The organism is Chryseobacterium gambrini (assembly GCF_900156825.1).
Lineage (GTDB): Bacteria > Bacteroidota > Bacteroidia > Flavobacteriales > Weeksellaceae > Chryseobacterium > Chryseobacterium gambrini.
In genome coordinates, this window is sequence record NZ_FTOV01000005.1 from 1 (window position 1) to 115,343 (window position 115,343).

At 36.2% G+C, this 115,343-nt stretch carries 102 protein-coding genes and 5 tRNA genes (1 of these 107 running past the window's edge); 38 read left to right on the top strand and 69 right to left on the bottom strand.

Annotation, left to right across the window (positions count from 1 at the left end):
- Nucleotides 1-185 precede the first annotated feature (185 nt).
- Together BW951_RS10655 and BW951_RS10660 are read left to right on the top strand one after the other, a co-directional pair.
- Entirely contained in the window at nucleotides 186-1,037 is an 852-nt protein-coding gene (locus BW951_RS10655; RefSeq protein ID WP_076392612.1) for a transketolase, read from the top strand.
- Between the two features lie 54 nt (nucleotides 1,038-1,091).
- Nucleotides 1,092-2,039, top strand: a complete 948-nt coding sequence (locus tag BW951_RS10660; RefSeq protein ID WP_076392614.1) for a transketolase family protein — start codon at nucleotides 1,092-1,094, stop codon at nucleotides 2,037-2,039.
- 213 nt (nucleotides 2,040-2,252) lie between these two features.
- Here BW951_RS10660 and BW951_RS10665 read toward each other — a convergent pair whose 3' ends face one another.
- From BW951_RS10665 to BW951_RS10685, 5 genes are all read right to left on the bottom strand, one after another.
- The gene (locus BW951_RS10665) at nucleotides 2,253-2,666 is read right to left on the bottom strand and encodes a nuclear transport factor 2 family protein (RefSeq protein WP_076392616.1); all 414 of its coding nucleotides are present in this window, start codon (nucleotides 2,664-2,666) and stop codon (nucleotides 2,253-2,255) included.
- A 2-nt stretch (nucleotides 2,667-2,668) separates the two neighbouring features.
- Nucleotides 2,669-3,196: a TetR/AcrR family transcriptional regulator gene (locus tag BW951_RS10670; protein ID WP_076392618.1), complete on the bottom strand. Its 528-nt coding sequence runs from the start codon at nucleotides 3,194-3,196 to the stop codon at nucleotides 2,669-2,671.
- 160 nt (nucleotides 3,197-3,356) lie between these two features.
- Nucleotides 3,357-3,734: a hypothetical protein gene (locus BW951_RS10675; protein ID WP_076392620.1), complete on the bottom strand. Its 378-nt coding sequence runs from the start codon at nucleotides 3,732-3,734 to the stop codon at nucleotides 3,357-3,359.
- A gap of 67 nt (nucleotides 3,735-3,801) precedes the next feature.
- Entirely contained in the window at nucleotides 3,802-4,272 is a 471-nt protein-coding gene (locus tag BW951_RS10680) for an Lrp/AsnC family transcriptional regulator (protein ID WP_029298841.1), read from the bottom strand.
- 134 nt (nucleotides 4,273-4,406) lie between these two features.
- Nucleotides 4,407-9,203 (bottom strand): translocation/assembly module TamB domain-containing protein, encoded by a 4,797-nt coding sequence (locus BW951_RS10685; protein ID WP_076392622.1) that lies wholly within the window; start codon nucleotides 9,201-9,203, stop codon nucleotides 4,407-4,409.
- A gap of 4 nt (nucleotides 9,204-9,207) precedes the next feature.
- On the opposite strand from BW951_RS10685, the gene tsaD reads away from it, so the two are divergent.
- The 5 genes from tsaD to BW951_RS10710 all read left to right on the top strand — a co-directional run bounded on the left by tsaD (nucleotide 9,208) and on the right by BW951_RS10710 (nucleotide 13,979).
- Nucleotides 9,208-10,224, top strand: a complete 1,017-nt coding sequence (gene tsaD, locus BW951_RS10690) for a tRNA (adenosine(37)-N6)-threonylcarbamoyltransferase complex transferase subunit TsaD (protein ID WP_076392624.1) — start codon at nucleotides 9,208-9,210, stop codon at nucleotides 10,222-10,224.
- Complete coding sequence (locus BW951_RS10695; RefSeq protein ID WP_076392626.1) at nucleotides 10,221-10,625, top strand: hypothetical protein; 405 nt, start codon at nucleotides 10,221-10,223, stop codon at nucleotides 10,623-10,625. Before tsaD ends, BW951_RS10695 begins: the two co-directional genes overlap by 4 nt.
- A 42-nt stretch (nucleotides 10,626-10,667) precedes the next feature.
- Entirely contained in the window at nucleotides 10,668-11,363 is a 696-nt protein-coding gene (locus tag BW951_RS10700) for an RsmE family RNA methyltransferase (RefSeq protein WP_076392628.1), read from the top strand.
- Nucleotides 11,364-11,424: 61 nt separating this feature from the next.
- Nucleotides 11,425-13,458, top strand: coding sequence for an IgGFc-binding protein (locus BW951_RS10705; RefSeq protein WP_076392630.1), 2,034 nt, complete (start codon nucleotides 11,425-11,427; stop codon nucleotides 13,456-13,458).
- 2 nt (nucleotides 13,459-13,460) lie between these two features.
- Nucleotides 13,461-13,979, top strand: coding sequence for a hypothetical protein (locus BW951_RS10710; RefSeq protein WP_076392632.1), 519 nt, complete (start codon nucleotides 13,461-13,463; stop codon nucleotides 13,977-13,979).
- A gap of 56 nt (nucleotides 13,980-14,035) precedes the next feature.
- On the opposite strand, the gene BW951_RS10715 is transcribed toward BW951_RS10710, so the two are convergent.
- The gene (locus BW951_RS10715) at nucleotides 14,036-14,698 is read right to left on the bottom strand and encodes an XAC2610-related protein (RefSeq protein WP_076392634.1); all 663 of its coding nucleotides are present in this window, start codon (nucleotides 14,696-14,698) and stop codon (nucleotides 14,036-14,038) included.
- 3 nt (nucleotides 14,699-14,701) lie between these two features.
- The gene (locus BW951_RS10720) at nucleotides 14,702-15,373 is read right to left on the bottom strand and encodes a TrmH family RNA methyltransferase (RefSeq protein ID WP_076392636.1); all 672 of its coding nucleotides are present in this window, start codon (nucleotides 15,371-15,373) and stop codon (nucleotides 14,702-14,704) included.
- Nucleotides 15,374-15,452: 79 nt separating this feature from the next.
- Between BW951_RS10720 and BW951_RS10725 the strand changes: the two genes are divergently transcribed.
- The gene (locus BW951_RS10725) at nucleotides 15,453-16,466 is read left to right on the top strand and encodes an asparaginase (protein WP_076392638.1); all 1,014 of its coding nucleotides are present in this window, start codon (nucleotides 15,453-15,455) and stop codon (nucleotides 16,464-16,466) included.
- 63 nt (nucleotides 16,467-16,529) lie between these two features.
- A tRNA-Ser gene (locus tag BW951_RS10730) sits at nucleotides 16,530-16,616 on the top strand.
- Nucleotides 16,617-16,813: 197 nt separating this feature from the next.
- Here BW951_RS10730 and BW951_RS10735 read toward each other — a convergent pair.
- From BW951_RS10735 to BW951_RS10775, 9 genes are all read right to left on the bottom strand, one after another.
- Nucleotides 16,814-17,206 carry a hypothetical protein gene (locus BW951_RS10735; RefSeq protein ID WP_076392640.1) on the bottom strand — a complete coding sequence of 131 codons (393 nt, stop codon included), beginning with the start codon at nucleotides 17,204-17,206 and terminating at the stop codon, nucleotides 16,814-16,816.
- Nucleotides 17,207-17,358: 152 nt separating this feature from the next.
- A complete protein-coding gene (locus BW951_RS10740; RefSeq protein ID WP_076392642.1) occupies nucleotides 17,359-18,054 on the bottom strand; it encodes a hypothetical protein in 696 nt (231 codons plus the stop codon).
- A 229-nt stretch (nucleotides 18,055-18,283) separates the two neighbouring features.
- The gene (locus BW951_RS10745) at nucleotides 18,284-19,816 is read right to left on the bottom strand and encodes a M20/M25/M40 family metallo-hydrolase (RefSeq protein ID WP_076392644.1); all 1,533 of its coding nucleotides are present in this window, start codon (nucleotides 19,814-19,816) and stop codon (nucleotides 18,284-18,286) included.
- Nucleotides 19,817-19,868: 52 nt separating this feature from the next.
- Nucleotides 19,869-20,225 (bottom strand): hypothetical protein, encoded by a 357-nt coding sequence (locus tag BW951_RS10750; RefSeq protein WP_076392646.1) that lies wholly within the window; start codon nucleotides 20,223-20,225, stop codon nucleotides 19,869-19,871.
- Nucleotides 20,226-20,237: 12 nt separating this feature from the next.
- Nucleotides 20,238-21,962, bottom strand: coding sequence for a helix-turn-helix domain-containing protein (locus BW951_RS10755; RefSeq protein WP_076392648.1), 1,725 nt, complete (start codon nucleotides 21,960-21,962; stop codon nucleotides 20,238-20,240).
- Nucleotides 21,963-22,580: 618 nt separating this feature from the next.
- The gene (locus BW951_RS10760) at nucleotides 22,581-24,026 is read right to left on the bottom strand and encodes a TolC family protein (protein ID WP_076392650.1); all 1,446 of its coding nucleotides are present in this window, start codon (nucleotides 24,024-24,026) and stop codon (nucleotides 22,581-22,583) included.
- The gene (locus BW951_RS10765) at nucleotides 24,013-27,207 is read right to left on the bottom strand and encodes an efflux RND transporter permease subunit (protein ID WP_076392652.1); all 3,195 of its coding nucleotides are present in this window, start codon (nucleotides 27,205-27,207) and stop codon (nucleotides 24,013-24,015) included. The genes BW951_RS10760 and BW951_RS10765 overlap by 14 nt, the downstream gene beginning before the upstream one ends.
- An 87-nt stretch (nucleotides 27,208-27,294) precedes the next feature.
- The gene (locus tag BW951_RS10770) at nucleotides 27,295-28,380 is read right to left on the bottom strand and encodes an efflux RND transporter periplasmic adaptor subunit (RefSeq protein ID WP_175608810.1); all 1,086 of its coding nucleotides are present in this window, start codon (nucleotides 28,378-28,380) and stop codon (nucleotides 27,295-27,297) included.
- A gap of 148 nt (nucleotides 28,381-28,528) precedes the next feature.
- Nucleotides 28,529-28,918: a hypothetical protein gene (locus BW951_RS10775; RefSeq protein ID WP_076392654.1), complete on the bottom strand. Its 390-nt coding sequence runs from the start codon at nucleotides 28,916-28,918 to the stop codon at nucleotides 28,529-28,531.
- 416 nt (nucleotides 28,919-29,334) lie between these two features.
- Between BW951_RS10775 and BW951_RS10780 the strand changes: the two genes are divergently transcribed.
- From BW951_RS10780 to BW951_RS10790, 3 genes are all read left to right on the top strand, one after another.
- Nucleotides 29,335-30,207: a hypothetical protein gene (locus BW951_RS10780; protein ID WP_076392656.1), complete on the top strand. Its 873-nt coding sequence runs from the start codon at nucleotides 29,335-29,337 to the stop codon at nucleotides 30,205-30,207.
- Between the two features lie 254 nt (nucleotides 30,208-30,461).
- Complete coding sequence (locus tag BW951_RS10785) at nucleotides 30,462-30,866, top strand: hypothetical protein (RefSeq protein ID WP_076392658.1); 405 nt, start codon at nucleotides 30,462-30,464, stop codon at nucleotides 30,864-30,866.
- 18 nt (nucleotides 30,867-30,884) lie between these two features.
- Nucleotides 30,885-31,328, top strand: a complete 444-nt coding sequence (locus BW951_RS10790) for an META domain-containing protein (protein WP_076392660.1) — start codon at nucleotides 30,885-30,887, stop codon at nucleotides 31,326-31,328.
- A 59-nt stretch (nucleotides 31,329-31,387) separates the two neighbouring features.
- Here the strand turns inward: BW951_RS10790 and BW951_RS10795 are convergent, their stop codons facing one another.
- The gene (locus BW951_RS10795) at nucleotides 31,388-31,645 is read right to left on the bottom strand and encodes a SemiSWEET transporter (protein ID WP_076392662.1); all 258 of its coding nucleotides are present in this window, start codon (nucleotides 31,643-31,645) and stop codon (nucleotides 31,388-31,390) included.
- A gap of 180 nt (nucleotides 31,646-31,825) precedes the next feature.
- On the opposite strand from BW951_RS10795, the gene BW951_RS10800 reads away from it, so the two are divergent.
- Entirely contained in the window at nucleotides 31,826-33,244 is a 1,419-nt protein-coding gene (locus tag BW951_RS10800; protein WP_076392664.1) for a LuxR C-terminal-related transcriptional regulator, read from the top strand.
- Between the two features lie 418 nt (nucleotides 33,245-33,662).
- Nucleotides 33,663-34,937: a hypothetical protein gene (locus BW951_RS10805; RefSeq protein ID WP_076392666.1), complete on the top strand. Its 1,275-nt coding sequence runs from the start codon at nucleotides 33,663-33,665 to the stop codon at nucleotides 34,935-34,937.
- Nucleotides 34,938-34,987: 50 nt separating this feature from the next.
- On the opposite strand, the gene BW951_RS10810 is transcribed toward BW951_RS10805, so the two are convergent.
- The 8 genes from BW951_RS10810 to BW951_RS10845 form a co-directional block, all read right to left on the bottom strand.
- A complete protein-coding gene (locus BW951_RS10810) occupies nucleotides 34,988-36,031 on the bottom strand; it encodes an NAD(P)/FAD-dependent oxidoreductase (RefSeq protein WP_076392668.1) in 1,044 nt (347 codons plus the stop codon).
- A 55-nt stretch (nucleotides 36,032-36,086) separates the two neighbouring features.
- Entirely contained in the window at nucleotides 36,087-37,025 is a 939-nt protein-coding gene (gene porN, locus BW951_RS10815) for a type IX secretion system ring subunit PorN/GldN (protein WP_076392670.1), read from the bottom strand.
- 23 nt (nucleotides 37,026-37,048) lie between these two features.
- Nucleotides 37,049-38,638 carry a type IX secretion system motor protein PorM/GldM gene (gene porM, locus BW951_RS10820; RefSeq protein WP_076392672.1) on the bottom strand — a complete coding sequence of 530 codons (1,590 nt, stop codon included), beginning with the start codon at nucleotides 38,636-38,638 and terminating at the stop codon, nucleotides 37,049-37,051.
- Nucleotides 38,639-38,691: 53 nt separating this feature from the next.
- Nucleotides 38,692-39,381 (bottom strand): type IX secretion system motor protein PorL/GldL, encoded by a 690-nt coding sequence (porL, locus tag BW951_RS10825; RefSeq protein WP_076392674.1) that lies wholly within the window; start codon nucleotides 39,379-39,381, stop codon nucleotides 38,692-38,694.
- Nucleotides 39,382-39,438: 57 nt separating this feature from the next.
- Nucleotides 39,439-40,857 (bottom strand): T9SS ring complex lipoprotein PorK/GldK, encoded by a 1,419-nt coding sequence (porK, locus tag BW951_RS10830; RefSeq protein ID WP_076392676.1) that lies wholly within the window; start codon nucleotides 40,855-40,857, stop codon nucleotides 39,439-39,441.
- Nucleotides 40,858-40,965: 108 nt separating this feature from the next.
- Nucleotides 40,966-42,819, bottom strand: coding sequence for a glutamine--fructose-6-phosphate transaminase (isomerizing) (gene glmS / locus BW951_RS10835; RefSeq protein WP_076392679.1), 1,854 nt, complete (start codon nucleotides 42,817-42,819; stop codon nucleotides 40,966-40,968).
- Nucleotides 42,820-42,842: 23 nt separating this feature from the next.
- The gene (locus BW951_RS10840; RefSeq protein ID WP_076392681.1) at nucleotides 42,843-44,411 is read right to left on the bottom strand and encodes a DUF4270 domain-containing protein; all 1,569 of its coding nucleotides are present in this window, start codon (nucleotides 44,409-44,411) and stop codon (nucleotides 42,843-42,845) included.
- Between the two features lie 14 nt (nucleotides 44,412-44,425).
- Nucleotides 44,426-45,196, bottom strand: coding sequence for a glycogen/starch synthase (locus BW951_RS10845; RefSeq protein ID WP_076392683.1), 771 nt, complete (start codon nucleotides 45,194-45,196; stop codon nucleotides 44,426-44,428).
- A gap of 181 nt (nucleotides 45,197-45,377) precedes the next feature.
- Between BW951_RS10845 and panC the strand changes: the two genes are divergently transcribed.
- Nucleotides 45,378-46,226, top strand: a complete 849-nt coding sequence (panC, locus tag BW951_RS10850) for a pantoate--beta-alanine ligase (RefSeq protein ID WP_076392685.1) — start codon at nucleotides 45,378-45,380, stop codon at nucleotides 46,224-46,226.
- Between the two features lie 185 nt (nucleotides 46,227-46,411).
- Here the strand turns inward: panC and BW951_RS10855 are convergent.
- The 4 genes from BW951_RS10855 to BW951_RS10870 form a co-directional block, all read right to left on the bottom strand.
- A tRNA-Lys gene (locus BW951_RS10855) sits at nucleotides 46,412-46,484 on the bottom strand.
- Between the two features lie 181 nt (nucleotides 46,485-46,665).
- Nucleotides 46,666-46,738: transfer RNA gene (locus tag BW951_RS10860), tRNA-Lys, on the bottom strand.
- Between the two features lie 74 nt (nucleotides 46,739-46,812).
- Nucleotides 46,813-46,895: transfer RNA gene (locus BW951_RS10865), tRNA-Leu, on the bottom strand.
- A 38-nt stretch (nucleotides 46,896-46,933) separates the two neighbouring features.
- Nucleotides 46,934-47,006 (bottom strand) — tRNA-Lys (locus BW951_RS10870).
- Between the two features lie 114 nt (nucleotides 47,007-47,120).
- Between BW951_RS10870 and BW951_RS10875 the strand changes: the two genes are divergently transcribed.
- Complete coding sequence (locus tag BW951_RS10875; RefSeq protein WP_076392687.1) at nucleotides 47,121-47,636, top strand: shikimate kinase; 516 nt, start codon at nucleotides 47,121-47,123, stop codon at nucleotides 47,634-47,636.
- A 9-nt stretch (nucleotides 47,637-47,645) separates the two neighbouring features.
- Here BW951_RS10875 and BW951_RS10880 read toward each other — a convergent pair whose 3' ends face one another.
- The gene (locus BW951_RS10880; protein ID WP_076392689.1) at nucleotides 47,646-48,083 is read right to left on the bottom strand and encodes an RNA-binding S4 domain-containing protein; all 438 of its coding nucleotides are present in this window, start codon (nucleotides 48,081-48,083) and stop codon (nucleotides 47,646-47,648) included.
- 57 nt (nucleotides 48,084-48,140) lie between these two features.
- On the opposite strand from BW951_RS10880, the gene BW951_RS10885 reads away from it, so the two are divergent.
- A complete protein-coding gene (locus BW951_RS10885; RefSeq protein ID WP_076392691.1) occupies nucleotides 48,141-48,881 on the top strand; it encodes a hypothetical protein in 741 nt (246 codons plus the stop codon).
- A 51-nt stretch (nucleotides 48,882-48,932) separates the two neighbouring features.
- Here BW951_RS10885 and BW951_RS10890 read toward each other — a convergent pair whose 3' ends face one another.
- The 6 genes from BW951_RS10890 to BW951_RS10915 all read right to left on the bottom strand — a co-directional run bounded on the left by BW951_RS10890 (nucleotide 48,933) and on the right by BW951_RS10915 (nucleotide 56,329).
- A complete protein-coding gene (locus BW951_RS10890) occupies nucleotides 48,933-50,450 on the bottom strand; it encodes an FMN-binding glutamate synthase family protein (RefSeq protein ID WP_076392693.1) in 1,518 nt (505 codons plus the stop codon).
- A 194-nt stretch (nucleotides 50,451-50,644) separates the two neighbouring features.
- Nucleotides 50,645-51,991, bottom strand: coding sequence for a tRNA (N(6)-L-threonylcarbamoyladenosine(37)-C(2))-methylthiotransferase MtaB (mtaB, locus tag BW951_RS10895; protein WP_076392695.1), 1,347 nt, complete (start codon nucleotides 51,989-51,991; stop codon nucleotides 50,645-50,647).
- 66 nt (nucleotides 51,992-52,057) lie between these two features.
- Nucleotides 52,058-52,696: a hypothetical protein gene (locus BW951_RS10900; RefSeq protein ID WP_076392697.1), complete on the bottom strand. Its 639-nt coding sequence runs from the start codon at nucleotides 52,694-52,696 to the stop codon at nucleotides 52,058-52,060.
- A complete protein-coding gene (locus BW951_RS10905; RefSeq protein WP_076392698.1) occupies nucleotides 52,696-53,217 on the bottom strand; it encodes a DUF1572 family protein in 522 nt (173 codons plus the stop codon). Before BW951_RS10905 ends, BW951_RS10900 begins: the two co-directional genes overlap by 1 nt.
- 84 nt (nucleotides 53,218-53,301) lie before the next feature.
- A complete protein-coding gene (locus tag BW951_RS10910) occupies nucleotides 53,302-55,398 on the bottom strand; it encodes a T9SS type B sorting domain-containing protein (protein ID WP_076392700.1) in 2,097 nt (698 codons plus the stop codon).
- Nucleotides 55,399-55,531: 133 nt separating this feature from the next.
- Nucleotides 55,532-56,329: a hypothetical protein gene (locus BW951_RS10915; RefSeq protein ID WP_076392702.1), complete on the bottom strand. Its 798-nt coding sequence runs from the start codon at nucleotides 56,327-56,329 to the stop codon at nucleotides 55,532-55,534.
- Between the two features lie 201 nt (nucleotides 56,330-56,530).
- Here BW951_RS10915 and glgP point away from each other — a divergent pair, with 201 nt between their 5' ends.
- Complete coding sequence (glgP, locus tag BW951_RS10920; protein ID WP_076392704.1) at nucleotides 56,531-58,189, top strand: alpha-glucan family phosphorylase; 1,659 nt, start codon at nucleotides 56,531-56,533, stop codon at nucleotides 58,187-58,189.
- Nucleotides 58,190-58,371: 182 nt separating this feature from the next.
- Here the strand turns inward: glgP and BW951_RS10925 are convergent, their stop codons facing one another.
- Together BW951_RS10925 and BW951_RS10930 are read right to left on the bottom strand one after the other, a co-directional pair.
- Nucleotides 58,372-58,557: a DUF6496 domain-containing protein gene (locus BW951_RS10925; RefSeq protein ID WP_076392706.1), complete on the bottom strand. Its 186-nt coding sequence runs from the start codon at nucleotides 58,555-58,557 to the stop codon at nucleotides 58,372-58,374.
- Between the two features lie 12 nt (nucleotides 58,558-58,569).
- Nucleotides 58,570-59,043 (bottom strand): hypothetical protein, encoded by a 474-nt coding sequence (locus tag BW951_RS10930; RefSeq protein WP_076392708.1) that lies wholly within the window; start codon nucleotides 59,041-59,043, stop codon nucleotides 58,570-58,572.
- Nucleotides 59,044-59,163: 120 nt separating this feature from the next.
- On the opposite strand from BW951_RS10930, the gene BW951_RS10935 reads away from it, so the two are divergent.
- Entirely contained in the window at nucleotides 59,164-61,293 is a 2,130-nt protein-coding gene (locus tag BW951_RS10935) for a S9 family peptidase (RefSeq protein WP_076392710.1), read from the top strand.
- Between the two features lie 51 nt (nucleotides 61,294-61,344).
- Here the strand turns inward: BW951_RS10935 and BW951_RS10940 are convergent, their stop codons facing one another.
- A complete protein-coding gene (locus BW951_RS10940) occupies nucleotides 61,345-61,647 on the bottom strand; it encodes a type II toxin-antitoxin system RelE/ParE family toxin (protein ID WP_076392712.1) in 303 nt (100 codons plus the stop codon).
- Nucleotides 61,637-61,882 (bottom strand): DUF2281 domain-containing protein, encoded by a 246-nt coding sequence (locus tag BW951_RS10945; protein WP_228427538.1) that lies wholly within the window; start codon nucleotides 61,880-61,882, stop codon nucleotides 61,637-61,639. Before BW951_RS10945 ends, BW951_RS10940 begins: the two co-directional genes overlap by 11 nt.
- A gap of 88 nt (nucleotides 61,883-61,970) precedes the next feature.
- Between BW951_RS10945 and BW951_RS10950 the strand changes: the two genes are divergently transcribed.
- The 9 genes from BW951_RS10950 (at nucleotide 61,971) to recG (ending at nucleotide 72,551) form a co-directional block, all read left to right on the top strand.
- Entirely contained in the window at nucleotides 61,971-63,626 is a 1,656-nt protein-coding gene (locus BW951_RS10950; protein WP_076392716.1) for a peptide MFS transporter, read from the top strand.
- 133 nt (nucleotides 63,627-63,759) lie between these two features.
- Nucleotides 63,760-65,514 carry a peptide MFS transporter gene (locus BW951_RS10955; protein ID WP_076392718.1) on the top strand — a complete coding sequence of 585 codons (1,755 nt, stop codon included), beginning with the start codon at nucleotides 63,760-63,762 and terminating at the stop codon, nucleotides 65,512-65,514.
- 166 nt (nucleotides 65,515-65,680) lie between these two features.
- A complete protein-coding gene (locus BW951_RS10960) occupies nucleotides 65,681-66,262 on the top strand; it encodes a Crp/Fnr family transcriptional regulator (RefSeq protein WP_076392728.1) in 582 nt (193 codons plus the stop codon).
- 173 nt (nucleotides 66,263-66,435) lie between these two features.
- Nucleotides 66,436-67,275: an MBL fold metallo-hydrolase gene (locus BW951_RS10965; RefSeq protein WP_076392730.1), complete on the top strand. Its 840-nt coding sequence runs from the start codon at nucleotides 66,436-66,438 to the stop codon at nucleotides 67,273-67,275.
- Between the two features lie 59 nt (nucleotides 67,276-67,334).
- Complete coding sequence (locus BW951_RS10970; RefSeq protein ID WP_076392732.1) at nucleotides 67,335-67,724, top strand: nuclear transport factor 2 family protein; 390 nt, start codon at nucleotides 67,335-67,337, stop codon at nucleotides 67,722-67,724.
- A gap of 9 nt (nucleotides 67,725-67,733) precedes the next feature.
- Entirely contained in the window at nucleotides 67,734-68,153 is a 420-nt protein-coding gene (locus tag BW951_RS10975; RefSeq protein WP_228427539.1) for a MoaF-related domain-containing protein, read from the top strand.
- A 156-nt stretch (nucleotides 68,154-68,309) separates the two neighbouring features.
- The gene (locus tag BW951_RS10980) at nucleotides 68,310-69,821 is read left to right on the top strand and encodes a peptide MFS transporter (protein WP_076392734.1); all 1,512 of its coding nucleotides are present in this window, start codon (nucleotides 68,310-68,312) and stop codon (nucleotides 69,819-69,821) included.
- Nucleotides 69,822-69,862: 41 nt separating this feature from the next.
- On the top strand, nucleotides 69,863-70,396 hold the full coding sequence (locus tag BW951_RS10985) for a thioredoxin family protein (RefSeq protein ID WP_076392736.1): 534 nt from the start codon (nucleotides 69,863-69,865) through the stop codon (nucleotides 70,394-70,396).
- Between the two features lie 70 nt (nucleotides 70,397-70,466).
- Entirely contained in the window at nucleotides 70,467-72,551 is a 2,085-nt protein-coding gene (recG, locus tag BW951_RS10990; RefSeq protein WP_076392738.1) for an ATP-dependent DNA helicase RecG, read from the top strand.
- A 575-nt stretch (nucleotides 72,552-73,126) separates the two neighbouring features.
- Here the strand turns inward: recG and BW951_RS10995 are convergent.
- The 4 genes from BW951_RS10995 to dapA all read right to left on the bottom strand — a co-directional run bounded on the left by BW951_RS10995 (nucleotide 73,127) and on the right by dapA (nucleotide 75,936).
- Nucleotides 73,127-73,573 (bottom strand): response regulator, encoded by a 447-nt coding sequence (locus tag BW951_RS10995; RefSeq protein ID WP_076392740.1) that lies wholly within the window; start codon nucleotides 73,571-73,573, stop codon nucleotides 73,127-73,129.
- Nucleotides 73,570-74,148, bottom strand: coding sequence for a helix-turn-helix domain-containing protein (locus BW951_RS11000; protein WP_076392742.1), 579 nt, complete (start codon nucleotides 74,146-74,148; stop codon nucleotides 73,570-73,572). The genes BW951_RS10995 and BW951_RS11000 overlap by 4 nt, the downstream gene beginning before the upstream one ends.
- 295 nt (nucleotides 74,149-74,443) lie before the next feature.
- Nucleotides 74,444-74,941: a GNAT family N-acetyltransferase gene (locus BW951_RS11005; RefSeq protein ID WP_076392744.1), complete on the bottom strand. Its 498-nt coding sequence runs from the start codon at nucleotides 74,939-74,941 to the stop codon at nucleotides 74,444-74,446.
- Nucleotides 74,942-75,063: 122 nt separating this feature from the next.
- Entirely contained in the window at nucleotides 75,064-75,936 is an 873-nt protein-coding gene (gene dapA / locus BW951_RS11010) for a 4-hydroxy-tetrahydrodipicolinate synthase (RefSeq protein ID WP_076392746.1), read from the bottom strand.
- Nucleotides 75,937-76,123: 187 nt separating this feature from the next.
- Here dapA and BW951_RS11015 point away from each other — a divergent pair, with 187 nt between their 5' ends.
- Genes BW951_RS11015 through recO form a run of 4 tightly spaced genes read left to right on the top strand, consistent with a single transcriptional unit; the run spans nucleotide 76,124 to nucleotide 80,815 of the window.
- Nucleotides 76,124-76,891 carry a 5'-nucleotidase C-terminal domain-containing protein gene (locus tag BW951_RS11015; protein WP_076392748.1) on the top strand — a complete coding sequence of 256 codons (768 nt, stop codon included), beginning with the start codon at nucleotides 76,124-76,126 and terminating at the stop codon, nucleotides 76,889-76,891.
- Nucleotides 76,891-77,841, top strand: coding sequence for a bifunctional metallophosphatase/5'-nucleotidase (locus tag BW951_RS11020; RefSeq protein WP_076392750.1), 951 nt, complete (start codon nucleotides 76,891-76,893; stop codon nucleotides 77,839-77,841). Before BW951_RS11015 ends, BW951_RS11020 begins: the two co-directional genes overlap by 1 nt.
- 2 nt (nucleotides 77,842-77,843) lie before the next feature.
- Nucleotides 77,844-80,129, top strand: a complete 2,286-nt coding sequence (porZ, locus tag BW951_RS11025; RefSeq protein WP_076392752.1) for a type IX secretion system anionic LPS delivery protein PorZ — start codon at nucleotides 77,844-77,846, stop codon at nucleotides 80,127-80,129.
- Nucleotides 80,129-80,815 carry a DNA repair protein RecO gene (gene recO, locus BW951_RS11030; protein ID WP_076392754.1) on the top strand — a complete coding sequence of 229 codons (687 nt, stop codon included), beginning with the start codon at nucleotides 80,129-80,131 and terminating at the stop codon, nucleotides 80,813-80,815. Before porZ ends, recO begins: the two co-directional genes overlap by 1 nt.
- Before the next feature lie 40 nt (nucleotides 80,816-80,855).
- On the opposite strand, the gene BW951_RS11035 is transcribed toward recO, so the two are convergent.
- From BW951_RS11035 to BW951_RS11065, 7 genes are all read right to left on the bottom strand, one after another.
- Nucleotides 80,856-83,513: an MGH1-like glycoside hydrolase domain-containing protein gene (locus BW951_RS11035; RefSeq protein WP_076392756.1), complete on the bottom strand. Its 2,658-nt coding sequence runs from the start codon at nucleotides 83,511-83,513 to the stop codon at nucleotides 80,856-80,858.
- Nucleotides 83,514-83,849: 336 nt separating this feature from the next.
- Nucleotides 83,850-84,659: a glucose 1-dehydrogenase gene (locus BW951_RS11040; RefSeq protein ID WP_076392758.1), complete on the bottom strand. Its 810-nt coding sequence runs from the start codon at nucleotides 84,657-84,659 to the stop codon at nucleotides 83,850-83,852.
- A gap of 148 nt (nucleotides 84,660-84,807) precedes the next feature.
- Complete coding sequence (locus BW951_RS11045) at nucleotides 84,808-85,281, bottom strand: GNAT family N-acetyltransferase (RefSeq protein ID WP_076392760.1); 474 nt, start codon at nucleotides 85,279-85,281, stop codon at nucleotides 84,808-84,810.
- 3 nt (nucleotides 85,282-85,284) lie between these two features.
- Complete coding sequence (locus BW951_RS11050; RefSeq protein ID WP_076392762.1) at nucleotides 85,285-85,899, bottom strand: DUF1684 domain-containing protein; 615 nt, start codon at nucleotides 85,897-85,899, stop codon at nucleotides 85,285-85,287.
- Nucleotides 85,900-85,967: 68 nt separating this feature from the next.
- Nucleotides 85,968-86,366, bottom strand: a complete 399-nt coding sequence (locus BW951_RS11055; protein WP_076392764.1) for a hypothetical protein — start codon at nucleotides 86,364-86,366, stop codon at nucleotides 85,968-85,970.
- Nucleotides 86,367-86,450: 84 nt separating this feature from the next.
- Nucleotides 86,451-87,956, bottom strand: a complete 1,506-nt coding sequence (mqo, locus tag BW951_RS11060) for a malate dehydrogenase (quinone) (protein ID WP_076392770.1) — start codon at nucleotides 87,954-87,956, stop codon at nucleotides 86,451-86,453.
- Nucleotides 87,957-88,325: 369 nt separating this feature from the next.
- Entirely contained in the window at nucleotides 88,326-89,363 is a 1,038-nt protein-coding gene (locus BW951_RS11065; protein WP_076392772.1) for an NAD(P)H-dependent glycerol-3-phosphate dehydrogenase, read from the bottom strand.
- 228 nt (nucleotides 89,364-89,591) lie between these two features.
- On the opposite strand from BW951_RS11065, the gene BW951_RS11070 reads away from it, so the two are divergent.
- A complete protein-coding gene (locus BW951_RS11070; protein WP_084196416.1) occupies nucleotides 89,592-90,599 on the top strand; it encodes a M23 family metallopeptidase in 1,008 nt (335 codons plus the stop codon).
- A 74-nt stretch (nucleotides 90,600-90,673) separates the two neighbouring features.
- On the opposite strand, the gene BW951_RS11075 is transcribed toward BW951_RS11070, so the two are convergent.
- The 4 genes from BW951_RS11075 to BW951_RS11090 all read right to left on the bottom strand — a co-directional run bounded on the left by BW951_RS11075 (nucleotide 90,674) and on the right by BW951_RS11090 (nucleotide 93,436).
- Entirely contained in the window at nucleotides 90,674-91,324 is a 651-nt protein-coding gene (locus BW951_RS11075; RefSeq protein ID WP_076392774.1) for an NAD(P)-dependent oxidoreductase, read from the bottom strand.
- Nucleotides 91,325-91,383: 59 nt separating this feature from the next.
- Nucleotides 91,384-91,794 carry an Rrf2 family transcriptional regulator gene (locus BW951_RS11080; protein ID WP_076392776.1) on the bottom strand — a complete coding sequence of 137 codons (411 nt, stop codon included), beginning with the start codon at nucleotides 91,792-91,794 and terminating at the stop codon, nucleotides 91,384-91,386.
- Nucleotides 91,795-91,858: 64 nt separating this feature from the next.
- The gene (locus BW951_RS11085) at nucleotides 91,859-92,809 is read right to left on the bottom strand and encodes a hypothetical protein (protein WP_076392778.1); all 951 of its coding nucleotides are present in this window, start codon (nucleotides 92,807-92,809) and stop codon (nucleotides 91,859-91,861) included.
- A gap of 189 nt (nucleotides 92,810-92,998) precedes the next feature.
- Nucleotides 92,999-93,436 carry a BamJ family beta-barrel-assembly machinery protein gene (locus tag BW951_RS11090; RefSeq protein ID WP_076392781.1) on the bottom strand — a complete coding sequence of 146 codons (438 nt, stop codon included), beginning with the start codon at nucleotides 93,434-93,436 and terminating at the stop codon, nucleotides 92,999-93,001.
- A gap of 226 nt (nucleotides 93,437-93,662) precedes the next feature.
- On the opposite strand from BW951_RS11090, the gene BW951_RS11095 reads away from it, so the two are divergent.
- The gene (locus tag BW951_RS11095; protein WP_076392783.1) at nucleotides 93,663-94,664 is read left to right on the top strand and encodes a catalase family protein; all 1,002 of its coding nucleotides are present in this window, start codon (nucleotides 93,663-93,665) and stop codon (nucleotides 94,662-94,664) included.
- Between the two features lie 883 nt (nucleotides 94,665-95,547).
- On the opposite strand, the gene BW951_RS11100 is transcribed toward BW951_RS11095, so the two are convergent.
- From BW951_RS11100 to BW951_RS11130, 7 genes are all read right to left on the bottom strand, one after another.
- Nucleotides 95,548-96,594, bottom strand: a complete 1,047-nt coding sequence (locus tag BW951_RS11100; protein ID WP_076392785.1) for a TerC/Alx family metal homeostasis membrane protein — start codon at nucleotides 96,592-96,594, stop codon at nucleotides 95,548-95,550.
- Nucleotides 96,595-96,770: 176 nt separating this feature from the next.
- Nucleotides 96,771-97,382 (bottom strand): TerD family protein, encoded by a 612-nt coding sequence (locus BW951_RS11105; RefSeq protein ID WP_076392787.1) that lies wholly within the window; start codon nucleotides 97,380-97,382, stop codon nucleotides 96,771-96,773.
- 190 nt (nucleotides 97,383-97,572) lie between these two features.
- Complete coding sequence (locus BW951_RS11110) at nucleotides 97,573-98,520, bottom strand: hypothetical protein (RefSeq protein WP_084196417.1); 948 nt, start codon at nucleotides 98,518-98,520, stop codon at nucleotides 97,573-97,575.
- Nucleotides 98,521-98,536: 16 nt separating this feature from the next.
- A complete protein-coding gene (locus BW951_RS11115) occupies nucleotides 98,537-99,709 on the bottom strand; it encodes a toxic anion resistance protein (RefSeq protein ID WP_175608811.1) in 1,173 nt (390 codons plus the stop codon).
- Between the two features lie 6 nt (nucleotides 99,710-99,715).
- Nucleotides 99,716-100,270: a TerD family protein gene (locus BW951_RS11120; RefSeq protein WP_076392789.1), complete on the bottom strand. Its 555-nt coding sequence runs from the start codon at nucleotides 100,268-100,270 to the stop codon at nucleotides 99,716-99,718.
- Nucleotides 100,260-101,084, bottom strand: coding sequence for a phosphoribosyltransferase family protein (locus BW951_RS11125; RefSeq protein ID WP_076392791.1), 825 nt, complete (start codon nucleotides 101,082-101,084; stop codon nucleotides 100,260-100,262). Before BW951_RS11125 ends, BW951_RS11120 begins: the two co-directional genes overlap by 11 nt.
- Nucleotides 101,085-101,086: 2 nt before the next feature.
- Nucleotides 101,087-101,761, bottom strand: a complete 675-nt coding sequence (locus tag BW951_RS11130; protein ID WP_076392793.1) for an HAD family hydrolase — start codon at nucleotides 101,759-101,761, stop codon at nucleotides 101,087-101,089.
- An 876-nt stretch (nucleotides 101,762-102,637) separates the two neighbouring features.
- Between BW951_RS11130 and fusA the strand changes: the two genes are divergently transcribed.
- Complete coding sequence (fusA, locus tag BW951_RS11135; protein ID WP_076392795.1) at nucleotides 102,638-104,704, top strand: elongation factor G; 2,067 nt, start codon at nucleotides 102,638-102,640, stop codon at nucleotides 104,702-104,704.
- 342 nt (nucleotides 104,705-105,046) lie between these two features.
- On the opposite strand, the gene BW951_RS11140 is transcribed toward fusA, so the two are convergent.
- Nucleotides 105,047-106,585: a SulP family inorganic anion transporter gene (locus BW951_RS11140; RefSeq protein WP_076392798.1), complete on the bottom strand. Its 1,539-nt coding sequence runs from the start codon at nucleotides 106,583-106,585 to the stop codon at nucleotides 105,047-105,049.
- Nucleotides 106,586-107,362: 777 nt separating this feature from the next.
- Between BW951_RS11140 and BW951_RS11145 the strand changes: the two genes are divergently transcribed.
- Both BW951_RS11145 and BW951_RS11150 read left to right on the top strand, forming a co-directional pair.
- On the top strand, nucleotides 107,363-107,779 hold the full coding sequence (locus BW951_RS11145; RefSeq protein WP_076392800.1) for a transposase: 417 nt from the start codon (nucleotides 107,363-107,365) through the stop codon (nucleotides 107,777-107,779).
- Between the two features lie 11 nt (nucleotides 107,780-107,790).
- The gene (locus BW951_RS11150) at nucleotides 107,791-108,135 is read left to right on the top strand and encodes a hypothetical protein (RefSeq protein WP_076393123.1); all 345 of its coding nucleotides are present in this window, start codon (nucleotides 107,791-107,793) and stop codon (nucleotides 108,133-108,135) included.
- Between the two features lie 1,789 nt (nucleotides 108,136-109,924).
- Here BW951_RS11150 and BW951_RS11160 read toward each other — a convergent pair.
- From BW951_RS11160 to BW951_RS11170, 3 genes are all read right to left on the bottom strand, one after another.
- On the bottom strand, nucleotides 109,925-110,152 hold the full coding sequence (locus BW951_RS11160; RefSeq protein ID WP_076392804.1) for a phosphate ABC transporter substrate-binding protein: 228 nt from the start codon (nucleotides 110,150-110,152) through the stop codon (nucleotides 109,925-109,927).
- Between the two features lie 126 nt (nucleotides 110,153-110,278).
- Nucleotides 110,279-110,806 (bottom strand): DUF6584 family protein, encoded by a 528-nt coding sequence (locus BW951_RS11165; RefSeq protein ID WP_076392806.1) that lies wholly within the window; start codon nucleotides 110,804-110,806, stop codon nucleotides 110,279-110,281.
- Between the two features lie 491 nt (nucleotides 110,807-111,297).
- Nucleotides 111,298-112,815 carry a TROVE domain-containing protein gene (locus tag BW951_RS11170; protein ID WP_076393125.1) on the bottom strand — a complete coding sequence of 506 codons (1,518 nt, stop codon included), beginning with the start codon at nucleotides 112,813-112,815 and terminating at the stop codon, nucleotides 111,298-111,300.
- Nucleotides 112,816-113,209: 394 nt separating this feature from the next.
- Here BW951_RS11170 and BW951_RS11175 point away from each other — a divergent pair, with 394 nt between their 5' ends.
- Entirely contained in the window at nucleotides 113,210-113,656 is a 447-nt protein-coding gene (locus BW951_RS11175; protein ID WP_076392808.1) for a VOC family protein, read from the top strand.
- A gap of 59 nt (nucleotides 113,657-113,715) precedes the next feature.
- Here the strand turns inward: BW951_RS11175 and BW951_RS11180 are convergent, their stop codons facing one another.
- The 3 genes from BW951_RS11180 to BW951_RS11190 form a co-directional block, all read right to left on the bottom strand.
- Nucleotides 113,716-114,267, bottom strand: a complete 552-nt coding sequence (locus BW951_RS11180) for a 3'-5' exonuclease (protein ID WP_076392810.1) — start codon at nucleotides 114,265-114,267, stop codon at nucleotides 113,716-113,718.
- 108 nt (nucleotides 114,268-114,375) lie between these two features.
- Nucleotides 114,376-114,921: a 3'-5' exonuclease gene (locus BW951_RS11185; protein ID WP_076392812.1), complete on the bottom strand. Its 546-nt coding sequence runs from the start codon at nucleotides 114,919-114,921 to the stop codon at nucleotides 114,376-114,378.
- Nucleotides 114,922-115,169: 248 nt separating this feature from the next.
- Nucleotides 115,170-115,343: the 3' end of a T9SS type A sorting domain-containing protein gene (locus BW951_RS11190; RefSeq protein WP_076392814.1), read on the bottom strand. Its footprint extends 1,233 nt past the window's final position; 174 of the gene's 1,407 nt are visible here — the last part of the coding sequence; its start codon lies off the right edge, out of view; it ends in the stop codon at nucleotides 115,170-115,172.

The window sequence follows — 115,343 nt, forward strand, 5'->3', positions numbered from 1 at the left end:
CACAGGCTAAAAGTATGAGAAGAAAGGTAAGGTGTGATCCGTATGAACTTTTTCAAAAATTGATCACTTGACGAAATATATTGAGTTAGCTATAACAAACAAAATCCGGGTAAAATATCTGGATTTTCCACATTTCCGTAAGCCATTAAAAAATTGTAAATTCGCATACAAATAAATCTTATATAATGAGTAAAAGTATTGAAGAGTTAAAATCTCTTACTACACAAATCAGAAGAGACATTTTAAGAATGGTTCATGCTGTAAATTCCGGTCACCCGGGAGGAAGTTTAGGTTGTACTGAATATTTCACAGCCCTTTACGGAAAGGTAATGAACTATCATCTTCCTTTCACCATGGAAGGTAAAAATGAAGATCATTTCTATCTTTCTAACGGACATATTTCTCCGGTATTCTATTCTACTTTGGCAAGATTCGGATTTTTTCCGGTTCAGGAACTTAGTACTTTCAGAAAATTAGATTCAAGATTACAGGGACACCCGACGACTCACGAAGGTCTTCCGGGCGTAAGAGTGGCTTCAGGTTCTTTAGGACAGGGGCTTTCTGTAGCTTTGGGTGTTGCTCAGGGTAAAAAACTGGACGGAGACAGCTCTTTGGTTTACTCTCTTCATGGCGATGGCGAATTGCAGGAAGGTCAGGTTTGGGAAGCATTTATGTACGCAGCAGCCAAAAAAGTAGACAACATTATTTCTACCATCGATTATAACGGACAACAGATCGACGGAAGTACAGATAACGTACTTTCTTTAGGAAACCTTCATGCAAAACTGGAAGCCTTCGGATGGACAGTTCTGGAAGAGAAAAACGGTAACGACCTTGAGGCGGTAATTGCTATTCTTGAAAAAGCAAAAACAGAAACCGGAAAAGAAAAACCGGTAGCCATTATTCTTCATACAGAGATGGGTTATGGTGTAGATTATATGATGGGAACTCACGCTTGGCACGGAAAAGCTCCGAATGATGAGCAACTGGAAACAGCATTCAAACAGTTATACTTAGAGGCTCCGGCTGATTATTAATTATTAGTAATGAGTAATTGGTAATAAGTAATCTTAATTAATAATTAGAAAAAAATGAAATTTACATATACAGAAAAAAAAGATACACGTTCAGGATTCGGAGCCGGATTGGCTGAACTTGCAGATAAAAATCCTAATGTTGTGGCGCTTTGTGCAGACCTTATCGGTTCTTTGAAGATGGAAAAATTCATTGAAAAGGCTCCTGAAAGATTTTTTCAGGTAGGTATTGCGGAAGCGAATATGATGGGTATTGCAGCCGGTCTAAGCATTACAGGAAAAATTCCTTTTACGGGAACTTTCGCTAACTTTTCTACTTCAAGAGTTTACGATCAGATTCGTCAGTCGATTGCGTACTCCAATAAAAATGTAAAAATCTGTGCTTCTCACGCAGGTCTTACTTTGGGTGAAGACGGTGCAACACACCAGGTTCTGGAAGACATCGGAATGATGAAAATGCTTCCGGGAATGACGGTGATTAATCCTTGTGATTACAACCAGACAAAAGCAGCTACTTTAGCGATTGCTGATTTTGAAGGTCCGGTTTATTTAAGATTCGGAAGACCTGTAGTTCCTGTTTTCATTCCGGAAGATATGCCTTTCGAGATCGGAAAAGGAATTATGCTTCAGGAAGGAACGGATGTAACAATTGTTGCAACGGGACATTTGGTTTGGGAATCTTTACTTGCTGCAGATGAGCTTGAAAAAGAAGGTATTTCCTGTGAAGTGATCAATATCCACACGATTAAACCTTTGGACGAAGAAATCATCTTAAAATCTGTTGAAAAGACAGGAAAAATCGTAACGGCTGAAGAACACAACTACATCGGTGGTCTGGGAGAATCTGTTGCGGGAATGTTAGCAAGAAAAAGACCGACAAGACAGGAATTTGTAGCAGTAAACGATACTTTCGGAGAATCTGCAACGCCTGCTGAACTGATGAAGAAATATAAAATTGATTCTACTGCCGTGAAAGAAGCTGTGAAGAGAATTTTAGATAAATAATTCTTTTAAAAATAAATAAAAAAGCATCCTTTTTGGATGCTTTTTCGTTTGTTAACATCTTCGCAAGGGAGCGAAGCCTTATCGTAATCCATACATTTTAAGGCACAAGGATTTTCATCTTCGATAAAACTGATTGAGTAAAATCTTATTTTCTTACCTTAAAAGCAGAGTCAAAATTTAAAGAACTTTACTTCTTGCAAAATTCCAAGAAAATTATTTTAGCTTTCTGTCTTCTTCTTTTATCGCTAAATCATTAATGCTTGCAAATCTTTTTCTCATCAAACCATTTTCGTCAAATTCCCAGTTTTCGTTTCCGTAAGCCCGGAACCAGTTTCCTTCTTTATTCTGATATTCATACTCGAAACGTACAGCAATACGGTTATCTGCATGCGCCCAATATTCTTTTTTCAGTTTATAATTAAATTCTTTCTGCCATTTGCTGCTGAGGAATTTTACAATTTCTTCTCTGCCATTTACAAATTGATCTCTGTTTCTCCATTCACTGTCTAAAGTGTAGGCTTTGGAAACTCTTTCAGGATCCTGACTGCTCCATGCATCTTCTGCAAGCTGAATTTTTTCAAGGGCTGTCTCTAAAGTGAACGGTGGAAGTGGGTGTTTCTGTTCCATTTTTAATGTATTAGATTGTTAACTATTTTTTTTGATTTTTCTATTAATTCATTTGATCTGAAAACCTGACTTTCGACAATTGAGCTTTCAAAAAGCAAATAGACATGATCAGAAAGATCTGCATCTTCCAGTAATGATGAAAAATGATCTCTCAAATCCTGTTTATGACTTTGTATAACAGACAGTATTTTTAGGTTATCCGTCGGTATCTCAGATAAAATATTAAGAAAACTGCATCCTCTGAAATTTTCTTTCCGATTCATTTCTACTAAAAAGTCAAAAGAAGCGATCAGTTTTGATTTTACATCTTTTTCCCCCGATACAAATTTGTTGAGTTCACCAAACCAATAATCATGTCTTACGTTCAGAAATTCTACACACAAATCTTCTTTCGATTTAAAATACTGATAAAAACTTGCCTTTGCCACTTTTGCTTCGGCAATGATCTGATTTATTCCCGTGGAATTATATCCCTGTTTAGCAAACAGTTCAAACGTGGTTTGTATGATTCTTTCTTTAGGTGATACCATTCTTTTGTTTTTGATAAGTCAAAAGTAATACAAAATTTTAAAAACAGACAGACCATTCTGTCTATATCGATAATAAAGATTTATCTATCACAAAAAAGAAGTCTTTTACATCCATAAAAAAAGCGGACAAAGCCCGCTCTCAATTTATTATATTGTTAAATTATCTAAAAAACTTCCATTTCGGAATAATCGCCAACATTCCGAAACCTGTAAAAAGGAAAAGATTTGTAACGTCGGTGTAAAGGAAAGTAGACAAGTAATAGTTGTGCATAAAGAAATGCAGAACCAGTAAGGCAGGAAAGGCAAAGATGCCTATTTTTCTGTAAAAAAACATCAGCACAAGACTTACCACCATTAAAGCATCAATCGCGAAAACAGTGTAAGCATACCAAGCCGGAATATTCAGGGTTTCGTGCTGCAAATATTCATCAAGATCGATCCCGAATCCCATAATCGTAAACAAGAGCAATGCTGCAAAAGCAAGGATGAAACCCCACCCTTTCTTCGGATCTTCATCAAAATAGCTGTATTCTTCCATAACTACAAAAATAAAGAACTTATGAGAGATTTCATAAGTTCTTTTATATAATTCGTTTAAAATTTGATTATACAGAGATCGCGTTAATCAGTCTGTTTTTATCACTTAAGTATTCTTCCATAGAAATCATACTTTCTGTTCTCATTACATCCTGAATATCATCGATTTGGTAGATGATTCTCTTTGCATCGTCTGTATTCTTAGCTCTTACTTTGCAGAAAATATTATATTTTCCGGAAATTACGCTAGCTTCAATTACGTTTGGAATAGTAGATAATTCTTTCAGAACTTCCTGAGTTCTGTTAGATTTGGTTAATAAGATTCCGATAAAAGCGGTGAAGTGATAGTCTAACTTTCCGTAATCTATATTAAGAGATGATCCCAAAATAATACCTGCATCCTCCATCTTTTTCACTCTTACGTGAATTGTACCCGCAGAAACATCCATCTGCTTAGCAATTTCTGTAAAAGGCATTCTTGTGTTCTCTACTAAGAAATCAAGAATTTTCTTGTCTATTTCGTCCAGTTGATAGTTCATATTAGTTAAATTACAATTTCTTTAAAAAATCTACATATTTTTTGCAAATTTATAAAAAATAATTTAACAAAAAAAATTATAACAAAGATTAACAATAATTAACACATATGACAAAAATCATTAAAATATTCTGATTATTTACTCCCTGATTTTACAGAATCTGTTTTTATTTGCGTTTGCTCAGCCGTTTGTTTTTTATCTTTTTTCTTCTTTTTGAATATAGAATTAAAACTCTTAGACCAAACAATCCCCGCTCCGTAAGCCTGGTTTGCAGTTCCGTTCGATCCGGCTCCGTTCACCATTCCGATATTGGAAGGCTTGGAATACCCTCTTAATAAGAGACTTCCGTCATTTTTCTTAGAAATATCATATTCTATCGTTCCTTCTCCGGAAAGATAATTAACGTCTGTATTTTCGGTTTTTGTTAACGGAATTCCCAATCCTGTTTTTACTTTAACTCTTGGTGAAAGAGCAAAACTTACCCCCGCATTCGCTCTGTCTCCAATGTTGGAATACTGGTCTCCTTTTACATAATTCAGGTCGATCTGGAACTCGCTGCTCATGGCATTTAACACAGAACCCAATTGTTTCAGCAATAAATTATATCCCTGTGTCTGCGCAACATCTCCCACATTTACATTCACTCCTCCAGTCTCAGAAACATTGAAGGTACTCAACAACAATACAGACCCGAACTGAAGTACTTTTTCACCTTCCTGACTCATCTTCGCTGCCAAAGTTTCTTTAATCTGACTGGAAACATCCAAAGCAGTTACATTAAGATCTATTTTAGGATCAATAAGCGATTGGGTAATATTTGCCTGAAGCAGAATACTGATCGGCTGAAGACTTCCCATATTAAGATATTCTCCGGCATTGGAAACCACTCTTGTATAATTTGCTGTAATATCTAAAGCAGGTTTCATTGCATCTCCGTCCCATCGGATGCTGCTTCCCTTCTCGATCTGGAAGGTTTTATTAAGAATAGCTTTAGAAACAAAAGTTCCGTTGTCTACTTTATAGGCTCCGTTCATAGCAATATTTCCCTGTCGGCTCATCTGGAAACGAAGTTTTTCCGCGGCTCCTTTTACCATGATATTTCCTACATCGTCGCCAATTAAAACATTTACGGTAGTTCCCTTATCAACATCCAGAGCAAAATCAAGATTCATATTGGCTCCGGATTTTTTCTTTTCGTCTAAAGTTACCAATCCGTCTTTTCCTTCTTTCAGAAATCTCAGCATTTTAAATTCCTCAACATTGGAAGTGGAACCTGAATTGAATGTAAAAGTACTTCCGTTTAAGGCTTTCATATTCGGTGTAGAAATACTCAACCCCGAAACAGGTCCGTCAACGTAAAGATCGCCCTGCCCGTAAACTCTTCCCCAGAAAAGATCCAGATCCTTCTGCGTTGTGTTCAGCATAAGTAAATTATCGGCTCTCATCACGAGGTTGACTCCCATTGATGAAAGGGTCTCAAACTGAATCGCACCGGAAATATTTCCCTTCGAATTCGTCCTTCCGTCATGAACCTCAACGCTGTTAAGAATCGCCAAACCTTTCGTTAGAGGAATTACTGTATCATCAAAAGAGTAATCGACTCCAGTAAACAAAAGTTTCAGTCCGAATCCTTTAAGCGCAATATCGCCACTGTAATCCAGATTGCTGAATTTTCCTGAAATTTTAAGATCTCCGGTTGCTTTTCCTCTCAGATTTCCAAAAACCGAGGTTACAAACTGCTGGGCAAAAGCTACATCAAAATCACGCATTTCTGCAGTAAGATCAATGGTTGGAGAAGCAGTATTATTGTTCACCGTTCCGGTTACGTGAAGGCTGTTGTTTCCGATAATTCCTGCGGAATTTACTTTTATATCGACGTCATAGACATTCAGAGAATAACTGTTGGTTGCAGAAATTATAATATCCCCCATATCATTTCCGTTCATCATAATGTCATCAATCGTCATATCCACCAAAGGCTGCAGCGTGTTTTTATCCATTTTAATTTTCACACTTCCGTTTGCAAGACCTTTAATGTTCATAGAGTTTCCTCCGCCCTGCATATCCAGCAGTTTTTCGATGGCAAAATTATCTACTTCCGCATCTACATAAAAATCCTTTGCAGATTTAAACTGGGCATCTTTAATAAACAATGCACTGTTGTCTGAAAAAATCCTGAGATTCTGAATATCAAAATCGCCTTCTTTTTTACGGTAGGTAATGGAATGATTGAGTTCCGGACTGGTATCTATTGCCCACGTTACGTCATTAAACTTCACCTCAGTAGGCTCGAACCTGAACACAAAATCTCCTCCTGCGTTGGTTGACTGGTTAACGTTGATGGCATATTCTTTAAGATTATCATCCAGCTCATCTTCCGGACTTCCGTGCTTAAATTTCGTTGCCAGATGAAGAATGGTATTATTCTCGTTTCTTCCGCTTAAGGTAATATCTTTAAGAACATTTTTATTGTACAGAACACTGTTGATTTTAGCATAAATCTGCTCATTGAGATTTGCCGTATTAATTCTTACCATAACGCTGTCTACCATCGCGCTGTCTCTGGTAATATTATCCCTTTCGTTGATTTTATAATCAGGATTTGCAGCAGCCAGAGCTTTGTCCGCTTCTGTGATCTCCTGAGTTTTCGTCATGATATATTTCAGTGAAGCCGCATCTACATTCAGAATCAGGTTATTGGAATTTCCGTCGTACTGTCCTTCTACTTTTGCACCCTGCGGAATTTTAAGATCCGGTAAAAAATAGCTTACCAAACCTTGCTGCACATCAAAATTCATGGCAAAAGTCTGTCCTCTGTACATTTTTCTCGGTGCAGGACCCACAAGAATTTTATTGAGTCCGTTTTCTACCATTCCGGCAAGATCTCCTAAATTATATCTTCCTGAAATTTTTCCGTTAACTGCTCCCGGAGCATCCACATCAATTACACGTCCACCGTTTTCCACAAAAGTCTTCACTTTAGCATTCGGAATGGAATATTTCTGAGTTGCCGTTGCAAAATTAATTCCGCTGGCTTCCACATCCAGTGTTAAATCGTTGATGGATGACATTGCCATTTTACCATTTACTTTTCCGCTCACAATCTGGTTTCCGGGTTTATTGGTAAAGTAATTCATGTTCAGATAATTAACATCAGCATTTACATTCATCGAAATTCTTGAAGTGCTGAAATCAATTAATCCCTTTATGGTTGCTTTTGCCTGTTCATCATTCACGGTGATGAGTCCGTTGTATTTTTTATGATCCAATAATCCGTCGAGATACAGATTATTGATCTCCTTATTCATAATTTCAATGCTCGAAATCTGTGATTTCGTCGTCAGTTTCATCGTATTCACATCAAAACTCTGTCCGTTGATATTGAACTTCCCAGAAATTAATCCTACCGATTTGTTTTTTGTAATCACGGAAGTATTAAGATCCTTCACTTCGGCTATTCCTGCATATTTCGGCATCGGAGAGCTGTATTCCGTTAAAGAAAAATTCGTGATTTTTGCCTGCCCGATTCCCGTCATCAGATTTCCGTTTGAAACGTAGACACGGTTCGGATTTACACTTGCGGTTCCGTTGTATTTTAATTTTCCGAAATCATCCGCAAAGTTTTTCATTTTTTTAGCGATAAATGAAGGCATCATCGCTTTCAGATTCTTATACGTAAAATCTGCGGAAAGATCGTTGGTTTCAATTAAAAAATTACCTTTCAGCAGTTTATTCACCTTCATTTTTTTGGTAGCAATATTCACATCAGGATTTCGGATGAGAAAATTATCCAGTTTAAAATCATTCAGCGGACCTGTCATTTTCCCTGAAACATTGAAAGGTTTAAAGTTATCCCAGTTCGTTACAAAATAACTGATGTCGTAACCGCTTAACTGGCTTCCCAGTTTTAGATTCATATCCCATTTTACTTTGTCTGCAAAATCTGCCCACGAACCGTCATCATGAAGGTTGAATTTTATATCTCCCTGTAAAAGCGAGTGATCTGTGTTTAAAGTAAGGTCTTTCAGAAAAAGATATTCCGGTGTCATGGAAAGCTCGGTAGAAAAAGTATCCACAAAATGAGATTTCCCCCATCTTGTTGTGGTGAAAGACATATTATTGATTGATCCTGAAATATTTCTTCCGTTTACTTTTACATTCGGGGCAATCAGATTAAAGTTGGTTGCGGTTAACCATTTTCCTTTTTCACCCGGAGAATTCAGATTAACGATGGAAACTTTAGAATCCAGAATCTGCAATCGGGAATCGAGCTGAAACGGAGGTTTATTGGGATCTCTTTTTTTACCGCTGTCGAACAATTGTGTAAAACGGATAAAGTTTGAAATGCTGTCGCCTTTGTACGTAATCACTTTTACATCCGCATTTTTTAAAGTAAGGGAATTGAAGCTTAAAGAATTATTTTTGGTAATATTGGAGGCTAAAGAAAGCCAGTTGGAATTGGCAATAAATTCTTTGGACTGAATAAAATCGTATCCTTTGTAATCTTTGATTTTTAAACCTTTGATTTTTACATTTCCGAAAAAATTCACCTCAACACTTTCTGTTGACATCTGTGCTTTAAAGTCGCGGTTAACAATTTGTAACGCCTGATCTGCCGCCCATTGTTTTGTGGAAGGAAGATTAATAATTACAAAAATGGCTGCCACCAAAGCCAAACCCAGCCAGAAGAGAATCAGTAAAAGCTTTGCCCACCAGGAATAACTGGTAACGTCTTTTACCGCCTGTTTTCCAAATTCTTCAGCCGTCTCAATGGGATGATTAATTGCATCTGAAGCAAGTTCAGACGCCTCCTTAACTGTTTCTTTTACAACACCTTCCGCATTTTCAACAGCTTTCTGTACCTGATTACCTAAGTTACCAGCTACTGATTTTTTGTTCTCATTCTCGTTATTATTCTCTAACTTTGCCATTATTATGAGCGACTCTATAATTTTAGGTATTGAATCGTCCTGCGACGATACATCAGCAGCTATCATCAAGGGAAATTCTATTCTTTCGAATATTGCAGCGAATCAGGCGATCCATAAAGAATATGGCGGTGTGGTTCCTGAGCTGGCTTCGCGTGCGCATCAGCAAAATATTATCCCCGTTGTTGAAAAATCCTTAACAAAAGCAAATATACAACAAAATGCAATTTCTGCGATAGGATTTACACGCGGACCGGGACTTTTAGGTTCTCTTCTTGTAGGAACGTCATTTGCTAAGTCTTTGGCAATGAGTTTGGATGTTCCGCTTATTGAGGTAAACCATCTCCAGGCGCACATTTTAGCCCATTTCATCGAGGATGCAAATCCTGTGCCGCCAAAGTTCCCTTTTTTGTGTCTTACCGTGAGCGGCGGACATACGATGATTGTTCTGGTGAAAGATTATTTCGACATGGAAATTATCGGGAAAACCATTGATGACGCCGCAGGAGAAGCATTTGATAAAATCGGGAAAATATTTGACCTCGATTATCCGGCAGGTCCTATTATCGACAGACTGGCTAAAGAAGGAAATCCGGATGCTTTTACCTTCAATAAACCTAAACTGGAAAATTACGATTATTCGTTCAGCGGAATTAAGACTTCGGTGCTGTATTTTATTCAGAAAGAGGTAAAAAAAGATCCTGATTTCATTAAAAATAATATGAATGATCTTTGTGCTTCGGTACAGAAAACGATTATTGAAATTCTGATGAACAAACTGGAAAAGGCAGCGAAAGATTTAAACATTAATGAAGTGGCGATTGCAGGAGGAGTTTCGGCAAATTCGGCATTGAGAACGGCGATGCAGGACAATCATGAAAAATTGGGCTGGAATATTTACATTCCGAAATTTGAATATACTACGGATAACGCGGCGATGATTGCGATGGTTGCTCAGTTAAAATTTGAGCGTGGAGAATTTACTGATCTGAGAACTTCAGCAACCGCAAAATACGATTTATGAAAATACTGTTAGAGGAAAAAATACTTGGCAAACATTCTAAGAAGAATTCAAAATATTACTGGATCTTAGAAACGGTAACGGGTAAAAATGAAGCATCAGAGGATTTCGCTGATTATTTTCCGGCAAGTTCAGAAACGGGATATGTTCAGAATATTAAGGAAGAAATTATCGAACAGATCAATGCAGAAAATGTTTTCAGTTTTGAATATGAACCGAAAGAAGGAGATTATTTATCCATCAAAAATAATTTAAGAAAAAACGAATATCTGAACTTGATTTTCATGAACAATAAATGGATTGAGGAAATTTACACCTGTTCCTACAGAGATTGTGAAGGCGATATTTATACAACGATAAAAACAGGAGTAGCATTTTTAAGCGAAAATGAAACTTACTTTTAATAATTAGTTAGAAAAATTCAGGCAGATTTTAAATATTTAAATATGAAACTTTTTTACGGAGAAATTGAAGGAAATGTGGTAACGATTAACGATGAAGAACAGCAACACATTGTAAAAGTTCTTCGGATGAAAAATGGTGAAGCCATTCATGTAACGGATGGAAAAGGAAATCTTGCTTCCGGAAAACTGATGATTGAAGGTAAAAAAGCCCATATTGAAGTGGATGAGATTAAAAATAATCTTCCTGATTTCAGTCCGAAACTTCATATTGCAATTGCCCCGACGAAGAATATTGATCGCATTGAATTCTTCGTTGAAAAAGCGGTGGAGATGGGAATTTCAGAAATTACTTTTCTTCAGACAGAAAAAACAGAGCGAAAAAATATTAATCTTGATAAAATTAAAAAACAGGCAATTGCCGCATCCAAACAGAGTTTACGGTTTCATTTTCCTATAATTAATGATGTAATGAAGATTCAGGATTTTCTTAAAAATATTGATCCTGAACATACGTTTGTTGCGCATTGCCACGAGAATCTGGAGCGCGCTGCACTTAAAAACATCCCCCATTTTGAGTCGATTACTTTTTTGATAGGTCCGGAAGGAGACTTTTCTGAAAAAGAAATTTCCTATTTATCAAATAGTAAAATAAAAGCTGTATCTCTTGGAAGCCAAAGACTTAGAACTGAAACCGCCGGAATCTTCGTTGCAGCCTGGAATTATTTAAATAAAAATTAATCACTAATAATTGAATACGTTAACAGATTTTTAATAATTTCGCACCACAAACTACTATATCGTGAAGCGTATATTATTATTTTTAGGATTTTTTCTATCACAACACTTTTTCTCACAACTCGACAACACCCATTATTTACAGCCCCTGATTTTCGGAAATTACAGTACGGCTACCATTACGGAAGAGTATGTTTATTTATCGACTCCATCCGCGTCGAATATTACTGTTACCGTAAAACTGGCAGACGAAATTACCATTCCGAGGCTTTCTGTGTATGACATCACAGCCGGAACGACGACTACCGTAACCAACGGAGCATTAACACTGAGCAACTCAAAACCGCTTAGGTTATCAATCCTCAATACTTCAAACACGGTAATTGCTCCCGGCTCTACTCCATTAACGGTAGCAACGAATCTTGCAGGGACGGTTATTCCGGCAAATACAGGAGGTCTTATTTTCAGATCATCCGCTAATTTCTTTGTGAACTACAGAGGACAATCCGGTTCTCAGGCTGGTTCTGTACTTACCAAAGGAAATGTGGCATTGGGAAAGACCTTCTTCTGGGGAGGAACACCGAATGAATTTACCACCAACATTGCAGAGGTCGGAAATATGGTTTCGATTATGGCATCGCAGGACAATACAACGGTTACTATTTCAAATATCGATTCGGGAACGGAATTCATTAACGGATCCAATGCAACGCCTATTACGGGAACTATTGTTACCCGAACTTTAAATAAGGGTGAATCTTTTGTGCTCTATGCGAAAGTAAAAACAGGTGCATTAAGTTTACAGGACACCGGATGGCTCGGAGCCAAAATAACTGCTGATAAAAACGTAGCCGTAACCGTAGGAGGATTGATGCAGCAGGGAAGCACTGATGTAGCAGGAGCTACCAATACAGATTACAGAGATTTTGCTGTAGACCAGTTAGTTCCTGTAGAACAAATAGGCAACGAATACGTTGTCATGCAGGGAAATGGAGGAAATTATGAAAGAGTTGTTGTTATCGCAACAGAAGCCAACACGACAGTAAGCATTAACGGAAGTTCGACTCCAAACTATACTCTGGCCAACATCGGAGACTATGTGGTGATCCCAGGAACGAATTTTATCAGCAAAAATATGTACATTAAGACCAATAAGGCATCATACGTATTTCATAAAATATTCGGAAGCTCCGCCCTGAATACGAACAGTTTTATGTTTATCCCGCCATTGTCCTGTTTCGGACAGAAAGAAGTAAACATGGTTCCGGATGCCAAGCAGATCGGAGCAACCATCTATCCTAATACAGAACTTGCCGTTCTTGCCGCTTCTGGAGCTTCCAACGTTCCTACAGTGACGGTAAATGGCACTTCCATTGCTGCTACAACAAGTACAGCCGTTTCCGGAAACACAAACTGGACGAGCTACCGATATGATGTGGCGAACACAGGAGGAGCATCCAATATAAAAAACGTAAAAATTACTTCTGCAGGAACTATTCAGGCAGAATTGCTGGGCGCAAACAGTGCTGCCGGATTCGGAGGATATTATTCAGGGTTCGGAACTTCGCCTATTGTAAATATTAATGTGAATACTTCGTATTTAAGGCCCTGTACTTCAGACACCGGAAGTTCTGTTTTATCGGTAGGTTCAGGACTGGGAAATTATCAGTGGTACAAAAACGGGACTGCTATTACCAATGCAACCAACAACAGTTATGCAATTCCTTCGGCAGATACCAATCCTGCAGAATATAATGTGATTATCAGCGTTCCCGGAGGATGTACGCTTTATTCAAACGTTATTAAAACCTACGAATGCCCATGCTATAAACCGGGAGCTACCGGAACTCCGCTGCAAACCGGAATCGGAATTTCCACGAGAGCAGAAAAAAGCAGCGCAAACTGGCCTTCTGATGTAAACAACGGATTTGTTGCACTGGAATCTAATGACAAAGGTCTTGTGATTACAAGAATGCCGAATCCGGAAACAGCAATTACCAGTCCGGTAGACGGAATGCTTGTATTTGACACAGATGATGTCTGTCTTAAAATCTATAATGGAACCAAATGGAGCTGTATTAACCAAACCTGTAACTAACCATGAAATTAAAATTAAGTTTTCTGATCTTATCATTTTTTATTTTTTCCACAGCTAACGCACAAATAGGAATAGGTAAAAGCACAGTAACCGGAAGCGGAATACTGGATTTTCCTACAGGAACTACCAAGGGGATTATTCTTCCTCAGGTTCAGGATAATTCAGGCATGACGAATGTTTCGGGAGGTACTTTCGTTTTTGACGGGGCAACTTCAAAAGTTAAATATTACAATGGTACAGCCTGGGTAGACCTTACAGATCAGGCAGGAGCCTCAAAAACCTTATTGGCAGGTACAGAACAAAACAGAACTTCTGGGGTTATTATAGGTGCTGCGACTTCTGCAGCCAGAGGGGTTTTGGTTTTAGAATCATCAAACAAAGCTTTGATTCTGCCTAAAGTTGTGGATCCGGCAACCAATGTGAAGTCTCCAAGCGCAGGAATGATGTGTTATGATCCTGTTGCAAAGCTGGTTTGCTTCTACAACGGAAGCAACTGGGCTTTCTGGGGAAATATCGAATAGAATTTTTCACATAACAAAAACAAGAGGAAGGCTTTGGGCTTTCCTTTTTTGTTACACTAAGGTTCATCACCTTCAATCTGTTCGTGGATTTTTACAAATTTTCCGCCTTTGTATTTATACGTTTCATAATGATATTCAACCGGTCCAATATGATATTCAGAGGTAATTTCTTTATTTTCCTTGTGTAAAACAGGATTAAGAATTTTCTTAAAGGTAGAATTCAGTTGATACTTTCCTGATTTTTTATCAAAAAGCCATAGATAATAGGATTGATCTACCATTCCCGCCCGTTGTGTAAGCTTAATATCTTTATATCCGTCAAAATTCCAGTCTTCATCGAAAGAAAAGTCAACTTCATAATCATGATATATAAATGTTGAATCTTTGTCTACATGAAATCTCTGAAAAAGTTTTCCGGATTTCAAAACATCGATTTTTTTGTAATTGATCATTCCGTTTTTCTGCTCTTCACAGAAAATCTGATATTTAAAACCATTTGACTTTTCCGTAAGCGTGTACTTTCTTATAATAACCGACATTTCCTTTTCATCCTCCCTTTGTTGTCTTTTAATTTCTTCATCGCTTAATTCTTTTTCTTTAGGCTGTAAATCTTGTATAACTATCGGAGAATCCTCTACAATTTTTGGAGACTTAGGGGATTCTGTCTTTTTGCAGGAAAAAAACAAAAGTAAGAGCATTATGGCAATGGAGAATTTCATCTTTTAAAATTCAAGATCATTATCTTTTAAATATTTATCAAAAATCTGCTGTCCGCTTCTTATGGAGTTTACTGCCCAACGGATTTTCATCCTCAGGAGTTTTTCTTCATTCAGTTTATAATCGATATCAGATTTTAATAATTTCTGCTTCAGTTCATACATACAAATGGAAGCGGCTACGGAAACATTAAAACTTCGGGTAAAACCATACATCGGAATTGCCAGCGTTTCGTCGGCAAAATCCAGAATTTCCTGAGAAACACCTTCCATTTCGGTTCCGAAAACCAATGCAATGGGTTCTGTAATTTCGTATTCGGGCAGCATTTTGGCATTATTTTCCAGCGATACTGCAACAATTTTATAGCCTCTGTCTTTTATATTCTGAAAAGATTCCATGCTTCTCGGCATTTTTTCCACTTCCACCCATGTATCTGCGCCTTTTGTAACACGAAGATTGGGTTCAAAACTGTATTCTTCCTGCAAGGCCACCACTTTATGAAAACCGCACGCTTCCACAGAACGCACAATTGCGGCTGCATTCCTGAACTGATAGACATCTTCCACCACCGGAAGAATAAAATCTGAACTTTCCGGCGCAAAATGCTCGATCTTCTGTAATCTTTCTTCCGTTAAAAACTGCTTTAAATACTCAAAAGTTTGCTGTAAATCTTTCATTCATTTTCAAATCTTTGCAAATTAACGTAAATTTGAGGAATCCTGCGAATGGAGGATAAAAATCTAAGAAAAGTCCTGTATGAAAAGAAAAGTCCTGTTGATATACACCGGTGGAACGATCGGTATGGAGAAAGATTATGAAAGCGGAAGCCTTCGTGCGTTTGATTTCGGAAATATTTTTGAAAAAATGCCCGAAATGAAGCTGATGGAATGCGAAGTTTTTGTACATCCTTTTGAAAAACCGCTGGATTCTTCGGACATGGGACCTGAAGAATGGAAAATTATCGCTCATTATATTCAGAAAAATTATCATCAGTTCGACGGATTTTTAATTCTGCATGGTACAGACACGATGTCTTACACCGCTTCTGCATTGAGTTTTATGCTGAAAGGATTGAAAAAACCCGTTATTTTAACGGGTTCACAGCTACCGATCGGGGATTTACGGACCGACGCGAAAGAAAATCTTCTCACGAGTCTGTATTATGCAAGTCTGTATGAAAATGACGAAGCGGTTATTCAGGAAGTGGCGATTTATTTTGAATATAAATTGTTGAGAGGAAACCGTACCCTGAAATATTCTGCGGAGTATTTTGATGCGTATGCAAGTCCGAACTACCCTATTCTCGGACAATCTGGAGTTCATCTGAACATTATTAAGGATAATCTTCTTCGGGATCATTCTGCTGGAGAATTTCACGTTGACGATCATATTTCGGAAGATATTATTTTCTGGAGAATTTTTCCGGGCATGAACCTGAATCACTTCAAAGAAATTCCAAAAATGAAGGTTCTTATTCTTCAGGTTTTTGGTTCGGGAACCATTTTCAGCAGCGAAAAAACGGTGGAAACTTTGCAGCAGATCCGAGATAACGGAACTGAAATCGTGGTGGTAAGTCAGTGTATTTCAGGAGGAATATCGTTCGGAAAATACGAAAACAGCAATATTTTCTCAAGAATCGGAGCCATCAGCGGAAAAGATATGACTGCTGAAAGTGCTATTACCAAAGCGATGCATTTAATTGACAATCCCAACTACACCGGAAGCTTTGCAGACAACTTCTCCCAAAGCCTTTGTGGAGAAATTTCCTGATAAAATTGCATTTTGAGTTTGCAGATTCCGGAAAATAGTCTATTTTTGCAATCTCAAATACAAAGAGAGGTGTCCGAGTGGTTGAAGGAGCTACCCTGGAAAGGTAGTATACGGGTAACTGTATCGAGGGTTCGAATCCCTTCCTCTCTGCAGATAAAAAGTCTTAGGTTTTACTTAAGACTTTTTTGTTTTTTCAAGTTTATGGTCTTAGTATGATACTTCTTTTTAACGCGAAGAGCGCGAAGATTTTCTTTTAAAAACTTACTGGATATTTTTAAGTTCGCAAAGGCGTTCTACTCAGCAAAGAACTCAAAGATTTTTCAATGATGACAAATTGCGGACAATCATTAAAATTTTGAACATAGATAATCTAGCAAACTTTCGCCGATGGAATCTGGAACAATATCATTTTCGATACCAAAACCATTACCTGATTTTATTAAAATACCATTTCGATAATCTGCATAACTTTCTAAAGCCATCGTTTTTTCTTCGCACTTAAATTTATATTTTTCAAGTGAAACGATACCACTTTTTTTAATAGTTCCTTTTTTTGTTTTCACAATTTTATCGGTTCTCACAATTTTTAACCAAGTTCCAATGTAATCTGTATGATTTCGTTTTTTATAATCCTTTACATAGTACTCACTGTTATCCCTGTCGTTTCCTACGTATTCCCATTCGGTCTGTGCATAAGAAAATAAGGGAATAAAAAGAAGAATGAAGAGTAGTTTTTTCATAGTTCAGTTTTTTCAAATATAGGAAAAAGAGAAAAAAGAATTTTACGTGAAGTCATAAAAAATCCCAGTTTTTCAACCGGGATTTTCTGTTTGAAAAAGTACCAACTAATTTCAAACTACAATTTAGCTATATGAATGTTTTGGTGTTTTGGTTAATTGCACATCGTTAAAAACTGATGACTCATCTGTACTTTGAATCTCGCGTCTGATTTCAGCTTAGAATAGATCATGCTTTCAAAAGCCTGTACTTCTTTTAATTTCTGATCAATATATTCTGCGATCTGAACAACGGAAAACAGAAAATCTCTGTATACCGCAATATTCACCGTTTGTCCGTGAACCGGAAGATAGGCTTTCAGAAAAGGAATTGTCGCCTGATGCTGATTGTAGTTTACACAGTATCCCGCTCCTTCACGCGAAGTGATGATCTCAAAATCATTGATAAAATCCAGCACGTTTTTATCTTCCTTATTGTTATTTTTCGACAAGTATCTGTTGATTTTATCCAAAATATGCTGTGCATATTCCATCATCGTAACGGTTTTCCATTCGAACTGATGATTGATTTTTTTTGAATTTCTGGCAGGCTTTCCGTTTTCACAGGTTGTGCAGAAAGAAATCCCGATTTTGTCGTAATAAGGAAAAAAGCAGTCTTTGATCTGTATGGAAGCATCTGCCTGAAGTCTATCGTTGGCAAAGTTGTAATACAGATAAGGGCTGTACAGATCCGAAAGTGCTTTCAGATAGTCGGTTTCACTTGTATTCTTATATTCCTCAAACCATTTTTCAAGGTTGTCGTAATAGGTATTTTCAAACTCTTTAAAACTTAGATATAATGGCAGTTCCATAGCTTCGTAATTTTGATAAGACAAAGCTATTGCGGTAATGCGACAAAACTCGACGTGTTATTTTTTAGTTTTGAATTTTTTTTTGAATTGATGATTTTGGATTGATGTAATAAAGTGAATACGATCTAAAATACTTCCACTGATTCGCGCTCAGGATAACATTACAAACACCGACTGCCTGAAATTTAATTGTAAGATTCATCATTCATCATTCATCATTTATCATTTATCATTTATCATAATTCGTCATAATAAATTCAAAATAATGAATCATCTTCATATAATTTTCGATGCTGAGATATTCATTGGTGCTGTGAATGCTCTGTTGCTCAGAATTATTGATTTTAACAGGCATAAATCTGTAAATGTTTTTGCTTACCATCTGATATTTGTAGGCATCCGTTCCGCCCAGTGTAAGATACGGCGTTACAATAGCTGCCGGATAAAGCTGTTTTACTCCTTGTTCAATTAGCTGATACGCTTTTGTATTGCTTGATGAAACTGCGGAAGCTTCTCTGGTATTGTCAATTTCTTCCACTTCCACCTCAAAACCTTCGGTTGCTTTGGCAATATGTGCTTTTACATCTTTTACGGTATTTCCGGGAAGCAGCCTGAAATTAACCACAAATTCCACTTCGGGAGAAAGTACATTGGTTCCGTCACTTCCCTTCATCATGGTAAGCGCCGTTGTTGTGCGAACCAAGGCGTTGGTAGAATTATTTTTGGTAAGCTGAGAAAGAAGAAGCGGTTTCAAAAGCCATTGATTGGAGATTGCCATTCTGCTCGGGAAAGACATTGAACCTCCTATATTATCAAAAAACTGTCGGATCAAAGGGGTAATTACCGGTTTCATCTGATCGTCTTCCAGTCGCTGCATAATAACCGAAGCTTTCCCGATCGCACTTTCCATGGGCGGTGTCGACGAATGTCCGCCTAAACCTTTCACTTTTATTTTGGCAGAAAGAAAACCTTTTTCGGCACAGCCGATTACCGCTACATCCGAATCGATTCCGGAAATGCTTCCTTTTTCTAAAATTAAACCGCCTTCATCATAAACAGCATCAAACTGTATGTTTTTTTTCTTAAAATAAGAGGCAATCTGTGTTGCTCCCTTCTTCCCTCCTACTTCTTCATCGAATCCGAAAGCCAGATAGATATCGCGTTTCGGCGTATGTTTATTTTTAATTAAATTATTCATGGATTCCATCAGAGAAAAGAGCATTCCTTTCATGTCAATTGCTCCGCGTCCGTAAATTCTTCCGTTGGCAACGGCTCCTGAAAACGGAGCAAAATCCCAGTCTTCAGCAACTTTTGTAATGGCTGGAAAAGGTTTATCATTGGGTCTGAAAACATTTCCTGCTGTATTTTTCACCTCCGCATCTCCGGGAGGAACCACATCAATATGAGACAGAAACATAATGGGAGCGAGATCCGGACTGCTTCCTTTCAGCCTGAAAACCAGACCATAAGTATTCACCTCAACATATTCTGTATTTTTATAAACTTCTGGATATGCTTTTTTCAGATATTCTTTAAATGTTACAAAAGGGGAATAATCGAAATCCCCTAATTCTCCGGTGGAAACTGTTGGGATCTTTAATCCGTCGGAAAAACGTTTAACAACAGAATCGTTCTTTACAAATTTCCATCCTCCGGAATCTGCCTGATCTGTTTTTTTGAAAGGATAGGTAAATGTTCTGATTAAAACAAAAGCAATGAGAATAATGATAATACTCAAAAAGACTAAAAGGAACTTCTTCATGATTATTAATTTTATATAAATATAATGAAGATTTTACTTCTAAAATAGCGTTTCAGTTTAAAAATTTCAGTTTTTTCTGGTACATATCATAAAAGATTTTGCGGCGGTCTTTTTTGTAAAGTATAAAATACGTAACATTTTTATTTTTTACGATTGAGTCTCCGGTATCAATTAACGTGAAAATATTCAAATCATCTAAATAGATCTTTTTGTAATCTGAAGTTTTGACCAAATAAGCATGACTCATATAATCATATTTATCATACACTACAATTCCATTGAAATGCTGTTCAAAATATTTGTATTTAGAAAAATTGGGATCTAAGATTTGTTTTAAAATACCGAAACAGAAAACTGCCCCAAAGAATCCCAGTACAATTTGAGTGAAATTTTGTTTCAGGAATTTCATAAAAACAATGCATTAATCTTCTCTGTTGTTTTCAAGCTCTTCCTTTCTCTTTTTAATAAAATCTGTAGGGCGAATTCCGTTGATTTCGTAAAAAAGATCCGAAAAATTCTGTCGGGAAGCGATTCCGCATTCTTTTGCGAGGGTTTCGATGCTGTATTTTAAGTATTTTTTATCCTCAAAAAGCAGATTGGTGATGTAATTGATTCTGAGTTCGCTTAAATATTTATTGAAATTCGCTTTTTTATATTCATTAATAACCTGAGAAAGATAGTTGGAATTAGTACCTAGTTGGGCGGCTAATTTGCTAATTGTTAATCCTTTTTGTGTAAACCCCTTTTTATCTTCAAACGTTTTAAGCTTTTTCAGAAGTTCTTCTACCTTATTTTCTGTAATCGTAAGCTTTTTTTCTTCGATCTGCGGAACAAGTTCTTTGGTTTCGTCCATCTCTTCTTTCTGATGGTTTGCCGTAAACTTCTCTTCTACCAAAATATACTTTTTCTGAATTTCTTTGGATTTTTTATGCCTTCTCGTCAGCAGAACAACCAGACCGATTGCCCAGATAATTAACACAATGATAATAATGGTCCCGAGATAATTTATTTTCTGAAGCTTATTTTTTTCATCCAGTAAAGTATCGGTATCGTAATCTTTATGAATTTTCGGGGACAGATAAATAAAATCTCTAGACATAATACTGTCTGCACGAAGCAACTGGCTTGTGTAGTAGAGCTGGTTCTTCTCGTTTTTCTCTTTTTTGGAATAATCGATCAGGATTTCATAATTTTCCCTCAGTTCCGGAAGGATAAACTGATGTTTCTGAAAAATGGAATCAATCTTTTTAAAATAAATAATAGATTGTTTGGTCTTTTTAAGATCGGAATAAGTTTTCCCGATGTAGAAATAACTTACCGAAAGCCTTGCAAAATCACGGCTTTCTCTGATCACGGGCAGAGACTGATTAAAGTCTTCTAATGCTTCCTTGAATTGATTTCTCTTGTATTCTGAAATACCCTTCGACAAAAGGAAATATCCTTTTTCCAGAGCATATTCCGGATTATCTCCTATCTCCGTAAGTCCGGTCTGTATAGCAGCATCCAATTCTTCTTGTTTCCCAAGATGCCTGTTGCAGATAATAAGCTGGTGAAGACTGTTGAGATAGCCTTTCTTATTGTTATAAATTTCATTAGGATGAAGTTTGGTGATGGATTTCGCCTTTTCCCTGTAATAGACAAGGCATTTCGTGAAGACCTGTGAAGCATCTTCGTAATAGCCGAGATAGCTTTTCACCACTCCGATATGATACAGATTCTGATATTTCAGATATTGATTTCTGGTATTTCTTGAATATTTATAGGCTTCAAGATATTCATTAAGAGCAAGTTGAAACTTTTTATAGTGGTAATAATAAATAACACCTTTATCAATATGGGCAACAATTTTAAGATCATCCTCATTCGTCTGATTGGCTGCCCAGATCATGCTGTCTGCATACTTCAGCTTATTTTCGTTTAAGGAAGAAAAAAAGACAGCATCTTTATATCCCTGAACCAGCTTTCCGTAATTCTTTTCCTTTTTCGCTAAATTGATGTATGGCTTTATAAAAGGAAATGCCTTCATATCATTTTCCGGAAAATCTTCATATTTCAGCCTGAGTTTATAATAATCGCTGTACCCTTCCTGCGAGAAGACTAAATTAAAAATTCCGACAAAAAGAATAAAAAATAATTTTTTTTTCACCCTGTTAAATAATCCTATGTGTAAACTCCGTCAAAAGTACAGAAAATAGATCATTTTTTATCAAAGAATATGGAATTAAAATGTGGTATAGAATTATTTCTACTTTACAAATATATCAATTGAAAATCAAACAATTAAACAATAAAAATCAAAACATCAAGCTGTCTTAATTTATGAATAATGACCGCATTTGTTTTTTTATTTCACCATAACGTTATAATTTCGAAACCGGAAATCAAAACAACAGACAAAAATTAATTTAAGCCGTTTTATAATCATTGAATAGAAAAGAAGCCCTAAAAAAGCACATGCAGATAAATTTTGAAAAGCTAATAAAAACATGATTCTATTCATAAATCTCACCACCTTCCTTAACAGGAGAAATTACTTTTTTGGAAGGCTGGTTTTTTAAAATTTAATTTTCAAAAAAGCTAATAACCATTTTTTTTGAAAAAGATAATAACCGTGAAGAAATAAATTAGTCCTGTATCCTACAGGTAAATTGGGAAGGAGGTTCTGAAATATGAACCTTTTTATTAAAGTTTTCAGTTTTAATCGAAAAGAGACTGTTCCTTACGGGCAGCCTCTTTTCTTTTTAAAACATTAAGGATTTACAAATCACTTCCAGCCTCCGCCTAAGCTTTTGTAAATATCAACAACTGTACTCAGCTGTTTTTGTTTAGCTTCCACCAGTTCCATTTTGGCATCCAAAGCATCTCTCTGGTTCAGAAGAACTTCCAGATAATCGGCTCTTGAATTTTTAAACAGCTGATTCGCTATATCTATTGATTTTTCCAAAGCCTGTGTTTCTTCAGACTTCAGTTTGTAATACTGATCGATGTTTTTCACTTTAGACATTAAATTGGCAACATCCAGATACGCATTCAAAATCGTTTTATCATATTCGTATAACGCCTGAATCTGTCTTGCATCCGCCGTCTGAAAGTTGGCTTTAATGGCACTTTTATTAATCAACGGACCCGCCAGTTCACCCACCAGACTTGCTGCCATAGATTCCGGCAATTTAACCAGATAAGAAGGTTTGAAAGCTTCCAGTCCTAACGTTGCAGAAATTTCCAGACTAGGATAGAACTCTTTTCTGGCGGCTTCCACATCCAGTTTTGATGATTTTAATTCAAGCTCAGCCTGTTTGATGTCAGGACGGTTTGCCAGTAACTGTGACGGAATTCCCGTATAAACCGTCTGAGGAATCATCGACATGAAATCTCCTTTTGATCTTACAATCGGCTGCGGAAATCGTCCGCAAAGCGCATTGATTTCGTTTTCTTTTTCAGTAATTTCCTGACGGATGGTAAATTCCGAAGCTTTAGATTTTGCCAGTTCCGCCTCGAATTTTTTTACCGCCAGTTCCGTGGCTGCTGCAGCTTCTTTCTGGATTTTTGAGATCTCCAAAGCTCTCTGCTGCAATTTCGTGTACTGCTGAATGATATCCAACTGATTATCCAGAGCCAATAATTCATAATAATTATCAGCAACTTCCTCAATTAAATTCGAAAGAACGAAATTCTTCCCTTCCACGGTAGAAAGATAATGTGCTACTGCAGATTCTTTCTCCGTTCTCAGCTTTTTCCAGATATCCACTTCCCAGTTTGCCATCAGTCCGCCCTCAAAATTTCCAAGCGGATCCGGCATTTCTTTTCCGGGTTCTATTTCTGTGGTGGCATCACCTGCTCCTTCGCTGGTGTAACGCCCTGCTTTTTTAACTCCTGCACCGATTCCTGCGGAAACAGTAGGTGTTAATCTTCCTTTTTTCGCCAAGACACCGCTTTTTGCAATCTCAATTTCCTGCAAAGTAATCATTAACTCCTGATTATTTTTTAAAGCAGTTTCTATTAAAGCTACTAAATTAGGATCTGTAAAAAACTGTCTCCAAGGGGTTGTTCCGCTGTTATTATTGGCATCACCCTGATCCTGCTGATTAAAATTCTGAGGAATATTTTCTTTCACCTCATCTTTTACCACGGTCGCCATGGGCGCCTTACAGCCTGCTAAAACAAGCGATAAGGCAATGGCAGTTATATATCTTTTATTATAAATCTTCATGTTTGTCGTCGTGTTGGTACGGTTCTGTTTGTTCTGTTAAAGGATTTTCCTCTTCATATTTTGCCAGTTTCGATTTTTCTGCGATTGTTCCGAAGATGTAATACAATCCAGGAATAATCATCAGTCCGAAAATAGTTCCGATCAGCATTCCTCCTGCTGCAGCGGTACCGATGGTACGGTTACCAATCGCTCCCGGTCCGGTTGCCAGAACCAATGGAATTAAACCTGCGATGAATGCAAATGAGGTCATCAGAATCGGGCGGAAACGAATCGCGGCTCCTTCAATGGCAGCCTGCGCTACAGGAATTCCCTCTTCCGCTTTTTTCTGTACGGCAAATTCTACAATCAGTACGGCATTTTTACCCAAAAGACCAATCAGCATCACCATTGCCACCTGAGCGTAAATATTGTTTTCCAGTCCTAATAATTTTAGACATAAGAAAGCTCCGAAAATACCTGTCGGTAACGATAGAATTACCGGTAAAGGAAGAATGAAACTTTCGTACTGTGCGGAAAGAATCAGATAAACAAATCCTAAACACACTAAGAAAATGAAAATCGCTTCGTTTCCACGGCTTACTTCATCTTTAGAAATACCTGCCCAATCGATCCCAAAACCTCTCGGAAGGGTTTTATCCGCAACTTCTTTAATGGCTGCAATCGCCTGTCCGGAACTGTACCCCGGAGCAGGAGTACCACTCACCTCGGCAGAATTGTACATATTATGTCTGGTAATCTCGGAAAGACCGTACACTTTTTCCAGATGCATAAAGTCTGAATACGGAACCATTTGCTCCTTATCATTTTTCACATACAATTTCAAAAGATCACTCGGTAACGCACGATATTGAGGACCCGCCTGAACGATTACTTTATAAGGTCTGTCGAAACGGATGAAACTGGTTTCATAGTTCGAACCGATTAATGTGGATAAATTATCCATTGCATTTTCAATCGTTACTCCTTTTTGTTCGGCAAGATCATTATCCACTCTCAACATATACTGAGGGAAACTCGCGGAATAGAACGTAAACGCAGAACCCAGTTCCGGACGTTTTTTCAGTTCTCTTACGAAGTCGTTACTTACCTTTTCCATTTTTTGATAATCTCCGCTTCCCGCTTTATCGAGCAGACGAAGCTCGAAACCACCTGCTGCACCGTATCCCGGAATGGAAGGCGGCTGGAAGAATTCTATATTTGCACCCGGAATATTCTTCGCTTTTTCTTCAAGCTTTTCTATGATTTCCGCGGCAGATTCTTTACGGTCTTCCCAGCTTTTAAGATTGATAAGACAAGTACCGGAGTTAGAACCCGTACCTTCCGTAAGGATTTCGTAACCCGCCAGTGAAGAAACAGACTGTACTCCATCGATATCTTCAGATTCTCTCAATAGTTCTTTGGCAATCTGGTTGGTTCTTTCCAGTGTAGAACCCGGAGGAGTCTGAATAATCGCATAAATCATTCCCTGATCTTCCGCAGGAATAAATCCTGAAGGCAATGAATTGCTTAAAAAGAATGTACATGCACAGAACGCCAATAATAATGGTAAAGTGATTGTTTTTTTCTTCACCGTTTTGTTTAGCATTCCTTCATATTTATTAGCTCCTTTTGTAAATAATCCGTTGAATTTATCAAGGAAAATAGTAATCGGAGTTCTTCTTTTTGCTTTTCCGTGGTTATTTTTTAAAATTAAAGCACATAAAGCCGGCGTTAATGTTAAAGCAACAACCCCTGAAAGAATAATTGCAGAAGCCATAGTGATGGAAAACTGACGGTAGAAAACTCCAACCGGACCGGACATGAAGGCAATCGGAATGAATACGGATGCCATTACCAGAGTAATTGCGATAATTGCCCCGCTGATTTCGTGCATTGCTTCTTCTGTTGCTTTTAACGGCGATAAATGCTTCTCTTCCATCTTGGCGTGAACGGCTTCAATTACCACAATTGCATCATCTACCACGACCCCAATCGCCATTACAAGCGCAAAGAGAGAGATCATATTTAAGGTAATTCCGAAGGCGGACATGACTGCGAAAGTACCCACCAACGAAACCGGAACTGCCAAAGCAGGAATTAAGGTTGAACGCCAGTCTCCCAGGAATAAGAATACCACGATAGCCACCAAAATAAAGGCTTCAAACAGCGTGTGAACTACTTTTTCAATAGAAGCATCAAGGAATTTTGATACGTCATAACTGATGTCATAATGCATTCCTTTCGGGAAAGTGGTTTTCTGCAATTCTTCCATCAAAGATTTTACATTCTTAATAACGTCGCTTGCATTGGATCCATACGATTGTTTTACCGTGATTGCCGCAGAAGGTTTTCCGTTTAAGGTAGAATAAATATCATACATGGACGAACCGAATTCTATATCGGCAACATCTTTCAGTCTGATGAATTCTCCGTCCGGTTTTGCTTTAAGAATGATATTTCCGTAATCCTTTTCGTTATTAAAACGTCCCGGATATTTTAAAATATATTCAAATGACTGCGATCTCTTCCCTGAACTTTCTCCTGTTTTTCCCGGAGAAGCTTCTAAACTCTGCTGATTCAGGGATTCCATTACTTCATCTGCTGAAATGCTGTATGCCGTTAATCTGTCCGGTTTCAGCCAGATACGCATCGCATATTCTCTTGTTCCCAAGATATCTGCGAAACCGACCCCGCTTACCCTTCTCAATTCAGACATTACATTGATGTCTGCATAGTTGAAAAGGAATTTCTGGTCAGCTTTCGGATCATCACTGTATAGGTTAATGTACATCAACATATTGGGTTCTTCACGGGTAATTTTCACCCCTTCACGAACAACCAAAGGCGGAAGTTTATTAACCACCGAAGAAACACGGTTCTGTACGTTTACCGCTGCTACATTCGGATCGGTTCCCAAATCGAAAACCACCTGAATGGAAGCTTCCCCGTCGTTTCCGGCATCGGAAGTCATATATTTCATTCCGGGAACCCCATTCAGACCTCTTTCTAAAGGAATAACAACGGATTTAATCAACAATTCATTGTTGGCTCCGGGATAATCCGCCGTAATGTTTACTTTGGGCGGAGAAATGGACGGAAACTGGGTAACCGGTAATTTTACAAGGGATAAAACTCCCATAAATACGATAATCAAAGAGATTACGATAGACAGAACAGGTCTGCGAATAAATTTCTTAAACATAAAATAATGATGAATTATTAATGATGAATGATAAATGATGATTATGAAGTTTTTGCATAATCACGATCACGTATCGATTATCGTATTCTACTCTGCTTTTAATTTTAATGACTGAAGAACTTTTTTCGGATCCTGAACTTTTGTCTGAACTTTCTGATCGTCTTTTACTTTCTGAACTCCTTCCAGTAAGATTTTATCTCCGGTTGAAAGTCCTGAAGCCACAACATATACATCAGGAAGCTCATAAGCGATCTTTATATTTTTAGATTTTGCCACTCCGTTCTTGTCTACCACGAAAACATATTTCTGATCCTGAATTTCGTAGGTAGCTTTCTGAGGAATGATTAAAGCATTTTTCAATGGTAACGTCATTCTTACTTTTCCGGTTTCTCCGTTTCTCAGAAGTTTATCCGGATTCGGGAATTTAGCTCTGAAGGCGATATTTCCTGTCTCACTGTCGAATTCCCCTTCAATGGTCTGAACCTGTCCTTTCTGTGGAAAAACATCTCCGTTTGCCATAACAAGATCCACCATATTACTTCCTCTTGAAGCTACATTTCTCTGATAGTTAAGATATTCCGGCTCCGAAACATTGAAGTAAGTGTAAATATCGTTGTTATCGGAAAGGGAGGTTAGTAAATCTCCTTCATCTACCAGACTTCCCAGTTTCAAAGGAATTCTGTCGATAATTCCTGAAAACGGAGCTTTAATATCTGTAAAAGACAGGTGAATCTGTGCCAGTTTTGCTTCAGCATTGGCTGCATCCAGCTTAGCTTTCGCCATGGCTCTTTCGTTTTTGGAAACGATGTTGTTGCTGGCTAATGTACTTGCATTTTTCAGCTCAATTGTTGCCTGAGCAACTTCTGCCTGAGCTTTCAGTAATTCTGCCTGATACAATTTCGGCATAATTCTGAATAAGGTCTGTCCCTGACGAACAAACTGTCCCTCATCTACAAAGATTTTCTCAAGAAAACCTTTTTCCTGTGCACGAACTTCGATGTTCTTTACAGATCTGATCTGCGCCACATATTCTTTATCAATCACAGTATCCATCACAACGGGTGAGGTTACCGGATAAACAGCGGCTTCTTCTTTTTCTTCTTTTTTCTTGTTACAACCTGTGAACAATAAAATACTGCTTAGCGCAATGCTTGCGACAACTCTTTTAATCATAATTCTAGAGTTTATGTAAATCGTTAATGTTTTAAATATGAAAATAGCAATTAGAGGATCGACGAAATAATTGATTGCCGGCAATTACAACGCAGAATTTTCCCACCGAATAGCTAATCGGCAGAAAACGGGTTCGAAAATGTGGATTTTAAATTCTGATAGAACGGATCAGAATGAATTTTTTAACAGAAGAATATTCTGATATACAGCTATGGATCGCTGATTTTAGTCTTTTGAAACTTTTTAAACCAAAAATATAGACCAAGGTGAAAACACTGGCGAAAGCCACCATTGCCTGAAAGGTATCGGACAACTGGAAATCGTCTTCTGCAAGTTCGAGCGTGTATGCATTGCTTACATCATCCGAAGCCTGCTGCATAGAAAGCTTTTCGTAGGTCTGGTTTAAACGGTTTGCTTTTTTGGGTAAATTCTGAGAAGTATGAGTGTAATCGTTTCGTAAAGTTTTGACATTGATCTTGCTTTCTACTACAAAAAGCAGAAAAAGAGTGGTCAAAAAATATACGATATAGTTTCTCATGATTTCAAGGCACAAATGTAGACTTTAGTTTCATTAAGTTTCAAGACAATTGTGTGACAACTTGTTTACATTAACAATATTTAACACTTCTTTAAATTCGCTGAATTTGTTTAATTATAGAAAAGCACACCTATCTTAAAAGGGATAAAAAAATTGATTACCAAATAATTAACATTATAAAAAATTTTATCTATTATTTGTGAAGTTCTTTAATACGATTTCTACGTCATACAAACCGCTCACAACTATGTTAAATTATTGTAAAATTCCCATAGTATTGACAAAAATAAAATATAATAACATTTATATTAAATTATTCATCATAATAAAAGAATATTTATTACTTTTACTACAAAATACCACCGAAAACTCTTATCTTTTTTTATCTTATTAAAAACTGACATTAATATTATAACATGAAAAACAAAATCTTTATTTCAGGCTTCCTTCTTGCTTCTGTTTTTTCTTTTGCGCAAGTTGGTATTAATACAACATCTCCCGATGCTTCTGCAGTTTTAGATGTGAATTCAACGAACAAAGGGATTCTCGGTCCCAGAATAAGTCTTACTTCTGCTACCATGCAGATCGGAACAGCACCTAATGCCGCTGGACTTTTAATTTATAATACGGGACCAACGATTACTCCCGGATATTATTTCTGGAATGGATCTGAATGGAGGGTTTTTAACACTTCATCTTCAGGAAGCGGCTCGACACAGTCTCTTGCCAGTGTGGAAAGTATTGCCGTAATGGGACCGCTTGTTGCAACGTCGGATAACGGAAGAGCCGGATATGCTCTTTCCATCACGACACCGGACGGAAGATTTTCGGTAAGAACATTTATTCCTACAAATACAAATTTCTCGCAGGTAAATCTGCAAATAAGAAACAACACTACCGGAGTAGTGGAAATTATCTCCAACGGACATTATCTTTGGGGAGGCGCAGGTGGTTATCAACAAAACCAGCTAAGACTTCCTGTGGGTGCATGGGCAGGAGATAATGCAACTTCAAGTGCGTCTCTTATTGACGCTACCACAGGAGCAAGGATACAAACCGCATCTACCAATCCTTATTGGGGAGATCCTGAAACCTATGCCGGAGGTATGCCGGAACAGCGTTTGTACTCGTGGACCACGAACGACGGAACCGACAAAACATTTTATAAAATGTATTATATGATGGGTTCTTCTACTCCCGGAAATGCAGGAAACGCTACAAACTGTCCGTCCGGAACGTGTAGTACAACCAAAGCATTTTTTACTATCGATCAGATTAAAGCGCCATAGGATTCTAAAAACACATTATTTTGATTTTTGAGAGAGACGTTCCCGGAATGTCTCTTTTTTGTTTTTAAAAGGGGGGTTATTTATTTATTCAAAGACGGGTTTACTTTATTTTATTTAACATAAAATATTTTAATAACGGTAAAAAAGCATTTAGTTTTAATTAATTTATAAAAATTTAACATATTATTATCATAAAAAATTGTAATTTTAAGCATCATTACATTAATGAATCACTTTAAAAATCACATCTTATTATGAAAAAATTATTGCGGATTATTACATTAACAGCTATAGTGGTCTTCACCATAACAGCATGTAAGAATCAGGTAAAAGAGGAAATTGTGGAACCTGAAAACAATGCTGCTGTAAAACAGGAACCTGATAAAATTACCAAAGAAGTTTATACAGATGAATCCGGAGAACAGCTGGAGGTAAGTTTTAATAAAACCAAACACACTGTTGTGGTGCATCTGAACGGCAAATCTTATGAGCTTAAAAAAAGCGATGAACTTCCCGAGTTTACAGCGGGAGACGCAAACTATCAATATTCTGATGTGCGTGGTGAGATTACTTTTCTGAAGAAAGATTACAATATGGTATTGTTCCATCACAAGAAAAACAAAGCTTCTTCATCCAATACTAAAATGGCTTCTTATTAATCACGAAATTTTAAAATTATGAAAAAATTAATCACTTATTTTTGTGCACTACTCTTTACAGTTTTTGCGGCTTCATGCATGTCTAAGCCTTCCGCAACGGCTCCTTCTGAAAACAATTCTGATATCACCGGAAAAACATGGCAGCTGACTGAACTCAATGGTAAACCGATTCAGCTTAAAAATCCTAAGGCTGTACCCCATTTTATGCTGAATACTTCGACAATGAGATATGAAGGTCATGGCGGCTGCAACGGTGTAGGCGGTACTTTTGAAATAAAGCCAGAAGTCATGCGCATTAAATTCAACCAGGGTATGTCTACTATGATTGCCTGTGATGATCTGGAAACGGAACGTGCATTTACGCAAGCGCTGCTTTCTGCTGATAATTATTCTGTAAACGGAAATACTTTAACTCTTAACAAAGCCAGAATGGCGCCTTTGGCAAAATTTACTTTAAAGTAATTATAAAGATTAGTATAGATAAGAACACTTCCTGATGACGGAAGTGTTTGCTTTTCAGGTCATTTGTTTTTATAAATGAGGCAGTAAATAAGTAATGTAACGTTTACAACTACCGAAAATGCATTGGTAAGGATGATGGGAAGTTCATCTTTCAGAAAGCCGTACCAGATCCAGAGAGAAACTCCCGAGATAAGTACAATAAGCATTCCCGAAGAAAGATCATCAGCATTTTTGTCTTTAATCACTTTTACCAATTGAGGAATCATTGATCCAGAAGTAAGAAGACCGGCGATTATTCCTAAAACATTTTCATTCATAGCTGCTATTTTATTAAGATATAGCAAAAATTATGGCAATTGTTAAAATAATTTTAAAATTTTCACTAAATTCATCATAAACTTATTTTTTAGGAATTTTATTCAGTAATTCTTTTTAAAAAGATAATGATTTTCTCAATTTATAATAATTATCGTAATTTGCTTTATAAAACATAAATTATGGTGTTTCATCACATCCGGGATTATATTGTATGTATTGTCTTTTTGTTATTAGGAATTCAAAGCTATGCTCAGAATCATTCAATATCAGTTCTTGACAGTATTACAGATCAGCTTCGTGTTGAAGGAAATATTAATAAAAGTATCATTCTGAATAAAAATGCTTTAAAAGCCTATACCAGAAATTCAGATACTGAGGGAGTGATTAACGCCAATATTAATCTTGGCGGACTTTACTGGTATTTAAATGATTACAAAGTAAGTCTGCAGTATTTAGAAACCTCAGAAAATCTTTCAGAAAAAACAAAAAATCCTTTGCTTTTAGGAAAGCTGTTTGGGGAATATGGAAGGAATTATGCTTCTCTCGGGTTATTGAATCAATCTAATTCAAATCTAAATAAGGCGATATTTTACGCTAAAAAAATTCAGCAGAAAAAGCAAAGAGAAAAACTTCTTTTCTATTATTATACCTGGAAAATTGCCAATTTTGAAGAATTGCACCTTCAGGATTCTGCGGATGCCGTACAAAAGGACCGGAAAAAGCTTGTTGTACAGCCTCTTACTTATGTATACACAGCAGAAAGATTTCTAAGTCTGAAAAAACCGGATTCTGCAGAATATTATTTAAATAAGGCATTAAAAATATCCGATCAGTATAGTCTTTACCAAAAATCGATGACGTTTTACGCTTTCGGAAAACTGTATTTTTTAAAAAAGGATTATGATAAAGCATTAGATTTTTTTAATAAATCTTTGGTTATTGCTCAAAAGCTTTCCAGAAAAAACGACGAAAAAAATATCTACAAATTTGTTTCGGAAGTGTATGAAAAGCTTGGTGACATTTCTAAAAAGGGCGAATATCTTGAAAAATACATCAAAATAAAAGACAGCATTGATGATGCAGAAAGGGAAGCTTTGGTAATCCCTGTAAAAAAGATTATCGACCGTGAAAAGAGAAATGAAAGAAAAGACAGAATCCAGCTTTATATTCTTATTACCATCATCATTATGTTGGCATTAGCGGTTATATTCGGGCTGAGACAACGATACATCCGAAAGCAAAAAGAAAAGGAAGCCATCATCACGGAAACATTGCAGGAAACAGACAAACTGAAAAGTAAGCTGAGCAATGCTCTGGACGAACTTACCAAACTTGCCAGTACAAATGATCCATTCTTTCTGATGAAATTCAAAGAAGTCTATCCCGAGTTTTATGAGACATTAGTCACAAGATATCCTCATCTTTCTCCCAACGATATCAGGTTCAGTTGTTTTCTCAGATTAAATCTCTCTACAAAAACTATTGCAACGTATAAAAATATTTCGATCCGAACGATAGAATCCAGAAAATACAGGCTCCGAAAAAAATTAGGTCTTCCTTCAGATGTTGATCTCAATAAATGGATGATGGAACTTTAGCATAAAATATAATAAAATCCTTAATTCGTTAAGGATTTTTCATTTCATCACCATGATAACTCTAATAATTTCGTCATTTATCCTCTACTGAAAAACTACTCAAAACAAAAAAATAAAACACTCAATATCAGGTCATTAACAAATTAAAGTAGATTTGCAGTATCCGTTTTTTTCAATATTGGCTATAGTTTTGCCCCGTTAATCGCATCACAAATTATCTATGAATATCATATCACAATAATTGATTTTCACATTTAAATTTTTGACATAATAAGGGTTATATAGTTCACTGAATTTATAGCAAATAGATAGTGAATGTGTGTTCAGGAAAGTAAATATTACAAAGTTCATCCCACTTTAAATCTTTGCTTCCTGTTTTTAAACGAAACAAAAACAAAGATTCTAAATACACTAAAAAATGAAAAAAACAATTCTGGCATGTTTATGTATTATTTCATCTGTCACGGCTTTCTCACAAGTAGGTATTAATACCGCTCAGCCGAATTCTACCTTAGACGTAAATGCCAAAAACGCCACCGGTACTTCTGCCGCTGTCGACGGATTACTCGTTCCCCGTGTCGACAGACAAAGAGCCCAAAGCATGAAAAATGTACCGATTTCCACATTAATATTTGTAAACAATATTTCCACAGGTTCATTATCCGGTACAGCGGTTAATATTGATAGTGTGGGATACTATTACTTTACAGGTGTGGTCTGGTTAAAGCTGATTACCGTTGATAAAGATTCAAATATCTATAATTCCAACGGAACTCTTTCGGGAAACAGATTGGTAAGTCAGGGAGCCAATACTTTGGCGTTCTCAGGTTCATCCGTTCATTCCTTCTCTGTGGACGGAAGTACCTTTTCTGTAGACGCAGCCAATAACAGAATCGGAATAGGAACCACTACTCCACAAAACAAACTGGATTTAGGAGGCGGAAATGGCAAAAAGCTGGCGTTATGGAACAGTCCCGCAGGAGACGATTTTTATGGATTGGGAAATGCGCAGGATGTTCTGCAGCTCTTTTCCGGAGCTAAACCGGATGGAGATCCGCTTATGACTTTGAATAAAACCGGAAAAGTAGGAATAGGAACAACTTCTCCTTCTACCGTTTTGGATGTTCGTTCGGCTTCAAAAGGAGCATTAAAAATTACAGATGGTACACAGGGAGCAGGAAAAGTTCTCACTTCAGATGCCAATGGAGTTGCCACTTGGGTATCTCCTTCCACACAGGTTATTATAGGTTCAGGATCTAACGGAGGCTATAATCTTCCTTTTATGAAATTCAGCGAATACAGATACACAGGAGCCACCATTCAGCTACCTCCCGGAAAATGGATGATAACAGTGAGCCAGCTTGTAAAACCTGCGGGCGGATCTCTGTCTCCTAATGACTGGCTATTTGTAAGAAGCACCTTTTCAGAAGAAAATCTTACTACAATCGGACAGGCCGGAAACAGGTCTCCCGATGTAAAGTCTCCTGCCTTAATGAGTTTTAAAGTTACCGGACCGGGAACTTATGATACTGCTACAGGAACTATTCTTATCCATAATACATCTTCGGGAACAAAAACGTACCGATATATTGCCGGAAGTACAGAAGGTGGAATTTCATCTACTCCAATCTATCTGGACGCATTTGCCGGAGGATGGGCAGAAAATACAATTTATGCTACGGCAGTGAACTAAAAATATATTATTTGGTAGCGATTAAGGCTGAACTTTTATGAGTTTCAGCCTTAATTTTTATTTTTGAACCGCTCTAAAGAAATTTCCTCATGCAACGGAATGCCCTCTTCAATAAAATCATATAAGCTTTTGGAAAAATAACAGCCGTTCAGAATCCCCCTGGCTCCTAAACCATTGAAAACATAAAAATTGTGATGGTCAAAATGTCTCCCGATAATCGGTCTTCTGTCTTTTACGGTTGGTCTGAATCCAAAATTGATGTCTTTAATTTCAAAAGGATGAGGATAAAATTCCATCAGCCCTTTTTTAAGCTGCTCAACGGCAGATTCGTCAATTTCCTGATGCAGCTGCTCTCTGTCATAAGTACCGCCGTAAAAATACAACTGATCATTTACCGGAAAAAGAAAATGCTTTTTCTTGATAGTAATATTTTCTGAAATTTTTTCTGAAAGTTCTACTTTGATATGGTGACCTTTATTGGGGTTTACGGGAATATCGGAAAAAAAAGGATTATGCTTCACTCCCATTCCTTCACAAAATAAAATATTTTTGAACGTAAAATTTTTATATGTTGATTTTTCTGCATCTAAATCAGAATAAATAAATTTTTCAGCGATTAAATTTTCATTTTTTTCTAAAAAACCAAATAAACCCGTAAAAAATCCATTAACATTTAATCTTGCAGACTGATTAACCTTTCCTGAAAGAAAATCGTTTTTTACCACTTTTAAACGATCAAAATTTTTATCTAAAAATTGAGAAAGATCATCATTGTCGGATTTTTTCAGCCAAAGTACCTGTTCATTTTCATCATGAAAAATTCTGTGGATAGGTGCATCGATAAGATAGTTTTCTCTTGTATAATTCTCAATTTCTTTTAAAGTGTTTTTAAGAAAATCGATCTGTTCCTGTGCTTTCCAGAAAGTGGTGAACTTTTTAAGGACAACAGGATTAATGATTCCCGCAGAAACCTGCGAAGCACTCTTCTGTCTTTCCGAAAACATGACAAAAGACCTGTTGTTTCTGATTAACTGATGTGCAAAAAAAAGTCCCGCATATCCGTCTCCCACGATAATATAATCTACATTCTTCATAATAAAAAAACCTGAGTAAAAATACTCAGGTTTTCTATAATTATCAAGTGAAATCTTAGTAATTCCACATATCATTTTCCATTTGAAGGATCTGCGCCTTAATTCTGTCGCTTTCGTCAATCTGATCTTCAGCGTCTCTTGGAATATAGTCTTTGATGACTCCATCACCTAGTCCTGCTGATGATTTATAAATAACAGAAGAGAATCTTCTAGCGTTGATCAAATCATCAAAAGATAAATCTGCTGATGAATTTTTTCTGTTATAAACGTAATTGTTAGCTAAGATATCTCTTGCACTTGGATAATAAATCCAGAAAAGATCAATCAATTCATCTGCTCCAGCTAAAGGCTGTCCATCTGGTCCTGTTCTTCCTTGTACCGCAGGATCTGGTCCCATAGCAGCAAGACCAAGTGGTCTATATTTCAACTGACCATCTCTTTTATCAATGAACCACATACCCATTACTTTTAAAACTTTAACTTTATCAGTTGTCGTTTTAAAAACGTCAGTATATTCTTTTTTCTCCTGTTCTGTTAATTGTCTCCCTGAATTTAAGATGTCAATCGCTGCATCAGCAATTCTTACACTTTCTAATCTTTTTTGAATACCTTCTGGACTCAATTTAGTTACAAAATTTTCATCATCATAAACTTCAGCAATTTTTCCACTTGTAGCAGCATCTAACAACAATTGATATAAAGATCTAGTCTGGCTAGATGTAAGACCATCAGGATTATCATAGTAGAATGGTTGATTAATTTTATCATTCATATCAATGATTTCCCAAACAAACATACTTTTAAGAATGTCTTTATCATCAACAAATCCATATTCCAAAGGCTTTACCTTTTTGTCAACAATACTATCACCAATTTTTTGTTTGTTTTCAGCTCTCATTTGTCTAAACTCCTCTGGAGAAGAAGCGTTCAGGATGGTTTGGGAGAATGCAAACCCCGAAACCAATACTAAAAGACTGCTAATATATTTTTTCATAATATTTTTTTATCTTATTAAAATTACTGAACGTTGATTACAACTGGTGAGATATTTTTCAACGTCTGATTTCCTAAACCTGTGGCAGTAGCTTTAATGTCGAAGACATATACTACATCTCCAGCTCTTAGATTTTTCACTAATCCTGCAGCTTCATCAAGACTACTTCCCTTGATTAATAATGCAGCTCTACCCGGAACTTTTACCATAAATTGATTAACAGTAAATGAAACTGGGAAATCAAAATCAGGAATTGCTGCCTGTACTGTTTGATTTGGTATAGAAGTAGCAGGAACATTCAATACTGTTTGACCTCTCATTTGACCTTGAGGAGCAGGAACATTCTTAATTCTATATTCAAATGTCTGAGAAACAGTTTTACCCGATGGATCTGTACCAGATAATGTAAGCTTAAGAGTATTTCCAGTAGAAGGAATTACATTCCATTTACCAGGACCTGCACTTTTCACTACTGCACCTGGAGCAGATAGAGACAATTTAGAATTATCAGCACCCAAGATTGATCCAGAAAGAGGGTTCTCTAAGCCTCTGTAAACAACATTCATTTTATCAGGAGAAAGCAATAAACCTTTTTGAAGCTTAACTTCCTGTGGTCCTGCGATTACATTATAAGTATGTGTGAAAGGGAAGTTTTGAGCTTTTCCAGTCGCATCTGTTAATGTAATATTTCCGCTAAATGTTTTTTGTCCGATTCCGCTTGTATTAAGATTTGCATAACCTTTTCCATTTTCCTGTCTGCTTACTCCGGAAATACTGATCTTATTACTGTTTGAATAGTTTCCTAACATTACAACTGCTTCAGCCGGTTTTCCTGCAACAACATCTACAGGCGCAGAAACAATAGCTTCATAGCTTGTAAATTTGATACTTGCATCCACTTTTTCCTGTAGCATTAATGCCAATGCATCAGACTGAACGTTTCTTGCATCATTCTGAATAATTTCTAAGTTAGAAATTGCAGCAATTAGCGGCTGATGATAAAACTTGTTTTGGAACCAAGTTTTGTCATTTGGAGATTTTCCTTTTGGATATTCGGCAATTAAAGATTTATTAGCTCTTTCAACCAAATCCTTCAATTGCGGATTGTTTCCGAAAGTAGCGTTAATGTAATTTCTTACATCATCAATTTTTGCTTTTAATTCCAATGCACCTTTTGACGGTGTGTTTTCATCTCCTTCTCTGAAAAAATATTCAGTTGTAGCTTCATTATTGTTAAGCGCTGCAAAGTTTTCACTCACGTCAACATCTTTTCCCTGTGCATCTTTATCGTGAAACTCTGATTTCTTCTTAAGAACATCTTTAATTTCCTGAGCAGATTTTACCAAAACATTGATCTTATCTCTAAGAACCTGATACTGAGCCCATGGCTGCGCATAAGTATCCGGAACCTGCTGAGCTTTAGCTTCAAGAGTTTTTTCAAAAATCTTTTCGTTTTTTCTTTCAGTTAAAGTTCTTGTTTCATTAAGAGCTTTAGTAGAGTCATAATATGACCTGATGATTTCCGCATCAATATTTAGGGCCATCATAGCGATGAACACCAAATACATCAGGTTGATCATCTTCTGACGAGGTGTCTGTTTTCCTGCTGCCATTCTCTTTTCTTTGTTTTTTGATTAAGTAGTTAATTTAAAAATGGTTTGGGAAATTAAGACTTCATAGCAGTTAGCATACCGCCATAAACTCTGTTTAGATTGTTTAAGTTTGAAGTTAAACCTTGTAGTTCCTGATTGAATTTTTCTGATTGTTCAGCAGATTTCTGCATATCTGCAACATATTTATTAGTAAACTCAGATTGTTTTTTAGTGCTTTCCATTTGCATTGCATATAAAGCATTCATGCTTTCCATGTGCTGCGCTGCTTTATTTAACTGCTCGTTATATTTATGAGTAGAAGCAGAAACGTCAACAGTCTGGTTGATCTGATCTACTGAGCTTGAAAATTTATCGATTCCTGTTCTTAATCTTTCAAATAACTGAACATCAAGTTTAGCATCCTGAAGCATTTTGTCTAATTTGGTAGAAAGAGAGTTTTCTAATTCAGCAAATTGAGCAGAGTTGCTTTTAGATACATTTGAGTGTAATGGATTTGGGTTTGCGTGTTTATCTAATAATTCAGGATAAACGTTTTCCCAAGCATAAGACTCCTCAGATTTTGGCGGGTCGAAAGCGAAAATAATGAAGATGATAGCTTCCGTAATAAGTCCCACTGTAAGGGCCATGTTTCCGTTAATTGGTCCCAAGGTAATGTGAGTAATTTTAAGCCAAGCTCCAAGAATTACAATTGCAGCACCGAATGAATAGAAGAAATTCATCCAAGCATCTTTAGTCTTAAACATATAAGTTAGTTTTTTTTAATGTTAAATAAAATTTATCGAAAAATAATGGTGATTGAATTATCTGTTAACTTTTCTTGGTTTAACAGCAGCTTCAGGAATATCCTGTACAGTTCTGAATCCGATATAACTTCTTGCAGAGTCTTTTCTTTCCCAGTCTCTTGCACCGTTCATAAGCATATATCCTACATCTTTCCAAGATCCTCCTCTGATAGATTTCTTAGTATCTGCCAAATCTTTCGTAGAAGGATTTAAAGTAGATGAGAATCCGTATGAAGAGTTGTTGTAATCAGATGATGTCCATTCAGAAACGTTTCCAGCCATATCAAATAACCCAAATCCATTTTTCTTAAATTTCTTAACTGGAGCTGTATATGTATAAGTACCTTTTTTGTCGTCTTCCATATAGTTACCTCTCTTCGGTTTGAAGTTTGCCAAGTAGCAACCTCTGTCGTCCATTAAGTAAGGACCTCCCCAAGGATAAGTAGCATTTTGCATTCCTCCTCTTGCAGCATATTCCCACTCGATTTCCGTAGGCAGTCTGAACTGCAATGGTCTTTGTTTTCTTCTTTTTAAGCTTTCGTTATAATCAGATTTCAATTTAGATCTGAAGTTACAGTATGCTCTTGCCTGATCCCAAGTTACCCCAACTACAGGATAATCTTTGTAAGCTTTGTGCCAGAAATACTGCTCAAACAAAGGCTCGTTATAAGCAAAATGGAAATCTTTTACCCAAACAGTAGTGTCCGGATAGATGGCAATGCTTTCGCTTCTAAGGTAGTTTACTCCTCTTTCTTTTTCAGCCATTGCTACATCCATATCTCCCCATCTGTAAGTATACTTCAATTTACTAACGTCAAGGATTCTTTCATTACCGATTCTTGAAGAAGCTGGTAAATACATAGATTCTAAAACTTCCGCATATTCTACATCCGGATATTTAGATGTACTCCAGTGCAAAGGAACTTTCCAGTCGATTTTTTTCGTTGGATCGTAGTTTCCTTCGTTTCCACCGCCTTGTCCTTCTAAATATTCCTGATATGGTGTTAAATTCTCTTCTTTCTGAGCAAGGTATGCATAATCTCCGATGCTTGTTCCTTTACCTTTACCTTCACCACCTTCTCCGGCAGCTTCAGCAAGTAAAGTTCTTGCGATAGAATCTCTTACATAATTGATAAATACCCTGTATTCCGCATTAGTAGTTTCTGCTTCATCCATGAAGAAAGAAGAAACAGTAACAGTTTTTGCCGGAGCCTTTTCAGGACTGTTTGTGAAATCCTGATCAGTTAATCCTGCAACAAACGATCCTGCAGGAATAGCTACCATTCCGTAAGGTCTTTCTGCAACAAATGATTTTGTTTTTTCTCTAGGTATCAATTCTCCTTTTGTTCCCGGTTTACCCACTGAAGAGGCTCCCCCACCTGAACAAGATACCGATGCTACCGACGCAGACAATAATAAAAGAAATATCCTTTTCATGTTAATTTTTATAATTAAGCCGTAAATATATAATTTTTTTAAGAAACTTTTAAGATTTTTTTTGAAATAACGGAAGAAATCTAAATTTATTTTATTTACAAGTAATTTTTATTCTACCGTTACAGATTTCGCAAGGTTTCTAGGCTGGTCTACGTTAGCTCCGCGATACACTGCAATATAGTATGCCAACAACTGTAGAGGCACTGATGCAACGATTGGAGAGAAACATTCTGATGTTTCCGGAATTTCAATAACGTAATCTGCCATCGCACTTACCTGCGTGTCTCCTTTATTTACAACAGCAATAATTTTTCCTTTTCTTGCTTTAATTTCCTGAACGTTGCTTACAATTTTATCATAATGTCCTTTTTTAGGAGCAATGATAACAATAGGCATATTTTCATCAATTAAAGCAATAGGACCGTGCTTCATTTCTGCAGCAGGGTATCCTTCAGCATGAATATAAGAGATTTCTTTTAATTTTAATGCACCTTCGAGTGCAGCAGGATAATTGTATCCTCTTCCTAAATATAAGAAATTGGTTGCACTTACAAAATCCTTAGCGATATTTTGTACCAACTCGTGAGTAGTTACTAAAACATCTTCTATTTTTCTAGGAATTGCATCCAGTTCTGCAATTAAGCTCATAAACTCAGCATTTCCTAAATTTCCATTATGTTTTCCTAATTTCAGAGCTATTAAAGAAAGAATGGTTAACTGTGCAGTAAATGCTTTTGTAGAAGCTACTCCGATTTCAGGACCAGCATGCGTGTAAGATCCAGCGTCTGTAATTCTTGCAATAGATGAATCTACGACATTACAAATACCATAAATAAATGCTCCTCTTTCTTTAGCCAATTTTAAAGCTGCCATGGTATCTGCAGTCTCTCCTGACTGAGAAATAGCAATAACAACATCTTTATCTGTAATAATCGGATTTCTGTATCTGAATTCAGAAGCATATTCTACTTCAACAGGAATTCTTGCATATTCTTCAATCAGGTATTCTCCGATAAGTCCTGCGTGCCAAGAAGTTCCGCAAGCAATAATAATTATTCTATTGGCATTTTTAAATTTCTCGATATGATCCCAGATTCCTGCCATTTTTATAACTCCTTCATCTACAATAAGTCTTCCTCTCATCGTATCATGAACGGATTTAGGCTGTTCGAAAATTTCTTTTAGCATGAAATGTTCATAACCTCCTTTTTCAATCTGCTCTAGACTTAATTTAAGCTCCTGAATTTCCGGTTCAATTTTAGAGTTCTCACTGATGGTTCTGATGTCTACTCCATTTTCAAGAGAAATCGTTGCCATATGACCTTCTTCAAGATAAATAGCCTCTTTCGTAAATTCTACGAATGGAGAAGCGTCTGAAGCGATAAAATATTCTTTATCTGCAATTCCTATTGCCAAAGGAGATCCTAATCTTCCTACAACTAAAACACCCGGAAAATCTTCATGCATTACTGTAATTGCATATGCACCATATACTTCATTAAGGGCATATCTTACTGCGGTAGGAAAATCCATTTCAGTATTTAAATCCATAAAATACTGTACTAGATTTACTAAAACTTCCGTATCTGTTTCAGATTTAAATGTAAATCCTTTTTCAGTAAGCATCGTTTTAATCGTATCATAATTTTCAATGATCCCATTATGAACAAGTGCTATTTTTCCGTTATTGGATAAATGTGGATGAGAATTTCTGTCGCTGGGAACACCATGTGTAGCCCAACGTGTATGTCCCATACCAATTTTTGCAACTCCTTTTAACTGACTGGAAATATTTACCAAATCATCTACCTTGCCTTTTGTTTTCTCAACTTCAAGTTTATTCTCCGCATTTTCAAGAACAATTCCGGCACTATCGTACCCTCTGTATTCTAATCTTCTAAGACCGTTAATTACAATATCGTAAGCGTCCTGAAAACCTGTATATCCAACGATTCCGCACATATTTTTATCAAGTGTATTTTAAATTATTTTGTACCGTAAATTACTTTTAACTGAACTCTGTTTGGATTTCCTGCCTGTGATCCCACAAAAACAGCTCTATTTGTATTATATGGTGTTGTAGTGAACTTATATCCTACTAAACTAATACCATCAGAATTAGTCTGGAAAGATCCCATATCAATTCTAAAATATTTTGTAGTATTATCTGCTGAAGTTTCTACAAGATCTTTAACCGATTTGGTAACTATAAAATCATAATATGTAGGATTTTTATCATAATCAAAAATCTTATAAATACTATAATTGTTAGAACCTGCTAAATTTAGTATATCAGAAGTAAAGCCTGTTCTAGTTTTATCCGGAGTAGATGAAGTAAGATCTTTATATTTTTGCAAAATTGTAAATTCTCTAGGTTTAGCAAAATTATTATTCCAGTCCATAGGATCTGTATATATTCTGACTTTAGCACTAATAATAGCAGCTTTATCATTTTGATATAGTTGTTTAAGCTGATTAATAGTTGCATCTGGAATTTTAATACCTATTGATGGACCTCCCATTCCCTGTAAAAATAGTTTTGGAGCACCATTATTTTGATTCCCAATTGTAGCCGCTGCCCATGCAGAAGCAGTTCTGTTATATTCATACTGTCCAACATGTGTATTGGCAGAACCTAACGGAAATGAAAATGTTGTTTGCGGTCTAGTAGTTGTCCCGTTTTCTGTTTTATCATATTTATAATACATGATAAGATCCATATCATTAGGTGAAAACTGGAATAAATATCCATCCTGTTCGTCAACAGAAATTCTAATTCCTTTAAAATATCTAATAAAATTTGAAGCATCCTGAAGTTCTGGTTGATCTTTCTTTGCTATAATTTTATTTTGAAAAAATGTTTTATCTAATGGAATCCTAATTCCTGGAGTTGACGCGGTGAATAAAGCTGCTCCGCCATCATCTTTGGTGATGGCTATAGAACTTACATAGCCTTTAAACTGCTTTGAACCTAAATCCGCACCGATATCAAAAGTCTGATTAGATTTAACGCTATCAGAAGCTCCTTTTAAAAAAGTATTTACCTCGTGAACTCTTAAATTAAATGTTCTTTTCGTTTTACCAAATTTTAAAACAGGATATGTATTTACTACTTTTTTAGCATTAACACTTCCGTCGGCTGCTGTTGTGTAAGTATAATTATCATCTACTGTATTGGTTGTAACACTGTCAGTAGCGTATCTAGGCTTCATAACCAAAACTACAGAGTCTACAACAGCGTTTGTTCCAAAATCAGGATCATAAAGTGGTAATCTTAGCTGCGTTAGATAAGAAGCTTTTTGCATTCCGAATTGCCCTTCACTGAAAGCACCTAAGACAGCATAAGTTAATTTTGAGGCATCACTTCGGATACTATCATTATTATTTATATTGAATGCAGTAACATCAAAAGATTTTTCATTTCCCTGTGCAGCACCATCTAAGAATAATTGCTCACCCAGTGTATCTGCATCCGGCTCACAATTATAAAGTAATGCACTTCCGAAAACCACCATAGAAAAAACGGTGATTGCTTTTTTAATAGTATGAATCATTAAAAATGTGTTTTTTAATAAATTTGATTTATAGAATCTACGTCAAGATATTCCGATTTGGGAGTAGAACTTTCGTTGAAAGCTTTATCTAAGTCTTCATCTAAAAATTCATCTCCTTTTATAACCATATCTACGTAGTTCATGCTTTCGATCACAAAAGATTTTACACTCGGATTATCTAACGCTTTTAATCCTGAAATATTATCAAACTTCAGTTTTTCGTCGATATTGGAAGCTAGAGATGCATCTTTCTCATTGTATAATGAAAGAACGATTTTGGCATCCTTAAAATAAGTATCTGTTTCGTAATAGGTTTTCAGATAAATAGGAACAAAAGAAGCCATCCATCCGTTCAGATGAATAACATCAGGAACCCAATTCAGTTTCTTAATGGTTTCAATTACTCCTCTGGCAAAAAATATTGCTCTTTCATCATTATCCTCGAAAGGCTGTCCTTCATCATCAAAATAATATTGTTTTCTTTTGAAATACTCTTCGTTATCAATAAAGTAAACCTGAAGTCTTTCCCCCGGAAGAGACGCTACTTTAATAATAAGAGGCTGATCCAGATCATTAATAATAATATTCATTCCTGAAAGGCGGATCACCTCATGAAGCTGGAATTTTCTTTCACTTATTTGTCCAAATCTTGGCATAAAAACTCTTACATCATTGCCTTCTTGGTGCATCTTAAGTGCCATTTTGTTTACCACTGCAGCCATATTTGTATCTTCCTGATATGGATACATCTCTGTAGTAATGTACAGTATTTTTTGATTCGGCATAAATTTCTATCTAATTTTTGTAAAAATGCTTTAATGTGCAAAATTACGAAAAAACATTCATTATTATTTTAATTAACATTTTTTTACGATAATTCCCTTTCTAAAATTATTAAAACTAGGACTTCATGTGTCATAATTATATGATATTTTTAGTATTTTTGAATTACTATTAAAATAAACTATGGAAGTTCTAAAAAGTAAAAAAGTTCTTCAGGATTTCATTGAAAGACAGAAAGAAATGGGCAAAAAGATAGGTTTTGCACCTACCATGGGAGCCCTTCATGACGGACATTTATCACTATATAAAGCAGCCAGAGAAGAAAATGATCTGGTGGTATCATCAATTTTTGTTAATCCTACCCAGTTTAACAATCGGGAAGACCTCGAAAAGTATCCCCGAGATATCAACAGAGATATTTCCATCCTTGAAAAATCCGGTCTGGTAGATGCTGTTTACATTCCTGAAGTTACAGATATTTATCCTGAAAAAGCAGAAAGCCAGCATTATGATTTTGACGGATTGGAAAATGAAATGGAAGGAAAATCCCGACCGGGGCATTTTGACGGAGTAGGAACGGTTGTAGAAGAACTTTTCAGTCAGGTAAAGCCCGATAATGCTTATTTCGGAGAAAAAGACTTCCAGCAACTGGCAATTATCAAAAAAATGGCTGAAAAGAAAAAACTTCTCATCAATATTAAGGGTGTTCCAATTTACAGAGCAGAGAACGGACTTGCTTTAAGCTCCCGAAACCAGAGACTTCATGAGGACCGAAGAGTAGCCTCTACTGTTATTTATAAAACACTTAAAAAAGTAAACGATTGGTTCAGAGTCATCACCGTTCCGGAAATCAAAGCCAGAGTACAGGACATTTTTGATCAGCAGAGAGGAATGCAATTGGAATACTTTCTAATCGCCGATGAAGAAACACTGAAAGAAACAGACTTTTTTTACAAAGACCGAAAATTCCGTGCATTTATTGTAGTTGTTGTGGATGGAGTAAGACTAATCGACAATATGCCTCTGGATTAATTCAATCAAATTCAAAATCATCTTAAACTAACAAGCGTTGCCTATGAGAGTAACGCTTGTTAGTTTCACTCTATGCCTATAAATGAAGGTAGATTATATAAAAAATCAAAGGCTTCTTACGAAGCCTTTGAAACACCAAATCACAAAATATTAATATGAAAAAAATTTACTTTTCAGTAAACTTGTGACCCGGCTGGGATTCGAACCCAGGACCCATACATTAAAAGTGTATTGCTCTACCAGCTGAGCTACCGAGTCGGTCACTTAATTTGAATTTACTTTTTAAAAAGTAATATTCTTTTTTTAAGAGCTGCAAAGATACAAATTATTTTGTTCCTGCAAAATTTATTTTTCAAAATCAAAAGCTTCTTGAGAAAGCCCTTGAAACACCAAATCACAAAATATTAATATGAAAAAAATTTACTTTTCAGTAAACTTGTGACCCGGCTGGGATTCGAACCCAGGACCCATACATTAAAAGTGTATTGCTCTACCAGCTGAGCTACCGAGTCGTCACAATTAATAGGATTAAATATAAAATTAAAATTCTAAACTTTACTATTAATTATTCAAATTTTCTGCATTGTGCCTGCGACTGGACTCGAACCAGCACATCCTTAGGAAACCACCCCCTCAAGATGGCGTGTCTACCAATTTCACCACGCAGGCAATAAAAACTACAAAAATCCAGTAATCTTTTTTGCTTGTGACCCGGCTGGGATTCGAACCCAGGACCCATACATTAAAAGTGTATTGCTCTACCAGCTGAGCTACCGAGTCGGTCACTTTATCAACGATTAACACAGTGATAATGTCCCTCGTTTTTAGTGGTGCAAAGATATGAGTTTTTTCTTTATCTCAAAACTTTTTTGCAAATTTGTTTAAAAAAAATTCATGATAATTTCACTGGTCGGATACATGGGAAGTGGCAAATCTCACATTTCCAAAATATTAAGCGATAAACTCAATTTTAAATTAATTGATCTGGATAAAGAGATTTCCAAAAGAAACAAAATGACAATCCCCGAAATCTTCGATAAAAAGGGAGAAATCTATTTTAGAAAGCTGGAAAGAGAGACATTGGAAGAAATTCTTGCGTCCGAAAAAAATACGATTTTAAGTCTGGGGGGCGGAACTCCTGTTTACTATAACAATATGGAAATCATCAACCATAATTCAAAAAGTGTTTTTTTAAGGGCTTCTGTTGCAACTTTAACAGAAAGACTTTCTAAACAGAAGGAAAAAAGACCTTTAATTGCAAATATTACTGATGAAAATCTTGCAGAATTTATAGCCAAGCATTTATTCGAAAGGAATGATTTTTATAATAAAGCACAGATCAGCATAATTACAGACAACAGAACTCCGGAAGACATTGTGAATGAAATAACAGAAAAGCTCTATCTCTAGAGCTTTTTGTTAATCTTCGTTTTCAGAGTCGTCCCCATTTTCGCCAAAGAAATCGTCCCAGTCCGTAAAATCTGAGGCAATATCATTTTCTACGTAATCGTCCATATCTCTGCGGTCTTTTTTCGTAGGTCTTCCCTCACCTTTATTCCGGTAATAATCCTGAGACATTTTACGCATTTTTAACAACTCATACTGTTCCTTATCAGTCACATCTTTTATATGAAGAGGAACAAGCTTTGCTCCGATCCTGCTTTTAGGAATCTGAATTACTTTAATTTGATAGTCAATCTGATTTTTACGGATCTTAATTACATCTCCTTCCTTCACCTCTTTAGAAGACTTTACAACCGACGCACCGATAGACACTCTGTTCTTTTTAATCTCCTCAGTAGCAATGGTTCTGGTCTTATAAAAACGAATGCTCCATAAAAATTTATCTATTCTCATAATTTTTTATACTTTTGTCGTTATATTATTTGTAAAGTAATTAAAGTTTTTTGAAAAATGAAAAAAATATTTTTATATATCCTTGCTGGATCTCTTTGTTTCACGGCATGTAAAAAGGATGATGAAGTTGAAACATTTGTAGAACCGGAAGACATCTCGGTAAGAAATTCATATGATGATCAGGCGATCCAAAAGTTTATGGATGGAAATTACCTTGATTCACAGGGAAATATAAAAGCATTTAGTTCTACAGATACTTCGGATGATAATGAGAAAAAATTATCTGAATTAAATCCTGTAAAACTTCCTTCAGGAGTTATTTATATTATAAGAAACGGAGCACAGCCGAATCCAGGAAAAGCTATATCATCCAATAGTCAAATCAAAACTATGATTAGAGCAAATTATTATTTGGCTACACAAGTTGATGGAAATGTTTCATTTACCTCTACTGGAACTTTAGTAAATACTATAAACGATTCCGGATCACCTGTAACAGATCCTTCTTTCTATTATGTAAAACAAAGCGTTTTGAGTAATGCAACTTTAGAAGCTGCAAAAAACAGAAGTTATTACGAAATTGAAGGTTTTCAAGAAGGATTAAAATATTTTGAATCATATGATAATTTACCAGATGGTAATGCATACAATTTGCAGGGCGTAATCATTGTTCCTTCAAGAGCAGCATTTGCAAGAGATGTTCATTACAACTATGTTGGATATTCTCTTCAAAACAGTTGTTTTGTATTTAACTTTCAACTCTATAATTCAAGACCTAGACCTGTTCTAGAACAATAAAAAATAAAGCGCTTCCCAATAAGAAGCGCTTTATTTTTTATTTGCTTAAAATTAATACTTAGCTTTCTGCTTTACATTTCCTAAAATATCCGGAAAATAGAGATCTGCTAAATGATCAAACTCATCGCCCCTCATGAACATTGTGGCATCTACTTCTTCGTAAGAACTTCTTCCTGCCGCTGCAATCAGCTCATTGCATGTGTGAAGCGTATTTTTATGAAAATGATACACTCTTTCTGCTTTATCCGTAACATCAAGTCCTTTAATTAACATTTTATCCTGAGTAGCAACTCCTGTCGGACACATATTATTATTACACCTCAAAGCCTGAATACAGCCCAAAGAGAACATAAATCCTCTCGCATTATTACACATATCTGCACCCATCGCGATTGCTCTTAAAATGTCTAGACTTGTCAGAACTTTTCCGCTTGCAATCACTCTTAATTTACTTCTTAAATTATAATTATTCAGCGTTCTGTTAACAAAAATCAAAGCAGGTTCCAAAGGCATTCCTACTCCATCTGAGAACTCAGGTGGTGCAGCTCCGGTTCCCCCTTCCGCTCCGTCAATGGTTATAAAATCAGGATAAATCTTCAGAACATTCATCTGGACACAGATATCTTCAAATTCTTTGGTGTCGCCGATGCACAATTTAAATCCAACAGGTTTTCCTCCGGAAAGTTCTCTTAACTGCTGTACAAACCTCAGCAAACCTGCAGCATCAGAAAAAGAAGTATGTGAAGGCGGTGAAATAATCGTCATTCCCGGCGTGACGTGACGGATTTTTGCAATTTCCGGTGTATTTTTAACAGCCGGTAAAACTCCGCCATGACCTGGTTTTGCCCCTTGGGATAATTTAATTTCAATCATCTTTACATTGGGTAAAGTGGAATATTTTTTAAACAATTCCGGATTGAATTTACCTTCTTCATCACGGCAGCCGAAATATCCTGTCCCAATCTGCCAGCAAAGATCGCCGCCTTCCAGATGATGCGGAGAAATCCCTCCTTCTCCCGTATTGTGGTAAAAATTTCCTTTTTTAGCGCCTCTGTTTAAAGAAATCTGAGCGCGGTCGCTTAATGCCCCGAAACTCATTGCCGAAATATTAAATAACGAAGCATGATAAGGCTGAGAACATTGCTCTCCTCCTACCCAGACTCTCGGAAGCTCTTCCATCGGAGATTTTGCATAAATGGAATGCTTAATTCCTTCATATTTTCTGTGGTTAACTTCGAGCTGTGTTCCGAAAGGCACAGTGTCACTTAAATTTTTGGCTCTCCTGTACACCGCAGAACGCTGATTTCTCGGAAATGGTTTTCCATCGGTTTCTCTTTCAATGAAATACTGCTGCATTTCCGGTGAAATACTCTCAAAAAAGTATCTGAAATAGCCCAAAACAGGAAAATTTCTTAGAATAGCATGTTTAGATTGGGTAATATTATAAATTCCGATTGCATACACAATGGTTAACAAAACAGGAATCCACCAATCTGCCCTTATTAAAAAAGCAACTGACCACGCAACGACGAGAATAATAGCTCCCCAAAGCAAAAATTTGTCTCTCATATCATTTTGAATTTTACCAAAGTTAAAAAATTTAAATTGATATGAACGGCTTGAGAAACATCAAAAACACTAATGAAAGAAGTTATTTTTGGATTAAATATGATGATTTCAGGTTTCGATTTCATTAAAACAAAAAAAGACATCACTCTGATAGCAATGTCTGAATTATTTTAAATGAATTGTTTAAAAGAATATTAAAGTTTCTCGAGAAAACTCTCAAAGGAATTCATCACAGAAACCGTTCCGTCCGCTTCTATTTTTTCAAGCTTTAAGAATTCAATCTGATTGACTGAAGCCTGATCGAAATTCTTCTGAACCCTCACATAATTCTCTGTGAAGCCAAACATTTTTCCGTCTTTGTTTTCGTGTTCCCAAAGTACAGGAAGTGTTTTTCCAAGCTGGGTCTGGTAAAATGCCATCTTTTTCTTTTCAGATAAAATTCTAAGCATTTTATTACGTCTTTTTCTTTCGGGAATCGGAACTACGCCTTCCATTTCTGCAGCTTCCGTATTTTCCCTTTCAGAATAGGTGAAAACGTGCAGATAAGTTATTGGAAGCTCATTCAGGAAGTTATATGTTTCCATAAACAGTTCTTCTGTTTCTCCCGGAAAACCGACAATTACATCCACACCAATCGCTGCATCCGGCATTACCTCACGGATTTTATTGACTCTGTCGGTATATAATTTCGTTAAATAACGGCGTTTCATTTTTTTCAGCAATTCATCACTTCCCGATTGTAAAGGAATATGAAAATGCGGAACAAAACTTTTGCTTTTGGAAACCAGTTCTATGCTTTCATCTTTCAACAGATTCGGCTCGATGGAAGAAATACGGATTCTTTCGATCCCTTCAACCTGATCAAGCTCAGAAATTAAATCTAAAAAAGTATGTTTGTGTCTTTTGTTTCCAAATTCACCTTTTCCGTAATCTCCGATGTTTACGCCTGTAAGAACGATTTCCTTGATGTCTCTTTCAGCAATTTCTTTGGCATTTTTTAATACATTTTCGATGGTATCGGAACGGGAAATTCCTCTTGCCAAAGGAATTGTACAGTACGTACATTTGTAATCGCAACCGTCCTGAACTTTCAGAAAAGCTCTGGTTCTGTCTCCGATAGAGTAACTTCCAATAAAGAAATCGGTTTCTTCAATTTCGCATGAATGAACGATACCTTCGTTTTCAGATTTCTCCAGATCATCAAGATAGCTCAGAATATTGAATTTTTCTTTGGCTCCTAAAACCAAATCTACCCCTTCAATCTGTGAAATTTCCTCCGGTTTCAACTGTGCATAACATCCCACGATTACAACCAGACCATCCGGATTGGCTTTCATGGCTCTTTTTACGTGAAGTTTGCATTCGCGGTCGGCATTTTCAGTTACCGAACAGGTATTGATAACATACACATTCGCTTTTTCATCAAAACTTACCTTTTCGTAACCTGCTTCTGTTAATTGACGGGCAATGGTAGATGTTTCCGCAAAATTTAATTTGCAGCCAAGAGTATGAAATGCGGCAGTTCTTTGAAATTGAGACATTTATTGATTCTGAATTTTGTGGGTGCAAAGATAATAATTTTAAGATGAATTCTGAATTGATTCAGTCTATTGATTAAATTCATCCTTTATTTCCAAACTGTTCTGATAACAAACCGAAGACGAATTATGAATTTCAGGTTCATCAATTTGCTGCAAATCTCTGATACATTGTTCTCTGATATTCCACAATTCATCTAAACCGTAAGTGATGCGTTCTTCGTTCAGCCATTTTCCAAGAAAATCTTTGTGAAATGAAATTTTCTGAGTACCAATTTCGTTGAATTCTATTTCCTTTTCAATCAGCATTTTATCTTTAAATTGATGATAATGTGAACTGCGGTTCGTAAAATCGTAATATTCGTCATCAATTTTGAGATAATTATGCGCTTCCGGAATGTATTTCAAATTAAATTTTTGCAAAGTACCGCTAATTTTCGGAGTGTATTCTGCATCCATTTTAAAAATTCCAAGAATCAGCTTTACATCGCTATGATGATTTTCGAGCGCAAGTTTTCTCAGGGCGGCGTGTTTTGTACTGCAGGTTCCGCCAAAATCATCAAAAACACATTCGACTCTGCTTTTATCATTATTTCTTTTGTAAGGGATCATCGAAACATATTGGCACGCAGAATGAAAATCTGTGATGTTTCTATTTAAAAATTCATCAGAAATAATTCCTTTATTTTGAATGGTAAAGTTCTTCATTACTGCTGTCTGAATTTATTACTCATTTCAGAATTAAATTCCTGCGATTTGTTTCTCGGAATAGAAAGGCTTCGCCAGTCTTCATTTTTCATCATTTTTGCGATATATACAATCTGTCCGATATGATAAGGATAATGCGCCAACTGACGGAAAACGGCATCCATAAATGTATGTGCTTCATTTCTTATGTAAATTACGGAATGTATATTTTCATCATTCATCTGGTTCAGAGCGTAAAAAAAACATTTCCAGCCTTTTTCCCAATATTCCAGAACCTCAGCTTTCGTTTTAAAAGTATCAACAAATTCTTCATCCCTGTTCCGCCATGATTTTTCGCCGTCTTCGGTTAAAAAATTAGTCCATCTGGATAACATATTTCCGGCGATATGCTTAACAATAATCGCTATAGAATTGCTTTCTTCATTAAACTGCCAGAAAATCTGTTCATCTGAAAGCTGCTCAAAAGATTGGTCACCGAGCATTTTGTAATATTCAAAACGTTTTATCAATAAATCCTTCATGATGTAAATTTGAATATCTAAGATAGGGATTTTACAAAACAAAAACCGTTACACAGGCAACGGTTTTCTATTGACTTCTGAAAATTATTCTCTGTTTTTTACCATTACCCAACCTGAATACTTGAATAAGGTGTTCTTCTTATCATTTTCGTTCCAAGAAACCGAATACCAGTAAGTTCCTGTTGGAACTTTTTTGCCTCCGATGGTTCCGTCCCACGTATAATTTCTGAATTTATCCGCCTTGAAAACAAGCGTTCCGTATCTGTCGAAAACACTCAATACCAAATTCTGTTTGTATCCTAAAGCAGAATAATCGATCACATCATTCACTCCGTCTCCATTTGGTGTAATTACATTTACCAAATTAGGGACAACCACAGTAATATCAATCGGTTCGCAATTGTAGGCATCTTTTACAAAAACTCTGCTGTCTCCTCTCGGAAGGTTTGTAAATACGTTGGAATCCTGCCATTTGATTCCGTCAAGAGAATATTTGTACGGAGCGGTTCCACCTGAAACATTTACCGTTATGGTATTGTTGGTAATATCAACTGATGAAATTACCGGCTGTTCCGAAGCATACACTTTTACACTTTGCTTGGTAATACAGTCGCCGCTTTTTAATTTAACCCAATACGTTCCCACTCCTACATTATTGATGGTCTGTGTTGTTGCACCTGTACTCCACTCATAACTCGTAAATCCGGAACCTGCATCCAGTGTGGTTCGGTCTTCCATACAGATAATTTTGTCTTTCAGAACATTGGAATATACCGGCTGAATGACAACTAAATTCACTTTCGCAATTGCAAAACAATTGTTAGAATTAAATACTTTGATGTAAATAACGCCATTTGGAGCGATGTAATTTGAGAATAATACAATTTCATTGGTTCCGTTGTGGGCATCTGCTAAAGAAGGATAATATTTTTTAGTCGTTCCGCTTTGCGTGGTGACGGCTGCAAGACTGAGATTAAATGCTCCCGTTGAAGGATTAGCTTCAATAAAACAGGTTCTTAAAGTGGCCTCGGTAACCACAACAACCGGATAAAATTTCAGAATAATCTGTGCAATAGCTACACAACCATATTGAGAAGTAATTTTAACATACACCGTTCCTTCTGCCGAAACGAAATTAGTGGTGTTCGTAATGGGATTTATTCCCGCATTAAGATCTGAAAGTGAATTATAATAAACCTTTACTGCGGTAGGATCTCCAAAAACAGCAGCGGAAGTTAAATCGTAAATTCCGGTTCCGGCATTGTTGTTATTACAGCTGTAGAGCGTAACATTGGTTCCTGAAATATTTCCGTATTTAAATTTGAAAGCTCCCACCTGTCTGCAGGAATTGATCGGGTTATTCGGGTTTGCAGGATCCTGATAATGGATACTGTAATAATATGTTGTGGCAGTATTAACGGTAATCGGTGACACAATAGGATTTGCTCCGGAAAGTGCTTCATTCTGTGAAGTATGATAACTGATCTGGAAATTGCTGTTGCCATTAAGAATACCGGAAGACAAGGTACTGAAATTAAAAACCATGGGATTTTCGCAGACAATAATTTCTCGCGGATTGGCAGGATTGGCAGCCGGAACTCCTGGCGGAGTAAATGGATGAGTCTGAATATTAGGATCTGTAAACGGCGAAGCCAGTGTTGCCGTTCCTCCCCAATTTAGAGAAAACGGAGCCATTGTAGGATTAAAAACATCTACCCAGTTATCTATATACAAATAGTAAGTCTGCCCCGGTAAAACATCCATATATTTACAGTAAGGCGTTAACGATCCTCCTGCAGCACTAATGATGGTGCTCGTCATATTCATGCCTGTGGAAGCTCCGACTCCGATAACGGTGGCTGCATTACAGCGAACCGGAGAACCAAGACTTGCACAGTTCACATTCGGTCCGTAAATCGCCCAGTCGTAATCTGCTCCCGGATCTGTAGGAACGAGATCGAAAGTAAGCGTTCCGCCTGTTGCAATGGTAAATTTATACCAGATTGAATTGTGCTCACCGGAAGATAAACATCCTCCTAAATTTTCATTAACGGCCCCGATTCCCGTCGGAGAATACGTTATACTGGAATTTCCGCATACCGCAAGTGCTGATGAACAGTCTGCCTGAGCGAAAATAAAAGATGAAATAAAAAGCAAGAAAAGAAGTAGAGTTTTTTTCATATCATGTTGAATTTGGTTATTAATTTGTGCGGTAATTTGTTGTCTATCAAATATAAACAATTCCAATTAAAAATAACAGATTCAACGAAAATAATTCAATAAAAGTTGATTAAAAATGAAATATTTTCAGTGATTACTTGATACTTGTGATATTTCCGCAAAGATTTTCGAGATGAAAAATCTTGGGAAAAGGGCTTTTTACCTTTTGCAGATGTTCTTTATCCTGAATAAAAGTATAGCGTGAGGCGATGGAATTCATATCCGAAACAATAACGAGCCAACATTCGTCGACCGAAGTATCGTAATAAGGAAATTTTTCGTTCTTTTTTTCAATCAGCTCTACAATTTTCTCAGAACATAATTCATCAAAAAGATTCATATTGTATTCATGGGTAATAAAAACATTTCTGCGGTGGAAAGACTTTCGGATTCCTTTCACATTTCCTATAGGTTTTCCTTTTTTGATGCTTTTACAGATATTTAAAATAATTTCCTGCTGGTTTTCCAGAGAATCCAGTTTGATGTTTGAGTGAAATTCTAAAAAATAAACACCACGAAATTTCGTAGTGTCTTCATGTTCCAATAATATTTCTGCCTGACGGAAAATCTTGTTCAGATTGCTTTCAACTTTCTTCATTTCAAGATGATTGATCACTTCGGTAAGTTCGATTCCGATTTTCTTGTCGTTGAATTTTGCGATAAAGTCGGGACTTTCGCAGGTTAAATCTTCAAATTTAACTTCAGGGAAATGGTGCATGAAAGAATTGAGCAGTAAAATTTCCGCTTTCTTTTTATATTTTTCGCGGTCGTGAAGCGGAGATTCGTCGATCTTACGGTGATACTTTTCTATCGGCTTCTTTTTCAAGTGTCGGTTCAGATAATATAAGCTCAGATTTTTAATTAAATCTTCATCAGAAAATGCCTTTTTCATCTGCTTATTATTTTATTGTTATGGAAGACATAAAACTTCCGGTTTCAGATCATGAAGTTTTGATTATCAAAAATTTACATATTAAAGGTAAATAAAAAACAGATTCAAAAAGTATTTTTAATGTTAATTTATAAAATAATTAATGTAGAGTTTATTTTCATAATTAATACCTTTGCCTCCTCACTTAATAAACTGTTACACATGGATTTTAAAAATTTTAAAATACCTTTTAGCGTAAATCCGCAGTATTCCAAGAAAGTTGCTTATTTTTCTATGGAATTTGCGATTGAGCAGGTGCTGAAAATATATTCGGGAGGATTAGGATTTCTGGCGGGTTCCCACATGAGAAGTGCTTACAATCTGAAACAGGATCTTATCGGAATCGGAATTCTCTGGAAATTCGGGTATTACGATCAGGCAAGAAATCATGACCAGACGTTACAGCCGACCTGGACGAAAAAAATGTACAGCTTTCTGGAAGATACCGGCATAAAATTTCAGATAGAAATCCACAGCGCTCCGGTTTGGGTAAAAGTATGGTACCTTGATCCTGAGATTTTCCACACGGCTCCAATGTTTTTCCTATCAACGGATGTTCCTGAAAATGACCACATTTCTAAAACCATCTGTCATAAACTGTATGATGCCAATGAATCTACAAAACTGGCACAGTATATTCTTCTAGGAAAAGGAGGGGCTAAATTGCTGGATGAAATGAACATTGAAAGAGATGTTTATCATTTAAATGAAGCTCACGGACTTCCTGCAGCGTTCCATCTGCTTAAAAAATACAACGGAAACCTGAATAAAGTGAAAGAAAAGCTGGTTTTCACCACGCACACTCCTGAAGAAGCTGGAAATGAAAAGCATAATATGAGGCTTTGTTATGATATGTCTTATTTTTCAGGCTTCAGCATGGAAGAGGTAAAAAATATCGAAGGTTCTGATGATGACCGGTTCAACCATTCACTTTGCGCGTTGAAAATGGCAAGAATAGCAAACGGAGTTTCTCAGCTTCACGGAGTGGTTTCCAGAGCAATGTGGAGCAAATATCCGGGAATCTGTGAGATTACTTCAATTACCAATGCGCAGGAATTCAAATATTGGGCAGACAAACCGCTTTACAATGCAAAAGACGAAAACGACGAAACGGTTTTCGATTACCGTAAAAAGCATTTAAAGAAAAGACTATTTAAAATCGTAGCCGACCAGACCGGAAATTTATTCAACCCAAATGTTTTTACGATTGTCTGGGCGAGAAGATTTGCAGGATATAAACGTGCCGATTTGCTTTTACATGACAAAGACCGATTCTACAAGCTGTTGAATCATCCGAAATATCCGGTTCAGATCATTTGGGCAGGAAAACCTTATCCGATGGATTATTCTGCGATTTCTACATTCAATTCTCTGGTGGAGGAAAGCAAAAACCATAAAAATATGGCAGTTCTTACAGGATATGAGTTGTCTTTGAGTAAATCTTTAAAGCAGGGTTCTGATCTTTGGCTGAATAATCCGAGAGTTCCGAGAGAAGCTTCCGGAACCTCCGGAATGACGGCTTCCATGAACGGTTCTGTAAATCTTTCCACAGATGACGGATGGATCCCTGAATTTGCGAAACATGGGGAAAATTCTTTTGTGGTTCCGAAAGCAGATTATGCCAACATGAGCATCTACGAACAGGATAATTATGATCTTAACAAGTTATACGAAATTCTGGAAAATGAAATTCTTCCTACGTACTATGACAAGCCGGATCAGTGGAGAAAAATCCAGTACAATTCTATGAATGACGTGAAAGATCAGTTTAACAGCGACAGAATGGCGGATGAATATTACAGAATTATGTATAATGATTAAAGTTAATTGTTAATAAGCTTTTAAACTATTAAGAAAAATTGAGTTTTTGAGCATTATTAAGTTTATATTGAAATCAGAAATGATTCATCCTAATGTGGCTTAACTCCTTAAATCAATCTTAAGGGTTCAATATTTAAAACAAACAGGCTTGGAAAATTTTCCCAAGCCTTGTTTATTTTAAGTTACTCTTTTTTCTTTTTCGGCACTTTTAAGCCTTCCTGTTTCGCTTCAGAAATTCCGATGGCAACTGCCTGTTTTCTGCTGGTCACTTTTTCGCCGGAAGAAGATTTCAGTTTTCCTTCCTTAAATTCGTGCATTACTTTTCCTACTTTTTCCTGAGCTTTTTCAGAATATTTTGTCTTGCTCATACTATTGATATTTTAAGATTTGGGTAAAGAGACACCGATTTCGTACACTTGGGCGTGCTTTAGATATTTAGAACGCTCTCTTGAAGTTACCGATTCAAAATGATCATTTTTTATCACTACAATCGGGTCTTCAATGTTTTCGATTTCAAAATTGGCAATATATCTTTCATCGGGTGGAGACTGTTGCTGTTTTGCTTTTATTTTCTGCAATTCATCGGCATATTTTCTGAATCCGGGATCTGACGAATGGATAAATTTATATTCATCTCCCGCATCTACGAAATAATGTAACTTTTTTTCAAGAAGTCCGGCTTCGTTACAGATTTCAGGATTATCATTTCCGTCTTTGAAACCTACTTCTACCAGTTCCCCTCCTTTTTTATGGGCACATGCTTCTGCATCTTTATAACTGGAAAATCCGGTATATATAATTTTGTCGTCTAACTCGTATCGGTTCAGTTTCTGGTTAAAATCATTCGTTTCCATAATTATATTTTAATTTGATTGTATCTTAATATATCCAATTTTACTGCCAAAATCAGAGATTTAAAAAGCTTTTTTTACCATTTTAAAAATTATTATATTTGAAATCTTTTAAAATTAGAAATGAAAAAATTCTTACTAACGCTTACAGTTGCTGTGGCATTTCAAAGTTTATCCGCTCAGGAAATTACTTTAGATAAAATATATTCAGGTTATTACCGTGGAAAAGGCATTGCCGGAATTACATCCATGAAAAACGGTGAAAATTATCTGGTTATCGAACAGGGAGGAATTGCAAAATATTCTTACAAAACTTCCCAAAAAGAAGGAAATCTTGTCGACGGACAGTTCCAGAGCTATGAATTTTCTGATGATGAATCTAAAATTTTGTTGCTGAAAGACAGTGAACCGATTTACAGACACTCGTTTTTAGGAAAATATGAAGTAAAAGATCTGAAATCCGGAAAAACAGTAAGTCTTAATGAAGGAAAATTTGTTCAGGAGCCAAGATTTTCACCAGACGCTACAAAAGTGGCTTTCATTGTGGATAACAATCTGTTTTATCAGGATCTGAATTCCGGAAAAATCACACAGATTACGCAGCACGGTGTTAAAAATAAAATTTTAAACGGACTTGCAGACTGGGTTTATGAAGAAGAATTCGGGCACGCAAGACTGTACGAATGGACAAAAAACTCGGATGCGATTCTTTTCGTAAAATTAGACGAAACGGAAGTTCCGGAAATCTATATTCCGATTTACGGCAAAACGCTTTATCCAAGCGAAATGCGTTACAAATATCCAAAAGCCGGAGAAAAAAATTCTGTCGCTTCAGCACATATTTATCAGTTGAGCGACGGTAAAAAGACAACCGTCAATTTAGACAGTTTCAAACATTATTATATTCCGAATGTTATTCAGACAGCAAAACCGGACGAAATTGTTTTGATTACTTCAGACAGAATTCAGAATGCTTCTGATGTTTTAAAAGTCAATACAAAAACCGGAGCTGTACAGAAATTATTCACCGAAACCGATGAAAAATGGATCGATACAGACAGCCCGACTCTGGAATTTTTAGAGGACAATTCTTTCCTTTGGGGTTCTGAAAGAGACGGAAACCGCCATTTGTACTGGTATGATAAAGATGGTAAACTGAAAAAACAGGTTACAAAAGGAAACTGGGAAGTAACAGATTATTACGGATTTAATCCTAAATCAAAAGAAATTTACGTTCAGACTACCGAAAAAGGAAGCATCAATAAAGTGATTTCTAAGGTAAATATCGAAAACGGAAAATCCCAGTTGATTTCAAATGCTGAAGGAAATAATTCTGCAAATTTCAGCAAAAACTATAATTATTTCATCGAAACTTCTTCTACGGCTTCAAAGCCTTATACTTATGTTTTAAAGGACGGAAACGGTAAAACGGTAAAAGAACTTCAGAATAATGAAGCTCAGCTACAGAAATTAAAAGCTGATAATTTCGTAGAAAAAGAATTTATTACCATTCCGAATGAAGCGGGAGATCAGATGAATGCGTGGATCATCAAGCCTAAAAACTTTGATAAAAATAAAAAATATCCATTGTTTATGTTCCAATACTCTGGTCCCGGTTCTCAGCAGGTTGCCAATTCATGGGATAACGGAAACGGAATATGGTTTGAAATGCTTGCTCAGAAAGGATATATCGTAGCTTGTGTCGACGGACGCGGAACAGGTTATAAAGGCGCTAAATTCAAGAAAGTGACATACATGAATTTAGGGAAATATGAAATTGAAGATCAGATTGCGGCAGCAAAATGGTTCGGAAATCAATCATATATTGATAAATCCAGAATCGGAATGTTCGGATGGAGTTTCGGAGGGTATATGACGAGTCTGGCAATGACAAAAGGCGCTGATGTTTTCAAAATGGGAATCGCAGTGGCACCAGTAACGAACTGGAGATATTATGATTCTGTTTACACGGAAAGATTCATGAGAACACCACAGGAAAATCCGGACGGATACGATAAAAACTCCCCGACTGAATATGCGAATTTATTGAAAGGGAAATTCTTATTAATCCACGGAACTGCCGATGATAACGTACACTTCCAGAATTCCATGGAGTTTTCGGAAGCTTTGATCCAGAACAAAAAGCAGTTTGATTTTATGGCTTATCCAGATAAAAACCACGGAATTTATGGCGGACAGACAAGACCGCAACTGTATCAGAAAATGACTGATTTTATTTTGGAAAATTTATAATTCGAAAATTTAAGCATAAAAAATCCGGATCTGAAGTTTAGATCCGGATTTTTATTTTCTGCCTTCCCATTCCTCAGAATTTCTGGAAGTATGAAAGACAGAATATACTTCAATTAGATTTTTCTCTTCGCTGTAAGAATAATGAATTCCAAAAGGAAATTTTTTGAGAAAAACAATTCGGGTGTCACCATATTTAAGTTCAACAGACAATGGATTTTCCTTTATTAAATCGATTTTATTCCGAAATTCAATAAGAAACCTGTTCCATAATTTTTCATCAATTTTCCTGTACCAATCGTTGATTTCTTTTAAATCCTGCTTTACAAAATGACCGTAAATTAATTTAGTCGCCACTTTCGAGATTATTTAAATAATCATCCATTTCAGACTCAGAAACAAAGCTTTGAGGATTTTCACGTAAATATTCTGCCCTTCTTCCTGTTTCTTCTTTTTGCCATTCAGGAATATGATTAGACTTGCTTTTGAAATGTTTCTGTTTCAAAAAATCAATAAAATCATTCACTTCTTCATAAAAATTTTCAGGAAGTGTTCTGATGTTATCTTCTAAATCTTTTAACGTAATTTCCATTTTCTTCATCTTTATTTCCATCAAAGTTAATAAAATTCGATTATTATTTTTAAAATTCTATATTTGTGAAATTTGAAATTTGTAAACTATGAAGACTAAACATCCTAAAGGATTGCCTTTCCTCTTCTTTACGGAAATGTGGGAGCGTTTCGGGTACTATCTTATCCTCGGAATTTTTGTATTGTATGTTATTGAACCAACCGGCGCAAAAGGCGGTCTCGGACTTCCGGACAAAACTGCAGACGATATTTTCGGAACCTATATTGCTTTGACGTATTTAACTCCTTTTATCGGAGGATTTCTTGCAGACAGAGTTTTAGGATACATCAAATCCATTTATATCGGAGGCGTTCTGATGGCTGCAGGATATATCGGAATGGGGATTTTTAAAGATCTTACTTTATTTTATTCTTCTTTAGCGCTCATTATCATCGGAAACGGTTTCTTTAAACCTACTATTTCTACTTTGCTTGGAAATTTATATTCCGAAGAACCTTATAAAGCCAATAAAGATTCCGGATACAATATTTTTTATATGGGAATCAATATCGGTGCATTTATCTGCAACATTATTGCGGCTTTTATGCGAAACAAATTCGGCTGGGGTGAAGCATTTATCACTGCCGGAGTCGGAATGCTGGTCGGATTAATTATTTTTACCATCGGCAGAAAACATTATATTCATGCTGCTCAGATGAAGCCTGTTCAGGAAGGAGATACCAAACTTTCTGAAATATTAATGAAAGTATTCTTACCGGCAATCATTGCAGGAGCAATCGGCTGGGTTATTCCCGGAAATATATTCGGAAGCGACAATACAGATGCCTTTATTTTTGCCTGCGTTCCTGTCATTTACTTCTATGCTTCCCTTTATTTCAAGGCAAAACCGGACGAAAAATCGTCTATCGGAGCCTTATTATCGGTTTTCCTCATCAGTATGTTCTTTTGGGCAGTTTTCAAACAAAACGGAACCGCTTTAACGAGATGGGCGAATTATTACACCGACAGAAGTGTACCTGCTTCCATGGAAAAACCTTTGGAAAGCATTTACATGGTAGACGGAAAAAGTTATGAAGACAAAGAAGTTCCTGTTTACGACAACCAGTTTCAGTCTCAGAAGGATAAGGACGGAAATACGATAAAAGTTAAGGGAAAAGATGTTTATTTTAAAAATATTTCTCCCGAACAACGTGCAGAACTGGAGAAAAATCCTCAGGCTAAAACCTATCTTTACAATACAGAATTGTTTCAGTCGATCAATCCGTTTTGGGTAATTGCTTTAACGCCGGTTGTGGTTGGTTTCTGGGCATTATTAAGACGAAAAGGAAAAGAGCCGTTAACGCCAACAAAAATTGTTTTGGGACTTTTCATTTCAGGATTATCCTGTTTAGTGATGGTTTTAGCAGTCTGGGCAGGAGATAACGGTGCTGTAAAAGTTTCGCCGTGGTGGCTGGTTGCAAGTTACGGAGTCATTACCGTGGGAGAATTATGTCTTTCACCCATGGGATTATCCTTCGTTTCCAAACTTTCTCCTGCAAGAATTACAGCGTTGATGATGGGCGGATTCTTCCTTGCCAACTCCGTAGGAAACAAACTTTCAGGAATTTTAGCCAGTACATGGTACAATTACGACAATAAAATGAACTACTTTTTAGTGAACTTTGCTTTGCTGATCTTTGCAACCCTTTTAGGTTTATCCATGCTGAAAAGATTAAACAAAATCATGAAAGAAAAAGGGCATTAATCCCTGTTCACAATACAGAAAAGCAAGCTGCGGAATTATTCTGCGGCTTTTTTATTTAAATATAAAATTAAAACCTTGCTGAAAACACAAAAAAAACTATATTTGTCAGTCTTAACAAAAATTAACAATAAAAATGGATAATACTGAAGCATTGAGTCCGAAACCGGATGAATTTGTAGAGAACAAGAATTCCAGACATCCGAAAGGGTTATGGGTTCTTTTCGGAACAGAAATGTGGGAGCGTTTCAACTTTTATGGAATGAGAGCTTTATTAACGCTCTTCATGGTAAATTCCTTATTGATAAAAGAAGCTGATGCAGCAATCATCTATGGTGGATTTTTAGCTTTATGTTATCTTACTCCGCTTTTGGGAGGTTTCATCGCCGACAAATATATCGGTAACAGAAATGCAATTCTTATCGGAGGAACATTAATGGCAATTGGTCAGTTTTTGCTTTTCATCAGTGCTTCAACATTCTCAGGAAGTCTGGACAGTGCAAAAATGTTTATGTGGCTTGCTCTTTTCATCATCATTTTCGGTAACGGATTTTTCAAACCGAATATTTCTTCGATGGTAGGAAGCCTTTATCCGAAACAGGAAAAATCTAAATTAGACTCTGCCTTTACGATTTTCTACATGGGAATTAACATTGGTGCATTCTTAGGGCAGTTTATCTGTCCATACGTAGGAGACGTAAAAGATGCAACAACAGGCGTAAGGGATATTTTTGCCTTTAAGTGGGGATTCCTTGCCGCTTCCATTGCAATGGTAATCGGTACCATTACTTTCTTTATTCTTAAAAACAAATATGTAGTTACTCCGGAAGGAAGACCTATCGGTGGACTTCCGAAAAACAATACAAGTGCAGATTTTGAAGAAGGAGAAACGCAGACTGCTAAATTCTCCGGATCCGCTTTAGGAATTACAGGAGGATTATTTGTTGTTCTTTTCTTTGCTTTCAGATATCTTCTGGTAGGAGAATTCGGATTTAAAGCCGTAGAAATGGGACAGCTTATTAAAGGAATTATTTATCCTTTCATTTATGCAGCAGGGATTTCTCTGGCATTCCTGATCATGAGTTCTGCCGAAAATAAAGTGGAAAGACAGAGAATCTGGGTAATCTATATCGTGTCATTCTTCATTATTTTCTTCTGGGCTGCTTTCGAACAGGCCGGATCTTCATTAACATTTATCGCTGATAATCAAACAGACAGAAATATTTTAGGATGGAATATGCCTCCTTCGATGGTACAGATTTTCAACGGTATTTTCGTTGTTGCTTTGGCAGTTCCTTTCAGTTTGATCTGGGACAAATTAAGAGCAAAAGGAAAAGAGCCGGTTTCCCCGATGAAACAGGCAATGGGATTGGCTTTAATCGCGTTAAGTTACTTCATCATCGCACACAACGTAAAAGATTTAGGAAACTCAGGATTATTGGCAATCAAATGGTTAATGTTACTGTATTTCATCCAGACTTGTGGTGAACTTTGTTTATCTCCTATCGGATTATCATTGGTAGGTAAGCTGGCTCCAAAAAGATTTGCATCCTTATTATACGGAGTATTCTTTATTTCCAATGCTGCAGGTTATGCTTTAGCAGGTTCTTTGGGTGCATTGATTCCTGCAACGGGAGATAAATTCTCTAAGGCACAGGAAATGGGAATTAACCTTCAGGATGTTTTAGATAAAAAAGTAACATTAAATGCTGATCAGGTGGCTGCTTTCGAAAAAGCACAGTTACCGTTGGCAAATCCTACTTTTGCAGGTTTTGAAATCCACAATCTATTTGAATTCTTCATGGTATTCGTTGTTCTTTGTGGTATCGCGGCTGTAATTTTAGCATTAATTTCACCAATCTTAAAGAAAATGATGCACGGTGTAAACTAATCCGCATCAAATAAAATACAATGAAACCTCCGCTGAGCCGGAGGTTTTTTATTTTTATAAATCTCTTAAAAGAATAGTTGATGATCACCAAAGCCAATTGTCATTTTTTAGACCCGAAACCCAAAAATTCCTATATTCACAGTTCAAAAACATTAATGAGAATAGAATGTCAGAAATTTTTAAAAATAATATATCGCAGCACATCACTCTTTCTGAAGAAGAATTAGCAGAATTTTATGGCTTGTTTCAGAAAAAAACAATAAAAAAAAGGCAGTTTTTATTACAAGAAGGTGAAATCTGCAAATTTGAAGGCTTTGTAATAAAAGGACTATTCAAGACCTATCATACTGATTCTGAAGGAATAGAGCAAATCCTTAATTTTGCTACTGAAAACTGGTGGATTACTGATATCGACAGCTTTACCCATGAAAAGCCTTCTCAGCTTAACATAGAAGCACTGGAAGACAGTGAAATTTTAATTATTTCTAAAAGCGATAAAGAATTCGCCTATCAAAACTTACCTAAAATAGAGAAACTCTTCCGCGTCATGACGCAAAAAACACACGTTGCCTTACAACGCAGAATGATTGATAACCTCAGCAAAACCGCAGATAAACGATATACCGATTTTATTGAAAAATATCCACAGCTTTACCAAAGATTAACCAATGTGCAAATCGCTGCATATTTAGGTATAAGTCATGAATTTGTGAGCAGGATTAGAAAAAAAATCGTAAACAAAAAATAATTCAGACTTCATTTATTGAACTTGTTCAATGTTTCAAAGCTTTGGTTTGATGCATCTTTGTACCATTAATAAGACAGTGAGAAAAAATAAAACTTTTACTCAACAAAAGTAAAAAACATGAGTAATCGGAATTATTTCAACAATTTTTTTAACAATTTTATCACTATTCAAAAATGGATATACAAGTACAAAGTTTCAAAACTATTGAAACAAACAATTTTACATTAAAAGTTTATAACGCATCCGAAAACAGCTTTGGTGTTGCATCGGTAATTGTTACCGGTAAAACAGAAGCCGTATTGATCGACGCACAGTTTACGTTGGCAGATGCAGAAAAAGTAGCACAGGAAATTAAAAAAGACGGCAAAAAACTAACCGCAATTTATGTTTCTCACGGAGATCCTGATTTTTATTTCGGCTTGGAGATTTTTAAGAAATATTTTCCGGAAGTTACCGCCTATGCTTCACCGGCAACCATTGAGCACATTAAAAAGACGGCTCAGAAAAAACTGGAAGTCTGGGGTGAAAGATTAGGAAAAAACATCACTTCGAATGTTGTTCTTCCTCAAAATTTAAAAGAAGACTTCATCGAACTGGAAGGCGAAAAACTAGAAATTATTGGATTAGAAGAATTTCCGTCCAGAACTTTCGTCTGGATACCTTCTGTAAAAGCTGCCGTTGGCGGAATCAATGTTTTCGGAACGAGTTTTCACTTATGGATGGCAGATGCACAAACTGCGGAAGCCCGTAAAGAATGGACTTCGGTATTAAACAAAATAGACAATCTGAATCCTGAAATCGTTATTCCGGCTCACGCAAAATCTGAAACGCCGTTTGATATTTCAGCCGTAAAACATACCAGAAACTACATCCAATTTTATGAAGAAGCTCTGAAAACAAACAAAACTTCAGAATCTTTAACAAATGCTTTAAAGAAGGAGTATCCGGATTTAACTTTCGAAACAGCTCTTCAGATCGGTGCAAAAGTGAATACAGGAGAAATGAAATGGTAAAATAAACCATTGTCATTACAATAAAAAACTTTCTAAATCTGAATTAAAAAATCAACAACATGAATAATTTAGAGATCGTAAAAAGCACCTACGAAGGGAAAAATTCAGAAGAAAACGGAAGAAACCTTGTAAAGTATGCTGCCGAAAATATTTCATGGACGGAAGCAAAAGGATTTCCTTACGCAGGAACTTACATCGGGTTGGAAAGCATTACGCAAAATGTTTTCGCCCGATTAGGAAGCGAATGGACAGACTATACATTTACACCGGAAGATTATGTAGCGGGTGAGGATAAGGTGGTTGCTTATGGAACCTATTCCGGCACTTACAACCTTACAGGAAAATCATTTAAAGCAAGAGTTGCTCATATCTGGAAACTGAAGGACGGAAAAATTGTCAGCTTTGAACAGTTTGTAGACAGCCATACCGTAATTCATTCAATGACCTAATTTTATATGATGAAAAAAACAATATTCAGCCTTACTGCAGCAATCATTTTACTTTCCTGCAATCAGAAAAATGAAAATCTTCCACAGCAGAATCTATCAACCAATTCTGATCTTCTCGGAAAAAAAGCAGTGATTACCTTTCCGGAAATGAAAGCAGAGGTAATTTATCACAAAGATTCTACCCTTCACTGGAAAACAACAGATAAAAAAGGAGTGGTGAACGAAGGCGATGAAAAAATGGATTATCAAAAGCTGAGTGAAAATCTGCATTTCTTAAACTGGATAGAAAAAGACGGCTGGACGGTAAGTCAGATAGTCGACACAAAAGCAGGAACCGTAAAAGCATTCTGGAGTTTTGCGGACGAATCGAGCCCAAGAGGAAAGAGAAAATCCCTGTTTGTGGACGGAAAAATTGAGATGGTAAAGTAAGTTCAACCTGAAAGCCTGCAACAAGATTGAAAATTTGTATAGATTAACATCCTTCAGATATAAATTCGAAACAATATTTGAATGCAAAACGTCTTTGGTAATTACTTTTTCCGTTATTTTACAGAAAATTTAATTAAATCTTAATCATATCGACCTATGAGTTTAACTTTAGACGAAATACAAAATTTTAAAGGGAAATATCCAAGGCAGATCTGGAGCCTTTTCTTTTCCGAAATGTGGGAACGCTTCTGCTTCTACGGAATGAGAGGAATGCTTGTCTTTTTCATGATCTCGCAGCTTAATTTTCATGAAAGTGAAGCCAATCTTCAATATGGTGCAACGCAGGCTTTCGTCTATGCTTTTACCTTTATCGGAGGTTTATTTGCAGATAAAATTTTAGGTTTCAGAAAATCTTTGTTTTGGGGTGGGCTTTTAATGATTGTCGGAAGTTTAATTCTTGCAACAGATCCTCATAAGTTTTTCTTTCTGGGAATCGCGTTTACTGTAGTGGGAACAGGCTTCTTTAAACCCAATATCTCATCAATGGTCGGTCAGCTTTATAAACCGAATGATTCAAGAGCTGATGCCGGATTTTCATTGTTCTATGCAGGAATTAACCTTGGAGCATTACTGGGTGGATACTTTTGTATTGCCATCGGAAAAGGAGAGATTTTATCAGATGTAATTCCGGAAATGTTAAGATGGAATATTGCATTCGGATTAGCTGCAGTGGTAATGGTCATCAGTTTAATAAATTTTGTTTTTACCCAGAGAAGCTTAGGAACGATCGGACTTCAGCCGGGACATCCTGAAAATGAGACAAAATCTGCGCCTATTCCAAAATGGCAGGAATACGGAGTGTATGTTTTATCATTACTTTTTGTTCCGATTATCATGGTGATGGTTGCCAAAACAGAATATACGGATTATTTTATGTGGACAATAGGACCGCTTACTTTAATCTATTTATTTTATGAAATGACCAAAGTAACCCCTGCTGAACGAAACAAACTTTGGGCAGCATTGGTGTTCATCCTGTTTTCCATTTTATTCTGGGGAATTTATGAGCAAAGCGGAGGTTCATTAAGCATTTTCGCTGCAAAAAATTTAAATAAAGATTTATTGGGATTGGATCCGAATGGCGTTAACAATTCCGGAGGTGCATTCTTTATTATCTTTTTAGCTCCGTTAATCGGATTGCTCTGGATCTGGATGAATAAAAGAAAAATTGAACCGAATACCATCATTAAATTTGGTCTGGGATTCATCTTCTTAGGTTTAGGATACTATATTTTGTTCGCAACGAGACTTTTTGCCAATCTTCAGGGTATTACTTCCCTTAATTTCTTCACCATCGCATTATTGGTTATCACACTCGGAGAACTATGCCTCTCTCCTATCGGATTATCCATCATGACGAAACTTTCCACGAAAAACCTTCAGGGAATGATGATGGGAATGTGGTTTTTAGCTTCTGCCTACGGACAGTATGTGGCAGGAATTATCGGGGCAGGTTTGGCGACCACCAAAGAAGGTTCTACCAACTATGATGCTTTGATCACTTATACCGATGGATATAAACAATTGGGATTATACGCGGTAATTGCCGGAGTGGTATTAATTTTGATTTCCCCGCTTGTGAAAAAATTAATGCAGGATGTAAAATAAAAATAAGTAAATGCTTACATTTACTTTAAAAATACCAAATCATGAAGAAAATTATAAGTTTAATAGCACTCTTTTTAGTCACTTTCAGTTTTGCGCAGGTAAAATGGATGACCATTGAAGAAGCACTGAAAGCACAAAAAGAAAATCCTAAAAAAATTCTCATCGATTTTTATGCAGACTGGTGCGCTCCGTGTAAGATGATGGATAAAAAAACATACGGACATCAGGTAATTGCTGATATGCTGAATGAAAGTTATTATCCGGTAAAATTCAATGCGGAAGATAAAAAGGAGATCGAAATTTTTGGAAGAAAGTTTTCTAATCCGAATACAGAATATAAGAAAGGAAGAAATTCCTTACACGAATTTACTCAGTATATGAATGTTGCAGCCGTTCCGAGTACGGTTTTTCTGGATGAAAGCGGTAATCCGATCACCATTTTACAGGGAGAATTATCCGCAAAGGAATTAGAACCTTATCTGGAATTTATTTCGAAAGATCTTTTTAAGAAAATCCGTTCGCGGGAGCAGTGGGAAGATTATCAGAAAAAATTTAAATCTAAAATAAAAGAATAAAAACACAGGCTTTCAGCAATGAGAGCCTTTTTTAATTTCTAATTTTTCCCGAAATTCGTGGCTCCTAAAAATGAATTTAGAAACCTCCATAGAATACGTAAAAGGAATCGGTCCGGAAAAAGCCAAACTCATCAAAAGCGTTCTGGGAATTTCCACCGTGGAAGATCTGCTGAACTTCTACCCGCTACGTTATCTGGATAAAAGCAAAGTTCATAAAATTTCGCAGCTTGGAGACGTTTCCACAGACGTGCAACTGAAAGGGAAAATTACCAACGTTCAGGAAATACAGACCGGAAAAACCAAAAGGCTTTCGGCGAAATTCAATGATGATACAGGATCGATGGATCTGGTTTGGTTTCAGTATTCAAAATGGCTGAAAGAACAGCTTCCTGTGAATAAAGAAGTTTTTATTTTCGGGAAAATCAATGTTTTCAACAACCAGTTTTCGATGCCGCATCCCGAAATAGAAATTGAAGAAAAGAAAGATTCCGAAAACCGTTTAAGACCCATTTATCCAAGTTCGGAAAAACTGACCAAAAGAGGACTGAATCAGCGGTTTTTTCAGGTTGTGTTACGAAATGTATGCAAAGAAATCCCGAATCTTATCCATGAGAATTTTCCGGATTATCTGATGAAGGCATTTAAGTTTTTATCAAGGCCGCACACCTATCTCAATATTCATTTTCCGAAGGATATGGAGCATTTTGAGAAAGCCGATTACCGCTTAAAATTTGAAGAATCATTTTTCTTTCAGTTAGGATTCGGGCTGAAAAAGCTTCATCACAAAAGCCATACTGCAGGAAATCCTTTCCCTGTTGTTGGAGATTATTTTAATGATTTTTATGAAAATCATCTTCCGTTTGATTTAACGAGAGCTCAGAAAAGAGTACTCAAAGAAATCCGGATGGATATGAAACGTCCGATCCAGATGAACCGGCTTTTGCAGGGAGATGTAGGTTCCGGAAAAACCATGGTTGCTCTTTTAACGATGCTTATAGCAAAAGACAATGGCTTCCAAAGCTGCATCATGGCTCCTACGGAAATTCTTGCCCAGCAACATTATAACGGAATTAAGGAACTTTTAGAAAAGACGGAAGTTAAAATCCGGCTTTTAACAGGTTCTACAAAAAAATCCGAACGGAATAAAATTCATGAAGAACTGGAAAGCGGCGAACTTTCTATTCTTGTGGGAACTCATGCGGTTTTAGAAGATAAAGTGAAATTTAACAATCTTGGTTTAGCCATCATCGACGAGCAGCATCGGTTTGGTGTGGCACAAAGAGCAAAACTTTGGGCAAAGAATAAAATTCCGCCTCATATTCTGGTCATGACGGCAACGCCGATTCCGAGAACTCTTGCGATGAGTTTTTATTCGGATCTTGATGTCTCGGTTATCGATGAACTTCCTGTTGGAAGAAAGCCCATCATTACCGCTCACAGAAGGGAAAAAGACCGTGCTTATGTTTATAATTTCTGCCGCGAGGAAATCCAGAAAGGACGGCAGGTTTATTTTGTGTATCCTTTAATTGAAGAATCTGAAACATTAGACTACAAAAATCTGATGGAAGGTCTGGAAAATGTGATGGATAATTTCACACATTACAATGTGGCGATGCTCCACGGAAAGATGAAACCGGACGAAAAAGATGCTGCCATGAATTATTTTGCCTCCGGAAAAGCAGAAATTATGGTTGCTACCACCGTAATTGAAGTCGGGGTAAATGTTCCGAATGCCTCGGTTATGGTCATTGAAAGTTCTGAGAGATTCGGGCTTTCCCAGCTTCACCAGCTTCGTGGACGTGTCGGTCGTGGTGCGGAACAGAGCTATTGTATTCTGATGACTTCGGACAAATTGTCTAAAGACAGCAGAACGCGTATTAAAACGATGGTGGAAACCAATGACGGCTTTAAAATTTCTGAGGTTGATATGCAGCTTCGCGGTCCCGGAGATATTTTGGGAACCCAGCAAAGCGGTGTGGTGGATTTTAAAAGACTGGATCTTGTGAATGATGCTGCCATTATTAAGGCAACCAAAAAGACGGTGGAAAAAATACTCGAAGCAGATCCGCTATTATCCAGACTGGAAAATCAGATTATTAAAAACGATTATCTGAGAAATTACAAAGGAAAAAACAAGTGGAGTAAAATCTCCTGAAAACAAAAAACCGCGAAAAGATCTTGTCTTCACGCGGTTCCCCCTTATAAAACTGTTATTTGAAGAAAAATTACTTTACTTCTTTAAAATTCACGTAAGCTTTTCGCTTAATATTTTGTGATGTGGTGTGATGAATATGGTAATGTATATGATGTTTAAGCTTAAAAAATAATGTAAAAAAAACAAAATGAATTAAGTTTCCAATTGCTTATTTATAAAAACTAACTAGGTTTCTGACAAAGGATTTGAAAAATGAAACGATATATATTCCTTTGGCAGCACTGAGTTTTCATGATTGTACCGTTTTGTTTAAAGATCTTCTGCGCTTATAATTGGAAATTATTATAATTCATTTTGTTTAACTAACATTGTGATTTATATAATTTTTTTCAAAAACTGAAACAATTTTCATTCTTCATTTATCGTTTTTTGATATAATAAATCTGTGTTCCAATTTCGGTAATTTCTCAAATGATAATATCCGTATTTCTTTACCCAATTATCACCTTTGTGTGAGTATTACTTTACAAATATAAAACTTTAATTTTAATTCCAAAATAATTTAATCAAATTTTTCACACTTTCATGATAAAATTATTTTTATTGAATCCCGAAGTGTGATATTGCCAGTTTATGGTGATAATTTCACTCACAATCTTCTTCATATCTTTATAATTATCAGGAAGTTTCATTAGAATATTGGCTCCTTTCACCAAAAAATCATCTTCCTCGTCATTTTTAAATTTTTCTGAGTAGATAAGGATCACCATAGTATTAAACTTCACATCGGATTTTATTTCTGACAAAAATTCAGAATTGTCTTTTTCAAGAATACTCTTATTGATCCATACCATTTCAGGAACCAAAATATCTTCTTCACCCAACAAATCCATGACACATTTTACATTGTGGAAAGTATTTGTTGTAATGGCTATTTTTGAATCCGTAAATATATTCTCAAAAAAAATTCGCTTTCCTTCGTCGTCTTCTATAAGAAACACATTCAGATAATCTTTGGTCATACAGCCTTCAAATATTGTCCGTTGGTATGAGATAATTTTCTCCTCAGCGAAATAATTTTCTGGAACTGAGAAGGCGTCATTCCCGTCGTATTTTTAAACTGTGTGCTGAGATGTGCTACACTTGAATAATTTAAACGGTAAGCAATCTCCGTAAAACTGAGCTTCTTACTGATAATCAGTTCTTTTGCAAACTCTATTTTGCGGATAATAAGAAAATTCTCAATGGAAGTATGCGTAATCTCCGAGAACAGATTCGAAAGATATCCGTAGCTGTGATTGAGTTTTTCGGCAATGTAAATGGAGGCTTTTACAGAAATTCCTTCTTCGGAAGAAATAAGTTCTACAATGGCATCTTTAATTTTCTGCACCAATGCAGCTTTTTGATTTTCAATTATTTCTATTCCGTAGTCTTCAAGGTTTCTTTTAAAATTTTTGTGCTGCTCCTGGGTAAGAGATTCATAGAACTCTACTTCACCGAAGTTCAAAAGCCTGTATTTAAGACCTTGCTCCCGAAGTTTCTCGTCCAGTATCTTTTTGCAGAGGGTATTGAAGTCAAATTTTACATACATTTTCATCTTTGATATATCCTTTAATGTTTCATTGTAAATATAAAAATTTTATTTCAATTAAAAGTGAAATAATAAAAATCTGCTATTTTTTGCATAAATAAAAAACTCCTGCATTAATAAATACAGGAATTTAAACACTAAGGATGAAAAAAAATATACTGATAAAAAGCCAATAAAGCTTAGCACCAAGCATATGAATGTACTGTTATAGTTGATTTGGTACAGCAAAGATGCGGAAAATAAATAAATCACGTTTTATAGAATTATGTTTAAGATTTATAAAATTCCAATCTGTGGTGTCTTAAAAGACAAATTCCATCAGATAATCATCCATTACAAAACCGTCTCCTATATCCAGAACCACCTCATCATATACTTTAAATCCCTGAGATTCGTAGAAATTTTTAGCGTTATTTTCCTTATTCACATTCAGAATAATTCTTTTATCATTACTCTCAGAAATTTTCTGCTTTAAAAAGTTCAGGGCTTCTTTTCCAAAACCTTTCCCCTTACTTTCCGGAACCAGATAGATTCTGTGGAGCTTCGTTGTGGCATCTTCGTAACCGTTTTCATATCCCATAAAGCCTTCAAAGGAATTATTATTTTCATCAAAAATTAAAAAATAATGATAATCCGGATTCTTTAAATGTGATGAAATTTCTTCTTCCGAATACATTTTCCCTAACATATAATCAATCTGTTCATGGGAGATAATTCCCGAATATGTACTTTCCCAGGATCTTCTTGCCAAGTCTTGAATCATCGGAATATCTTGTTCAGTAGCTTCTATTAATTTCATTTAATTAAATTTTAAAAATTGAAAAAGGTGAAAGAACCGATTCTTTCACCTGATATTTTGGAATGCTTTAAAATGTTACTGTGAATTCACCATTCATTATAAAGCAGATTAATAACTTTCTTTTAAATGTTTGCCATTTCAGCTTTAATTTTAGCATGAAGCCCTTCTGAAGCCGCGATCAACGGAAGTCTCAGATAGTTTTTGATGATTCCCATTTCTGCCAGAATCACTTTAATTCCGCAAGGATTCCCCTCAGCAAAAATCAGTCTTGTGATCTCAACCAACTTGTTATGGATTTCATAGGCTTCATCCACTTTTTTATCAAAAGCCAACTGAACCATGGTAGAAAATTCTTTAGGATACGCCTGTCCGATCACAGAAATTACCCCTGCTCCACCTGCTAAAGTTACAGGAAGTGTATATTCATCATCCCCAGAAACCAGATTGAAACCTTCCGGCTTCTTTCTTAAAATATCGAAGTACTGAAGAATATTCGGAGCCGCTTCTTTAATCAGGAATAAATTAGGGAACTCTCTTGCCAAACGCAGCGTTGTTTCTGCCTCTACATTTTGTCCTGTTCTCGAAGGGACGTTGTAGATAATAATATTTTTCCCGGTTGAAGCCAACATTTTATAATGCTGATAAAGCCCTTCCTGATTGGGTTTGTTGTAATAAGGAGAAACAGAAAGCACAGCAGTAAATTCAGAAAGATCTGCTTCTTCAATCTGTTTCTTTACTTCAAGAGTATTGTTTCCGCCGATTCCCAAAACCAAAGGAACACGTTTATTACTAACCTTAATGATATGCTCAATTACCTGTTTCTTTTCCTCAGCAGAAAGCGTTGCAGCCTCCGCTGTAGTTCCCAAAACAACTAAATAACCGGTTCCGTTTTCGATATTGTAGTCTACCAACTTTGTTAAACTATCGAAATCTACGGATAAATCTTCATTAAAGGGCGTTACCAAAGCAACACCTACTCCTTTTAAAATGCTCATCTGTTAGAATTATTTTTGCCAAATTTAATCATTTGTGAGAAGAATTTCTAATAATTAATAATGTTTTATTATACATATAATTATATTTGCATATACTAAAAGATATAATGGAGTTATCAGCTAAATTGTTTATCAATATACAATAGAATGATAATTACCAATACCTTAATAATATAATTGTTGACGTATGAAAAATAAATTCTTGTTATTAGGAATTGCTCTGACTGCCCTTTCGGCTTGTAAGACGGCTTCTTCGGCTTCTTCCATGCAGATTGCAGAGGTAAAGACCCAGAAAAATATTTCTATTAATAATGAGCTAAAAAATGATGAGGAATTTGTAAAAATTATCGAACCTTATAAGCAAAAACTGGATAAAGAGATGAACCAAAAGATCTCTCATACCAATATAGACCTTACCAAACAGGGAGATAACAGTAATTTAGGAAATCTTTTAGCAGATTATACTTTTGACGGAGCAGATGTTTGGGCAAAGAAAAATATACAGAAAAATGTAGATGCAGCCCTCATTAACATCGGAGGAATCCGTACCACGATCGGGAAAGGAGATATTTTACTGAAAAGTGTATTTGAAGTAATGCCTTTTGAAAATGAAGTGATTATCGTAAAAATGAAAGGCAGCGATCTTCAGGGACTTTTCGATTATTATGCAGAACATCAGGTAAACAATCCTGTTTCTCATTTGTATATAGAAACCAATAACGGACAGCTAACCAAAACTTTAATCAACGGAAAGACAGTAAATCCGGAACAGGATTATTATATTGCCACTTCAGATTATCTGGCTTTGGGAGGCGACAATATGAAATTTTTCTCGAAAGGGGAAATGATCCCGACAGGAATTAAATTAAGAGATCTTTTCATCGATTATTTTAAGAAAACTCCTGAAGTGGTTCCCAATACAGATGTTCGTCTAAATTTTATCGGTAAAAAGTAATGGATAGAAAAAGTTTTTTAAAAGCAATAGGTGGCGGAACTTTAGCAATGGCTTTAGCTCCCAATATGATGATGGCGGAAGAATTAAACATTCTTGATTTAAAGTCCGCAACGAAACTTACTATTCTTCACACCAACGATCAGCACAGCAGAATAGAGCCTTTTGACGCAAGCTATACCAAAAATCCCAATCAGGGAGGTTTTGCAAGAAGGGCAAGTTTAATACAACAAATCAGAAATCAGGAAAGCAATGTTTTGCTTCTGGATTCCGGAGATATTTTTCAGGGAACTCCTTATTTCAACTTTTTCGGAGGTGAATTGGAGTTTAAATTAATGTCCATGATGAAATATGATGCTTCCACCATGGGAAATCATGATTTTGATAATGGTCTGAACGGATTTTTGAAAGTTTTACCCAATGCAAAATTCCCTTTTATCTGTTCAAATTACGATTTTAAAAATACCGTTCTGGACGGAAAAACGTCTCCATACAAAATATTCAATAAAAACGGAATCAAAGTTGGAATTTTCGGAGTGGGAATTCAACTCGACGGGCTCGTTGGCAAAAAACAATATGGAGAAACGGTTTACTCCGATCCTGTAGATGTTGCCCAACATTATTCAAACTTCCTGAAAAATGAACAAAAATGTGATCTTGTTATCTGCCTTTCACACATCGGCTACGATTATAAAGACGAACCTAATAAAATAAGTGATAAAATTTTAGCTGCCAAAACAGAAAATATTGATATTATTCTGGGCGGTCATACCCATACTTTCTTACCGGAACCACAGACTTTTACCAACAGAGCAGACAAAAGTGTTCTGGTAAATCAGGTCGGATGGGCAGGTCTTCTGTTGGGCAGAATAGATTTCTTTTTTGATACTAATAAAAATGTAAAACATATTTCCTGGAACAATCAGGTAATAGACAGCAGTATAATAGCATAAGCATGAAAAAACTCTCTTTAATCTCTCTTGGTATTTTAGCATCCCTGCAAGTTGCACATGCACAGACTATTTCTTCAAAAAAATGGGCAGACTTATTCTCCTACAATAATGTTCTTGCCATGAAAGAAGATAACGGAAAAATAGTTGCAGCAGCAGAAAGCGGGGTTTTCTACTATACCATTTCTACTGGTGAAATTACCAAACTGTCTAAAGCAAACGGTTTGCATGAGGTTAAAGTTTCAGCTTTTGATTACAATCCGCAGAACAAAATCGGTTTGATAGGTTATCAAAACGGCTCGCTGGACGTCATAACTCCGGATGGAATTACTTATGTTGTTGATATTCCTATTGCGACCGGATATAACGGAAGCAAAAAAATCAACCATATCTCAATTACAGGAGATCTTGCTGTTATTTCTGTAGGTTACGGTGTTTCAATATTCGATCTGAAGAAGAAAGAATTTAAAGATTCTGCATTCTTTTTATCAGGAGGAATTTATCAGGCAAGTAATGAAGCCACTATTTTTGGAAATAAAGTGTTTTCTGTAACCAACACCGGTCTTAGAAGCCATGAGATGAATACTACTTTCCCTGTTTTTTCTACCTGGACTACGGAATTAGCGGGTACATTCAAGCATATCGATTCCGAAGGGGTGCTGAGCTTTTCTTCAGCTAATACAGCCTATGTATATAATGGAGGAGCTTTCACTCCGCTTTCACAATCATTTACCAATGTTCATGATGTCGTAGTAACTAATAACAGTATTGTAGTTACGGATCTCAGCAGAGTGTATACATTCGGAACCAACGGAAACTTTAACGCAAACGTAACTTTTGGTGAGGAATGTAACACTGCAACCACTGTAGGAAGCAGTGTTTATGGCGGAACAATTTTTTCAGGAATTAAAAACGAGGGGGGAAATACCTTCAAACCGGATGGTCCTTATCAGAATTATGCTTATAAAATCAGTCTTTACGGAGAAAATCAGATTTTGGTTTCTACCGGAGGAAGAGAAAGCAGATTCAATACCCCTATTTTCAATATAAAAAATCCCGGATTTTATTATTTTGACGGGATGAGCTGGATCTATCCGTCCTATTTTAAAGGAAATTCAACCGTATTCAATGTATTGGATGTTGTTGCAGATCCTGTAAATCCAACTGATGTATTTTTTGCAAACTACATGACGGATGGATCACGCGGAATTTATAAAATGAAATACAATGCAGGAAACAAGGATTTTACTTTCGTCAAAAGGTATGATTTAGGAACTACTAATATCTTCACAAGACGTGCTGTAGGTTTGACTTTTGATGATTCGAACAACCTTTTTGCTTCTATAGCTTTCTCCGGTGACGGTGCTGCACTTGGACCTTATACAGCAATCGGTGCATACGACAGGACAGGAGATGATTTTGTCATAAAAAATACCACTTCTCAATTTGGAGCTTCCCAAAAGGCTCTTTACAGCGAAGGGCTTCTTTTTATTCCTACTCCACGAACTAATAATTTTATAGCTTACGATACAAAGAAAACGCAAAGCACTTCTGACGATACTGCCTATATTTTAACACAACCTAACGGCTTCGCAACAACTTCCGGTGGAACGCTTTCTGTAGCTGTCGATAAATCCGGAGATGCATGGATCGGTACGGATGCCGGACTAAGAGTTTTGCCAAATGCTGTTTCTGCTATAAAAACACCCTCTTCCGCAACAGTTGAGCCAATTATTATAGAACAGAACGGATTGGGTGAAGAGCTTTTCAGAGACGGGCAGATTTTACAGATTGAGGTGGATGCAGGAGACCACAAGTGGGTTTCTGTTGATGGTGGTGGAGTTTATTATCTTTCTGCAGACGGACAACAGACCATTAAACATTTTACCAAAGAAAACTCTCCGCTTCCGACGAATACCATTACCGATATAAAGGTTGATAAAAAAACAGGAAAAGTATATTTTGTTTCTTACGACGGAATTGTAACGTATCAGGGTGATGTTGCCGATGTAACATCAAACTTCGGCAATGTACTTGTTTACCCGAATCCTGTAGTGTATTCTAATTTTAAAGGAAAGGTTACGATTAAAGGATTGGCAGAAGTCACCAATATCCGAATTGCGGATGCTGCAGGAAACGTTGTGCATTCTGCGGTGGCAAGAGGAGGATACTACGAGTGGGATCTCAATAACCAGAGAGGAACAAGAGTAGCTTCGGGAGTATATTTCGTATTAATGACCAATGAAGACGGCTCCGACAAAGCTACGGCGAAGATCGCTGTCGTAAATTAATGAATTCACAGAACGGATTTTTATTATCCTATATAAAATATGGCGAAAATGATGCAGTACTGCACTGTTTCACCGAAGAAGACGGGTTTCAGTCTTATTTTCTGAAAGGAATTTATGCCAAAAAAAATAAGAAAAAAGCCCTTCTTCTGCCGTTAAGCAAACTCAATTTCTCTGTAAATCCTGTAAAAGGAAACGGGATCCAGACGATTTCAAAATTTGAAATGATTAAAAGCAACGATATTTATACGGATATTCGTTGTAATACGGTTGTGTTTTTTATTTCAGATTTTTTAAATCAGAATTTAAGATATGAAAACAAAAATCATCATATTTTTTTCTGTCTTGAAGAATTTACGGATGAGCTGGAAAGCCGCAACTATCAGTCGCATCTTATTTTTTTAATTAAAATTCTAAAAATTCAGGGCGTTGCACCATTATTGAACGAAGGGAAATTTCTTGATCCTGAAACCGGAACTTTTACCTATGAAATAATGCACCAACTGTTTACAGAAGAAGTTTCAGCCATCTGGAAAAGAATTCTTTCTGCTGAAAATCCTTACGGCATTAAAATACATTCCAATTTCAGGAAAGACTTTTTAGATAGCTTACTTTTATATTATCATTACCATATCACCGATTTTAAAATTCCGGCTTCTCTGGAAGTTATTCAGCAGATATTTGAATAATTAATACCTGAGAATTGGCGTTAAGTAAGATATTATTGATTTAAAATTCCACATTTTTCGGTGTTTCAGTCTCAGATTCTGCGATATTTTTTCTAGAAAATCTAGGCATCAGAATTTTCGCTATAAGTCCTGTCCAGCCTGTCTGATGCGATGCTCCTACTCCACGACCGGTATCTCCGTGAAAATATTCATAGAATAAAATATAATCTTTAAAATCCAGATCGTTCTGAAATCTGGGATATTGGGAATTAAATGGACGGTTTCCATATTCATCCTTTAAAAATAATGAAGACAGTCTTCTGCTTAAAGCCTCTGCAATTTCGTCAAGATTGGAATAGTTTCCGCTTCCTGTAGGATATTCCACCAAAAAATCGGGACTGTAATAGAAAAAGAAGCGTTGCAGACTTTCAATAATTAAAAAATTAATCGGAAACCAGATCGGACCGCGCCAGTTGCTGTTTCCTCCGAAAAGTCCGCTGTCACTTTCTGCGGGAGTATATTTTACCTTATAATCTGTTCCGTTGAGATTTAGGGTAAACGGATTTTTTTCATATTCTTTTGAAAGCGCACGAACGCCGAATTCGCTTAAAAACTGATCCGGATCGAGCATTCTGCTTAATAATCTCTTTAAACGGTGACCTCTTAAAAGAGAAAGTAAATGTTTGGATTCATCACCTTTTACTTCCCAATGAGAAACCAGAGCAGCCAGTTCAGGTTTATTTTCCAGAACCCACTTCATTCTTTTCTTGAAATTCGGTAGTTTTTCGATCATTTCGTCATCGATAACCTCAACTGCAAACATAGGAATAAGCCCTACAATTGTCCTTAATTTCAGATACATATGATCTCCATCGCTCGAAGCAATGGCATCATAAAAGAATTCGTCTTCTTCATCCCACAAACTGAAACATTCTTCTCCCATGTTATCCAGAGAATTGGCAATTGCCAGAAAATGCTCAAAAAACTTCATCGCCATTTCTTCATACACATTGTTATACAAAGCAAGTTCCAGAGCAATTCTCATCATATTTAAAGCAAACATTGCCATCCAGCTCGTTCCGTCGGACTGTTCCAGATGTTCTCCGTTGGGAAGCGGCATATTCCGGTCGAAAACACCGATGTTGTCGAGACCTAAAAATCCACCTTCGAAAATATTATTTCCGTTGTTGTCTTTTTTATTCACCCACCATGTAAAATTCATCAGAAGTTTCTGAAAAGCACTTTCCAGAAATTGAAGATCAGGATTTCCTTTCAGATATTCATCAATTTTAAAAACCCTGAAAACAGCCCATGCATGAACAGGCGGATTCACATCACTAAAATCCCATTCATAAGCCGGAAGCTGTCCGTTTGGATGCATATACCACTCAAAAAGAAACAGTTTGAGCTGATGTTTTGCAAAATCGGGATCAATTAATGAAAAACTGATGGTATGAAAAGCCAGATCCCAAGTTGCGTACCACGGATATTCCCATTTGTCGGGCATGGAAATAATGTGTTCATTGTTGAGGTGCTTCCATTCAGAATTTCTGATGTGTTCACGGGATTTTGGCGGTGGAACCTGTGAAGGATCTCCTTTCAGCCAACGTTCCACATTGTAATGATAGAACATTTTGTTCCAGAGCATTCCTGCAAAAGCCTGTCGCTGAACCAGTTTTTCGTCTTCTGTTTTTATTCCGCACTGAATGTCTGTATAAAATTCGTCTGCTTCTTTCTGTCTTGAAACGAAAATTTCCTCAAAATCCTGAAAAGGCTGTTTTAAATCCTGATCTGAAAGTCTGAATTCAAAGGTCTTTGTTTCTTTTGGCTTAAAATTCTCGTCGATGAGAAAGGATGCTTTTGTTCCGAAATCTTTTGGGTTTACGGACTGGGAATTTCCGTTGATGATAAAATCGTTGATTCCGTCTTTGGTATATTTTGACTGGTTCTGAGACTGATAAAGTCTTTCATTATTCGTTTCATTATCGCAGAATAATACTTTCTGAGCATTTTTTGCGTATACATTTTTGATTTCTAAATCGTGATGATTAATCGTGATACAATCTGAATTTTCAGAATTCATCTGAGGTTTGTAATCATTATATCCCCAGTTCCATGTATTTCTAAACCAGACTGTAGGCAGAATGATTAACGGAGCTTCTTGTTCTGATTTATTGACGACCGTTAGTTTTACCAGAATATCGTTCTGACTTTCTTTGGCATATTCAATAAAAATATCAAAGTATTCGTTTTGGTCGAAAATCCCGGTATCAATTAATTCGTATTCGGGATCTTCTTTTCCTCTTTCCGCATTGGTTTTTATTAAATCATCGTAGGGAAATGCATTTTGAGGATATTTATACAGCATTTTCATGTAAGAATGCGTAGGCGTGGAATCGAGATAGTAAAAATATTCTTTCACATCTTCACCATGGTTTCCCTGACCGTTTGATAAGCCAAAGAAGCGTTCTTTCACCATTTTATCTTTTTTGTTCCAGAATCCGACTGAAAAAACAAGTTTCTGAAGGTCATCGCAGATGCCGCAGATTCCTTCTTCGCCCCAACGGTAGGTTTTGGCTTCCGCAATGTCGTGATTGGTGTAGTTCCATGCATCACCATTTGCGCTGTAATCTTCGCGAACCAAACCCCATTCTCGGTTGCTGACATAAGGTCCCCATTTTTTCCATGTAACGTTGGACAGTCTTTCTTTTTCTTTCATGCTGTTTTGATAAGTGATGGTTGATTATTGATAAATGATTAAAAATTTTATCGCAAAGTCAGACAAAGCTTTTCTATCTTTTTTTTCTTCTAAATTAAGATAAACAAAGGCGTTTTACTTATTTTTGAAACACTATTTCTTTAAATACTTTATTGACAAGTGAAACGAATTCACCATTCACTATTTACAATTCATTTTCTTTAATAACGTTCATTCATGTTTCGGCTGCAATGCGCTCCGGATTGAACGGTCTGTCTGAGCTCTTTTTGTAAGCTCCGGAAAAAGCAAAGGCACAAAAAAGCGAGTAGTGAAAGCTGGAAATATGCGCCCAAAGAATTATCCTCCTGTTGAAAAGCTTTCGAACGTTGTCATTCCGCCATCTACAAAAATACTGGCTCCGGTAATGTAGTCTGCAAGATCACTTGCCAGAAACGCCGCCATATTTCCGATGTCCTGCGGTTGACCGATTCTGTTATAAGGAATCAGGTCTAATAATGAGTTTAAAGCTTCGGGAGTGTTCCATGCATCTTTGTTGATGGGTGTCTGGATTGCTCCGGGACAGATGGAATTGACACGAATTTTGTCGGCTCCGTATTCCTGCGCCAAAGTCTGCATGAGCATTCTGATCGCGCCTTTGCTTGAAGCATAATTGGCGTGACCTGCCCAAGGAATGATTTCGTGAACGGAACTGATGTGAATGATTTTTCCACAGGCAACGGAACGCGAAGGATCGATACCACGGCGAAGAAATTCTTTAATGGCTTCTCTTGCACATAAAAACTGACCTGTAAGATTGATTCCGATGACAGTATTCCACTGATCGAGTGTCATTTCGGTGAATTTTGAATCTTTCTGAACGCCTGCGTTGTTGATGAGAATATCGACTGTTCCGAATTGTGAAACCACATCCTGAAACATTGTAACGACCTGATCTTCTTTGGAAACATCGCACTGATAGGTTATTCCGTTTCCGCCTGCATCGGTGATTTCTTTTAAAACGGCTTTGGCTTCATCTGACGAATGCTCCGAAGAGTGATTGACAATAACTGTTGCTCCGGCTGAAGCGAGTGATTTTGCAATTCCCGAACCGATTCCGCTGGAAGCTCCTGTAACGACAGCGACCTGATTGTGAAGAGATATTTCCATATTTTATTATTTGATGTTACTCAAATTTAGGTGAAAGTTTCACGCCAAACATGAAAATTCTGAATTAAAAATTTCTTAAAGTTTGATTTTTAAGGATTATGCAAAAACTCTTTTCTATTGAACCGATAATTTTTTCAAAAATTCTGTTTTACAATTTTTTGTACATCAGATATTGTATTCCGCTTCTGCCCATTCTTGTTTTTCCGTCGAATTTGTAGCCGACTTTGAGGTATAATTCGTAAGCGGAACTATTGTTTTGGTTGACTGCAAGAACGATTTCGCTGCAATCTTTGAAGTGTTCCCCAATAAATTCGTCAAGGAGGATCATTGCTGCTTTTCCAATTCCTTTTCCCTGCGATTCAGGATTTATGGAAAGGGAGCGCAATAATGTAGAATTCTGATTGTCTGTAAGGTCTAATTTATCATTTCCGAAATCCAGCACAAAAAAACCGGCAGGATGATGATTTTCCAGAATGGTGATGGGAAAAGCAAGGGTGTCGCTCCGCTCTTCAATTTTCTGTAATGCCTGTTCTGCAGTTGCGGTGTATTGTGACTGCAGTTCGTCCAAAATATAGCTTACTCCGGGAAAATCTTTCGGTTCGTAAAATTTTAATTTTACCATAATTTAATGATGATAAATATCTTCATACATTACTCCTGCCCGAATTTCAACCGGAAGTTTATTTTCTTCGGGAACAACGGGACAGTTGTAATCATAAGCGTTGTAGGCACAGTAAGGGTGATACGATTTATTAAAATCCAGAATAATGGTTTTTCCTTTTGGGATCGTTAAATCGAGATATTTTCCACCTCCGTATGTTTCTTTTTCATTGGTGGTATCACGGAAAGGCAGAAATAAATGTTCTTTGTATTTTTTCTGTTTGATTAAGTCTAAGCTTTGATACAGCGTTAATGTATATGATTTTCCGTCTAACTGAAATGTTGCTTTTCCATATTCTCTGTAAGGTTTTGTTTTGCCTGAAGAGGTGGGAAGATCAAAAGGTTCTGCATTTTCTGTTTTCTCGAATTTTGCGGTAACTCTGTATTTTAAATTGATCGGAAAGAAAGGATGCTGTTTGAAATTTTTAAAATTATCGCCGCGTAAAGGTGTTTCTTTCGGGTTTAAATATTCTGCATTCAGTTCTTTCTGAAATTTTTTAATTTCGGATTCTTCTTTTGATAATTTTTGAGAAAATATCAGGAGTGGAAAAAGTAAAAAAATGAATATGTATTTTTTCATGAATTTAAAACTATGGTTTATGACGAATATTTTATACTGAGAATAAGCTATTCAGCAGATCATTTTCATTAAGATTCTGAAATTTTCACGCGGTAAATGTCTGATGAATTTCTTTTGATGGATTCTACAAAAAATCCGCCTTCTTCCGGAATAACTTCTTTTAAATCAAAGCTTTTACAGTCTTTCGGCAACCCTGAAAACACCAAGGTGAACCAAAAATCTTTCATAAACGGAACGGGAGTCCAGTTGGGATAAATGGTAATGTTTTCCGCATGAATTAGTTTGCTCTGATGTTCCGACTGATTATCAAAAAGATAGGTTGACTGCCATATTCTTATGAGGTTTCCAAAAAAGGGTGATGCCGGAAAACAGCAATGCACAATAACCTGCTGTTCCTCCTCAAATTTGGTTTGAAGGGATTCTAATAATTCTTTCACGATCACAGGTTTTATAAGTGTTTCTGACATAATTTCTTTGTGAGAAGTGAATAGTCAATTGTTTGTAATTTAATACTTTAATTTAAAAAACTGACTATTCAGCGCTCACTTTTTTTAATATTCGAGTTGTAATTTTTCTTTTGAATAATTTCTCACTTTTTCCGTAAGCTCAGGATGATCTGCCAGTTTTTGCCCATAAGAAGGAACCATTTCCAGTAGTTTTTCTTTCCATTCGCCATGAAGTTTTTCGGGGAAGCATTTTTCAAGCACGTTCAGCATTGCATACACTGCTGTTGACGCTCCGGGAGAAGCTCCCAACAGAGAAGCAATTGTTCCTTTTTTATTCACTACTACTTCGGTTCCGAATTCCAGTTTTCCACCATGTTTTTCATCTTTTTTAATGATCTGAACTCTTTGTCCGGCAACTTTCAGTTCCCAGTCCTCTTCTTTGGCATCTTTAATAAATTCTCTCAAATGCTGAATTCTCTGGGACTTCGTCATGGCGACCTGCTGAACCAGATATTTGGTTAAAGGAATATTATGCCACCAAGCTCCGAAAAGCGATCTTAAATTTTTAGTATTCACACTTTCAGGTAAATCCAGATAGCTTCCTTCTTTTAAAAATTTAGTTGAAAATCCGGCAAAAGGTCCGAAAAGCAAAGCTTTCTGTCCGTCGATTATTCTTAAATCCAAATGTGGAACCGACATTGGCGGTGCATCCACAGTTGCCTGTGTATACACTTTTGCCTGATGTTTTTCCACCAATTCCTGATTATGAGTTACCAGCCATTGTCCGGAAACCGGAAAACCTCCGTATCCTTCGCTTTCTTTGATGTCTGAACTGTCTAATAACGGCAAAGCGTAACCTCCTGCTCCGATGAATACGAAATCGGCTTCCACTTCCTGTTTGTGGCTGTGAATTCTGTCTTTCACTTTCATTTCCCAGGTTCCGTCTTCTTTCGGATCGATGTCTTTTACTTCATGGTACAGGAAAACTTCAACATTTGAATCTTCCAGCAAATGTCTTCCCATTTTTCTGGTGAGCGTTCCGAAATTAACATCAGTTCCCAGATCCATTTTGGTTGCCGCCATTACTTCCGACTGATTTCTTTTGCTCATTACCAGAGGAATCCATTCTCTTAGTTTGTCGTGATCGGTTGAAAATTCCATTCCTTTAAAGAGAATGGATTCTGACATTTTCTCATGACGTTTTTTAAGATATTCCGCATCTTTTTCTCCAAAAACGAGACTCATGTGCGGACAGGAATTAATGAAATCCTTCGGTTCGCTGATGTAACCTTTTGTAATTAAATAAGACCAGAACTGTTTTGAAATTTCAAACTGTTCGGCGATGCTTTCTGCCTTTGAAATATCAATTGTTCCGTCGGGTTTCTCAGTGGTATAATTGAGCTCACAAAATGCTGAGTGACCTGTTCCTGCATTATTCCAGGCTGCTGTACTTTCTTTGGCAAACCGTCCCAGTCTTTCGAAAATAGCTATTTCGAGCTCAGGATCAAATTCGTGTAATAAGGTAGCTAAAGTGGCACTCATAATTCCGCCACCTATTAGAACAACGTCGTATTTTGGTTTCGGCGTTCTGCTTGTAAGCGATTGTGACATAATTTAAATTTTATTACTTCAAAGTTCGGGAAAAGTTTCTTAAAATAGGGTTCGGTGAAACGATTTTAATATGGGTTTTATCAAAAAAATTAATTTACAGAATCTGTCGGATTATTGAGCTGTTTTAAAATCTGTGATGCTGAAATGCTGATTATTGCCTTGCGTTTTTATGATCCGACAACTTTATAGTCGTGATTGAGCGGCATGTCTGAGCTCTTTTTAGGTTTTCGGCGGTGGCAAAGCCGCCGCCGAAAACCTAAAAAAGCGAGTAGCGAAAGCAGGAAACAGTTCTCAATAAAAAAGAATTCTAAACATAAAAAAACACCAGAAAAAGACTTCTGATGTTTTTGTGTTATTTAAAATTGAAAATTAATCGAGTTTTGCGGTGAGTTTTTTAAACTGTTTTTCTGCATTTTTTCCTTCATACAGAATTCCATAGATCGTATCTACAATCGGAAGTTTCAGCCCTTTTTCCTTTGACGTTTTATAAATAGAATTCGCGGCATAATATCCTTCTGCAATCATGTTCATCGACTGGATTGCTGATTTTACGGTATATCCTTTTCCTATAAGATTTCCCAAATTTCTGTTTCTGGAGAATAATGAATACGCGGTAACCAGTAAATCTCCCAGATAAGCACTTTCGTTAACATCTCTCGGCGCTTCGTAAATTGCTTCCAGAAAAGTTTCCATTTCACGGATCGCATTGGAAACGAAAACCGCGGTAAAGTTGTCTCCATATCCTAAACCACTCGCAATTCCGGCTCCGATAGCGAAAATATTTTTAAGAATCGCACTGTATTCGTTTCCTAAAATATCTTTGCTGGAGTGCATTTTAATAAAATCTGAATTGAAAATATCCACCAGTTTCTGTGAAACTTCATCTTCTACGGTTGCAACGGTAAGATAGGACAGTCTTTCCATCGCTACTTCTTCTGCGTGACAAGGTCCTGCAATCACTGCCTGATTCCTGAAACCTATTTTAAATTCGTCTCTTAAATAATGTGCTACGACATCATTTACCTTCGGAATAATTCCTTTAATGGCAGAAACGAATATTTTATTCTGATAATCACAGGTCATTTTCTCCAGCGTATCGGAAAGATAGATCGACGGCGTTGCCAAAACAATAATTTCACAGGCAGAAACCAGCTCATTGACATCTGTGGTAAGATTTAAATTTTTAAGATTGAAATTAACTGCCGTAAGATAAGTCGGGTTATGACCTCTCTGTTCGATCGCTCCTTTTACGTACTCATTTCTTACGCACCAATGTACAACTTTGCAGTTCTCTACAAGCATTTTCACAATAGCAGTCGCAAAACTTCCACTTCCGACTACTCCTACCGCAACATCATTTTTGCTTTTCTTCGGGTTCGATTCTATATTTGTTTTCTTTTTTGCCATAATAGAAATGTGAACTGCAAATATATTAAAACAAAGACGGAAAGAAGGATTTTCGGAGCATGATAAAAACCAAATTTAGACAAAATTAACACTTCAACACAATTAAATATCTAATCGACCGTTAATTACAGAAAAAACTAAAGTTTTGTTAAAAATAAGCCTGAAAGTTTATTTTTAATTAAATTTGCAGGCTTAAAACCGTTTTGTAATTATACTAAGAGAAGAAAAATGAAGAAATTTCTAAGCAGTAAAAAGAACATAAATGTGCTTTTAGGAGGACTTTTATTAGTAGTTTTTGCGCAAGGTATTTTCATTGCGAAGTTGTATTCGGAAAAAGACAACAAAAATTATGAAGTAAACCTTGTAAAAATAAACACTGAAAAAGACAGTGTAGATTATCTGAAAATGAAAACTGATCTTACATTGGTGGATCAAACCGTAGCGGAGCTGAATTCTTTCCTTAAATCTAAGGATGTTCCCAACGAGAAAGTTACTATTCTGAGCAAAGACAGTATCTCTAACTCTATTTATCTGGCAAAACAGGCAAACCGATACAGCCAGTACCTGATGAATCTTCAGAAAAAGTTACTGGAAGTTCCTTTGGGAATGCCTACTGAAGGTTATATTTCGTCTAATTTCGGAGTGAGAAAAAATCCTATTCCTTTTAAAACCGTTTTAGCCTCCGTAAAAAGCAGTGCTGCAAAACCTGCTGCCGTTGCAGCCGCAGCTCCGGAAGTAAAAGCTGAACCCGTGGAAAAAATTATAGAAGTAACAGACAGCTACGGAAACAAAAGAGAAGTAAAGGTAATGGTAACACCAAAAACGACTTCTGCAGCTCCCGCTCCGGCTTCGTCAGTAAAATCTGTTGCAGCCGGATCTGAAAAGCCTGCCGAGAAAAACAATGCGCCTGCAGAAGCAGACCAGATGCAGTTTCATAAAGGACTTGATATTGCCGTTGCTTACGGATCGGATGTCGTGGCAACTGCAGCCGGAACGGTTATTTTTTCCGGACAGAAAGGAGGATATGGAAACTGTGTGATCGTTTCTCACGGAAACGGACTGGCAACTCTTTACGGACATTTGTCGCAGTTGGTCGCTAAAGTAAACGATAAAGTGAAAGTAGGACAGGTTATCGCCAAATCCGGAAATTCGGGTCGTTCTACAGGACCTCACCTTCATTATGAGGTACATAAGAATAATACTCCGGTAAATCCGAAGTTGTTTATGAATCTTTAAAGTGAGAGTTAAAATATAGAGTTTCGGCGGCACCAAAGGTGCCGCCGAAACTTTTAAAACATATCTTAAAAAAATTAGTAGGCTGCTGTAAAACGCTCTCTGATGTGGTTATTCTGTTCCAGTTCATCTACTAAAACTACCGCTACATCTTCTACGGAAAGAACACTTCTTCCGTTTTCATCGAAAACAGGATTTTCCAGAGCAGTTCTGTATTTTCCGGTTCTTACGCCTGCTGTTCCCTGATGCATTTCTATTGCGGGACTGAAAAATGTCCAGTCTAAGGTTTCATTTTCTTTAATTTTGTTTAAATAATCTCTTGCCGCAGTTGCTCCCGGTTTTATCTCTGCAGGAAAATCTGATCCGTCTACCAGTTGTTTTCCATCAATGTAAAGACTTCCTGCTCCTCCAACAGTAATAAATCTTTTTACGCCGGATTGTTCAACTGCTTTTTCAATATTAACGGAACCATTCAGAAAGTCATCATAGAGATTAGGATTGGTCCATCCTGCGTTAAAAGCACTGATTACGGCGTCATTTCCTTTTAAAGCTTCTGATAATTCATCTACATTGTTTACATCAACACTTTTAGCCGTTACTTTTTCGTTCTGCTCTACTTTTGAAGCATTTCTTACAATAGCTTCTACCTGATATCCTCTGTTGGATAATTCATTTACAACCTGAGTTCCTACAAAACCTGTTGCCCCTATTACTGCTACTTTTTTCATACTGTTTATTTTTTATATTTAATTGTAATAATTTTTGTTACATTTTTAAGCAAAAAATTTTATTTAAACTTTTCGCTAAATTGTTTTAAGGATTTATTTCCTAAAAAATCTAAAACCAACTGATCGGTTTCTGAAAACAAATTTTTAAGATGATTATTAATTTCTTTTCCGACCGGGCAAACCGGATTGGGATTATTGTTTTTCTTTCCTAAAACTTCGGTGTTCTTCACAGCCAGATAGATTTCAGAAATTCGTATGGAATCTGCACTTTTTGCCAGCTGACTCCCTCCTTCTTTTCCCTGTCTGCTTGTAATTAAACCCGCTTCTCTTAACACACCAAGCTCTTTACGAACAATCACAGGATTGATATTGATGCTTCCTGCAATCCATTCTGAGGTAAGCCAGTCCTGCGGACTTTCCGTCAATAAAGTCATGATATGTATTGCCGTGGCAAATCTTGTGTTGTTCATTATAATTACTCAGCAAAGATATACAATTTTTTAATGTAACAAAAAATATTACAATTAAAATTTATTAAAGAATCAGACGATCCAGATCCAGAAGCAGATAATTGATATTCTGATTGATGGTTCTGGTTGCCGACTGCATCTGGTTAAGCATTGCGGCACGGTTATGAAGATCATCTGAACGGTAAAATCCTCCGTCACTGAAAATAACAGATTCGTCTGCACGCTTTTTATCATCATCAAACTGATAATGAAGCCAGCGCTCTTTCATACTCGAAATAATAGACTGCTGCTCTCTGTTGGAAAATTTTTTCTCGGTGTACATATACCAGATAAACGGCGGAAAGTTAGGTGACTGTAATTTGCCGTTCCATACATCTCTTAGCAGATTTCTCTGATGGATAAATTCTACTTTTTTACCTTTCGGATTTAAAGTTGCCAAACCAAATCCTGCTCCCAAAACTCCTCCTCCGATATCTATGGCATTACTCCATGAATTATCCTTTACAATTCCTCCCGCTACCGAAGCTGCGGCTCCTGTTACAATTGACAGCAGAATAAGTTTATTGTTTCTGGAATCGTTTAGATTATCCACATAATTTCCGATCTGTGCTACTCTTTCGCCTTCACAGTCGAATTCTGCCGCAACCGCATCAAGTTCGGTTAAAGCAATGGTTATTTTGCTGTTGATTTTGGATTTTAGCTGTAAAACTTTTACCTGAGACTCCAGAGAAGTGTCTTTTTTAAGCTCCATGATCTCATGAACTTCATCCAGATTATCTAAAGCATTCAGAATCAAAATACTCTGATCCGAAAATTTATCTCTTAATTCTTTATTGGCATTAATAATAGAATCTGAATTATAGGAAGGCAGTTTATTACCGTAATTGTATTTGAAAGGCGCTTTACAATAGCTGTCTCTGAGGGTAAGAATATTTTGTCTGATTGCCTGATTTTTCCTTGATACACAGGAAGTAAGCAACATGCTGAATGCTACAAAGTAAATTATCTTCTTCATTGATCGATGTTTTCTGTGATTCGGGATTCTTATACATCTGTAAGCTACAAACCTGTAGAAAATTTTATAAGAATTATATTATTTCAAATTCAAACCAAATATTTGTTTTAAGTAATTTGAAAGTTAAAATTACGCAAATAAAAAAATTTACCCGAATAACAGGTAAATTTTTAAGCTATTTTTAATAAATTACTTCTTGATATCCAGCAATTCTACTTCGAAAATAAGCGTAGAATTCGGACCGATCTCTTTGCTGATCTGCTGATCTCCATAAGCCAGATGCGGAGGAAGAATTAATCTCCACTTGCTTCCTACAGGCATCAGTTGAAGTGCTTCCGTCCATCCTTTAATTACTTTATTTAATGGAAATGAAGCCGGAGTTCCTCTTTTTACAGAACTGTCGAAAACTTTTCCGGTGATAGTTGTTCCGTGATAATGGCATTTTACGGTAGATCTAGGACCCGGTTTTTCGCCTTCGCCTTCCGTAATGATTTCATACTGCAATCCGCTCGGCAATTCTACAACGCTTTCTCTCTTGCCATATTCTGCCATATATTCCTGACCGTCTTTCAGGTTTTTTTCTGCCAATTCTTTTTTACGTTTAAATAACATATCTGCTACTCCCATAATTGATAATTTTTGCAAAGATAGTTCTTTGTGCCGGAAGATGATAGCCGGAAGATGGAAGTTTTTTAATCATAGAAAATTTTCAAAACATATAAATCATTAGTTTTCAATTTATTAAATTTCATTTTTTTTGCATCTTTAAGTCAGCTTAAAAAATTCAAGTATCATTAATATTCTGTTAATAGGATTTCCGAAACTTGGCGTTATAATTGGACTTAAAAACTAAATGCCCAATCCATTACCATATAAAAAGGAATACGACAGACTGACTGATGAAGAGAAGCAGCTTCTGGAAATCAATAAAAAAAGCATTACGGATTTTGTTGAGCAGTCGCCTTCCGTGAGTGATGTTCATTACGCAACGAGAAATGCTCATGCTAAAACATACGCTGTTACGAAAGGAACTTTTCTGATTGATAAAAACATTCCCGAAGAACTGAAACCGTATTTCGATAAAGAAAAATATGATCTGATCATCCGTCTCTCCAACGCCCATTTAAAAGTAATGAAGGGAAAAAGAGATGTTCCTGCCTATGGTTTTGCCGTGAAAATTAATGATGAGAAAGGAAACGTGATTGCCAATTTCCCTTTGGTGAATTTTCCGTTGTTTCCGATTAATTCGGTGAGTACATTTTTAAAATTATTTACATCCGTTAATCGTTTTTTTGTAAAAAAATGGAGTTCTTTTTCTTTACTGATGCAGATTTTAAAAGTCATTCCATCAACTGTTACGGCTTCATTCGTTAAAAATATATTCAGAATCTGGAGGAAGAGAAATGATTTTTTTCTTTCATTTGATTTTCATTCTGTCGGTGTGTACAGACTGGGAGATTATATGATGAAAATTAAAATCAAACCGCAATCTGTCAACAAACATTTTGGGAAGAAATTAAAGGTAAAAAATGCTGTGGAACGTTATCTGAAAGAAGAAAATTTCACGGCAGATGTTCTTATTCAGCTTTGCTATGACCTGAAAGATCAGCCTGTAAATAAACTTAATGTTGAATGGAAAAATTCGCCCTATATTAAAATCGGAGAAGTGAAAATTGAAAAAAACAATCTTCTGAATGCAAATTCCTGCGACAGTGAGCTGCTTTCTTTTAATCCTTTTGAAAGTAAGATTTTCTTTCAGCCCGTCGGAAAAATTCAAAAGCTCCGCGATGAAGCGTATAAGGTTTCTGTACAGACGAGGCGGAAAATCAATAAGCTGTTGAAATATAACAAATAATGAAAAGTGAATGGTAAATTTTGCTTTGCAAGTGAATGGTTATTTTTTTAGTTTAGTGTTTAATGTTCAAAGTTTACTGCCAGTAGTTGTTTGACGTAGGGGAAATCTATTTAGTTTTTGACGCAATGTTCGCTAGGTTTTGCTTTACATTGTAGTGGGTATTTTTTGTTCGCAAGGGCGCTTCACTCAGCAAATGATAGCAATTTATTGAATTAGAAGATAATTTGGCTCTTGATTTTAGGATAAATCTATTTTGATTGATTTTAACGCAATGTTCACCAGGTTTTGCTTTACATTGTATTAGGTATTTTTTGTTTGCAACGGTGCTTCACTCAGCAAATGATAGCTATTTATTGAATTAGGAGATAATTTGGCTCTTTGATTTTAGGAGAAATCTATTTTATTTAATTTCTAACGCAATGTTCGCTAGGTTTTGTTTTGCATTGTAGTGAGTATTTTTTGTTCGCAACGGCGCTTCACTCAGCAAATGATAGCTAGGTTTTGTTTTACATTTTAGCGAGTATTTTTTTGTTCCCAAGAGGGCTTCGCTCAGCAAATGATAATTATGAAAGTGAAACGCAGGATTTGTCATTGCGTAAGTTAGTTCGAATATTTACGCAATTTATTTAACTCTGTTGAGATTTCTAAAGGATGACAAACTGTACTGGCTAATTCAAATATTGAAAAACAGACTAATTCCATAGCCGCGATTGAAGCAATTGTTTGAGCTCATTTTTAAGCTTTTTGGCGGCGCGGCTTTGCCGCGCCGCCAAAAAGCTTAAAAATAGCAAGTGCGGAAAGCGCGAAACAGCTCCCAAAAATAAAATAATAAAAAGGCTCTACAAATTGTGTAAAGCCTTTCTATTTTTAATAAGAACTGATCTTATTCTTCAATTTTCTCTTTGTCTTCGTCATCTTTTTTATCGGGGAAAATCAGGGATAAAATCACTGAAATTACCAAAACTCCTCCAACGATTCCCAAAGAAACCGGAGACGGAATATGAATCCATGGTGCAATCAGCATTTTCACTCCGATGAACGATAAAATAACTGCCAAACCGTAAGGCAATTTGCTGAACATATGAATGAAATTTGCCAACAGGAAATACAATGATCTTAATCCTAAAATTGCGAAAATATTCGATGTGTAAAGGATAAACGGATCATTGGAAATCGCGAAGATTGCCGGAATGGAATCCACTGCAAAAAGTACGTCTGTAAATTCAATTACGGCGACAACAACCAAAAGCGGTGTTGCCATTTTTATTCCGTTCTGTACCGTGAAGAATTTGTCGCCCACGTAATTGTCTGAAACTTTCCAGAATCTCTTAATCAGTCGTGCTCCTGCGGTATTGCTGTAATCTTCTTCGTCATCATCGTCTCCGTCGCCCCACGATTTTATTCCTGCATACACAAGGAACAAACCGAATAAAGTCATTACAATATTGATTTTTACCGGATGTCCGAAAATATTCATTTCAGGAAGGTAAGTAAGGTTGATTAATCCAACGCCCGCAAAAATAAAGATCGCCCTGAAAATCAATGCTCCGATAATTCCCCAGAAAAGAACTTTGTGATGGAGGTATTTCGGAACTTTAAAGAACCCGAAAACCAGAATGAATACAAATAAGTTATCCACCGAAAGTGCCTTCTCAATCCAGTAAGCCGCCTGATACTGCGTGAATTTCTCTACTGCCAAAGCATGACTTTCGGGACTTCCGTCTGTATTGAAAACCCAATAAACCACGCCGGAGAATACCATAGACAGCGAGATCCATACGATTGACCAGATTGTAGCTTCCTTGGAAGAAACTTCATGACTTTTTTTGTTGAAAACTCCTAAATCCAGAAGCAACATGATAACTACTGTTATCGCAAATCCCCAAACCAGACCGGGATGAAGATCTAAAATACCTTGATGTTTGTCCACTTTTAAATGTGCTTATTATACGATAAAAGCAATATTTGTACGGGTACAAGTATTGCTAAATTTTATTTTTATTTTAAAATTTCATTCAACAGTTAATAAGTTTTGGCTAAAGCCGGATTGGAAACCTATTTTTAATGCAAACGGGCTAAAGCCCGTTTCTATTGAATATTAATATTTTACAAATATTTCTGTTTTACAGTTTCTATTGTTTCCTGTAATTTTCTGTCTGCTGTAGGATCTCCGATCGCGTTGAACTTCCATTCTCCGTTTCTTTTGTAGAAAACGCCCATTACCATGGCAACATGACCTTTGAAAGAAGCATCATTCGCAATATCATATTTTGCAAAAACTTCTCTTACGTTGGTTGGCGTTCCTTCATAAATTCTGATGGATGCGAAAGGAATAGTACCGAAATCCTGACCTTTATAACTGTTCAGAACCAAAGCAACGTGCTCTACATTAGAATCCAGATTGCTGAAATCCACAGTAATCACCTCATTGTCAAGACCGTCATCTCCATTTACATCTCCTGTTAAATCGTCTCCGCTGTGTCTTACCGAACCGTTTTTGGATTTTAAGTTTCCGAAATAGATTACTTCAGTCGCGTTTTTATTGGAATCGTATAAAATACAGCTTCCATCCAAATCTACCGCTTCTTTTGTAACGCCTCCGAAGAATCCTTTCTTCTCGATTGCTCCCCAGTTGATTCCCACACAAGCCTGTGTAAGAGTGGTTCCGTTTTCCTTCGTTAGGTTTATTCTTTGACCCTTTTGTAAGTTAATAGCCATTGTTATATTTTGTTTTAGTTCTAATTTTAATTTTTTTTTGCTGCGCTTAGTTTAAACGCAAAGACTCGCAAAGTTTTTTTAAATTTATTCTGCATATTTTGTTCGCAAAGGGCGTTTCACTCAGCAAATGATAGCAGTACAGTGAAAAAGTTTGTAAAGAATTGAATTTATTAAAACTTTTTACTTTTTACTAATTATTTAAATTTAAATTCAGCATTGCACGAAGAATATTGGTTTCTTCATTGATGTCGAACATTTTACTCATAACGTCGGTATTTTCAAGATTTTTAAGATAATCTTTCAATACTGAAATCACCTGCTCCGGTAATGTTTTTTTCCTTTCGTTCATTGTCTCTTCCAATTGTTCGTTTTTTCTTTTTAACTGATAAACAATTGTTCCCTGATTCGATTCATTGGGCATTGTATCTAGTTTTTCCAGTTTTTTAGGATCAATTAAATACATTTTTCTGCCTTCGATATCAAAAATGAAGTGATCGTCGGACTGGAAGATTTTAAATAATTCATATTCGTTTCCCGTGATGACGTATCCGCATACAAAACGAACTTTAAAGTTCTGAATATTAAGCCTTCCCAGTAATTTCCTTTCAATCTGATAATCCTGATACTGATAAGCGGGAAAAGAACCGGATTTCAGCAATTCTTCATCAACATTCGAACGGTAGAATTCTGCCGCATATTTTTTGTAGAAATACAAAACATTATCCCAGTTTGCCCGAAATTTATCTTCCGTAAGATCATTATACAGGCTTTTCAGCTGATTGGAAAAGATACCGCTGTACATTTTACGGTCTGTTTCGAAACCGTCTACCCGCTTTTCTTCAAAACCGGAAATGTATTTGCTGTTAACATCAATTTCATTAAGCACCGCCAACATCTCATTTTCCTTCTGCCTTTTAATTTTGGTTAAAAGTTCAATAAGACTGTCGGTATACTGAAGATGAAAAAGTTCCAGTTTGCTGTAATCGAGTCCTTTATTTTCCTGAAAAAGATTATGGATAATATCCGTCTTAATGTAGATCGAAATTATATCAACATTTTCAAAAAAATTCGCGAGAAGTTTAAGTTTGGTTAATCTTCTTTTGCTTTGCGACAATATGTTTACAGCATCATCATTCACTTTTCATCTCCCGTTATTATCCTCTTACGTTTGCTTTTAATTCGTGTTCCAGAGTCATTAAATCCTGATCCAGCTTTCTTCTTCCTTCCGCACCCTGTTTTTGGATCTGCTTCACTTCGTTTAATGTATTGATTAGTTTTGCTGTTGTTTCTCTCAATACATCAACGGAAACAATCGTCTGTTCGTTAGCTCTTGCAACATTAACAGAGTTCTGCCCCAAACGTTCTGCATTTTTTCTTAAAATTTCTTCCGTCGTAGCCGAAACTTTCTGCTGAATTTCAATGCTTTGCTGCTGTCTGTACATCGCTACTGCCAGTGAAAGCTGGTTTTTCCAGAGCGGTAAAGTCGTCGTTAAAATCGTCTGTGCTTTTTCTGCAATCGAAACGTTGTTGTTCTGAACGAGTCTGATCTGCGGAAGAGACTGCATCATGATTAATCGAACCACTTTCAGATCAGCTAATCTTCTGTCTAATCTTGCGATAAAATCTCTCTTATCGGCAATCTGATAATCCTGAAATTCCTGCGTATTGGCTTCCATGTGCGCTAATTCCGCTCCGGCTTTTTCCATTCTCAGGTTTCCGACAATCACCAGTTCTTCAATTTGTTTGATCGCATTGACATTACTTTCGAAAATCGTCTGCAAAACCGCATTATCTTTCGTTGAAGTAATGATTCCTGCATTTACTTTATAAGCAATCTGATCGATATTGTTGATGATTTTATCGTATTTGGCAAATAAATTCTCAATCTGCGTCATGACACTTTTCATGAAAGGCAATTTGCTTAAAAAACTTTTGAATTTATTTTGATTTAATTCTTCAACATCTACATAATTCAGCTCGACTAATAAATTATTAATCAATTCACCTACTTCACCTGAATTTGATCTCCTTACATTTCCAAGGAAACTGTCACTCTGGTTGGATAATGTTCTCTGAAGATCTGCCCCGAAATTAACGATCGATCCCGGGTTAGTTTCGTCGATAGAATCTGCAAGGGCTTCATATTTCTGGCGTTCTTCAGACTGTAACTGCGTAAGATTTACATTTCCATCTCTGTCCACTAAAGGAGCAGGTGGCGTACTCGGTGCTGTCATACTTGGAGGAGGCGCCATTGGAGTAGGTTCAAAAGTCTTTAGAGGTTCGATCGATCCAAGCGGATCTATAGGTTGATTTTCCTGATTGTCCATGGTGAATTATTGATAGATTGATACAAATTTTTCAAGACCCTCTCTTTGTCCGCTTCCTACTGCTTCGAATTTCCACTCTCCATTTCTGTTGTAGATTCTTCCAAATTCTACTGCGGTTTCGATAGAGAAATCTTCGTCCAATTCATATTTTAAAATTTCTTCGTTGGTATCTGTATTGAAAATTCTGATGAAAGAATTTCTTACCTGTCCGAAGTTCTGTCTTCTTGAATCTGCTTCGTGAATGGTTACTACAACAGTAATTTCTTTCACAGCATCATCAATTTTAGTTAAATCAATTTTAATCTGCTCATCATCTCCCGTTCCGTCACCTGTCAAGTTATCACCAGAGTGAATCACTGCTTTGTCCGGAGACTCCAGATTGTTGTAAAAAATAAAATGATTATCTGAAATTAACTTTTTATTTTCACCTAATAAAAATAAAGAAGCATCCAAGTCGAAAGCCGTTCCGGTAGATGTATTATTGATATCCCATCCAAGACCAACCGTAAATTTCGGTGCGTTTATATTTTCTCTCTGTCCTTTCTGTAAGTTAATAGCCATAATATAATTCGGTTTGTGTTAAAGTGTTTATATTGTTTTCGTATTCTTTTATTAAATGATAATTATTGCTGATTGCCAGTTCCAGCAGATTATCCATCAGTTCCTTTTTTACTTTAGACGAAAGATACTCAAAATTACCTGAATCTAAGCCTAAAATATATTTTACAATCCGTGTATTAAACTGAAAACTAGGCTTCCCCATTACTTCTGCGATATCTTGTACATTTTTTACCGCGTAATAATTAAAGTAATTTTCAATCTTAGGATCGAGATCAAAATTCATCAGCTCAGCATAATACATGAATAAAAAATCTGCCTCTACATTATATTCATCAAGAATTTTGTTCACTGTAAACTCATGGCTTCCTGTTATTTTAATATCATCTATAAAAATACAAAGTTTTCCTCTAAGAAAATCTTTATCCAGATAATAGGTGTCGTTAGCAATAAGATTTTTACGGTCTTCAAAACTTAAATTTCCATAATCCGTCGTGTAGGTATGATTTCTGTTAATTTTCGATAAAATGCTTGATTTTTTTCCTTTATGGAACAAATAAAAATCCAGATGCTTCTTAAAGTAAAAACATAAAAAATTAGACGCTGTAGGAATCGCCATGTAAGGACTTGGCAGCACTACAATTTCTTTATCTGTGTTTAAAATATCTTCATGTCCGGAAATAAATCCTTCGAACAGTTCTTTTGCAAATTTTTCAGCATACGACTTATCGCCATATTTGAAATAGCTGTATTCCTCGGGTGAAAATGTAAATTCATCCGCCGAATGAATGTGGTGTAAGCTGTACCTCTTGTTCATAGTTATATTTTGGGTGTAAGTAAGTGTGCATTGAAACCAAAATCCTTTGCGCCTTTATAATCCGCGACAGGATTATCCCCGATATGTAAAACCTGTTTTACATCTAAATCCTGATTGGGCAGTAAATTTTTCACTTCCTGAAATATTTTCGGATCGGGTTTTGAGCAGTTCATTTCATCAGAATAAATGTGGAAATCAATATACTGATCGAGGTTTTCACTGATCAGGAATTTTCTCATGGTTTTTCCTTTAATAAAACCTGTATTGCTTAGAATATTGATTGTTTTTCCCTGATTTTTAATTTCATCAAAAAACTGATGTAAATTTTCAAAAATCACAATAGGTTTATATTCCAGAAACAAATCTTCGCTTTTCTGATAGAATTGATTTAACTGATCTTTATTCAATTGTTTTACATCTACTTCCAGTGCATTTAAAATTAATAAATAAATTTCAAAAGTATCAACATTTCCTCCAATTACCTCATTGATAGAATTGCAAAGATCATCATAATATTTTACGACTTTCGCAACTTCGTTAATAGGTTTTTTTACGTTAAAAAATGACGAGAACAGCTCAACTCTTTTTGCTTTAAATTCAGGATGAGATTTTATTAAAGTAAGCCACAAATCAAAGGAAAAATGGGAGTGATTGTGGATGTCTATATCTGTTTTCAAAATGGTTTAGTTAAAATTTTTATTTAGCTTTTTCCTGAAAAAGATGTTTTAAATGGTTATTATTTTCTTTCATCTGTTCGTGTTCAAAATACAATTCCTTTCAAAGATAGAATTTTTAAATTAATGTGTAAATGTAGTTTGATGTTTTAAGAAATTTTTATGATTTTCCGTAATATTTGTTATTGAAAAATTCTTTTTTTTAAACACAAAGTCCTCAAAGATTTTTTTATAATTATTGTGGGTATTTTTCGTTCGCAAAGGCGTTTCACTCAGCCAAGACTTGATGCTATCATTTGCTGAACGAAGTGCCTTGGCGAACGAAAATGTCTTCAAAGGATTGAACAAAACCTGGCGATCCTCGCGTTAAAAATAATTTAGCAAATAATGTCTTTAAATTTTCAATTTTTTTGTCGTTTAAAAAAAATGAAAAAAAATTTTTGCTGTTAAAATATTTTTTCTAGTTTTGCAACCTGTTAACAGTCAACAATGTCAACAAAAATGATAAATATAATTACTTTAAGCAATCCTATCAGAGCTGTGTACTTTGGTAGCACTAAATATTTATCTGAATAACGATCGACCTTATAAAACTAAAATATAACGAAGGCCTGTCTGTTTCAGATAGGTCTTTTTTGCTACCCTACTTTTCAGCTTTTACATTCGGAAAGGTTGTCTAATTTTTTAACGCAAAGAAAAATTTTCTTACTGAATAAGAAAGTGAGCAAAGATTTTAATCAATAAATTGATTTTAAGAAGCTGGCTTCATCAGCGACTTTGTCGCAACTCTTTGCTCTCTTAAATAAAAAACAGTTTTCAAAAAACTTTGCGTTTTAAAACATTTTACAACCTTAAAATCAACAATTTAAATTTAACAAAATGAAATACAACACACGAAATATAGGGATTATAGCACACGTCGATGCAGGAAAAACAACACTCACGGAAAGACTTCTTTATTACACGGGAATGATTCATAAAATCGGAAATGTGGACGAAGGAAATACCACAATGGATAAAGACATTCAAGAGAAAAACAGGGGAATTACGATTTCTTCGGCTGCAATTTCTACCCAGTGGAAAAAAGATGAAAATGTCTTCAATATCAACATTATCGATACTCCGGGACACATTGATTTTGCGGTGGAAGTTGAACGCTCTTTACGCGTTCTGGACAGCGTTGTAGCAGTTTTCTGTGCTTCTTCGGGAGTTCAGCCGCAAACGGAAAACGTTTGGTTTCAGGCCGAGAAACATGGAATTTCAAAGATTTGTTTCATTAATAAAATGGACAGAATCGGGGCAGATTTTTTTGCTGTTTTAAATGAAATTAAAACAAAACTGAATGCAGTTCCTTTAGCTTTACAAATTCCGATGGGTTCTGAAGACCGTTTCGAAGGTGTTATCGATTTAGTTAAGCAAAAAGCGCAGTACTGGATTGACGAAAACGGAGAAACCATTGTGGAAAAAGAAATTCCGGAACTTTACAAAACGGAAGTTCATGAATGGAGGCAGAAATTAATGGAAACTTTAGCCGAATCTGACGAACAGTTTTTTGAATATTTCCTGGATTCTGAAACAAAAATTACTGAGGAAATGATTACTGAAGCCATAAAAAGAGCTTGTCAGTCAAGAAATTCAGTTCCTGTTTTATGTGGTTCTGCATTCAAAAACAAGGGAGTACAACCTTTGCTTGATGCGATTGTAAGTTATCTTCCTGCGCCGGATCAGTTGGCTTCCGTGAAAGGAAAAGATGCCAAAACGGAAGAAACAATAGAACTGGAAAGAAATGAAGAGGAAATTTTTTCAGGACTGGTTTTCAAAGTGGTGATTGATAAACATATGGGTAAACTTTCGATGTTGAGAATTTATTCGGGAAGTATACAATCCGGTGATACGGTTCAGAATGTAAGAACGGGTGAAAGTTTCAGAATTTCAAGGATTTTGCAGATGCAGTCGGACAAAACGATAACGGTTGAGGAAGGAAAAGCAGGAGATATTGTGGCTTTAACCGGGATAAAAGATGCGAAAACAGGAGATTCTTTATCTTCTATTGAACAGGCTGTTTTGCTTGAATCCATTACGATTCCTGCTCCGGTAATCAGGGTTTCTATTGAACCGAAAACAAATGCGGATGAAAAATCTTTCGGATTGGTTTTAGCGAAAATTCAGGAAGAAGATCCATCGTTGGTTGTTGAAAGAGACCGACAAACAGGAGAAACTTTACTGAGCGGTTTGGGAGAGTTGCATCTTGAAGTTACTTTAGAAAAGATCAGGTTGAATCATGGAATTGAAATCAATCAGGGAAAACCTAAAGTTTCGTATAAAGAAATTTTAACCGAAACCAGAACGCACCGTGAAAAACTCGTGAAACAGAATGGCGGAAGCGGACAGTTTGCAGACATCACGTTTGAAATCGGACCGAGAAATGATGGTGGAATCGGTTTGGAATTCATCAATCAGATCAAAGGCGGAGTGATTCCTAATGAATTTGTTCCGTCTGTTGAAAAAGGATTCAGAGAGGCGATGGAAAACGGAGCCTTGCAAGGATATCCTCTGGAAAGCATGAAAGTTACACTTCTGGACGGATCTACTCACAGTAATGATTCTCATGCTCAGGATTTTGAAATGGCTGCAAGAGACGGTTTCCGGGAAATCGGAAAATCCTGTAAACCTAAATTAATGGAACCTATCATGAAAGTTGAGATTCAGACGATTGAAGATTATACAGGAGCGGTGACTGCGGATATCAACAAACGAAGAGGAATCATCATCTCAATTGATGAAAAATCGGGAAGAAAAATTTTCACGGCAGAAGTTCCTTTAGCTTCTACTTTCGGATATATTTCTGATCTGAGAACGTTGACGAGCGGTAGAGCTTCGATCAGCATGAAGTTGTCGCACTATGCTTTGGTGCCTGATTTCATCGCGAATACATTAGTAACCTAAAAGACAAGGGCTGTAAATTTATTTTTGCAGTCCTTGTTTGGGTTATTGAAATAAATTATCAATGATGAATTGTTTTTTCTCCCACTGATTTTGCAGATTATGCAGATTTTTATTCCACACAGATGTTTGCGTGAATTTTAAATTTCCATCATCGCGCTTCCAGCTTATTCAAAATTTTATTTCCCACAGATTACACAGATTTTTTCAGGTGTTTGCGGAGTATTTCTAAACTTCCATCATCGCACTTCCATCTTCCATCTTCCATCTTCCATCTTCCCGCCAAACAATCTTCTCAACCACTCAAACTCTCCCACACTCCAACACTCCAACTCAAAAACCCTCCTACTTCTCCGGCATCACTTTATACGTAGGATCATCCTGAATATTCACTTCAATCACCGCTTCTGCGTTTTTCAGCATTTTACGGCAGTCTTCACTTAAGTGTCTTAAATGAAGTTTTTTATTTTGTTGCGTATATTTTTTAGAGAGTTTATCTAAAGCGTCAATTGCACTCATATCTACAATCCGGCTTTCTTTAAAATCGATTACCACCTGATCCGGATCATTGGCAGGATCAAACTTATCAATAAAAGTGGTCACTGAACCAAAGAATAGCGGTCCTGAAATCTGATAATATTTAATACCATTTTCATCCGTCAATTTTCTGGCACGGATTCTTTTCGCATTGTCCCATGCAAAAACAAGGGCAGAAATGATCACCCCTACCAAAACCGCCAAAGCCAGATTGTGAAGAATAATGGTAATTAAGGCTACTGTAATTCCGACAAAAATATCGGATTTCGGCATCTTATTAATAATGCTTATCGAAACCCACTGAAAGGTACTGATCGCGACCATCATCATGACACCAACCAAAGCCGCCATCGGAATTTTTTCAATAAACGGGGCTCCGACTAAAATAATAATTAAGATCGTGAGGGAAGCAATGATTCCGGAAAGTCTGGCTCTGGATCCTGCGTTCAGATTCACCAGAGTCTGGGCAACCATTGCACAGCCTCCCATTCCTCCGAAAAAACCATTGGTAACGTTGGCTAAACCTTGCGCTACGGCTTCTTTATTGGTGTTTCCTTTTGAATTGGTAATTTCATCCACCATGGATAAAGTCAGTAAAGATTCAATTAAACCGACTCCTGCCATAATTAAAGCATAAGGAAAAATAATCTGTAAGGTTTCTAATGAAAAAGGTATTTCCGGAATATGGAAACTGGGCAAATTTCCGCTGATGCGGGCAATATCTGCAACAGTTTTTGTATGAATTCCGAAACCAACAACCACTCCAAAAACAATTAAAATAGCAATTAAAGAAGAAGGAACTACTTTGGTAATTTTTGGAAAAAAGTAAACGATGGCGATCGTCAAAGCTGTTAAACCCAACATGATATATAAGGAAGAACCCTGCAGCCAAGTCACAACACCGTTTGCATCGGTAATTTTAAACTGTTCTACCTGTGCCATGAAAATGATAACAGCAAGACCGTTCAGGAAACCGTACATTACGGGTTGCGGAATCAGTCTCACAAATTTTCCGAGTCTGAAAATTCCGACCAGCATCTGAAAAACTCCGGCTAAAGCTACAGTTGCAAATAAATATTCTACTCCGTGGGTTTTGATCAGTGCGATTAAAACAACGATGGTTGCTCCTGCTCCACCGGAAACCATTCCGGGACGACCTCCGAAAATGGCAGTTACCAATCCCATCATAAAAGCGGCATATAATCCCGTTAAAGGAGAAAGTCCGGCAAGAATGGCAAATGAAAGAGATTCGGGAATCATGGTCATTGCCACCGTAAATCCGGCAAGAAGTTCGTTTTTGAAATTGATTTTTTGTGAAAAGTCGAAAAGTTTAAGAGAATTTTCCATTGGAAAAAAAAGTGTAAGGATTTAATAATAATTTTAAAAACAAAGATTTCCGTTTTTTATTCTTTGAAAACAGCTTTATAAAATCCTTAAGGCGGTGTAACTTCAGATGAAGTTTTTCTTTTTACTTTCATAATGGCAACAAAGATATTGACTAGAAATTTCTCAGACAATTTTTGCAGCAGCTTCTTTAAATATTTCACAATATGTTTCCGTTTAAATTATGGTCTCTTCAAATATTACGGAATATATTATTTCACTACACCTACCACATATTTAATTAAATTTTAACTAAAAACAGTATTTCATAAAATTTTATCCCTCATTTTTTTGGACTAAATCCAAATTTTTCTATATTTGATTTCAGAGAAGTTAGTATTTTTTCTAAATATTTAATTCAATTATTGATGATTAATTAAATACAGAAAGAAAATTATCTTAAAATTATTAAAAAAGAGTATTTACATGACGATATTGTAATGGAAATGGTATTGGTGCTTACAGAAAAGTCCGGAATATTGAAGCTTACTGACTGAAGTAATGGGGATCTGAAATACATGATGGTGCTGCAACATAAAAAAGCATGAATTCTTTATTTACATTTCTATATCTGCTATTTACAGTAAATTTGATCTAAAGTCTTTTAGTGTAAATGAATATTCCGCCAATTATAAAAACAGGCATAACATAATAAATCGTGCTAAAGTTTTTATATTTTTTCATTATTTTATAATTTCGGACTGCAAATTGCTTATTAATCACTAAGGCTTAAAAACACCTATGCTATACAAAGACATACATATAGGACAATTTATTAAAGAAAGAGCTAACGAACTGGAAGTTAGCAAAGAAAGAATGTGCAGTTTTCTTAAAAAAGACGAGGAAGCTATTGATAAAATTTTCGAAAGTGCATCAGTAGAAACAGATCTTTTATTAAGATGCTCTAAACTTCTGGAATATGATTTTTTCAGAATTTACAGTTCACACCTTATTTTATACGCTCCTCCTTCTGCTGTTGATAAGGTGAAGAATCCGAAATCGGATAAGATTCCTTATTTCCGAAAAAACATTTATACTCAGGAGATCAAAGAATTTATAATCGGAAAGATACAATCCGGAGAGATGACTCACAATGAAATCATCCAGGAGTATTCTATTCCTAAAAGTACGCTTCACCGATGGCTGCAAAAAATTTAAAAAAACATCCTATGCGTCCAAATTACACGAAGATCTATCAGGATATGCTTAAAGAAAAAGATCCTGATAAACTGAACGACCCCAAAGTTCAGCGTCTGATAAAAAATTTAAAAACCACTGAAGATGTTTTGAATTTTAACGAATTGGTTTTCAAGCAATCAAAAGAAAGTCTGGAAAAAAATCAGAAACTGAAGACTTACGATAAGAAAACCATGCTGAAACTTTTACAGTATCAAAACAAACATAATTTTTCTACGAATTATATGTCGAAAAAGTATAAAATCAGCAGAACAACCATTGCGAAATGGAAAAAAACGTTTGAAGAGGAGTACGAAAAAATTACTTCAAAAAACTGATTTCAAAATAAAAAAATCCGAAAAGCATACTGTTTTTCGGATTTTTAATATAAAGATTACAAACGAGAAAAGAAAAGCGGGGCATCGTTCTGCCGGAGTCGAACCGGATAATCTTGCCGGAACAGCCGACTTCATTATTCCTCCCCTTCGATTGGTGACGAAGTATCTTTTCTCTACGACACTTTATATTTTAAAACAAGGCAACAACCAGAAAGTGCAATGTCGTGCTCTAACCAACTGAGCTACTTTTCCTATTTTAATTTTGTGTTTTTTAAACTGTGGAAAAGGCGGGACTCGAACCCGCGACCCCGTCGTAATGAGCGAAGTAACACTATTCTACGGCACTTGTATATTATAAAAACAGATAAGGTAAAAGGCGAAAAAGGTATTTTTGCTCTTATGAGCGCCGCTCTTACCCGATTTGGGCAGGGAGCCGGCAATTCTACATCTGCGAGAGACTTGCGCTTTCTTTCGAAAACTTTTGCCCAGTTGGTTTTCAACCCAACCTCACCAGTTCGGTCGCCCGAATTACGCTACCTTAGGACCGTTATATTTACGAAGTAACCCTTCTCTACGACACTTATCTGTAAGTTTTTAAAATTAAAAAAGAGGCAAAAGACGAGAAAACTCTTTATTATAAATCATTTTTAGATTTATTCTGGAGTCGAACCAACATCATTAAGATTAACCGAAGTAAGTTTTCTCTAACGGCACTCTTTATTTTATCAAGGTAAATTTCGTACAGATATTTCTCCGGCGTCCTTACTCAAATTAGACGACAGTTTTTTAGTTACTGACAGGCATCGAACCTGTATTTCCGGTTTGGAACGAAGTATTTCTGTACTACGACACCCGATATTTTTAAATTTTCAATAAAAAGAGGCAAAAGGCGAAAAGACAGACATGCACCTGATCCCTACTGTTATTCAGGAAATTGCACTTGTTTTTTAGATTTTTTGGTCTAAATAATTGCTGTTCGAAGTAAGCCTTTTCTACGGCACTCTTTTGTTTTTTAAATCAAGGTAATAATGTGAGAATCTTTCAGTGCTTTTGCTCTACCGTCTGAGCTACATCTCGTTTACAACAGAGAAGGCAGGAATCGAACCTGCGACCCAAAGATTAAATATCGAAGTATGATTCTGAAACGACACTTGATTTTTTATATTTTTTAAATAGTTTTCTTAAAAATTACAAGGCAAACAGTGATAAAAGCTGTCTTAAAAACCGTCTAACCACTCGACCACACCTTTCGGCGAAAGGATTCGAACCTCTGTACAAATCGAAGTAACTTTTATCTACGGCACTTGTAAGTAATTTTAAAATCGAGCAAAATTTTGAAAGAGACTTTTTCAGTTTGGATTCGAAGGAACTCTTTCTTACGGCATCGATTATTTTTTAAGTTTTTATGGTTATTGTTTTTGTTACTGCAAAATTACTCCATTGGTACGCAATCTTTTTACGCAGTTAAAATTATTTTTAAAAAAAACCAAGTAACATGGTATAAGAGTTTTTGATATCAATTCAAATTTTAAGTAAGACGATGGAACTCTTATGATGACGACATTGGTTGTTTAAAACCGGGCAATGTAACGAAAAGACTCTTGTTCAAGTGGAAATCGAAGGATTTCTTTTCTTACGGCACCGGTAATTTTTTTTAAGTAAGGTGAAAAATCAAACAGAATTTTTTTATTGTTGTGTGTTTCTTTTTACACCATTCCGAATTCCGGAAGCAGGATTTTTACCTGCAATACAACTCTGCTCAGTACGAAGTAATTCTGTTTTACGACACTTACTTTTTGGTTTTCCATTGGGTTTTCCTGTATTTTTTCCAGTTTTTCTGAAACTTAATTTCTTTTGAATTAATGGTTTCGAAACCATGCGGAAAACAATAAGAGCATCCCATTTCATCTCCATATAAAATTCTGGAAATCTGAACATTCGAAATTTTCTTCGGAAAGTCAATTAATCCAAATTCATTGCTTCCGAAAAACTTCTTTAATGTTTTAAATTTTTTCATAAGTATTGAGTATTTAACCTCAATACAGTGTTCCTTTAAGCCATTTTTTATAGTAATTCATGGTTATCTGTTTTTGTTGATGCAAAATTATTGCGTTAGTGCGCATTCTTTTTACGCAGTTAAAATTTATTTTGAAAATATTGACCCGATAATCTCTCCCAGCTTAACAAGTCCTAAAAATGGAAGTAAAATAATTCCTCCAATGAGCAAATAAAGCCCTACATTACTAAAAAAGCTATCTTTAGATTCCGTATAATTTCCTTTTTCTCTTTGTTTTCTTTTAAAATCAGGAATATGTTTTGTTCTCTTAAAGCTGTCTGTTTCCAATTGTTTCAGAATATTTTTTGTGTATTCCGAAAGCTGAGTTTTATCTCCCCTAAAAACAATATCTTTTAAAATAGCATTTCCGGAATTGCTTAATGAATTCCTGTACATTTCAACTGCTTCTTTCATTTCGAAATTCTGAGGTTCAGATAAGATCCAAAACTTTCCGGCTTCATCTTTAAACCCTGAATCATAATAAATCTGCGCCAGTTTGTCTCTCAAAGAAAGATCGTCGGGAAATTCATTGATCAGATTTCGAAGTCTGTCGCAGGCTTTTTTCTTTCTTCCCGCCTTAAGATCCTGTTCAATTCTGTAAAAAATAGTTCCCATTATTTATAATTATTCATTTGTTCGTTTTGCCTTGAAGCAAAAGAACCAAAAGTTCAAGACTTGGAAACTCCGGCTAAAAATAATCTATACGCTCTAAAAATTCTAAAACTTGCGCGAATTTATTATTTGTTCTTCGGTTCTGAATTTGTGTCGCGCTTCAAACAGTAGAATTTTCTTAACGTTCGTATAGCTTATTTTCTTTACGCCTCCATTTCCTAAGTCGTTTTTTTACTATTATTATTTTTGTCATTGCGAGGAGCGTAGCGACAAAGCAATCTCTAAAAATATTGATTGAGATTCTTCACTTCACTACTGAATTACATTTGTATACCTGAATAAAAAACTGACTGCTAATTAAAGCATTATATTTTCCTAGCCCCGATTGCAACGACATCCTTTTGTGTAGCAAAGCGGAACAAAAGATATAGTGGAAAGCGGGATTAAGCTCCTGAAAATAATGGTTATCAGTTTTATTTTAAAAGCAGTGCCTTTTACAGCACTACTTTTTTTATCATTTCTACGGCAGATTTTTTGTCTTCCAAAGCATTCAGTACGTCGAAAATTTTATCGGACCAACCTGCGATAAGGTATACATCGTTTTGTCTGATATCCAAAGGCTGTCTTCCGTAACCCGCCAAGTCAAAAATATACAATTTTGCATTTGGGTGGAAACTTTTGTATTGATTCCATGAATCTTCGAAAGAATTTCTGGTTCCGTTGCTGTTCCACAATTGGGTATCGGTGAAAATCATTACTTTATCCACTTTTTCGCGTCTGTTCAGCAAATCTTCGATGACCAGATAACCGTTGGTAGAGTAACCTACTTCGCCTTCTCTTTTGTAGAATGCATCTACATTTCTCAGAATACCGTTTTTAGGCATCGGAACTCTTTTCCAGGTATCACCGAATATTCCTGAAATTACATTTTTGCACTGTGACTGCAACATCATCGACATCAACAGACCAATATCGTACAGCAAAACTTTAGATCTTGGAGAAACGGGCTGTTGCATTGAACCTGAAACGTCTGCCGCGATCACCACCGAAGTATCAAAACCAAAACCTTTGATATTTTTGGCACTCACCAAAACTGCATCTTCCAATGCTTCGAGAGTGGATGACAGATAAGGTGATTTCATACTTTTCAGTTCTCTGTACGCCGACAAGAATCTGAAAGGCAATTGTTTTGAATTTCTCACGGCTTTTTCATCCGAAAGATAGCTGCAAACTTTCTGCATCACATCCGGAGAAACGTTGGCTTCCAGAATATTTCTGAGGTTTCGCAAAGTTGCCATATAACCCAGTTTGTTACTGAAAATCAGTTCTTCCCATTTGTTTTTGAAGGCTGCTTTTCTTTCTGCATCATCGGCAAATTTTGTCTGTCCCAAAACGGAAAGTTCTACTTCCCAAGTATAAGGTGTTTCCAACGAATCGTTGACGATTTTGTTGAAAATTGCCTGTTGGTTTTCATCTTTTGCTTTCGGGTGAACCAGGAACAAAGCATCTTTCAGGGTAACTTGCGCGTTTCTGTTGTATTTTGCGAACTGGTATTCATCAAATTTATTGAATGATTTTACCAGACCTTTCTGAATTTGCTTTGACAGTTTGTTTAGTTTTTTAAGATCTGTTCTTTCGTTTGCCAATTGGTAATATGCCAAAAGTTCAGTAATTTCATCCGCTCTCTGGATCACGCCATCGATGGTTCTGCTTACCAAGTCTGTACCTGAAGTCTGCTTCGCCAATTCGGTTGTCAAAACCAATGGAATAGAACGCAGATACATATCTTTTCTTGCGTAAACCGCCAGTTTTGCCACGAATTCTGGATCATTTTTCTGAATCAGGGACTGAATTCTTGTGAGTCTTTCACTTCCTTTTTCATAAGTGGTATTGGATAATCCTGTTGTAACAACAGCACTGTATAGTTCTTCAGCAGGTGTCATGGTATAAGCTTTTGCACCTTCGTAGTTCGTTACTACTTTATTCTCTTTTCTTAAAAAATTAAATTTCATGGTTACTGTTTTTTTGTTAAACATTTCAGAGGATTATCACTTTCTCCCTGATTTCTGATGCAAAGTAAGGATGCTATTGCGCAGTGTTTTTGCGTAGTATATTTTTTTTGAAAAAAATTTTATTTAAACACTAATTGCACGGATTCTTGCAGTAATAAAACAGATTTTTTATTCTGAAATCTCAGGACTCGTTTTAAAATAGATTCTTCATTCCGCCTTGCTTCATTCAGAATGACAAACATAACGCTGAACCAACAACAATCGACAATTAACAGGCAACCAGTAACAATCAACCAAAAGAAAAAATCTATCATGTATTTTATATAAAGGAATTAATAATGGAGAGTTTTTGGAAATACGTTTTCTAGCTTTGTTTCATTAAAATTTTAAGCTCATGATTAAAGGACTGTACGAGACTCATGTTCAGGTGAGTGATCTGGAAAATGCAATAAAATTCTATACTAAAGTTTTGGGATTGGAATTTGCCCATAAAGAAGAAAACCGAAGAATTGCTTTTTTGTGGATCGGAAAAAACAAGGAATCCATGTTGGGATTATGGGAGCAGAAGGAAAATCTTCAAACAAGGCATTTTGCTTTTACCGCCAACAAAGAAGATATTCTGAATTATTCTGTAGAATTTCTGAAAAATAAAAACCTGAAACCTTATAATTTTCTGAAAGACGGCATTGAAAAGCCAATGGTTTTTGCATGGATGCCTGCTTTAGCCATTTATTTTAATGATCCGGATGGAAATCAGCTGGAATTTATCTCGGTTTTGGAGGGTGACGGAAAACCTGAATTGGGTGTGCTTTCTTATGAGGAGTGGATGGAAAGGAAATAAAAAAACTCCCTTTCAAAAAGGAAGTCATCATTACATTTTTAGATTACTAAATTGTTACATTAATACTGTTGCAAACACCAATGCAAGATTTTCGCAATATTTTTGGCATCATCTACACCTCTGTGATGCGTTCCTTCAAGTGTAAGATTTAATTCGCCTAAAGCTCTTGCCATACCTACGCTTTTACGAATCGTGGGATGCAGTTCTCCGAATAAAGTTTTCACATTGATGTGGTCATCGCTCAAAGGATAATCCACATTGAATTTTCTTGCCTGATTTTGAAGCATATTAAGATCATAGTTTCCGTAACTTGCCCAAGTAAGATCTTCGGAATCATATTCCGCTCTCAGAATATCTAATGCGTCTTCCAGCAAAATGCCATCGTCATCAAGCATCTGCTGTGTAATGCAAGTAAGTTCCGTACAGAACGGACTTACTTTCGAATATTGAGGTTTTACTAAAATTCCCTCATTTTTGGAAATCTTTCCGGTTTTTGCATCCATGATGCACACTCCGATTTCTATGATTTCACTTTCCTGACCTCTCGGCGGTCGGTCTTCCCAACAGGTGGCTTCGAGGTCTATAATTAATATGTTGTCTGTTGTTTTCATTGTTGTATTATTTAATTGTTAAAGGTTGGAAGATGGATGCGGGAAGATAGAAGTTTTTACAGCGTGTAATTTACTTCCAGCCTCCAGCTTCAGACTTCCAGCCCAAATTCACCTCAAAATTTCTCTTAAAATTCTGGCGGCGTTGTAAGCATCGTCTGCTCCGCTGTGATGGTTGCCTTCAAAATCCATGTTCATAAAATGTAAGGCTCTTTTTAAACCCATCATTTTAAACAGTCCATTGTATTTTTTGAACTGATACATAATATTGATGTAGTTTTCGGAAAAAGGATTTTCGATACCGAGATAATCGTACTGTTCCATGATCTGTTCTTTGTCAAAATTTCCAAAACCTGCCCAAGTAAGCTGAGCTGAGTGATATTCATCTTTGATTTTTTCGCAGGCTTCTTCGAAATAGATTCCTTTTTCTTCGATGAGTTGCGGTGTAATTCCTGTAAGTTCTGTACAAAATTTATTGATTTTAGATCTTTCGGGAATTACATAAATGCTTTGTTTCTTGGAAATTTCCTGCGTTATTCTGTTTAATTCGCAAATTCCTATTTCTATAATATCGGTTTTTTGTCCTGCGGGAATTCTGTCGTTTTCCCAACACGTGGCTTCCAAATCGATAATTACAATTTCGTTTGTTGTTTTCATTTTTACATTTTTATTCTATTCATTTTTCATTCATCTGCATTTGGTTTCTAATATGGGAGGAGAAGCGGGAAGAAATACCCTGAAGAAGAATTGTTTTAACTGCTAAAGTTGTGCAAAGGTAAAAAAGTCAGTGCGCATTCTATTTACGTAGTAAAAAATTAATTAGTTTTTCTGTCGCATAAAAAAGGATCTGTTCTAAAAATTAGACAGATCCTTTATATCAAAAGTCAAAATTTCAACTTAAAGTTCTAATTCTTAATAAATTTTTGTGTAGAAACTTTTCCACTTTCAAAAGTTGTTTTCGCAAAATAAACTCCTTTCAAAAGCTCAGAAACATCGGAATTATTTTCCTTTATTGTTTTTAACAGTTTACCATCAACAGAATATATATCTATTTTGAAGATTTTCTGCTTTGACCGATA

Excerpts from the sequence above, each read along its gene's own strand:
- BW951_RS11170 (WP_076393125.1), bottom strand. The coding sequence starts at position 112,815 with ATGAAATTTAATTTTTTAAGAAAAGAGAATAAAGTAGTAACGAACTAC.
- BW951_RS10675 (WP_076392620.1), bottom strand. The coding sequence starts at position 3,734 with ATGGAAGAATACAGCTATTTTGATGAAGATCCGAAGAAAGGGTGGGGT.
- BW951_RS10760 (WP_076392650.1), bottom strand. The coding sequence starts at position 24,026 with ATGAAGATTTATAATAAAAGATATATAACTGCCATTGCCTTATCGCTT.
- BW951_RS11005 (WP_076392744.1), bottom strand. The coding sequence starts at position 74,941 with ATGAAATTAATAGAAGCTACTGAACAAGATATTCCGATGATTCAAGAC.
- BW951_RS10745 (WP_076392644.1), bottom strand. The coding sequence starts at position 19,816 with ATGAAGAAGTTCCTTTTAGTCTTTTTGAGTATTATCATTATTCTCATT.
- BW951_RS10665 (WP_076392616.1), bottom strand. The coding sequence starts at position 2,666 with ATGGAACAGAAACACCCACTTCCACCGTTCACTTTAGAGACAGCCCTT.
- BW951_RS11040 (WP_076392758.1), bottom strand. The coding sequence starts at position 84,659 with ATGGAAATATCTCTTCACAATCAGGTCGCTGTCGTTACAGGAGCTTCC.
- BW951_RS10975 (WP_228427539.1), top strand. The coding sequence starts at position 67,734 with ATGAAAAAAACAATATTCAGCCTTACTGCAGCAATCATTTTACTTTCC.
- BW951_RS10720 (WP_076392636.1), bottom strand. The coding sequence starts at position 15,373 with ATGAAAGATTTACAGCAAACTTTTGAGTATTTAAAGCAGTTTTTAACG.
- BW951_RS10905 (WP_076392698.1), bottom strand. The coding sequence starts at position 53,217 with ATGAAGGATTTATTGATAAAACGTTTTGAATATTACAAAATGCTCGGT.
- BW951_RS10685 (WP_076392622.1), bottom strand. The coding sequence starts at position 9,203 with ATGGCAAAGTTAGAGAATAATAACGAGAATGAGAACAAAAAATCAGTA.
- BW951_RS10660 (WP_076392614.1), top strand. The coding sequence starts at position 1,092 with ATGAAATTTACATATACAGAAAAAAAAGATACACGTTCAGGATTCGGA.
- fusA (WP_076392795.1), top strand. The coding sequence starts at position 102,638 with ATGAAATACAACACACGAAATATAGGGATTATAGCACACGTCGATGCA.
- tsaD (WP_076392624.1), top strand. The coding sequence starts at position 9,208 with ATGAGCGACTCTATAATTTTAGGTATTGAATCGTCCTGCGACGATACA.
- BW951_RS10680 (WP_029298841.1), bottom strand. The coding sequence starts at position 4,272 with ATGAACTATCAACTGGACGAAATAGACAAGAAAATTCTTGATTTCTTA.
- recO (WP_076392754.1), top strand. The coding sequence starts at position 80,129 with ATGAATTCACAGAACGGATTTTTATTATCCTATATAAAATATGGCGAA.
- glmS (WP_076392679.1), bottom strand. The coding sequence starts at position 42,819 with ATGTGCGGAATCGTTGGATATACAGGTTTTCAGGACGCTTACGATATT.
- BW951_RS10885 (WP_076392691.1), top strand. The coding sequence starts at position 48,141 with ATGAAAAAAATATTTTTATATATCCTTGCTGGATCTCTTTGTTTCACG.
- BW951_RS10950 (WP_076392716.1), top strand. The coding sequence starts at position 61,971 with ATGAAGACTAAACATCCTAAAGGATTGCCTTTCCTCTTCTTTACGGAA.
- BW951_RS11050 (WP_076392762.1), bottom strand. The coding sequence starts at position 85,899 with ATGAAAAAATACATATTCATTTTTTTACTTTTTCCACTCCTGATATTT.
- BW951_RS10790 (WP_076392660.1), top strand. The coding sequence starts at position 30,885 with ATGAAAAAATTAATCACTTATTTTTGTGCACTACTCTTTACAGTTTTT.
- glgP (WP_076392704.1), top strand. The coding sequence starts at position 56,531 with ATGGATTTTAAAAATTTTAAAATACCTTTTAGCGTAAATCCGCAGTAT.
- BW951_RS11000 (WP_076392742.1), bottom strand. The coding sequence starts at position 74,148 with ATGAAAATGTATGTAAAATTTGACTTCAATACCCTCTGCAAAAAGATA.
- BW951_RS11085 (WP_076392778.1), bottom strand. The coding sequence starts at position 92,809 with ATGAAGAAGATAATTTACTTTGTAGCATTCAGCATGTTGCTTACTTCC.
- BW951_RS11090 (WP_076392781.1), bottom strand. The coding sequence starts at position 93,436 with ATGGGAGTAGCAGATATGTTATTTAAACGTAAAAAAGAATTGGCAGAA.
- BW951_RS10710 (WP_076392632.1), top strand. The coding sequence starts at position 13,461 with ATGAAATTAAAATTAAGTTTTCTGATCTTATCATTTTTTATTTTTTCC.
- BW951_RS11115 (WP_175608811.1), bottom strand. The coding sequence starts at position 99,709 with ATGGACAATCAGGAAAATCAACCTATAGATCCGCTTGGATCGATCGAA.
- BW951_RS10740 (WP_076392642.1), bottom strand. The coding sequence starts at position 18,054 with ATGGAACTGCCATTATATCTAAGTTTTAAAGAGTTTGAAAATACCTAT.
- BW951_RS10765 (WP_076392652.1), bottom strand. The coding sequence starts at position 27,207 with ATGTTTAAGAAATTTATTCGCAGACCTGTTCTGTCTATCGTAATCTCT.
- BW951_RS10795 (WP_076392662.1), bottom strand. The coding sequence starts at position 31,645 with ATGAATGAAAATGTTTTAGGAATAATCGCCGGTCTTCTTACTTCTGGA.
- BW951_RS11045 (WP_076392760.1), bottom strand. The coding sequence starts at position 85,281 with ATGGTAAAATTAAAATTTTACGAACCGAAAGATTTTCCCGGAGTAAGC.
- BW951_RS11175 (WP_076392808.1), top strand. The coding sequence starts at position 113,210 with ATGATTAAAGGACTGTACGAGACTCATGTTCAGGTGAGTGATCTGGAA.
- porK (WP_076392676.1), bottom strand. The coding sequence starts at position 40,857 with ATGAAAAGGATATTTCTTTTATTATTGTCTGCGTCGGTAGCATCGGTA.
- BW951_RS10670 (WP_076392618.1), bottom strand. The coding sequence starts at position 3,196 with ATGGTATCACCTAAAGAAAGAATCATACAAACCACGTTTGAACTGTTT.
- BW951_RS10655 (WP_076392612.1), top strand. The coding sequence starts at position 186 with ATGAGTAAAAGTATTGAAGAGTTAAAATCTCTTACTACACAAATCAGA.
- BW951_RS11055 (WP_076392764.1), bottom strand. The coding sequence starts at position 86,366 with ATGTCAGAAACACTTATAAAACCTGTGATCGTGAAAGAATTATTAGAA.
- BW951_RS10875 (WP_076392687.1), top strand. The coding sequence starts at position 47,121 with ATGATAATTTCACTGGTCGGATACATGGGAAGTGGCAAATCTCACATT.
- BW951_RS11180 (WP_076392810.1), bottom strand. The coding sequence starts at position 114,267 with ATGAAAACAACAGACAACATATTAATTATAGACCTCGAAGCCACCTGT.
- porZ (WP_076392752.1), top strand. The coding sequence starts at position 77,844 with ATGAAAAAACTCTCTTTAATCTCTCTTGGTATTTTAGCATCCCTGCAA.
- mtaB (WP_076392695.1), bottom strand. The coding sequence starts at position 51,991 with ATGTCTCAATTTCAAAGAACTGCCGCATTTCATACTCTTGGCTGCAAA.
- BW951_RS11080 (WP_076392776.1), bottom strand. The coding sequence starts at position 91,794 with ATGAACAACACAAGATTTGCCACGGCAATACATATCATGACTTTATTG.
- BW951_RS10700 (WP_076392628.1), top strand. The coding sequence starts at position 10,668 with ATGAAACTTTTTTACGGAGAAATTGAAGGAAATGTGGTAACGATTAAC.
- BW951_RS11165 (WP_076392806.1), bottom strand. The coding sequence starts at position 110,806 with ATGGGAACTATTTTTTACAGAATTGAACAGGATCTTAAGGCGGGAAGA.
- BW951_RS10945 (WP_228427538.1), bottom strand. The coding sequence starts at position 61,882 with ATGGAAATTACGTTAAAAGATTTAGAAGATAACATCAGAACACTTCCT.
- BW951_RS10695 (WP_076392626.1), top strand. The coding sequence starts at position 10,221 with ATGAAAATACTGTTAGAGGAAAAAATACTTGGCAAACATTCTAAGAAG.
- BW951_RS10915 (WP_076392702.1), bottom strand. The coding sequence starts at position 56,329 with ATGAAAAAGGCATTTTCTGATGAAGATTTAATTAAAAATCTGAGCTTA.
- mqo (WP_076392770.1), bottom strand. The coding sequence starts at position 87,956 with ATGTCACAATCGCTTACAAGCAGAACGCCGAAACCAAAATACGACGTT.
- BW951_RS10735 (WP_076392640.1), bottom strand. The coding sequence starts at position 17,206 with ATGAAAAAACTACTCTTCATTCTTCTTTTTATTCCCTTATTTTCTTAT.
- BW951_RS10955 (WP_076392718.1), top strand. The coding sequence starts at position 63,760 with ATGGATAATACTGAAGCATTGAGTCCGAAACCGGATGAATTTGTAGAG.
- BW951_RS11160 (WP_076392804.1), bottom strand. The coding sequence starts at position 110,152 with ATGAAAAAATTTAAAACATTAAAGAAGTTTTTCGGAAGCAATGAATTT.
- BW951_RS10980 (WP_076392734.1), top strand. The coding sequence starts at position 68,310 with ATGAGTTTAACTTTAGACGAAATACAAAATTTTAAAGGGAAATATCCA.
- BW951_RS10840 (WP_076392681.1), bottom strand. The coding sequence starts at position 44,411 with ATGATTCATACTATTAAAAAAGCAATCACCGTTTTTTCTATGGTGGTT.
- porN (WP_076392670.1), bottom strand. The coding sequence starts at position 37,025 with ATGAAAAAATATATTAGCAGTCTTTTAGTATTGGTTTCGGGGTTTGCA.
- BW951_RS10725 (WP_076392638.1), top strand. The coding sequence starts at position 15,453 with ATGAAAAGAAAAGTCCTGTTGATATACACCGGTGGAACGATCGGTATG.
- recG (WP_076392738.1), top strand. The coding sequence starts at position 70,467 with ATGAATTTAGAAACCTCCATAGAATACGTAAAAGGAATCGGTCCGGAA.
- BW951_RS11065 (WP_076392772.1), bottom strand. The coding sequence starts at position 89,363 with ATGGCAAAAAAGAAAACAAATATAGAATCGAACCCGAAGAAAAGCAAA.
- BW951_RS10965 (WP_076392730.1), top strand. The coding sequence starts at position 66,436 with ATGGATATACAAGTACAAAGTTTCAAAACTATTGAAACAAACAATTTT.
- BW951_RS11015 (WP_076392748.1), top strand. The coding sequence starts at position 76,124 with ATGAAAAATAAATTCTTGTTATTAGGAATTGCTCTGACTGCCCTTTCG.
- BW951_RS10800 (WP_076392664.1), top strand. The coding sequence starts at position 31,826 with ATGGTGTTTCATCACATCCGGGATTATATTGTATGTATTGTCTTTTTG.
- BW951_RS11145 (WP_076392800.1), top strand. The coding sequence starts at position 107,363 with ATGCTATACAAAGACATACATATAGGACAATTTATTAAAGAAAGAGCT.
- BW951_RS11140 (WP_076392798.1), bottom strand. The coding sequence starts at position 106,585 with ATGGAAAATTCTCTTAAACTTTTCGACTTTTCACAAAAAATCAATTTC.
- BW951_RS10910 (WP_076392700.1), bottom strand. The coding sequence starts at position 55,398 with ATGAAAAAAACTCTACTTCTTTTCTTGCTTTTTATTTCATCTTTTATT.
- BW951_RS11105 (WP_076392787.1), bottom strand. The coding sequence starts at position 97,382 with ATGGCTATTAACTTACAAAAGGGTCAAAGAATAAACCTAACGAAGGAA.
- BW951_RS10810 (WP_076392668.1), bottom strand. The coding sequence starts at position 36,031 with ATGAAGAATGTAGATTATATTATCGTGGGAGACGGATATGCGGGACTT.
- BW951_RS11035 (WP_076392756.1), bottom strand. The coding sequence starts at position 83,513 with ATGAAAGAAAAAGAAAGACTGTCCAACGTTACATGGAAAAAATGGGGA.
- BW951_RS10970 (WP_076392732.1), top strand. The coding sequence starts at position 67,335 with ATGAATAATTTAGAGATCGTAAAAAGCACCTACGAAGGGAAAAATTCA.
- BW951_RS11150 (WP_076393123.1), top strand. The coding sequence starts at position 107,791 with ATGCGTCCAAATTACACGAAGATCTATCAGGATATGCTTAAAGAAAAA.
- BW951_RS10750 (WP_076392646.1), bottom strand. The coding sequence starts at position 20,225 with ATGAAATTCCTGAAACAAAATTTCACTCAAATTGTACTGGGATTCTTT.
- porM (WP_076392672.1), bottom strand. The coding sequence starts at position 38,638 with ATGGCAGCAGGAAAACAGACACCTCGTCAGAAGATGATCAACCTGATG.
- BW951_RS11125 (WP_076392791.1), bottom strand. The coding sequence starts at position 101,084 with ATGAACAAGAGGTACAGCTTACACCACATTCATTCGGCGGATGAATTT.
- BW951_RS10845 (WP_076392683.1), bottom strand. The coding sequence starts at position 45,196 with ATGCCGAATCAAAAAATACTGTACATTACTACAGAGATGTATCCATAT.
- BW951_RS11075 (WP_076392774.1), bottom strand. The coding sequence starts at position 91,324 with ATGAAAAAAGTAGCAGTAATAGGGGCAACAGGTTTTGTAGGAACTCAG.
- dapA (WP_076392746.1), bottom strand. The coding sequence starts at position 75,936 with ATGAGCATTTTAAAAGGAGTAGGTGTTGCTTTGGTAACGCCCTTTAAT.
- BW951_RS10900 (WP_076392697.1), bottom strand. The coding sequence starts at position 52,696 with ATGAAGAACTTTACCATTCAAAATAAAGGAATTATTTCTGATGAATTT.
- BW951_RS10785 (WP_076392658.1), top strand. The coding sequence starts at position 30,462 with ATGAAAAAATTATTGCGGATTATTACATTAACAGCTATAGTGGTCTTC.
- BW951_RS11095 (WP_076392783.1), top strand. The coding sequence starts at position 93,663 with ATGCCCAATCCATTACCATATAAAAAGGAATACGACAGACTGACTGAT.
- porL (WP_076392674.1), bottom strand. The coding sequence starts at position 39,381 with ATGTTTAAGACTAAAGATGCTTGGATGAATTTCTTCTATTCATTCGGT.
- BW951_RS10805 (WP_076392666.1), top strand. The coding sequence starts at position 33,663 with ATGAAAAAAACAATTCTGGCATGTTTATGTATTATTTCATCTGTCACG.
- BW951_RS10715 (WP_076392634.1), bottom strand. The coding sequence starts at position 14,698 with ATGAAATTCTCCATTGCCATAATGCTCTTACTTTTGTTTTTTTCCTGC.
- BW951_RS10890 (WP_076392693.1), bottom strand. The coding sequence starts at position 50,450 with ATGAGAGACAAATTTTTGCTTTGGGGAGCTATTATTCTCGTCGTTGCG.
- BW951_RS10780 (WP_076392656.1), top strand. The coding sequence starts at position 29,335 with ATGAAAAACAAAATCTTTATTTCAGGCTTCCTTCTTGCTTCTGTTTTT.
- BW951_RS11185 (WP_076392812.1), bottom strand. The coding sequence starts at position 114,921 with ATGAAAACAACAAACGAAATTGTAATTATCGATTTGGAAGCCACGTGT.
- BW951_RS10880 (WP_076392689.1), bottom strand. The coding sequence starts at position 48,083 with ATGAGAATAGATAAATTTTTATGGAGCATTCGTTTTTATAAGACCAGA.
- BW951_RS10925 (WP_076392706.1), bottom strand. The coding sequence starts at position 58,557 with ATGAGCAAGACAAAATATTCTGAAAAAGCTCAGGAAAAAGTAGGAAAA.
- panC (WP_076392685.1), top strand. The coding sequence starts at position 45,378 with ATGGAAGTTCTAAAAAGTAAAAAAGTTCTTCAGGATTTCATTGAAAGA.
- BW951_RS10770 (WP_175608810.1), bottom strand. The coding sequence starts at position 28,380 with ATGATTAAAAGAGTTGTCGCAAGCATTGCGCTAAGCAGTATTTTATTG.
- BW951_RS10775 (WP_076392654.1), bottom strand. The coding sequence starts at position 28,918 with ATGAGAAACTATATCGTATATTTTTTGACCACTCTTTTTCTGCTTTTT.
- BW951_RS10985 (WP_076392736.1), top strand. The coding sequence starts at position 69,863 with ATGAAGAAAATTATAAGTTTAATAGCACTCTTTTTAGTCACTTTCAGT.
- BW951_RS10935 (WP_076392710.1), top strand. The coding sequence starts at position 59,164 with ATGAAAAAATTCTTACTAACGCTTACAGTTGCTGTGGCATTTCAAAGT.
- BW951_RS10995 (WP_076392740.1), bottom strand. The coding sequence starts at position 73,573 with ATGACCAAAGATTATCTGAATGTGTTTCTTATAGAAGACGACGAAGGA.
- BW951_RS11120 (WP_076392789.1), bottom strand. The coding sequence starts at position 100,270 with ATGGCTATTAACTTACAGAAAGGACAGAGAGAAAATATAAACGCACCG.
- BW951_RS11070 (WP_084196416.1), top strand. The coding sequence starts at position 89,592 with ATGAAGAAATTTCTAAGCAGTAAAAAGAACATAAATGTGCTTTTAGGA.
- BW951_RS10930 (WP_076392708.1), bottom strand. The coding sequence starts at position 59,043 with ATGGAAACGAATGATTTTAACCAGAAACTGAACCGATACGAGTTAGAC.
- BW951_RS11020 (WP_076392750.1), top strand. The coding sequence starts at position 76,891 with ATGGATAGAAAAAGTTTTTTAAAAGCAATAGGTGGCGGAACTTTAGCA.
- BW951_RS10960 (WP_076392728.1), top strand. The coding sequence starts at position 65,681 with ATGTCAGAAATTTTTAAAAATAATATATCGCAGCACATCACTCTTTCT.